115 protein-coding genes, 3 tRNA genes, 3 pseudogenes and 2 riboswitches (2 of these 123 cut by a window edge) are annotated in these 115343 nt (G+C 37.8%); of the genes and pseudogenes, 28 read left to right on the top strand and 93 right to left on the bottom strand.

Annotation, left to right across the window (positions count from 1 at the left end):
- The 5 genes from TTE_RS04565 to TTE_RS04545 all read right to left on the bottom strand — a co-directional run.
- Positions 1-1937, bottom strand: partial view of a hypothetical protein gene (locus TTE_RS04565; RefSeq protein ID WP_011025323.1) — the 5' portion only. 241 nt of this gene lie to the left of the window's left edge; the window shows 1937 of its 2178 coding nt (coding positions 1-1937); its start codon is at positions 1935-1937; the stop codon falls past the left edge of the window.
- 10 nt (positions 1938-1947) lie between these two features.
- The gene (gene spoIIP, locus TTE_RS04560; RefSeq protein ID WP_011025322.1) at positions 1948-3108 is read right to left on the bottom strand and encodes a stage II sporulation protein P; all 1161 of its coding nucleotides are present in this window, start codon (positions 3106-3108) and stop codon (positions 1948-1950) included.
- Positions 3109-3175: 67 nt separating this feature from the next.
- Positions 3176-4141, bottom strand: a complete 966-nt coding sequence (gene gpr / locus TTE_RS04555) for a GPR endopeptidase (protein WP_041587129.1) — start codon at positions 4139-4141, stop codon at positions 3176-3178.
- Between the two features lie 5 nt (positions 4142-4146).
- Entirely contained in the window at positions 4147-4473 is a 327-nt protein-coding gene (locus TTE_RS04550; protein ID WP_031313910.1) for a phage holin family protein, read from the bottom strand.
- A 521-nt stretch (positions 4474-4994) separates the two neighbouring features.
- On the bottom strand, positions 4995-6278 hold the full coding sequence (locus TTE_RS04545) for an IS110 family transposase (RefSeq protein WP_009609557.1): 1284 nt from the start codon (positions 6276-6278) through the stop codon (positions 4995-4997).
- A gap of 251 nt (positions 6279-6529) precedes the next feature.
- On the opposite strand from TTE_RS04545, the gene rpsT reads away from it, so the two are divergent.
- On the top strand, positions 6530-6811 hold the full coding sequence (rpsT, locus tag TTE_RS04540; protein ID WP_011025319.1) for a 30S ribosomal protein S20: 282 nt from the start codon (positions 6530-6532) through the stop codon (positions 6809-6811).
- Positions 6812-6835: 24 nt separating this feature from the next.
- Here the strand turns inward: rpsT and holA are convergent, their stop codons facing one another.
- From holA to TTE_RS04490, 10 genes and pseudogenes are all read right to left on the bottom strand, one after another.
- A complete protein-coding gene (gene holA / locus TTE_RS04535) occupies positions 6836-7852 on the bottom strand; it encodes a DNA polymerase III subunit delta (RefSeq protein WP_011025318.1) in 1017 nt (338 codons plus the stop codon).
- Positions 7849-10128: a DNA internalization-related competence protein ComEC/Rec2 gene (locus TTE_RS04530; protein ID WP_011025317.1), complete on the bottom strand. Its 2280-nt coding sequence runs from the start codon at positions 10126-10128 to the stop codon at positions 7849-7851. The genes holA and TTE_RS04530 overlap by 4 nt, the downstream gene beginning before the upstream one ends.
- 1 nt (position 10129) lies before the next feature.
- Positions 10130-10852: an MBL fold metallo-hydrolase gene (locus tag TTE_RS04525; RefSeq protein ID WP_011025316.1), complete on the bottom strand. Its 723-nt coding sequence runs from the start codon at positions 10850-10852 to the stop codon at positions 10130-10132.
- Between the two features lie 15 nt (positions 10853-10867).
- Positions 10868-11573, bottom strand: a pseudogene (locus tag TTE_RS14600) (HAD family hydrolase).
- 95 nt (positions 11574-11668) lie between these two features.
- Positions 11669-12163, bottom strand: coding sequence for an ECF transporter S component (locus TTE_RS04515; RefSeq protein ID WP_011025313.1), 495 nt, complete (start codon positions 12161-12163; stop codon positions 11669-11671).
- Positions 12164-12283: 120 nt separating this feature from the next.
- On the bottom strand, positions 12284-12469 hold the full coding sequence (locus TTE_RS04510; RefSeq protein ID WP_031313909.1) for an aspartyl-phosphate phosphatase Spo0E family protein: 186 nt from the start codon (positions 12467-12469) through the stop codon (positions 12284-12286).
- Between the two features lie 57 nt (positions 12470-12526).
- Positions 12527-12760 carry a hypothetical protein gene (locus TTE_RS04505; RefSeq protein WP_011025311.1) on the bottom strand — a complete coding sequence of 78 codons (234 nt, stop codon included), beginning with the start codon at positions 12758-12760 and terminating at the stop codon, positions 12527-12529.
- A 93-nt stretch (positions 12761-12853) separates the two neighbouring features.
- Positions 12854-14110: an alanyl-tRNA editing protein gene (locus tag TTE_RS04500; RefSeq protein ID WP_011025310.1), complete on the bottom strand. Its 1257-nt coding sequence runs from the start codon at positions 14108-14110 to the stop codon at positions 12854-12856.
- Positions 14103-14978, bottom strand: a complete 876-nt coding sequence (ilvE, locus tag TTE_RS04495; protein WP_011025309.1) for a branched-chain-amino-acid transaminase — start codon at positions 14976-14978, stop codon at positions 14103-14105. The genes TTE_RS04500 and ilvE overlap by 8 nt, the downstream gene beginning before the upstream one ends.
- A 109-nt stretch (positions 14979-15087) precedes the next feature.
- Positions 15088-15312: a DUF362 domain-containing protein gene (locus TTE_RS04490; RefSeq protein ID WP_011025308.1), complete on the bottom strand. Its 225-nt coding sequence runs from the start codon at positions 15310-15312 to the stop codon at positions 15088-15090.
- Positions 15313-15399: 87 nt separating this feature from the next.
- Here TTE_RS04490 and TTE_RS04485 point away from each other — a divergent pair.
- Positions 15400-15473 (top strand) — tRNA-Gln (locus TTE_RS04485).
- 7 nt (positions 15474-15480) lie between these two features.
- A tRNA-Glu gene (locus tag TTE_RS04480) sits at positions 15481-15556 on the top strand.
- Between the two features lie 80 nt (positions 15557-15636).
- Here the strand turns inward: TTE_RS04480 and TTE_RS04475 are convergent.
- From TTE_RS04475 to gltX, 3 genes are read right to left on the bottom strand one after another with little or no spacing between them, the layout of a single operon-like run.
- Positions 15637-16350 (bottom strand): DUF3307 domain-containing protein, encoded by a 714-nt coding sequence (locus TTE_RS04475; RefSeq protein WP_011025307.1) that lies wholly within the window; start codon positions 16348-16350, stop codon positions 15637-15639.
- The gene (locus TTE_RS04470) at positions 16347-16979 is read right to left on the bottom strand and encodes a SatD family protein (RefSeq protein WP_011025306.1); all 633 of its coding nucleotides are present in this window, start codon (positions 16977-16979) and stop codon (positions 16347-16349) included. The genes TTE_RS04475 and TTE_RS04470 overlap by 4 nt, the downstream gene beginning before the upstream one ends.
- Before the next feature lie 55 nt (positions 16980-17034).
- On the bottom strand, positions 17035-18477 hold the full coding sequence (gene gltX, locus TTE_RS04465) for a glutamate--tRNA ligase (protein ID WP_041587128.1): 1443 nt from the start codon (positions 18475-18477) through the stop codon (positions 17035-17037).
- A 123-nt stretch (positions 18478-18600) separates the two neighbouring features.
- On the opposite strand from gltX, the gene TTE_RS04460 reads away from it, so the two are divergent.
- Entirely contained in the window at positions 18601-19083 is a 483-nt protein-coding gene (locus TTE_RS04460) for a phosphatidylglycerophosphatase A family protein (protein WP_011025304.1), read from the top strand.
- 30 nt (positions 19084-19113) lie between these two features.
- On the opposite strand, the gene TTE_RS04455 is transcribed toward TTE_RS04460, so the two are convergent.
- Both TTE_RS04455 and TTE_RS04450 read right to left on the bottom strand, forming a co-directional pair.
- Positions 19114-20172, bottom strand: coding sequence for a coiled-coil domain-containing protein (locus TTE_RS04455; RefSeq protein ID WP_011025303.1), 1059 nt, complete (start codon positions 20170-20172; stop codon positions 19114-19116).
- A gap of 56 nt (positions 20173-20228) precedes the next feature.
- Positions 20229-20819, bottom strand: a complete 591-nt coding sequence (locus TTE_RS04450; RefSeq protein WP_011025302.1) for a helix-hairpin-helix domain-containing protein — start codon at positions 20817-20819, stop codon at positions 20229-20231.
- 118 nt (positions 20820-20937) lie between these two features.
- Here TTE_RS04450 and TTE_RS04445 point away from each other — a divergent pair, with 118 nt between their 5' ends.
- Positions 20938-22188 carry a D-alanyl-D-alanine carboxypeptidase family protein gene (locus TTE_RS04445; protein WP_011025301.1) on the top strand — a complete coding sequence of 417 codons (1251 nt, stop codon included), beginning with the start codon at positions 20938-20940 and terminating at the stop codon, positions 22186-22188.
- Positions 22189-22325: 137 nt separating this feature from the next.
- On the opposite strand, the gene TTE_RS04440 is transcribed toward TTE_RS04445, so the two are convergent.
- From TTE_RS04440 to TTE_RS04240, 41 genes are all read right to left on the bottom strand, one after another.
- On the bottom strand, positions 22326-23978 hold the full coding sequence (locus TTE_RS04440) for a cobalamin-dependent protein (RefSeq protein ID WP_011025300.1): 1653 nt from the start codon (positions 23976-23978) through the stop codon (positions 22326-22328).
- On the bottom strand, positions 23975-25075 hold the full coding sequence (locus tag TTE_RS04435; protein WP_011025299.1) for an NAD/NADP-dependent octopine/nopaline dehydrogenase family protein: 1101 nt from the start codon (positions 25073-25075) through the stop codon (positions 23975-23977). Before TTE_RS04435 ends, TTE_RS04440 begins: the two co-directional genes overlap by 4 nt.
- A gap of 103 nt (positions 25076-25178) precedes the next feature.
- Positions 25179-25313, bottom strand: a riboswitch (cyclic di-AMP (ydaO/yuaA leader).
- A gap of 77 nt (positions 25314-25390) precedes the next feature.
- On the bottom strand, positions 25391-26041 hold the full coding sequence (locus tag TTE_RS04430; RefSeq protein ID WP_011025298.1) for a helix-turn-helix transcriptional regulator: 651 nt from the start codon (positions 26039-26041) through the stop codon (positions 25391-25393).
- Between the two features lie 86 nt (positions 26042-26127).
- Entirely contained in the window at positions 26128-26481 is a 354-nt protein-coding gene (rsfS, locus tag TTE_RS04425) for a ribosome silencing factor (protein ID WP_011025297.1), read from the bottom strand.
- A 4-nt stretch (positions 26482-26485) separates the two neighbouring features.
- Positions 26486-27661 (bottom strand): LCP family protein, encoded by a 1176-nt coding sequence (locus TTE_RS04420; protein WP_011025296.1) that lies wholly within the window; start codon positions 27659-27661, stop codon positions 26486-26488.
- Positions 27645-28241 carry a bis(5'-nucleosyl)-tetraphosphatase (symmetrical) YqeK gene (gene yqeK / locus TTE_RS04415; RefSeq protein ID WP_011025295.1) on the bottom strand — a complete coding sequence of 199 codons (597 nt, stop codon included), beginning with the start codon at positions 28239-28241 and terminating at the stop codon, positions 27645-27647. Before yqeK ends, TTE_RS04420 begins: the two co-directional genes overlap by 17 nt.
- Positions 28238-28867 (bottom strand): nicotinate-nucleotide adenylyltransferase, encoded by a 630-nt coding sequence (nadD, locus tag TTE_RS04410; RefSeq protein WP_011025294.1) that lies wholly within the window; start codon positions 28865-28867, stop codon positions 28238-28240. The genes yqeK and nadD overlap by 4 nt, the downstream gene beginning before the upstream one ends.
- 74 nt (positions 28868-28941) lie before the next feature.
- On the bottom strand, positions 28942-30213 hold the full coding sequence (obgE, locus tag TTE_RS04405; protein ID WP_031313904.1) for a GTPase ObgE: 1272 nt from the start codon (positions 30211-30213) through the stop codon (positions 28942-28944).
- Between the two features lie 31 nt (positions 30214-30244).
- A complete protein-coding gene (locus TTE_RS04400) occupies positions 30245-30466 on the bottom strand; it encodes a Spo0B domain-containing protein (protein ID WP_041587127.1) in 222 nt (73 codons plus the stop codon).
- A 51-nt stretch (positions 30467-30517) separates the two neighbouring features.
- Positions 30518-30805: a 50S ribosomal protein L27 gene (rpmA, locus tag TTE_RS04395; protein ID WP_011025291.1), complete on the bottom strand. Its 288-nt coding sequence runs from the start codon at positions 30803-30805 to the stop codon at positions 30518-30520.
- A 3-nt stretch (positions 30806-30808) separates the two neighbouring features.
- Positions 30809-31135, bottom strand: a complete 327-nt coding sequence (locus TTE_RS04390; protein ID WP_011025290.1) for a ribosomal-processing cysteine protease Prp — start codon at positions 31133-31135, stop codon at positions 30809-30811.
- A gap of 2 nt (positions 31136-31137) precedes the next feature.
- Positions 31138-31452, bottom strand: a complete 315-nt coding sequence (rplU, locus tag TTE_RS04385) for a 50S ribosomal protein L21 (protein ID WP_011025289.1) — start codon at positions 31450-31452, stop codon at positions 31138-31140.
- 119 nt (positions 31453-31571) lie between these two features.
- The gene (locus TTE_RS04380; RefSeq protein WP_011025288.1) at positions 31572-31922 is read right to left on the bottom strand and encodes a LapA family protein; all 351 of its coding nucleotides are present in this window, start codon (positions 31920-31922) and stop codon (positions 31572-31574) included.
- An 81-nt stretch (positions 31923-32003) separates the two neighbouring features.
- Positions 32004-33422: an Rne/Rng family ribonuclease gene (locus TTE_RS04375; RefSeq protein ID WP_011025287.1), complete on the bottom strand. Its 1419-nt coding sequence runs from the start codon at positions 33420-33422 to the stop codon at positions 32004-32006.
- A 9-nt stretch (positions 33423-33431) separates the two neighbouring features.
- On the bottom strand, positions 33432-34085 hold the full coding sequence (locus TTE_RS04370) for a TIGR03936 family radical SAM-associated protein (RefSeq protein ID WP_009611191.1): 654 nt from the start codon (positions 34083-34085) through the stop codon (positions 33432-33434).
- Positions 34066-35916: a TIGR03960 family B12-binding radical SAM protein gene (locus TTE_RS04365; RefSeq protein ID WP_011025286.1), complete on the bottom strand. Its 1851-nt coding sequence runs from the start codon at positions 35914-35916 to the stop codon at positions 34066-34068. Before TTE_RS04365 ends, TTE_RS04370 begins: the two co-directional genes overlap by 20 nt.
- 28 nt (positions 35917-35944) lie before the next feature.
- Positions 35945-36781, bottom strand: a complete 837-nt coding sequence (locus TTE_RS04360; protein ID WP_009611194.1) for a M50 family metallopeptidase — start codon at positions 36779-36781, stop codon at positions 35945-35947.
- Positions 36778-37497 (bottom strand): M23 family metallopeptidase, encoded by a 720-nt coding sequence (locus TTE_RS04355; RefSeq protein ID WP_011025285.1) that lies wholly within the window; start codon positions 37495-37497, stop codon positions 36778-36780. Before TTE_RS04355 ends, TTE_RS04360 begins: the two co-directional genes overlap by 4 nt.
- A gap of 55 nt (positions 37498-37552) precedes the next feature.
- Positions 37553-37942, bottom strand: coding sequence for a methylglyoxal synthase (locus TTE_RS04350; protein WP_011025284.1), 390 nt, complete (start codon positions 37940-37942; stop codon positions 37553-37555).
- A 13-nt stretch (positions 37943-37955) separates the two neighbouring features.
- The gene (gene rodA / locus TTE_RS04345; protein ID WP_011025283.1) at positions 37956-39053 is read right to left on the bottom strand and encodes a rod shape-determining protein RodA; all 1098 of its coding nucleotides are present in this window, start codon (positions 39051-39053) and stop codon (positions 37956-37958) included.
- A gap of 88 nt (positions 39054-39141) precedes the next feature.
- Positions 39142-39417 (bottom strand): cell division topological specificity factor MinE, encoded by a 276-nt coding sequence (gene minE / locus TTE_RS04340; RefSeq protein WP_011025282.1) that lies wholly within the window; start codon positions 39415-39417, stop codon positions 39142-39144.
- Between the two features lie 21 nt (positions 39418-39438).
- The gene (gene minD / locus TTE_RS04335; protein ID WP_011025281.1) at positions 39439-40233 is read right to left on the bottom strand and encodes a septum site-determining protein MinD; all 795 of its coding nucleotides are present in this window, start codon (positions 40231-40233) and stop codon (positions 39439-39441) included.
- Positions 40234-40273: 40 nt separating this feature from the next.
- Entirely contained in the window at positions 40274-40918 is a 645-nt protein-coding gene (gene minC, locus TTE_RS04330) for a septum site-determining protein MinC (protein ID WP_011025280.1), read from the bottom strand.
- A 93-nt stretch (positions 40919-41011) separates the two neighbouring features.
- Complete coding sequence (locus tag TTE_RS04325; protein ID WP_041587126.1) at positions 41012-43327, bottom strand: penicillin-binding protein 2; 2316 nt, start codon at positions 43325-43327, stop codon at positions 41012-41014.
- On the bottom strand, positions 43324-43842 hold the full coding sequence (gene mreD, locus TTE_RS04320) for a rod shape-determining protein MreD (RefSeq protein WP_011025278.1): 519 nt from the start codon (positions 43840-43842) through the stop codon (positions 43324-43326). Before mreD ends, TTE_RS04325 begins: the two co-directional genes overlap by 4 nt.
- Positions 43843-43846: 4 nt before the next feature.
- Positions 43847-44677: a rod shape-determining protein MreC gene (mreC, locus tag TTE_RS04315; protein ID WP_011025277.1), complete on the bottom strand. Its 831-nt coding sequence runs from the start codon at positions 44675-44677 to the stop codon at positions 43847-43849.
- Positions 44678-44689: 12 nt separating this feature from the next.
- A complete protein-coding gene (locus TTE_RS04310) occupies positions 44690-45709 on the bottom strand; it encodes a rod shape-determining protein (protein WP_011025276.1) in 1020 nt (339 codons plus the stop codon).
- Between the two features lie 21 nt (positions 45710-45730).
- A complete protein-coding gene (gene radC, locus TTE_RS04305) occupies positions 45731-46432 on the bottom strand; it encodes a RadC family protein (protein ID WP_011025275.1) in 702 nt (233 codons plus the stop codon).
- The gene (locus tag TTE_RS04300; protein ID WP_041587125.1) at positions 46389-47003 is read right to left on the bottom strand and encodes a nucleoside triphosphate pyrophosphatase; all 615 of its coding nucleotides are present in this window, start codon (positions 47001-47003) and stop codon (positions 46389-46391) included. The genes radC and TTE_RS04300 overlap by 44 nt, the downstream gene beginning before the upstream one ends.
- Positions 47004-47012: 9 nt before the next feature.
- Positions 47013-47261 carry a DUF4321 domain-containing protein gene (locus tag TTE_RS04295; RefSeq protein ID WP_011025273.1) on the bottom strand — a complete coding sequence of 83 codons (249 nt, stop codon included), beginning with the start codon at positions 47259-47261 and terminating at the stop codon, positions 47013-47015.
- A gap of 123 nt (positions 47262-47384) precedes the next feature.
- Positions 47385-49130, bottom strand: a complete 1746-nt coding sequence (locus tag TTE_RS04290; protein ID WP_011025272.1) for an NADH-dependent [FeFe] hydrogenase, group A6 — start codon at positions 49128-49130, stop codon at positions 47385-47387.
- Positions 49131-49151: 21 nt separating this feature from the next.
- A complete protein-coding gene (gene nuoF / locus TTE_RS04285; RefSeq protein WP_009609861.1) occupies positions 49152-50942 on the bottom strand; it encodes an NADH-quinone oxidoreductase subunit NuoF in 1791 nt (596 codons plus the stop codon).
- A gap of 15 nt (positions 50943-50957) precedes the next feature.
- Positions 50958-51323 (bottom strand): (2Fe-2S) ferredoxin domain-containing protein, encoded by a 366-nt coding sequence (locus tag TTE_RS04280; protein ID WP_011025271.1) that lies wholly within the window; start codon positions 51321-51323, stop codon positions 50958-50960.
- 2 nt (positions 51324-51325) lie between these two features.
- Complete coding sequence (locus tag TTE_RS04275; protein WP_009609865.1) at positions 51326-51874, bottom strand: ATP-binding protein; 549 nt, start codon at positions 51872-51874, stop codon at positions 51326-51328.
- 13 nt (positions 51875-51887) lie between these two features.
- Complete coding sequence (locus TTE_RS04270; RefSeq protein WP_041587297.1) at positions 51888-52388, bottom strand: NAD(P)H-dependent oxidoreductase subunit E; 501 nt, start codon at positions 52386-52388, stop codon at positions 51888-51890.
- 176 nt (positions 52389-52564) lie between these two features.
- Positions 52565-53272 (bottom strand): PHP domain-containing protein, encoded by a 708-nt coding sequence (locus tag TTE_RS04265; protein ID WP_011025269.1) that lies wholly within the window; start codon positions 53270-53272, stop codon positions 52565-52567.
- Positions 53269-53604 carry a DRTGG domain-containing protein gene (locus tag TTE_RS04260; RefSeq protein ID WP_011025268.1) on the bottom strand — a complete coding sequence of 112 codons (336 nt, stop codon included), beginning with the start codon at positions 53602-53604 and terminating at the stop codon, positions 53269-53271. The genes TTE_RS04265 and TTE_RS04260 overlap by 4 nt, the downstream gene beginning before the upstream one ends.
- 17 nt (positions 53605-53621) lie before the next feature.
- Positions 53622-54917, bottom strand: a complete 1296-nt coding sequence (locus TTE_RS04255; protein ID WP_009609830.1) for a [Fe-Fe] hydrogenase large subunit C-terminal domain-containing protein — start codon at positions 54915-54917, stop codon at positions 53622-53624.
- A 12-nt stretch (positions 54918-54929) separates the two neighbouring features.
- Positions 54930-55346, bottom strand: coding sequence for an ATP-binding protein (locus TTE_RS04250; protein ID WP_011025267.1), 417 nt, complete (start codon positions 55344-55346; stop codon positions 54930-54932).
- Entirely contained in the window at positions 55330-55701 is a 372-nt protein-coding gene (locus TTE_RS04245) for a DRTGG domain-containing protein (RefSeq protein WP_011025266.1), read from the bottom strand. The genes TTE_RS04250 and TTE_RS04245 overlap by 17 nt, the downstream gene beginning before the upstream one ends.
- Positions 55702-55714: 13 nt before the next feature.
- The gene (locus tag TTE_RS04240; protein ID WP_009609853.1) at positions 55715-56470 is read right to left on the bottom strand and encodes an SPOR domain-containing protein; all 756 of its coding nucleotides are present in this window, start codon (positions 56468-56470) and stop codon (positions 55715-55717) included.
- A 161-nt stretch (positions 56471-56631) separates the two neighbouring features.
- Between TTE_RS04240 and TTE_RS04235 the strand changes: the two genes are divergently transcribed.
- Complete coding sequence (locus tag TTE_RS04235; protein ID WP_041587296.1) at positions 56632-57153, top strand: lytic transglycosylase domain-containing protein; 522 nt, start codon at positions 56632-56634, stop codon at positions 57151-57153.
- A gap of 23 nt (positions 57154-57176) precedes the next feature.
- Here TTE_RS04235 and typA read toward each other — a convergent pair whose 3' ends face one another.
- The 12 genes from typA to TTE_RS04175 form a co-directional block, all read right to left on the bottom strand.
- Entirely contained in the window at positions 57177-58997 is a 1821-nt protein-coding gene (gene typA, locus TTE_RS04230) for a translational GTPase TypA (protein WP_011025264.1), read from the bottom strand.
- A gap of 172 nt (positions 58998-59169) precedes the next feature.
- Positions 59170-60573 (bottom strand): ISLre2 family transposase, encoded by a 1404-nt coding sequence (locus TTE_RS04225; RefSeq protein ID WP_011025025.1) that lies wholly within the window; start codon positions 60571-60573, stop codon positions 59170-59172.
- A 124-nt stretch (positions 60574-60697) separates the two neighbouring features.
- Entirely contained in the window at positions 60698-61618 is a 921-nt protein-coding gene (locus TTE_RS04220) for a C40 family peptidase (protein ID WP_011025263.1), read from the bottom strand.
- A gap of 7 nt (positions 61619-61625) precedes the next feature.
- Positions 61626-61755, bottom strand: a riboswitch (cyclic di-AMP (ydaO/yuaA leader).
- A 275-nt stretch (positions 61756-62030) separates the two neighbouring features.
- On the bottom strand, positions 62031-63074 hold the full coding sequence (locus TTE_RS04215; protein WP_011025138.1) for an IS30 family transposase: 1044 nt from the start codon (positions 63072-63074) through the stop codon (positions 62031-62033).
- Positions 63075-63264: 190 nt separating this feature from the next.
- Positions 63265-63350: transfer RNA gene (locus TTE_RS04210), tRNA-Leu, on the bottom strand.
- 47 nt (positions 63351-63397) lie between these two features.
- Positions 63398-64984 carry a peptide ABC transporter substrate-binding protein gene (locus TTE_RS04205; protein ID WP_011025262.1) on the bottom strand — a complete coding sequence of 529 codons (1587 nt, stop codon included), beginning with the start codon at positions 64982-64984 and terminating at the stop codon, positions 63398-63400.
- Positions 64985-65003: 19 nt separating this feature from the next.
- Positions 65004-66038 carry a nicotinate phosphoribosyltransferase gene (locus tag TTE_RS04200; RefSeq protein ID WP_011025261.1) on the bottom strand — a complete coding sequence of 345 codons (1035 nt, stop codon included), beginning with the start codon at positions 66036-66038 and terminating at the stop codon, positions 65004-65006.
- Positions 66039-66101: 63 nt separating this feature from the next.
- The gene (locus TTE_RS04195) at positions 66102-66599 is read right to left on the bottom strand and encodes a lytic transglycosylase domain-containing protein (protein ID WP_100525963.1); all 498 of its coding nucleotides are present in this window, start codon (positions 66597-66599) and stop codon (positions 66102-66104) included.
- A 52-nt stretch (positions 66600-66651) separates the two neighbouring features.
- Positions 66652-67257, bottom strand: coding sequence for a dephospho-CoA kinase (coaE, locus tag TTE_RS04190; RefSeq protein WP_009609833.1), 606 nt, complete (start codon positions 67255-67257; stop codon positions 66652-66654).
- A gap of 9 nt (positions 67258-67266) precedes the next feature.
- Positions 67267-69882, bottom strand: coding sequence for a DNA polymerase I (gene polA / locus TTE_RS04185; protein ID WP_011025259.1), 2616 nt, complete (start codon positions 69880-69882; stop codon positions 67267-67269).
- A 72-nt stretch (positions 69883-69954) separates the two neighbouring features.
- Positions 69955-70752, bottom strand: coding sequence for a zf-HC2 domain-containing protein (locus TTE_RS04180; RefSeq protein WP_011025258.1), 798 nt, complete (start codon positions 70750-70752; stop codon positions 69955-69957).
- Positions 70752-71327, bottom strand: coding sequence for an RNA polymerase sigma factor (locus TTE_RS04175; protein ID WP_011025257.1), 576 nt, complete (start codon positions 71325-71327; stop codon positions 70752-70754). The genes TTE_RS04180 and TTE_RS04175 overlap by 1 nt, the downstream gene beginning before the upstream one ends.
- A 164-nt stretch (positions 71328-71491) precedes the next feature.
- Here TTE_RS04175 and TTE_RS04170 point away from each other — a divergent pair, with 164 nt between their 5' ends.
- The 4 genes from TTE_RS04170 (at position 71492) to TTE_RS04155 (ending at position 76185) form a co-directional block, all read left to right on the top strand.
- Positions 71492-73231, top strand: a complete 1740-nt coding sequence (locus TTE_RS04170) for a sensor histidine kinase (RefSeq protein ID WP_011025256.1) — start codon at positions 71492-71494, stop codon at positions 73229-73231.
- Positions 73203-73940 (top strand): LytR/AlgR family response regulator transcription factor, encoded by a 738-nt coding sequence (locus TTE_RS04165; protein ID WP_011025255.1) that lies wholly within the window; start codon positions 73203-73205, stop codon positions 73938-73940. Before TTE_RS04170 ends, TTE_RS04165 begins: the two co-directional genes overlap by 29 nt.
- 142 nt (positions 73941-74082) lie before the next feature.
- Positions 74083-75879 (top strand): carbon starvation CstA family protein, encoded by a 1797-nt coding sequence (locus tag TTE_RS04160; RefSeq protein WP_009609854.1) that lies wholly within the window; start codon positions 74083-74085, stop codon positions 75877-75879.
- Between the two features lie 12 nt (positions 75880-75891).
- Complete coding sequence (locus tag TTE_RS04155; RefSeq protein WP_011025254.1) at positions 75892-76185, top strand: CC/Se motif family (seleno)protein; 294 nt, start codon at positions 75892-75894, stop codon at positions 76183-76185.
- Between the two features lie 15 nt (positions 76186-76200).
- On the opposite strand, the gene TTE_RS04150 is transcribed toward TTE_RS04155, so the two are convergent.
- Positions 76201-76722: a hypothetical protein gene (locus TTE_RS04150; protein ID WP_011025253.1), complete on the bottom strand. Its 522-nt coding sequence runs from the start codon at positions 76720-76722 to the stop codon at positions 76201-76203.
- A gap of 224 nt (positions 76723-76946) precedes the next feature.
- On the opposite strand from TTE_RS04150, the gene pdaB reads away from it, so the two are divergent.
- Complete coding sequence (gene pdaB / locus TTE_RS04145) at positions 76947-77921, top strand: polysaccharide deacetylase family sporulation protein PdaB (protein ID WP_009609827.1); 975 nt, start codon at positions 76947-76949, stop codon at positions 77919-77921.
- Here the strand turns inward: pdaB and TTE_RS04140 are convergent.
- The 3 genes from TTE_RS04140 to TTE_RS04130 form a co-directional block, all read right to left on the bottom strand.
- Entirely contained in the window at positions 77904-79409 is a 1506-nt protein-coding gene (locus TTE_RS04140) for an IS1182-like element ISTte1 family transposase (protein WP_011025252.1), read from the bottom strand. The genes pdaB and TTE_RS04140 overlap by 18 nt on opposite strands.
- Before the next feature lie 108 nt (positions 79410-79517).
- The gene (locus TTE_RS04135) at positions 79518-79925 is read right to left on the bottom strand and encodes a PspC domain-containing protein (protein ID WP_011025251.1); all 408 of its coding nucleotides are present in this window, start codon (positions 79923-79925) and stop codon (positions 79518-79520) included.
- Between the two features lie 19 nt (positions 79926-79944).
- Complete coding sequence (locus tag TTE_RS04130) at positions 79945-80226, bottom strand: LiaF transmembrane domain-containing protein (protein ID WP_011025250.1); 282 nt, start codon at positions 80224-80226, stop codon at positions 79945-79947.
- 85 nt (positions 80227-80311) lie between these two features.
- Here TTE_RS04130 and TTE_RS04125 point away from each other — a divergent pair, with 85 nt between their 5' ends.
- Both TTE_RS04125 and TTE_RS04120 read left to right on the top strand, forming a co-directional pair.
- A complete protein-coding gene (locus TTE_RS04125) occupies positions 80312-81235 on the top strand; it encodes a glycosyl hydrolase family 18 protein (protein WP_009609829.1) in 924 nt (307 codons plus the stop codon).
- A gap of 74 nt (positions 81236-81309) precedes the next feature.
- The gene (locus TTE_RS04120) at positions 81310-83418 is read left to right on the top strand and encodes a YcdB/YcdC domain-containing protein (protein ID WP_011025249.1); all 2109 of its coding nucleotides are present in this window, start codon (positions 81310-81312) and stop codon (positions 83416-83418) included.
- A 26-nt stretch (positions 83419-83444) separates the two neighbouring features.
- Here the strand turns inward: TTE_RS04120 and TTE_RS04115 are convergent, their stop codons facing one another.
- The 3 genes and pseudogenes from TTE_RS04115 to TTE_RS04105 all read right to left on the bottom strand — a co-directional run bounded on the left by TTE_RS04115 (position 83445) and on the right by TTE_RS04105 (position 84753).
- On the bottom strand, positions 83445-83999 hold the full coding sequence (locus TTE_RS04115; protein WP_011025248.1) for a TIGR01440 family protein: 555 nt from the start codon (positions 83997-83999) through the stop codon (positions 83445-83447).
- 120 nt (positions 84000-84119) lie between these two features.
- Positions 84120-84383: pseudogene (locus TTE_RS04110) on the bottom strand (type II toxin-antitoxin system RelE/ParE family toxin); the annotation flags it as partial.
- A gap of 1 nt (position 84384) precedes the next feature.
- Positions 84385-84753, bottom strand: a complete 369-nt coding sequence (locus TTE_RS04105) for a type II toxin-antitoxin system Phd/YefM family antitoxin (protein WP_011025246.1) — start codon at positions 84751-84753, stop codon at positions 84385-84387.
- Positions 84754-85023: 270 nt separating this feature from the next.
- On the opposite strand from TTE_RS04105, the gene TTE_RS04100 reads away from it, so the two are divergent.
- The 3 genes and pseudogenes from TTE_RS04100 to TTE_RS04090 all read left to right on the top strand — a co-directional run bounded on the left by TTE_RS04100 (position 85024) and on the right by TTE_RS04090 (position 87445).
- The gene (locus TTE_RS04100) at positions 85024-85590 is read left to right on the top strand and encodes a superoxide dismutase (protein WP_011025245.1); all 567 of its coding nucleotides are present in this window, start codon (positions 85024-85026) and stop codon (positions 85588-85590) included.
- Between the two features lie 44 nt (positions 85591-85634).
- A pseudogene (locus TTE_RS04095) lies at positions 85635-86028 on the top strand (recombinase family protein).
- Positions 86009-87445: an IS200/IS605 family accessory protein TnpB-related protein gene (locus TTE_RS04090; RefSeq protein ID WP_011025244.1), complete on the top strand. Its 1437-nt coding sequence runs from the start codon at positions 86009-86011 to the stop codon at positions 87443-87445. Before TTE_RS04095 ends, TTE_RS04090 begins: the two are co-directional and overlap by 20 nt.
- Before the next feature lie 458 nt (positions 87446-87903).
- Here the strand turns inward: TTE_RS04090 and TTE_RS04085 are convergent, their stop codons facing one another.
- The gene (locus tag TTE_RS04085; protein ID WP_011024560.1) at positions 87904-89307 is read right to left on the bottom strand and encodes an ISLre2-like element ISTte3 family transposase; all 1404 of its coding nucleotides are present in this window, start codon (positions 89305-89307) and stop codon (positions 87904-87906) included.
- An 88-nt stretch (positions 89308-89395) separates the two neighbouring features.
- On the opposite strand from TTE_RS04085, the gene TTE_RS04080 reads away from it, so the two are divergent.
- A complete protein-coding gene (locus TTE_RS04080) occupies positions 89396-90655 on the top strand; it encodes an IS110 family transposase (RefSeq protein WP_041587295.1) in 1260 nt (419 codons plus the stop codon).
- Positions 90656-91237: 582 nt separating this feature from the next.
- Here the strand turns inward: TTE_RS04080 and TTE_RS04075 are convergent.
- Genes TTE_RS04075 through TTE_RS04060 form a run of 5 tightly spaced genes read right to left on the bottom strand, consistent with a single transcriptional unit; the run spans position 91238 to position 95635 of the window.
- Positions 91238-92134, bottom strand: coding sequence for a DUF2268 domain-containing protein (locus TTE_RS04075; protein WP_011025241.1), 897 nt, complete (start codon positions 92132-92134; stop codon positions 91238-91240).
- A gap of 45 nt (positions 92135-92179) precedes the next feature.
- Positions 92180-92302, bottom strand: coding sequence for a hypothetical protein (locus tag TTE_RS14475; protein ID WP_268741120.1), 123 nt, complete (start codon positions 92300-92302; stop codon positions 92180-92182).
- A gap of 15 nt (positions 92303-92317) precedes the next feature.
- A complete protein-coding gene (sppA, locus tag TTE_RS04070) occupies positions 92318-93235 on the bottom strand; it encodes a signal peptide peptidase SppA (protein WP_011025240.1) in 918 nt (305 codons plus the stop codon).
- 13 nt (positions 93236-93248) lie between these two features.
- On the bottom strand, positions 93249-94916 hold the full coding sequence (locus tag TTE_RS04065) for a putative ABC transporter permease subunit (RefSeq protein ID WP_226990160.1): 1668 nt from the start codon (positions 94914-94916) through the stop codon (positions 93249-93251).
- Complete coding sequence (locus tag TTE_RS04060) at positions 94913-95635, bottom strand: ABC transporter ATP-binding protein (RefSeq protein WP_041587124.1); 723 nt, start codon at positions 95633-95635, stop codon at positions 94913-94915. The genes TTE_RS04065 and TTE_RS04060 overlap by 4 nt, the downstream gene beginning before the upstream one ends.
- Positions 95636-95755: 120 nt before the next feature.
- Here TTE_RS04060 and TTE_RS04055 point away from each other — a divergent pair, with 120 nt between their 5' ends.
- The gene (locus tag TTE_RS04055) at positions 95756-96904 is read left to right on the top strand and encodes an amidase domain-containing protein (protein ID WP_011025237.1); all 1149 of its coding nucleotides are present in this window, start codon (positions 95756-95758) and stop codon (positions 96902-96904) included.
- Between the two features lie 16 nt (positions 96905-96920).
- Here TTE_RS04055 and TTE_RS04050 read toward each other — a convergent pair whose 3' ends face one another.
- The 5 genes from TTE_RS04050 to TTE_RS04030 all read right to left on the bottom strand — a co-directional run bounded on the left by TTE_RS04050 (position 96921) and on the right by TTE_RS04030 (position 101305).
- A complete protein-coding gene (locus TTE_RS04050) occupies positions 96921-98399 on the bottom strand; it encodes an IS1182 family transposase (protein WP_011025236.1) in 1479 nt (492 codons plus the stop codon).
- Between the two features lie 103 nt (positions 98400-98502).
- Positions 98503-98979 (bottom strand): HDIG domain-containing metalloprotein, encoded by a 477-nt coding sequence (locus tag TTE_RS04045; RefSeq protein WP_041587123.1) that lies wholly within the window; start codon positions 98977-98979, stop codon positions 98503-98505.
- Between the two features lie 9 nt (positions 98980-98988).
- Positions 98989-100515, bottom strand: a complete 1527-nt coding sequence (gene hutH, locus TTE_RS04040) for a histidine ammonia-lyase (RefSeq protein ID WP_011025234.1) — start codon at positions 100513-100515, stop codon at positions 98989-98991.
- 194 nt (positions 100516-100709) lie between these two features.
- Positions 100710-100928, bottom strand: a complete 219-nt coding sequence (locus TTE_RS04035; RefSeq protein WP_011025233.1) for a hypothetical protein — start codon at positions 100926-100928, stop codon at positions 100710-100712.
- A 41-nt stretch (positions 100929-100969) separates the two neighbouring features.
- The gene (locus TTE_RS04030; RefSeq protein ID WP_011025232.1) at positions 100970-101305 is read right to left on the bottom strand and encodes a hypothetical protein; all 336 of its coding nucleotides are present in this window, start codon (positions 101303-101305) and stop codon (positions 100970-100972) included.
- Positions 101306-101456: 151 nt separating this feature from the next.
- On the opposite strand from TTE_RS04030, the gene TTE_RS04025 reads away from it, so the two are divergent.
- Positions 101457-102362, top strand: coding sequence for a M23 family metallopeptidase (locus TTE_RS04025; protein WP_011025231.1), 906 nt, complete (start codon positions 101457-101459; stop codon positions 102360-102362).
- 1 nt (position 102363) lies between these two features.
- Positions 102364-102753: a bactofilin family protein gene (locus TTE_RS04020; RefSeq protein WP_011025230.1), complete on the top strand. Its 390-nt coding sequence runs from the start codon at positions 102364-102366 to the stop codon at positions 102751-102753.
- Positions 102754-102774: 21 nt separating this feature from the next.
- On the opposite strand, the gene TTE_RS04015 is transcribed toward TTE_RS04020, so the two are convergent.
- Both TTE_RS04015 and TTE_RS04010 read right to left on the bottom strand, forming a co-directional pair.
- Complete coding sequence (locus TTE_RS04015) at positions 102775-104208, bottom strand: PLP-dependent aminotransferase family protein (protein WP_011025229.1); 1434 nt, start codon at positions 104206-104208, stop codon at positions 102775-102777.
- Positions 104209-104375: 167 nt separating this feature from the next.
- On the bottom strand, positions 104376-105779 hold the full coding sequence (locus TTE_RS04010) for an ISLre2-like element ISTte3 family transposase (RefSeq protein WP_011024560.1): 1404 nt from the start codon (positions 105777-105779) through the stop codon (positions 104376-104378).
- A gap of 265 nt (positions 105780-106044) precedes the next feature.
- Here TTE_RS04010 and iadA point away from each other — a divergent pair, with 265 nt between their 5' ends.
- From iadA to dapD, 8 genes are all read left to right on the top strand, one after another.
- On the top strand, positions 106045-107223 hold the full coding sequence (gene iadA, locus TTE_RS04005; protein WP_011025228.1) for a beta-aspartyl-peptidase: 1179 nt from the start codon (positions 106045-106047) through the stop codon (positions 107221-107223).
- A gap of 239 nt (positions 107224-107462) precedes the next feature.
- The gene (locus TTE_RS04000) at positions 107463-109211 is read left to right on the top strand and encodes an ABC transporter ATP-binding protein (protein ID WP_011025227.1); all 1749 of its coding nucleotides are present in this window, start codon (positions 107463-107465) and stop codon (positions 109209-109211) included.
- Positions 109212-109221: 10 nt separating this feature from the next.
- The gene (locus TTE_RS03995; protein WP_011025226.1) at positions 109222-111027 is read left to right on the top strand and encodes an ABC transporter ATP-binding protein; all 1806 of its coding nucleotides are present in this window, start codon (positions 109222-109224) and stop codon (positions 111025-111027) included.
- 45 nt (positions 111028-111072) lie between these two features.
- A complete protein-coding gene (locus TTE_RS03990; protein ID WP_011025225.1) occupies positions 111073-111858 on the top strand; it encodes a hypothetical protein in 786 nt (261 codons plus the stop codon).
- A 145-nt stretch (positions 111859-112003) separates the two neighbouring features.
- Positions 112004-112993, top strand: a complete 990-nt coding sequence (locus tag TTE_RS03985; RefSeq protein ID WP_011025224.1) for an aspartate-semialdehyde dehydrogenase — start codon at positions 112004-112006, stop codon at positions 112991-112993.
- 14 nt (positions 112994-113007) lie between these two features.
- Positions 113008-113901, top strand: coding sequence for a 4-hydroxy-tetrahydrodipicolinate synthase (gene dapA, locus TTE_RS03980; RefSeq protein ID WP_011025223.1), 894 nt, complete (start codon positions 113008-113010; stop codon positions 113899-113901).
- The gene (dapB, locus tag TTE_RS03975; protein WP_009609837.1) at positions 113901-114653 is read left to right on the top strand and encodes a 4-hydroxy-tetrahydrodipicolinate reductase; all 753 of its coding nucleotides are present in this window, start codon (positions 113901-113903) and stop codon (positions 114651-114653) included. The genes dapA and dapB overlap by 1 nt, the downstream gene beginning before the upstream one ends.
- Positions 114650-115343, top strand: the 5' portion of a protein-coding gene (gene dapD, locus TTE_RS03970; protein ID WP_009609870.1) for a 2,3,4,5-tetrahydropyridine-2,6-dicarboxylate N-acetyltransferase. It continues 32 nt past the right edge of the window; 694 of the gene's 726 nt are visible here — the first part of the coding sequence; it begins with the start codon at positions 114650-114652; the stop codon falls past the right edge of the window. The genes dapB and dapD overlap by 4 nt, the downstream gene beginning before the upstream one ends.

Here is a 115343-nt window from a genome sequence, read left to right as displayed (position 1 = left end):
CATATAGAGTATTTTATGAGCTTGTAGTTCATCAAAAGTTTTCTCTCAAAAATTTGAAACAAAGCTTTAAAGCCGTGGCTTTTTACCAGAGCAAAAGTTTGTCCCATGTGAGTCTGCTGTGACAAAGGCTTCAAATAGTCAACATAAAAAAGCCCCGCCAAAAGCATTAAAATTGATACAGCAATAAAAGAGATTTTTTTTGCGTCAATTCTCTTGTCACTCAGTAAAAGAATTGAAATTCCAAAGGCAACAAAACCAGTTATAGCGCCCCCTACTTTGGCTCCCAGGGCTGGGGAGGCTATAAAAAATAGGACTAAGCCGTAGATAAAAAATGCCAAAAACAGAGCTGTTTTTTTAGAAAATTTCTCAAAAAGAAGCGCTGTAAAGCAGAAAGTAGCGCCGATTAAAACTCCCATGTATTCATTTCCAATGCCGTAAAAGCGCGCTCCAGCTATCACATCATAACTTAAAAGAGAATTCTTAAGCAAATGCTGCCCTGTAGCGAGGTCTACCATCAAAACAGAGGCTGTTGCTAAAGATATCCAGAAGTAAAAAGAATAACCATACTGCACAATCTTGCCCAATGTAAACACCAAAACAACACTTATGCTTATGAGAAAAAACATTGCCTTCATAAAAGTATAACAATTAAAAAGGGGCAGCAACAGAAAAGAAAGAGGCATCGCCGACACAAAAAAGAGCAAATGCTTGCTGTAATGAGAATATTTCTTTAATAAAAATGCTGCAAAACCTATGAGGATAAAAGTTCCTATTTGAAAAATTCCATAAGCTTTCAAAAAAAGCGGCCTTGAAGAATAATTAAAAACCAATTTTTCGCTTTCCCTCAATAATTCTTGAGGTGAACCTTTTACTCCAGAATTATATACAGGATGCCCCGTAACATAAGCTGGAATTGGTATACCCAAATATTTCAAAATTGTGGGCATAAAGTCTGTATTAGACACAATGCCTGTCCTTTTTGTAGTGTCTGAAATGGCGTACCCTTCTGTAAAACCCGGTCCAAATAAAATAAAAGGAGTCAAATAGCTTTTTAAAGACATATCCTTAGAAGGAGGGAGGGGAGTCAAAACTATGTACAAAGTATTAGAATCCCCTTCCTTTATAACCCTTTCAATAAAGCTGTCTGCCTCTCTCAATGCCTTTTTTCTATATTTTTCATTTATTCTATCCATTGCAAACCTTTGATAGTCATTAGCCCTTAAAGTATCCCCCAGTTGAAAGGCTATCAAGTCCATCTTGTCTTTTAACTCCAGGTATTTTTGATAAAGAAATTCGTAATCTGTGGATACGCCAAAAGGGCTCATCACATCTCTCTTCAAAACAGAATCGCTCACATCGCCAAATTCTACAATCCCTTTCTCATTCATAAATATCAAAGGAGCATACCTTTTAGGTTCAATGGTATTTCCCTCATTTCCCAAAACAGCAATCTTCTTGCCAGTATTTTCTAAGAGGTTCCCCATAGCACCCAGAATGACAATGTGATTTCTTAAAAGGTTATTTCTTTCAATTTGAGCTATATCTAAATTGACAATATTGTAAAACTGCGGCTTCAAACCGGTATTCCTTTTAAACACAGAAGCTGCTGATTCCCCATAAACCAGCTCTGAGGCGTTAAAATTTAAAAAAGCCTTTTCAGAACCTACTGCCCTTGTACCACACCCTAGGGTCATGTACACATTTTCTGGGGTCTTTGCCCCATCAGAGTTTACAGTCATCAATCCGTATGTGCCATTTTCCATCAAATACTTTATAGTGGGAAGGTCATTGGACAGGTAGTCATTTAAGTTTACTCTGTCCACTATAAAAATTATCACCTTTTTAGAATCAAAACCATAAGCCAAAGTTAGCATGAAAAATTGAAAAGATAGTGATAATACAAACGCTGCGATTAGTACTTTTCTGATTACTCTCATTTCCAACCTCCTACTTGAAGCCCTCCTGTTGTTTTATTACCTCACTTATAGCTTTTGCCAAATATTTTGTGGTAGCAATGGCTTCTTCCAGAGTATTGTAATTGCTACCCAGCTCTATGAGAATTGCCTTTTCAAGCACATGCTGATTATACTCGCTGTAGGGTTTGACCTGCACTCCCAAAGAAAGGCCGGGGTAGAGCTCATTCAACTTGTCACTTATCTTTTTTGCAAATTCATAATTTTTTCGCCAGTCCTCATTCATTTCAGGGGTTCTCCTCGAACCTATTATGAAGGAAACTCTCGCCACTTTCTCTCCGTTTATCTCTATAGTATATTTCTTCCTAAACTCTTGATTCGGCAAACTGCTAAGTGCAGGTATAGACTCCACTCCTGGTTTCATCACCGCTCCATATCCGTCTCTGTGCAGGTCAATTGCGGCTTTTATAGAAGGATACTCCTTTAAAATTCTCTTTAACGTCACCAGTGAATTAACATAAGACTTATCATAATTATAATCGTGAATGGTCTTGTCGTGCAAGACGGGAATCCCTTCTTTGATTAAATATTCAGCAAGATACTCTCCCACTTCCGCCACAGTGTAGTTTAAATCATCTGTTCTGTCGTACCCATATCTCGCAACATACCTGTTCTCTTCGGTTGCAGCAAAAGCCTCCATTGTATGAGTGTGATATATCAAAAGATAGGGCTTTGAATTATCCCCTTTTTTCTCCTCCCCAGAGGGTTCTTTTTTCTCCTCTTTTCTTTCCTCTGCTACTTTAGGCGGAGGTATTATTACCTTCTCTTCTTCGCCTTTTGTTACCTGGGTAACTTTTTGATATTTCTTGTAATCCACTTGAGCAAAAACTGGAATTTGAAATTTTATCAAATTAAGCGGGTCCTTAATCTTAGCATGCAAAAAAGCTGAAAAAGTCAAATCCTTTCCTGTATATCCACAAGATGCAAAAGCGACTTCCACCACCGGGAAAGAATAGTTAATGGAAGTCACAAAAAGGCTGTCCAACTTGTCATACTCTTCTGAAAAAGAATCCTCAATGACCTGTTTTACAGTGACTTTCTCTGGCTGTATCATCCAATTATACAAAAGCAAATTAAGGAGCACAAGTAGCAAAAAAAGCAATTTCCCTATCTTTAATATATTTCCCCTGTACAAAAGAAGCACCTCTCTTTGGTTTTATATTCATATATTTATTCCAACAAGAGGTGCTTTAGTACCATATTTAGTGAAGGAGCTGGTTCATCTCCTTCTCTGTGAGGCCTGGCTGAAGAGCCAGGTTAATTCCCCTGGAAATGACTAAAGCTATATTTTTAATCAAAAGATCTATCTCTTTTGGCGTGACCACCAGATTTTGAACATAAGGAGACAAAACCTCCTCAATTAAACTGTATTTCTCCTGCTTATTCATATTCTCTAAAACCTTGTAAAATACGCTCTCCTTACTGGTCTGTTCTGACAACTCCTTTACCAGATATTCAATAGTATCATGGGCAATTGTCACAGCATCCACCACTGTGGGCACGCCTATTGCTATTACAGGAACTCCTAAACTTTCTGAAGTAATAGAAAGCCTCCTGTTGCCTACACCCGACCCTGGGCTTATCCCCGTGTTTGAGATCTGTATTGTGGTGGAAAGCCTTTCTAACCTTCTTGAAGCTAAAGCGTCAATAGTAATAACCAGATCCGGTTTTACCCGGTCCACTACTCCTTTTAAAATTTCGGCAGTTTCAATCCCGGTTATACCCAATACCCCTGGAGAAAAAGCGCTCACAGACCTTATCTCATCTCCAAATTGTAGGGGCGCATATTCTTTAAGATGCCTTGTCACAACTATATTGGATACCACTCTTGGTCCTAAAGCATCTGGAGTTACATTCCAGTTCCCAAGCCCTACTACTAGCACATGGCTGTCCTTTTTAAGCTGTGCAAGCTCAGATATTATATTTGCCAGGACTTTTGCGACTCTCTCTTCTAAATCCAAGTCCCTTTCCAAAAGCCCAGGGGCTTCAATGGTTATATAGTCCCCTACAGGCTTCCCCATCGCCTTTTCTCCTCTTTCATCAAGTATTTTAACTCTGGTAATCTTTATCCCTTCCTCTCCTTCCTCCCTTATGCTGACTCCGGGTATTTCTCTCTCTTTATAAAGCTCGCGGGCTTCTAAAGCCAAGTCAGTTCTTATCCCAAGCACAATTATCACCTCAGCTCAGTGGGCACAAAGGCGTCTATTAAACCTATTACAAAAGCAGCCAAAAGAGCTCCTACTACAGTGGTATGGATGGTAGGAACGATGAACTGTGAAATGTATATCACAACCGCCGCTACAATAAATCCCACAATCCCACGGCTTCTTGGAGAAATGTTTTTGCCCAGTATAAGCTCCACAATATAGCCGAGTATGGCTATTACCACTGCAGAAATAAGGGCTCCCCAAAATCCTGCAACACTAAATCCGGGGACAAGATACCCTACCACCATAAGCACAATAGCAGAGACAATAAAGCGAATTATCGTCTGAAGCATCAAATCACCTCCCTCTATTATCTTTTATTTTCTCTTAATATCTTAGTTTTTCTTTAATTTTCTCATCACAACAAGAGCATCTCATGGCTTATATTACCATTTCTTACTTATCTAACCATTAAATGGGTAAGCTTAATAAACCTCATATCCTATTTCCATATTATGGCGGGATAGCTCCACTTATCTCATGGGGTTTACCCTCCCATGTCTCACTGGATCTTAGTCCTTAATTCCTTCGTTCTACCTGCCATGAGGTGGATGTCATTTCTGCTCCATTGCAGGGTCTTTGCCCGTATGGTGATTATTTTTATGACAATTCCCGCTCTTGTTGTCAATATCCCATCTCTTGATTGGTTGTTTTTGTCTTATTCCTTCTTTTACCTTTTATGTCACATCGTTCACACTTTCGCTTTTCATAAAAATCAATTTCTTCTTAAGGGTCAGCTCTTTAGATGTGACTAAGTTAAAGCTGAAGAGAAGATGATTAACCCTTAATTGATTTGATAGTATGTTGGCACTTTTTATGCAGCTTCCTGTAAGCCTGGCCTCTTTATGTCCTTCATCATCTTGATTGGGTCATATTTTACTCCTTTCTTTAATATGACATAAAATATCCTTATCAGTTTGTTGCACAATACTATTAGTGATTGCTTCTTTTTTAGCGGGTTTTGCGCTCTGGTGGTGTAATATTTGTGTAGTTCACGAAATTCTTCGTTTTTTGCGACCAAGGCCATTACTGCATTAAATAGCACACTCCTCAATCGCTTCCTCCCTCTTTTACTTATTGTCGTTTCTCCTTTATGCTTACCAGAGCTATTTTCTATTAGGTTTAATCCCCCTAGTTTTTGTATCTGTTTTGGATGTTCATATTTTTCAATATCTCCTACTTCTGCAATAAAACCTGCTACTGTGTTTACTCCTATCCCTTTGATTTCTAGTAGTTCTTTAACCCCTGGTATCTCAACTATTAATTCTTCCATCTTCTTCTCTATTTCTTCAATTTGTTTTTTTAAAAATTCGTATTGTTCAATGAGAGTCTTTATCTCGTATTCCGCCATCTTTATGCCCTGCTTCTTCCCTATGCTCTCCTTAGCAGTTTCTATCAGCTTTATAGCCCTTTTTTCTCCTACCCCTCTTTGTACTTCTTTCTTCCATATCGATATTATTTCTTCAGCACTCTTTTTTGCTATCTTCTCAGGCGTTGGAAATTCTCTTAATGTGATAAGTGCTGCTTTCCCTTCCCAGTCTGAAAATACGGTGTTAAACTCTGGAAAGTATATGTCCAACCATCTTGTTATTTGATTTTTTGTCATCCCTATTTGTTTGTTCAACCTCTCTTTTATGTCCATCGCTACCCTTAATTCCGCATATACTCCTTCAGGTATTATCGGCTCTACATATCTCCCGTCTTTTACTAGCATTGCTATTGTTTTTGGGTCTTTCTTATCGCTTTTTGTGGGAGAATTGTCATCTAATTCTTTGCTCATCTTTACATGAAATGGATTAACCAATACTACCTTTATGTTATTGTCTTTAAGGTATTGGGCAAAACACAGCCAATATTGCCCTGTCGGTTCTATCCCTACTATTAGTTTGTTTTTCTTATGTCTCTCCATCAAGTCTTTTGCCCAGTTAAGAAATTTTGTCATACCTTCTCTATTGTTTTCAAATCTCAGGTATTTCCCATATTCTACTCCTCTGTAGTCAAATGCTCTGGCATAATGGCTTTCTTTTGCTATGTCTACTCCCGCAATTAATGTGTCTCCCGTTACTTGCAAAATCTTTTCATTTTGTTTATACTTCATTTTAGGTACCTCCTGTTTATTTTGATAATTCGAGGTAAGTTCTTAAACTTACACTCTGTATTTTATCAGGAGGTACTTATTTTTTCAAAGTCCATTCTCCCTTATTTTTTATTCATTACAGGAATGCTCCTCTATTTATGATAGACAAATTGACAAATTTTATACGTTTGTGGTAAAGTAAAAGATGTATTAATTCTTGAAAAACTAATTTATTCATGGTAAAATTAAATTCGATTGAGGAGGTGGACCTTTTGGCAAACACAAAATCAGCAAAAAAGAGAATAGCCATCATTAAAAAAAGAACTCTTCGCAACAAAATGATAAAGTCAAGAGTGAAGACTTTTATAAGAAGGTTCAATGAAAGTCTGGCTACAAAAGACATAGAAGCCATCAAAGAGAGATTGAGACTGGCAGTAAAAGAGCTAGACAAAGCTGTAAGCAAAGGTGTGCTCCATAAAAACACTGCTGCCAGGAAAAAATCGAAGCTTTATGCAAAATTTAACGCTCTGCTAAAATCTGCAAGCAATGAATAAAGCGTACCTTCAAAGTACGCTTTTTTATTGCTTGCATAATTTTTTTATGAGATTTTCCAGCGCAAATGAAGGCTCTGTTCCGCTTTTTAATGCTATGTCGCACCTCAAACACTCTTTGTACGCCTTATACAAATCTTCTCTTGTAAAAAGCTTGCTCTGCCTTACGATATCATCTACAGCAAAGAAAGGAATGCCTAAGTAACTGGCTATAGACTTTTTATCGAAAGCCTTTCCTTCTAGAGATTTCAACTTTGCAATAAGCCTTATCTGCCTTGCAATCATCGTTAAGATTATAAGCGGCACTTCCCCTTTTGAAAGAAGCGCATAAAGAGCTCTATAAGCCTCTTTCTCTTTTTTCATCCCTATTGCATTCACAAGGTGAAACACGTTCTGCTGGAGAGTAACTGAAAGCACCTCTCTTGCTTCCTCCAAATCAAGCGTTTCCCCTTCTGAATAGGCTATCACTTTCTCCAGCTCGTTCACAATTGAGTAAAGGTCAGTTCCTATGTTTTTCACAAGAGATTCTACATCCTTTTTTGCAGCCTTTTTACCGTGTTTTTTTAAGAAATAGCCGGCATAATTAACTGCCTCTTCCGGAGTGAGCTTTTTAAACTCCACCACAGCAGCTTCTTTTTCCATAAACTTGTACAATTTTTTTCTCGAATCTATTTTTTCACCACTTACAACTACAACAACAAGACTAGTATTTCCTAGCACCCTGTTTTTAAAATAATCAGTAAGCCTTTTTAACTCTTTATCACCTATCTTGGAAAGCTGTTCTTCTTCATTTTTCACCACTACAATTTTATAATTTGAAAAAAAAGGGAGAGTCTCGCAATTCTCAATGATGGCTTCTACGTATTCCTCCGGATTTTCCCTCTCAATTACAATGTAATTCATATCCTCAAACTCTGGCACCAAGAGCCTTGCCTTCAACCTCTTAACAGCATCTAAAAGCAAAAATCTCTCTTCTCCGTAAAAAAGGTATAAAGGAGCTATCTGTCCCTTTTTTATGCTTTCTACAAATTCCCTATAGTTCATTCTTTCACTCCTTTTAAAAAGGGGTATATGCGAGCCTTTACTCCATCTGTCCTTACAATTACAGCACCATTTTCATCTGTCCTGTACAACTTTCCTCTCTCTTTTAAATATTTTACCACCCTCTCACTCGGCAGTCCATAACTGTTTTTCCCCACCTGAATCACAAAAACCTGAGGATCTGCCTTTTCTATAAACTCAGGAGTTGAAGAAGTACTGGAACCGTGATGGGCAACTTTTAATACGTGCGTTTTTAAATCGCTTTCCTTTAAAACCTCTTCTGCCGGCTTTTCTATATCTCCTGTAAATAGAAAACTTATATTTCCGTACCTCATCTTAAACACAAGTGCATTGTTATTTATGGGATTCTCCTCTATTAAATTGCCCGGATCTGGATGAAGAACATACACCTTTACTCCGTCTACCTCTACCTTATCTCCCTTTTTCAAAAAAATTACAGAAACTCTCTTTTTACCTGCAACCTCCATCATCTTTTTAAAATTTTGGTCCTCTACTTTCTGAACCCCTATGAATACTCTATCCACCTTCATATTCTCCAAAACCGTTATAATTCCACCTATGTGGTCAATATCTGTGTGAGAAATAAAAACAGCATCCAGTTTAATGACACCTTTATAGTACAAAAATGGAAGGAGTATGTCTTCTCCTATATCAAAAGAAGAGTTAGAAAAAACAGGATTCCCACCTCCGTCTATTAAAAAAGCTCTCCCATGAGGCGTCCTCACAAAGGTAGCATCCCCCTGCCCAACGTCCAAAAAAGTCACTTCCAAATCTTTCGGAACAAAGTAATTCCAGAAAAATAGTAAAGCAATTACCATAAAAGACGCCGCCACAGCTAATTTCTTTTTCCTCAACTCAATTCTACTTATCAAAATTCCTAAAACAATGTAATAAAGCACTATAACGATTACTGGAGGGATAAAAACATTTACACTGGCGTAAGGAAATTTTTCAAAAAAGGATGTTACCTTGAAAAGCAATTCTATAAAAGGTATGTTTATGTAATTTACAAAAACTGATGCAGTCGGAAATACAAATCCTAGAAAAGCCGATAAAAAGCTAAGGATTATAGCTATGTTTACAAGGGGAACTATTGCAATGTTTGACAAAAAAGATACAAAGGAAATGTAGTGAAAATAATACATAACAAAAGGAATCGTGCCTATTTGTGCAGACAAATTTAACGCTATTATGCCCTTCAAATAAGATGGCAATTTAAAAAGCCTTTCATCAATGGGCCTGTAAAAGTACAAGATAGCAAGAGTCGCTACAAAAGAAAGCTGAAAGCCCACATCCCACAGCATTAAAGGATTAAAGAGGAGTATTAAAAAAGCAGCAAAAGAAAGAGAATTAATTGAATTTTTATTTTTCCCGTAAGTGGCTCCAATAACAGCAATAGATGCCATTACAACCGCTCTTATGACAGGGGGATTTAGTCCTGTAAGAAAAGCATAAAAAATCAAAACAGGCAGCAAAATAAAAGCTCTGTACCTGGTCAAATGAACCAAACTCAAGATGTAAAGGACAAATCCGGAAATTATAGCCACCTGCATCCCTGCAACTGCGGTGATGTAGGATATCCCCACTGTGCGAAATTGTGTCAAAATTTGGTCATCTAGAACTTTTTCACCTAAAAAACTGGTAATGAGAAACTGAGCGTCCTTTTTAGGCATGGAAGCTAAAAAATTTTCTTTTATCCTTTCTTGAGCCCTCCAGAGAATTTCCTCAAATAGATTTGCTCTTCTTCCTATAATAGAAGTACCATAGGGATGGATGCGCATAACTGCATAAATTCCTTTTTTCCTCAAAAAAAGCTGATAATCGAATCCTCCTGGATTTGAGCTGGGCTTCGGAAGTGAGACAATTCCTCTCACTTCCACAATATCCCCTTTTTTAGGATATTCTCCCCCGTACTGGGTTATTAATATCTTGGGCAAATTTTCAGGCTTTACCACATACTTTGCGTATCCTTCTTCCTCTTTAACATCGCAAACCTTCCCTTTTATGGCAATAAATTTTCCATCTAGCCTTTCATATGGATTAGGAGCATTAAGCGCAAATCCAGTCAAAATAGCACCTAAAAGTGCAAAAGGCAAAATCAAAAGCAAACTCACGTTTTTACCCTTTTTATAAACAAAAAACAAGACAACCACTGAAGCCGCCATTAAAGTAAGAAAAACATAAGGCAAAAATAAAAACCTTCCAAGCAAAATACCTAAAGAAAAAAAAGTAGTTATATACAAAAAAGGTGCTTCCATACTAGATCACGTAAACTTCAAAATCTCTCGCAATCTCTGTATTTTCAAAAACTTTTTTTGCTTCGTCATAATAGTCTTTTATCGATATAAGAGGTGACAGGTGTGTCAAAATAAGCTTTTTACATCCAGCTTTTTTAGCTATTTCTGCGGCTTCAGCAGCAGTCATATGAGGTCCTTGCATCCCTGTGAGAAAATTCCCATCGCATAAGAGCAAATCCGCTCCTTCAGCAAGGGCAATTAGTTCCTCAGTGTAGACTGTATCGGCACTGTATACAAAAATCTTATCACCTTTTTTCATTTTCACCGCATAAGTCTCAACAGGATGGTTCATTTTTTTAAAAGAAATTTCAATTTCCCCTATGTTAAGCACTGTTTCCTCATTTATCGTGTGAATTTTAAAAACATCCTTAAACTTAAGTTCTTCCAGCACATTTTCTGGAGTAGCCGGACAATACACATTTACAGGGTCATTTACTGTCCCTCTGGCCCTTAAAATATCCAGTGCATACCTTAAAACTAACATGTCCGACATATGGTCAGAATGAAGGTGTGACAAAATCACATGCTTTAATTCGTTAAGGTCATAATATCGCTGATACCTGCTTATCACTCCACTTCCACAATCTAATAAGATGTGAGTATCCTCATCCTCCACTATGTATCCAGAAGTAGCGCCATAAGGAGCGGGAAAAGGTCCATAAAAGCCCAAAACAGTTATCTTCATCTCATAGCTACCTCCTTAAAGCTTTGATACGAATTCGTAGAAATCTTTATAACTTCCTCTCTGGGTGGCAACTATCTTTTTTGAATTTCTATTTATCATGTAATCCTCAATCAAATAAGTCTTCATTCCCAGCTTAAAAGCGATCAAATCCTCCTCAACGTCATTTCCCACCATGTAGCAGTTTTCTGCTTTCTTCCCTATTCTTTCGAGTATCTCCTCATAGTACTGTATGTGAGGCTTACAAAAGTGCATGTTTTCATAAGTCGTTATAAAATCAAAGCAATCCTCTTCAAGCCCTGCCCATTTAATCCTCTCTATTATTGCAATTTCTGGAAAAACTGGATTGGTAGCCAGCACAATTTTGTAACCCTTCTTTTTTTAAAATTTCCAGAGATTTTTTCACATATTCATTAGGCATAATATTTTTGCCCAATTCCTTGTACTCATTCAAGTAGAACTCTTCAAAAAGCGCTTCTATCTCTTCTTGGGGGTAATTCACCATCTTAAGAAAGGAATCAAAAAAGGCCTCTTTATTCGTCTTAGAAGGGTCTAAATTGTTTATCATATCCATGCTAGCCTGATAAATGCTTTTAAAGAGGAAATGCGGGTCAAAGTAGGAAGAAAGCTTCTTAGTAAGGCTTAAAAAATATTCATCAAGCATCTTATCCGTATCTACAGGAAGAAGGGTGCCATCCAAGTCGAAGAGAAAAGTATCTACCATTTTTTATCACCTCAAAATTGCTCTTTCCAAACATAATCATATATTTTTGCACAAAAAAAAGCAAGGGCATATACCCTCGCTCATGCTCTTAAAACCTATTTTGTTCGCGTTACCAGAGGAGTTACCGCTTTTATAAGGGTATAACCTATTATTATGCTGGAAAAACCTTGAATCAAATTGCTCGGCACATCCACTAAAGATGCCTTAAAGCCGTACATGATTCCTCCAGCAATGTAATACCCCAAAACCATCCACAAAGCTCCTACAAGAAGAGAAAATATTTTTGCATATTCGCTGTGCCCTTTATACAAAATTCCCACAATGAGTCCTTCTAAACCCTTTATCACTAGCGTCCATGGAGCCCAGTAAGCGTAACCAGAAAGAAGGTCTGCCAGACTAGAACCTAATCCTCCTGAAATAAAGCCCATAGCCGGGCCGAAAAGGGCTGATGTCAGAAATATAAAAGAATCTCCTACATTTATATACCCTTTTGTAGCTGGCGTCGGTATCTGAATCACCATCGTGCCGATTGTCACTAACGCCATCATAAAAGCCCCGTAGACGATCTTTTTCACATTGTCCTTTTCCATGTCTCATACCCCCATATAAGTGTATGCACCATAAGTACATTATATCATACAATTGTAATGATTCAATCATAACAATATAATAACAAAAAGAAAAAGCCTCTTAAAAGAGGACACAAAAATTTATAAATAATTGCCAGCAGCAGAATAGTCATCTTTTTTGCTGATTATATAAGAGACTATCAAAGCGTCTAATTTTCGGCTTATATCAAGAACCTTCTCATAATCGATCTCATCTTTCGTGACCAGATTATCCAGTTCTCTCCTTAAATTGCTTATCTGCTTCTCCAATGCTTCGTTATTTTTCATGCCGGCTACCCCTCTACATGAATTGGTATATACAATTTTACCATGGTAATACAAAAATTACAAGAGGTTTTGCTGAGAAGTTTGCGCCAATTTATTGACTATTCCTGATAATTTCTCGTAGATTTCTATTATTTCTCGCCCATACTTCATTTTCCAATCCTCTTCTTCCTCTTTAACCTCCAGTCCCCTGTTAGTAAAAAGCCAATGCAAAGTTTCATCGCTCTTTATCTTTGCTTTTAGAATCTCCATGTTCATCTTGAGCTCTTCTGAAATTATCCTCTCTCTATCCATCCTTATCTCCCCATCTCTTTTTAGAATTAGCGTTTTGCGTTATATAATATATTCTATATATGTTATAATTTTCCTTCTACTTTTTAGAATTTTTTACATTTTATTTATTTCCTCAATTACAAACTTCAGTGCCTTGTCCATTGCCAATTCCAATCGAGATGGGGAACCTCCACCTTGACAAAACTGCGCACTTCCTCCACCTTTCCCATCAAAGGTCCTCAATACTTCCTTAAAAAAACCATTTACTACTATATCTACGTCATAAGACCTTGCTACGACGATATCTGCGACATCCCCTCTTTTATTGCCTAAAATGGCTACAGACTTGCTTTCAGCAGTTACAAATTTGCCCAGCATTTTTAAATCTTCCGGGTCTCTTCCCTCGTATAAGCTGTAAACAATGTGAATTCCACCGTACAGTTCAGATTTTTTAACCAGATTTTCTGCTTCTTCCTTTAATATCTTTTCTTTTAAGAAATTTACCTCTCTTTTTGCTTCCCTGTAATCTTCAAGCAATTTCTGCAAATGTTCTGCAATACCTTCTTCCTTCTCAGAAAGCACCTGTATCAAGAAATTTACCAAACTATTCTTTTTCTGATAATCTTCTAATGCTCTAAAACCGCAAACAAATTCAAGCCTTGCCCCTTTATTTGTCCTTTCCCACTTTTTTATTTTTAGAATTCCAATCTCTCCCGTATTTTTTACATGAGTACCTCCGCAAGGAGAATAATCAATTCCTTCTATCTCCACTATCCTTATATTTTCCTTCACTTGAGGCTTTTTCCTTAAAGGCAATTTAGAAATAAGCTTTTCATCTGCAAAGTAGCTTTTCACTGCAAGATTTTTATATATGAGTCCATTAACTTCTTTTTCTACCTCGTGAATTTCTTCTTCAGTAAAGAACTCTTTTGTAACTGTAATATGAGATGAATTTTCACCTATAGAAAAACTCTCTGTATCTGCGCCATATTTTTTCAGCAAAACAGAAGACAGAAGGTGCTGTCCTGTGTGCTGCTGCATATGGTCAAATCGCCTGTCCCAATCTATCACACAGTGGACTCTTTCACCTTCTGGGAAATCCTCTACTACGTGGTAAACCTCTCCTTTTTTCTCATAAGCCTTTATTACACTTTTACTTCCTATCTTCCCAGTGTCAGAAGGCTGTCCGCCGCCCTCTGGATAGAAATAAGTTCTATCTAAAACTACAGTTTTTTCTCCATCTTTTTCTTCTCTCTTTAAAATGACAGCTTCAAATTCTTTAACATAGCTATCCTCATAAAAAAGCTTATCCATCCTCTTCACCCTTTCGCTGTATGAATAAGATTGCACAGGATGCGCAATCTTATTCATACACCTTTGTGCCCAAAACTTTTGTAAGCTTTCTAAATTCCTCTATTATTTTCTTGGTTATAGGTCCTGGTTTTCCGTCTCCTATAACTCTGTGGTCCACTTCTACCACAGGAATTGCTTCTGCTGCTGTACCTGTAAGGAAGCATTCATCAGCTGTGTACACATTAAACAGAGAAAAGTATTTTTCTTCGAAAGGAATGTTAAGCTCTCTGGCTATGTCAATCACTGTAGCTCTCGTAATTCCTCCTAATGCCCCAACGGCTGAAGGTGGAGAATACAAAACCCCGTTGGAGATTATAAAAATATTGTCGCCTGTGCACTCTGCCACATAACCCTCTTGATTTAAAATCAAAGCCTCAGGGTATCCAGCTTTTACTGCTTCAATCTTAGCTAAGATGTTGTTTAAATAGTTCAAAGACTTTATTTGCGGGTCCAATGACTGTATTGAATTTCTTCTAAAGGAAGATGTTATAATTTTAAGACCCGTCTCATACATAGATTCTGGATACAAGGCGATTTTATCTGCAATTATCACGACTGTAGGTTTAGGACATTTATAAGGGTCAAGTCCTAAATCCCCTTTTCCTCTTGAGACAACCAACCTTATGTAAGCATCTCTTAAATTATTAATTCTCACTGTTTCCACGACTTTTTCTTTCATCTCTTCCATAGAAAGAGGAATGTCCAAAAGAAGCACTTTTGCCATACTGTAAAGCCTCTTTAAATGCTCATCCAATTTAAATATGACTCCGTCGTAAACCCTTATCCCCTCAAAAATTCCGTCCCCATAAAGGTAGCCATGGTCAAAAACTGATACACAAGCTTTTTCGCTGTCCACAAACTCTCCATTTACATATACTAATCCCATACCTCCGACTCCTCCTTTTTCTTTTAAATTAATTTAGCAAAATTTTATCACTTTAAAAGGCATTAGTCAATGTAAAATAAAAAATCCCCCCATTTGGGGGTATATATTTTTACTCGGCTTTTATAGCACCAGTAGGGCATACCGCCTCGCAAGCACCGCAGTCAATGCATTTTTCAGGGTCAATCTCGTACTTTCCGTCCCCTTCATAAATCGCATCTACCGGACACTCAGCGGCACAAGCGCCACAGCTTATGCATTCTTCAGTTATGTAGTGAGCCACATTTCTCCCCTCCTTGTATACAGTATGTACGTCTACAGCAAAATTATAAATCATTTACACAGAATTGTAAACAATAAAAATAAAAAAGAGGGGTCTTGTCAAAATAAAAAACCTATGCTATAATAACATTCGTCAGGGCGCTGCCGAATGGTGTAATGGTAGCACAGGTGACTCTGGATCACCTGGTCTAGGTTCGAGTCCTAGTTCGGCAGCCAATTTTTTGGCCCCATCGTCTAGCGGCCTAGGACACCGCCCTCTCACGGCGGAGACAGGGGTTCGAGTCCCCTTGGGGCTACCAAGCTTGAAAATACTGATATTGCAAGTTTTTGGTACCTCCCTTAAATCGCCTGGTACGACGCTTCTTAAGGGGAGGTGTTTTTATATTTGGTACAAGAACCTTATGAGAATTCCTCCCAAAAGTGCAAGCAACATGCTAAGCATTGTACCAATTAGATAATATTCTGCAAAGTTTTTGTCATCAAGCTCTTTATACCGTGCTATAGATTTTGCAGCTATTACAAAACCTGCTGCAGCTACTTGACCCATAGCTACTAAAGTCGTCATTAAAATCCTCTCTATTATTCCTATTATCCTTCCTGAAGTGGTAATTTCTGCTCTGGGAATGTACACAAGAGGGCTTAAAAGTGCGTATTTTATAAAAATTGCTCCTCCGAACACAACGTAAACATAGACTGTAAGAGTTGAAAATACTTGAAAATAGAGTTGCAAGTAAGCTCCCAAAAAGAAAGGCCTTAAGAAATCTGCAATTGCCAATCCTATTAAAACTATACTGAAAATGTGAAAAAATTGATCTAAGACAAAAGAAGTTAAACTTTCACTTTTAAACAGCTTGTACTTTCCCCAGTCAATCAAGATGTGGAGTATAGATAGAATCACGAGATAAGGAAAAGCCTTTGCTGTAAAAAAGGCCATCAGAACTATATTAAGGCTTAAAACGATTAAAAAATGCTCTATAAATCCTTTAAAATTTCCACCTCCTTTTCTTTTCACCATTTTCTCTGTCTGAAATATGTAGTCACTCAGCCCGTGAGAAAAAAGCAATAAAATTATTGCAAAAAGTAACACTTTCACTTGTCTTTTTCCCCCTCCAGGGCAAATTTTAAAAGTTTTACAATCGCTTTTTCACCCTCTACCACTGCTGGCCATCTGGCTGCATGGCATCTCTTTGAAACGTTTTGCGGCGCTACTTTCAAAATCTCTCCTGCTTTCTGATATGTCCCATAAATCTCGTAAGCAATCACGGCCTCCCACTGCCCCATAGTCCATTTTGACTCTAACGCGTCAATAAGTGCAAATAAAGCTGTAGCAGTACCTTCTACAAAGGGATTCCCCATTTTAACCACAGTCAAAACATTATCACCGCAGGAAGTTAAAGCTTCTCTCGCTCTGTAAAAAGCCTCTCCATCCATTTCCCAAGAAGTGCTTTTTACCTCTGTAGAAATCCCACCTATGCCTATGCCAATTCTTAAAATAGCTGGCAGGAAGCTATACCTTAACCTCCTCACTGCTTTAGGCAGAAAATCTGCATCAGCCACAAGTCCCTGAATTTCGTCTCCTCTCATAAGTGAAAAAGGCACAGAAAGGCTCTCAGAGCACAAATTATTCGCTTTATTTACTGCTTCTAAAAAGAATTCTCGCCGCATTCCCTTTTTTAAAAGCTCTCTTGACCTTACTATGTCAGCAGTAATCACAAAGTACATTTTATTTCACCCTTTCATGGGTTAAAAGGATGATATCACCCCTGTATAGGTGATATCATCCTTTTATGTTTTCTTCAATGAATTTTATAGCCCTTTCAATTCGAGCAACTGTCTTTTCTTTGCCCAAAAATTCCATTATATCAAATAGCCCTGGCCCAAAAGTTCTGCCAGAAATAGCTAATCTTGTCGGGTGGAAAAGAGCGCTACTGGATATGCCCAACTCTTCAACCAATTTTCTGTAAGCCTCTTCAGCAGTAAATTTATTAAAAGGCTCCAAATTTTTCAGCGTTTCAGCTGCCTTTTTAAGAATGTCCACTACCCCTTCTTTGGTAAAGTATTTTTGCACGCCCTTTTCCTCGTAGCTCTCTACTTCTTTAAAATAATACGTCATAGCATCTGCTATATCCACAAGCGTTTTTTCCCTCTCTCTCACTACACTCACTATCTTTTTTATATACTCGTAATCGTAATTTTCACCTATTAGCCCTTTTTTCTGCAAAAACGGTATTATAGCTTGTGTCAATTTATCGAGGTCATAGCTTCTAATGTAGTGGCCATTTATCCAGGTAAGCTTTTGAACATCGTAAACCGCTGGATTTTTGGAAACCCTCTCTAGAGAAAATTCCCTTATGCTTTTTCTCACGTCAAAAATTTCTTCCCCATCTAGAGGAGCCCATCCCAAAAGAGTGATGTAGTTCACAATCGCCTCAGGCAGATACCCCTGGTCTCTGAATTCCTGAACAGAGGTAGCCCCATGCCTTTTTGAAAGTTTAGTCCTGTCAGGAGCCAAAACCATGGACACATGGGCAAATTGGGGCAATGGCACTCCTAACGCTTCGTAGATGAGTATCTGCTTGGGGGTGTTAGAAAGATGCTCTTCCGCCCTTATAATATGGGTAATTCCCATCTGGTAGTCATCCACGACTGTAGCGAAATTGTAAGTCGGCATCCCATCTGACTTCATTATTATAAAGTCATCAATTGTAGAATTGTCAAACTCAACATCTCCCCTTATTATGTCATGGACGACAGTTTTTCCTTCTCTCGGCGTTTTCAAGCGTATGACAGGCTTCTTACCCTCTTTGAGGTAATTCTCTATCTGTTCTTTTGTCAAATTCCTGCACTTTCCTGTGTACATAAAAGGCCTGCCTTCTCTTTCCGCCTGCTTTCTCATCTCTTCCAGCTCTTCTTTTGTGCAGAAACAATAATAGGCTTTCCCCTCTTCAAGCAGTTTATTTGCAAACTTCCTATATTCATCCAATCTCTGGGACTGATATATAGGCCCTTCATCCCAATCAATTCCCAGCCACTGAAGTCCTTCTAGTATTCCCCTCATAGATTCTTCTGTAGACCTTTCTAAATCTGTGTCATCAACCCTTAAAATAAATTTGCCGCCGTGATGCCTGGCAAAAAGCCAGTTAAAAAGCGCTGTTCTCGCTCCACCTATGTGCAAACTACCCGTAGGACTTGGCGCAAATCTCACTCTGACTTCGCTCATCATCTCACCTTCTTCTATAGGTTTAAACTATTTTTGATTATACTTTAACTGATTTATTTTTTCAAGAAAATAAAAATGTGGTATAATTGGTATATGTAAAATTTTTTAAAGGAGCTGTTTTTTATGAAGGACATAGCCATAGCCTTATTAAAAGAAAGAGGAGTTAACCTAGAAGATATGGCTGTTTTAGTCTTAGACCTTCAGAAAAAGTATTACGAAGATTTAACGATTGAAGAGTGCATAGAAAACCTTCATCACGTGCTGGAAAAAAGAGAAGTACAAAACGCAATACTTACAGGAATAGCTCTGGACAAATTGGCTGAACAAGACCTCTTAGAGGAACCTCTTCTATCCATCCTAAAAAGAGATGAACCTTTATACGGTATTGATGAAATTCTTGCTTTGGGCATAACAAATGTGTACGGTTCTATTGGACTCACAAACTTTGGATATTTGGATAAAGTCAAGCCGGGAATAATTGGCAAATTAAATGCAGAAAAAGAAAAAAGGTGCAACACCTTTATAGACGACTTGGTAGCCGCAATAGTAGCTGCCGCATGCGCCAGAATAGCCCACTCAAGAAAAAGCAGTCTCCCCTCTGACTAATCAGAAAGAGGGGAGCTTTTTTAAGCTTTCTCATTTCTTCAGCAAAATCTTTACATATCCATCTTCTGTTGAAACCTGCTTTAACTTCCAACCTTCTAAAGGTATATTAAAATTTAATCTGGTATCATAACCTTCTATTAGCTTTTCAAGAAAGCTCCCTTCAATCAAAATCCCCTGAACATTTATGGACATAAACTTAAGCTTTATCTTGTCATCTTCTATTTCAAAATTCCCTTTCGCAAGGTATTTTCCTTCTTCTTTTACTTCAAATCCCTCTTTTTTAAAAACTACTTCCACATTCTTTAACCTTTCATCAAAGGACTGCACAAGCTCTGTCACATCTTTGTCATAAAAAGAAGCTTCAGCACTGAAAAAAGAAAACTTTAGATCTTTAGGCTGGAGATTTCCCCACGGAAGCTTAGAAATACTGCTCAGCAAAAAATCTAGAGAAGAAAGAGAAGAACTTGTGTTTTCCACTATCTCCAATATTTTCTGATAATTGGATAACTTCTTCCTTATCTCCTCTAAAATTTTATCTTTGTTGGCTCTTAAGTCCTCTATTTTCTTTATTACCTTCTTCTCTTCTTCCTGCTTTTTTAAAAGTTCTTCCTTCTTAAGGGTAAGCTGCTTTTCCTCTTCTTTTTTGTACTTTACCAGATTATACAAGTTCTCGAGCTTGTCATAATAGTAGTTTGTGATTATATCAACATAAATCAGCCTGTGAAGAAGTTCGCTCGCATTATCTGCCATCAGCAAAAGAGATAAAATCGCATTAGTCCCTGACATGTACAAAAACCTAAACCAGGTCTTTATAGTATCCTTTTCTTTATCTATCTCTTCGGAAGTTCTGTTAATTTCTTCTGTCTTTTCTTTTATGCTCTCATTCAGCTCTTCAATTTCATCAGAAATTTCTTCTAACGCTTTTTCTGACTTGAGTTTTTCAACATCTAATTTAAGTATTTCCAAAATTACTTCCTGCTCTTTCTGTTTTAGCTGGTAAAATTCTCCCACTTCCCCTTCTTGACCTTTTACCATGAGTAAACTAAACACAAAAAAAATTGCAATTGCAAGCGAAATTACCCTTTTCATAGCACCCCTCATTTATATGTAATTTTTTGTTCCATATGGAACTAAATTCTATTCATTTAATCCACTGTAATTTTGTCTTTTATCTGTTCAAACATCTTAGGCCCAATCCTGGGCACGTTCATTATGTCTTCAATTTTTTTGAAAGGCCCTTTAGTCTCTCTGAACTCTATAATCCTTTCTGCTGTCACAGGGCCAATGCCAGGTAAAGTCTGGAGCTCTTCTTTTGTAGCAGTATTTATGTTTACTTTTTTAGCGCCATCAATCCCTGAAGCAAAAGAAGTGTCTACCTTCTCCCCCTTTTTAGGCACCTTTATCATCTGTTCATCCTTTACCTTCTGAGCTAAATTAATATTGGACAAATCAGCTTCTTCAAGCACCCCTCCTGCTTTTTCTATAGCATCTATCACCCTCTCTCCTTCTTTCATTATGTAAACTCCCGGATTTTTCACTTCACCGGTGACATAAACCTTTATTTCAACAGGCTTCTGCTCCTGCAACTGCTCAGCTTGCATATTATCCTGAGAAGTATTTATAACAAAGTCAGCTTTTAATTTATAGTTTTTGTATATCACATAGCCAGAAAAAAGCAGTATTATAGACAAGATGGCAATGATGGCATATTGCTGTCTTTTGGTAAATTGTACCATAAAACCACCTCATTTTGCAAGCTCCTTTATTTATTTCTACGTCCATTAAAAAATTCCTTTTTATTTTTATCATTTTTTTGGTATACTTTAAGTATGACAACATGATGGGGGCATAAAAATGGCGAAGAAAATAATTGCTTTACTTATAATAATTGTTTTTGCTTTTCTCTCAGTCCCAGCGCATGCAGAAACTCCACAACCTCCAGAAATTGTCGGACCTACAGCGGTATTGATGGACTTCACTACAGGACAGGTACTGTATGACAAAAACATGCACAAAAGGATGTATCCAGCAAGCACTACAAAAATCCTAACTGCAATTATTGCCTTGGAAAAGGGAAAGCTAGACGATGTTGTCACCTGTAGTGAAAATGTGACTAAAATTGAGGGGAATTCAATATTTTTATCTCCAGGAGAGCAACTCACACTTGAGCAGCTGCTTTACGCTTTAATGCTGGAATCTGCAAATGATGCTGCAATAGCAATTGCAGAGCATATAGGTGGGAGCGTAGAAAATTTTGCCAAAATGATGAATGAAAAAGCGAGAGAAATAGGCGCTTACAACAGCCATTTTGTAAATCCGAACGGGTTGCCCGATGAAAACCATTATTCCACACCTTATGATATGGCACAAATTGCAAGATACGCCATGCAAAATGCTGAATTTAGAAAAATTGTAAGCACTCTGCATTATCAAATTCCTCCGACAAATAAGTTCGACAAACCAAGAGACTTATGGATAAGCAATCGCTTACTTAAACCTTCCCGCTTCCACTATGAAGGAGCAGATGGAGTAAAAACGGGCTACACTGTTGCTGCAGGACAAGTGTTGGTGGCTTCCGCAACCCGAGATGGGCACAGGCTCATCTCTGTTATAATGGGAGATGAAGGCATAAACATTTGGACAGACACTATAAAGCTTTTGGATTACGGTTTTCAAAACTTTTCTCTTGTAAAAGTAACGCAAAAGGACGAAGTGATAACTTCTATAGAACTTGGGAAAGGCGGATTTAAGCTTCCTTTAATTGCGCAAAAGGACTTTTATTATGAAGTGCCCAAAGGTAAAGAAAATTCTATAAAAACAGAAGTTGTGCTTAAAGAAGACATAAAAGCTCCCATTCAAAAAGGTGAAGTCCTGGGGTATATAAAGTACACACTTGACGGAAAGGAGATAGGGACAAACCCGCTAATTGCCTCAGAAGATGTGTATAAAAACTTCTTGGGGAATTACTATAATGAAAAGGAAAAAAATCCTATTGTACATCCTCTAAAATTGATCTTTGGCATAGCTTCTTTTAGCATGGCATTTTTACTCTGGAGAAGGCAAAGAATAAGGCAAAGAAAAAAATTTATATTTTCTAAGTATTAAAAAGGAGGGCAGTACCCTCCTTTTTGAGTGTTTTTTTACCGAATATAAAAGCCAAACCTGCCAAGATATCAACCTCCTTTTGCAAAAATAAAAGGGCGCAAGAAGAGAATCTGCGCCCTTCTTCTTGTTAATTCAATTTACACAAAGAAATGCTCTTTTTTGTACTCTCTCAAGATTTTTTCTACCCTTTCTTCCTCTGGTATTATTCTGTGCTTCTCATAGTCATAAGCATAACATGCTCCATCTATCACTTTTGTCTGAAGAGCGCCTTTGGCGTATTTATTGCCTTTTAAGTGAGGTGCATCTAAAAGACCTATTTCTATAGCTGTTGCCAAAACATCTGGGTCAGACCAGGGATCTTCGCTGTGTGGCGCTATTTCTTTTATAGCCTCAAGCAAAATCCTTGCCTCTTTTTTGAGCTGTTCTTTCCTCTTTATCACATCTTCGTCTTTAGTCAAGTCCGGCATTCCAAACATAGTATTTTTTATCACAGCTTTTACTATTTTTACGCTTTCAATTATGTCCTCAGGCGTTGCTGCGTGGTGAGCTTCACAATATCCAACTACGTGATATATGTGGGGTTTAATAGCCATAGACAAATACGCGCTAGAAGCGAGCTGCCCTTTTGCTTCTAAAAGGTCAGAAGGAAAGCTTGCAAGACCTGCTCTTGCTTGCCTTATCACTCTGAAGTTTTCATCTTCTAAGTCCTCTATAAGTTCTATTTTTGCAAGCATTTTTGCCAAGTCCATTTTAGGTGAAATGGAAGCTGGAACATTGAACATAAATTGTGCTACATAATCCCTAACTCCCATTTTCTTTGCGTTATATGCCGCGAGGAAAGCAGTTACAACTCCTATAACATCATGAGCATCTCTCAGACTCCAGTGATGAGCTTCATTTACTTCTACAGGCACTCCTCTCTCTGCATGCCACTTCATCAACTGCTGATTTTCCCTTATAGAAGTCCTTACATCCCTTGGGCCTCTCCCATCGAGCACATTGTACCAGCTCAATGGTATAGCAGCCCAAGCATTCTTTATAGTCCTTAAAAGCATTTCAGCCATCTTGAAAACATCATTGGTTCCGCTGTAGCACCTCAAAAGCGGATAATTGCCTCTTCTTGAAGCTTCGTATATGCGTATTAAATCCACTTCTTTTCTTATAGGAACTCCTCCTGCTCCATCCAGAGCTGGGTCGTATTTTTTATCGAAGAAGTGCTCTTGCGCATTCTGGTCAGGAGCTATGGAAATTACGTCCAAAACTTCCGCCTCAGCTATTCTTTTGACACCCTCTATCGTATCCTCCAATGAAGGCAGTCCAAAATGGTGTCTTATGATGGGATAGGGGAATTTATCCTCAATCCTTCCAATCAGAGTATCTGCAAAGACTCTTTTTTGAGAAGTTGCAGTTTTCCCTCTTAAGAAATTGATAGTCTCCTCGTCTCCTTTTGTGCCGTCAAAAACTGCAGAAAATATCCCTGACTTTCTCGCAACTTCTGCATTAGGCTCTGTTCCCCCAAACACCCACTTGATCTCCTTTAAATTATTCTTTTCTATCTTATCTTTAAGTTCTTTTAGCAAGTTCTCCAAAGCTTGTGGCGTAAGTCTGTAACTCACCCCTACAATTTCAGGTTGATACTCTTTTACAGCCTCAATCAATTTATCTATTGGGACAGCAGGCCCCAAAAACACCGTCTCATAACCCTGCTGTTCTGCAAACCTCAAAAAATTGTACACTCCAGCAACATGGACACAATTTCCAATTGAACCAGCCACGATAAGCTTTCTCATGCTGTCGCAACCTCCTTTCTCTTCCCTTCTACTAGTTCTATGATCTCCTTAGGCGACATCCCACGTATTCCCAATTTATCGGCAGTTCTCCCTATTTCCCAGTAATCTTTTCCATGCATCACGGATGCCAGATGTATTATCGCGTCAATTGTGGGCGTTTTTACACCTATTTCTTTCCCAATAGAAGAGATAGGCACAAGGCTCATAGGAACATCTTCAAAAATATACCTGCAATTTACAGTATCAGGAGCCATAAGCCCTATATAAGCTTTTGTGTTCTGTATAGCTTCATAAAGCGTATCCCCATCGGCATTGTAACTTTCTTTAAGCCATCTTTTAGCAGAGATAGTTTTCACGCCTAAAGCCTTTGCCACCATCATTCTCTCATTGTCAATCTTTTCAAGGATTTTGGCGACAGAAGGCGAAATCCCTTCTCTATAGTACTCAAAATTTCCCTTGGTAGTCTCAATCCGAGCAGCATTTAAAAGCGTTGGAGCGGGATGGAAAATTGCTCCAAAATTGTTGAAGCTGGTTTCTAACACGTTCTCAGCAGCTACAAACTGTGGAAAAGCGATATTGAGAATTTCCACTACTTCTTCCGTTTTATCTTTAGGAATTGCCGCAACTGATACTATGTCTTTAATCTTGTATATTTTAGCTTTCCCATTAGAAGACCTGCAGGCATAGATAAAAGTATCAGTTTCAGCAATAACAACCTCTAAATCACTTCTCTTTTTAAGTATGTTGTAAACTTCCAATGCTCCCCCTGTTCTTCCGGGATTTAATACCACTATCTGGCCTCTTTGCAAGTAGGGCAAAAGCTCTTCTGCAATCATGGCGTGGGCAGACGCAGGCACAGCAACTAGTATCATATCCACATCTTTTACGGCTTTGCTTATATCGTCAGTCACAAGATTCAGTTTCCCAAATCCTTCAACTTCTCCTTCTAGCTCTATACCGCCTCTTTGTATTATTGGAATCAATTTTTCATAAGTTCTATTGTATAAATTTACTTTAAACCCTTTTAAAGCGAGATGTCCTGCAATTGCCTGCCCCCCGTTCCCCGCCCCGATTACAGCAAAATAAGGCATTTTCATGCCCATACACCCCCTTTTTAAAGAAATGAAAAAGCTATAGAAGGACTTCTATAGCTTTATCTTCGGTGCCAAAAAAGACAATAAGACACCTTACATGCTATCATATCCTTCTCTTTCAACGCTTACGGGGTTAGCTGACGGGTTCGGGTCGAAAGATAACCCTACCATCTTTTAAAAGATGGATTCACCCCAAAAGAGTGGGTCCCCCGCTTCTTAACGAATTCAGCGTTTAGCATGTTATTCAATTATACAAAAGCCCGTTTTTATTATATCATAAAATAAAATGTTTGTAAAGTAAAATAAAGGAAGCAAGCGTCAGTATTTGCCAAAATCTTCTCCTACTCTTATTTCATCCAGATAGTTGTAAATAGTGTATCTGGACACGCACAAAATTTTTGCCACATAGTCTACAGCACCTCTTATAAGGAATGTGCCCTTTGCATCCAGCATCTTAACTATCTGCACCTTCTCCTCTTTTGTCATGAAATTTACGGGTTTACCAAAACTCTCCAGTGTTGTGTTCACTATGCTCTCCAAAACATCACTAACACTGCCTGTATAGGATTCCTTGTTTTCCTCTGAAGGCTCTGATATTTCGCAGAATTCTGACAAAGTATTTTTTACAAGAATAAACTCTGATATGTCTATATTTATTGTCAAACACCCTACAGGTCTTCCATTTTCGTCTTTTATAAAAATAGCAGAAGATTTTAATATCTTCCCATCTCTAGACTTGTTCTTAAAATTGATCATGTCTTCTAAACTGTCTGATTTTAATGCCTTTTGAATGACATCAGGCAAAGGGCTTCCTTTTTCTCGCCCGGTAACGTGGCCATTGGCAATAGCAATTATCGGGCTTTGAGGTGATGAAAGGTCGTGAAGAGCCACTTCGCAATTTTTCCCAAATGTGTTCGCAATGCTTTCTACCATAGGAACAATGCTTTTTAACAGTGGATGAGTACCCATCGGATTGAATCCCCCTATTATACCAGATTGTGTGCGGATGTGAAAAAAGAAATGATTAAAAATTTATTAACGTTATTATACATGCCTTATAGCCTATTGTCAAGCACTATCTCTTTAGCATCCGCCCACAATCTCTCAAGGCTGTAAAATTCTCTTGCTTCCTGCTGAAAAATGTGAACTACTACGTCCTCATAGTCCATCAAAATCCACTCAGACGCAAAGTCTTTCTCCACATGGTCCACAAATATACCTTCTTCTCCTAATTTTTTCTCCACCTCATCCGCCAACGCCTGCACATGAGTACTAGATGTACCAGTAGCTATTATGAAATAATCTGCAATGGTAGTAAGTTCGCCAATGTACAAAATTTTCACATCAAAGGCCTTTTTTTCATCTAAAACCCTGCAAATTTTATAAACCTTCTCTTTTGCCTCTATCACTAAATCACCCCTCTAAGCTTACATTTTTCCCTAAAATTATGGTTATATCAGCATCGCTTTTTTTCTGGTAGTCCTCTACTATCACAGCATTTTTAAGAAGCTTCTTGAGCTCATTTGCAACCTTTTTATTCTCACTTCTTAAAATTATCTGAGTAGTATCATAAGAAGCTCCATTCACATTTCCCACGCGAACCACATCAAAGCCCTGCTGTTTTAAAATTTCCGCCACTTTCCCTGCAGCTCCAGGAATGCCACACCCATTTAATACTTCTATTTTAACAGACTGATTTAATTCCCCTTTTTGTAAATCTGACATGAATTTTTTTATCTCCTCTGAATCTACAACATAGTAAGCTATGCCATTTATATATTCAGGGTTTCCAGGCAGTGTAGCAGTAATTATGTCATTTTTACTAACTTTTGCAGCGTACTCGGCGTATTTGACCATCAGAGAAGGGGGAATATTAGTCTCCACATATTGATTGACCGTCCTTAAGAGCTGAGGCAATTTCAAAAGAATAGAAGGGCTTTTAATTTTGTCTAAAGCCGCCAACAAAAATTCCCTCTGGACCTTTACCCTCTCTAAATCCTGCTCAGCATAACCATGTCTAAACCTCACCAACTGCAAAGCCTCTTCTCCATCCAAATGCTGCCACCCTTTTTTCAGGTGAATGTGCAAATTCCCTGCATAATCGTCATAATTCATGTCTATAGGAACATTCATTTCCACACCGCCTATAGCGTCCACAAGCTTTTTAAAACCTTCATAGTCAATTTTCACATAGTAGCTGATGTCTTCTCCAATAAGCTGTGATACTTCTTCCATGGCAAGTTTAGGCCCGCCAATTGGATAGGCTGCGTTTATTTTTTGAACCCCATGGCCGGGAATTGTGACCATGGTATCTCTCGGAATGGACAAAATATACCCCTTTTGCGTATTGACATTGTAGGAAATGACCATCATAGTATCTGACCTATGAGGGTCATCAGGAGAAGTCTCGTCAATCCCCAAAATTAGCACTTTTAGCTCCTCAGGGTTCTTTTTATCCTCCTTAGTTGGAAGGTTCATCAAGCTCGCATCAGAGGGATTTAAAGACTTCAAGTATATATAAGCTCCAGTCCCCAAGCTGAGTACCAAAAGTCCCAAAAATAGAGCGAAAATTTTAAAAAACCTCCTCATGTTTCTCCTCTCCCAATTTTAAAAGAATGTCGTTTCTTCCGCTCACGGTTTTCTCATAAAGTATCATATTTCTCTTTATCACATAGCATATAGTGCTGTCATAAGCTCTTAAAACAGCTAAATCTAAATCCTTCCAAGAAAGTTCCCTTAATTCCTCCACCCCTTCAAAATCCCTATTTGGCTCTATATAGTCTGCTAAAAATATAATCTTGTCTAAAAGAGACATGTTAACATCTCCTGTAGTGTGAAGAGCAATCGCTCTTTTTATCTCCTCATCTGTCACTCCAAACAATTCTTGAGCCAGATAAGCCCCAACAGGTCCGTGCAATAAAAAAGGCACTTTAAGAAGAACCTCATCTACGAAAATTCCGTACTTGTAAGCCATCTTTACAAGCTCTTCATCAGAAAAGCCCTTTGCACAGTCATGCAGAAGCCCTGCCACCCTAGCTTTTTCAACATCCACTCCGTATTTCTCAGCAAGCTTTACAGCTGTTTCCATAACCCCAACAGAATGGATATACCTTTCTTCATCCAGCATTTCTTTTAGTTTTTCTTTCATCCATTCAATGTCATACCTCATCTTGAGTCATCCTCTTTATAAAGCTTGTATTTCTGGATGTACCTTTCTACTGGCTCCGGCAGAAGGTACTTTATAGGTCTACCCTTTGCCACTCTTTCCCTTATATCAGTAGAAGAAATTGCTAAAGAAGGAACTGTAACTTTGTAAATCACATCTCCATAAAGCTTTCTTATCTTGTCAAGCTCTTGGTCAATCTTATTCCCTTCAATGCCAGGACGGGTTGCGGCTACAAAATAACACAGCCTCAAAAGCTCGTCCGCATTTTTCCAAGTGAGAATCTCTAATACAGCATCTGCCCCTGTTATAAAGTAAAACAGGGTTTTTTCTCCATACATTTTCTTAAACTCTTTTATAGTGTCAATTGTGTAGGTGTAGCCTTCTCTGTCTATTTCAATCGAAGAAACTTCAAAAAATGGATTTGTTATAGTAGCCAAAATAGTCATCAAATACCTGTGTTTTTTGTCCGTCACTTTCCTCTTCACTTTATGAGGAGGATTGCCAGCAGGTACAAAAATTACCTTATCCAGCTTAAATTCATCCCTTACAGCTTCCGCTGTGACCAAATGGCCATAATGTATAGGGTCAAATGTGCCTCCCATTATACCAAGCCTGAGCTCCCTTTCCAATTTATATCCCCCTGCTTTTTTAATGTATACTTACATTATACATTAAAAAAGTGAAAATGCACAACTTGAAGTTTTTACTCGTAATACTCGAACTCAAAATCCCTCACATTTATGACGTCCCCGCTTTTAAAACCCTTCTCCTTAAGAGCATCTATTACCCCACTTTTTCTAAGGAGAATTTCAAAATACCTCAGAGAATGTTCATCCTGTAAATTTATCCTCTTTAAAAGCTTGTCAATCTTACTTCCCTTTAGATAATAAGTGTTTCCTTTGACTTCTACCTCCAGGGTTTCCTCTTCCTCAGGCGGGTTATAGACTATTACCTCAGGGACTTCCTCTATTTTTTCGGCAGGAATAGAAGACAAAATCTCAATAGTCTTGTCAAGAAGAGCATCAAGCCCTTCTTTTGTAAGAGCCGATATGGGATATACCTCATATCCTCTTTTCTTTATCTCCTCTTCAAATCTAGGATATTTTTCTTTCCCCTCAGGCAAATCCATCTTATTTGCTGCGACAATCTGAGGCAAAGTCACAAGCCTTTCATCGTAAAGTCTTAACTCTTCATTTATTTTTTCAAAGTCTTCTACAGGGTCCCTTCCCTCGCTGCCAGATACGTCTACCACGTGGATAAGCATTTTTGTCCTTTCAATATGCCTCAAAAAATCGTGCCCCAATCCTTCACCCCTGTGGGCTCCTTCAATAAGCCCTGGAATATCAGCCATTACAAAGGACTTTCCTTTGTGCTCCACAACTCCTAAATTTGGGGTCAGAGTCGTGAAAGGATAGTTGGCAATTTTGGGTCTAGCTCTGCTGCAACTTGCCAGTAATGTAGATTTTCCGGCATTGGGAAACCCAACCAGTCCCACATCTGCGAGAAGTTTAAGCTCTAATCTCACCCACATTTCTCTTCCTTTTTCACCGCTTTCAGCAAAGCGGGGAGTCTTTAAAGTAGGAGTGGCAAATTTGGCATTTCCCCTTCCTCCCTTTCCTCCCTTCAGCACAATGGCCTTTTGATATGGCTTTATTAAATCCGCTATCACTTCTCCAGTTTCGTCATTTATGATAGTAGTACCCACAGGCACCTTAATATAGAGGTCTTCACCATCTTTTCCATACTGATTTTTACTCTTGCCATTCTCTCCATTTTCAGCAATATATTTTCTTTTGTACTTAAAATCCAACAGTGTAGAAAGATTTGGGTCTGCTATAAAAATCACATCTCCGCCTTTTCCCCCATCTCCTCCGTCAGGTCCCCCATAAGGAACATACTTTTCTCTCCTGAAAGAAATAAAGCCATTGCCCCCATCTCCGGCTTTTATATATATGCGGGCTGTATCTATAAACACCATATCACCTGCCTTATTCATTCTCTAATTATTATGCCTTTTTCAAAAGAGTTTTTATAATTTCCTGAGGATTTTCACAGTTAAAAATTTCTCTCTCCTCATTTAAATTATCAATCATTCTGTGTATGTAATCAACCACCTTATCCAATTTCCCCAGCTGGGCATATCCTAAAATCACTTGGAGGTCATTTAAAAGCTCATGCCTTCTTTTTCTCATGTACTCTACCAATACCTCCACATCCGACACAACCATCCCACGCTTTCTAATCAAAATTATGAAAAAATCCTGGCGTAAACCAGGATTTTAACTCTGAGCAACTTTTCTTTCTGGATAAACACTTACCTGTTTCTTGTCGCGACCCTTTCTCTCAAATACCACATATCCATCTATCAAAGCAAAAAGCGTGTCGTCTTTCCCTATTCCTACGTTAGCACCTGGGTGTATCTTAGTACCTCTCTGTCTTACCAGTATATTTCCTGCAAGTACAAACTGCCCATCTGACCTTTTGACGCCTAACCTTTTGGATTCGCTGTCACGTCCGTTTCTAGAACTGCCCACCCCTTTTTTGTGAGCAAAAAGCTGCAGTATCATCCCTTACACCTCCTCTACCTTCACATACTCACTGTATCCACTAGCCACATCCTTAAGGCCCAAAACCATAGTTTCTAGTATAGCCTGTAGCTTGATTTTGTCTTCTTCTTTCAAAACTTCTTTAACTTCCACTTCTAAATTGCCTTCCTCGATCTCTTTTCTAATTTTTACTCCCTTTATATTCTCTATCCCCAAAACCGCCGTCTGGGAAATAGCAGAAACAGCTGCACACACTATATCTTTTCCATACTCGTCATACCCTGCATGTCCTTTTACATAAAACTTGTATATATCCCCTTGAGGATTTCTCCACACTTTCACTTCAATCATGGCTATTTTTCAATCTTCTCAATCTGAATCTTCGTGTACGGCTGGCGATGTCCCTGTCTTCTTCTGTAGTTTTTCTTTGGCTTATACTTAAATACCCTTATCTTTGGCCCTTTCCCATGCTCCAATACCTTAGCAGTCACTTTTACATTCTCAAGATATGGTTTCCCAAACTCTACATTGCCATCTTCAAAGGATACAGCCAATACTTTGTCTAAGGCTATAACTTCCCCTTCAGGATAGTTCAATTTTTCAACCTTCAGGACATCTCCTTCTCTGACCATGTACTGTTTTCCACCTGTTTCAATTATTGCGTACATCACTGCACCTCCTCCATCCAGTCTCGCCGAGAACAAGGTAAAATTTTAAAACCCGTCTCGAGCGGCCACAAGTGATATTTTAACACAATAAAACACCACTTGTCAATTAAAAAGCAATGTCAAATGCTCTGCGCGCCCTTTTCTCCCTCTCCCTCTTCCTTCCCTCTGTCAAGATTGTAATTTTGAAGAGCAGTCACTTTTTGTATCAGTTCCTCTTTTTCCTTTTCAAGCTCTTTTATTCGATTGTTAAGCCCTCTTATCGTAGCGCTGTAGCGTATTTGCCCAAACACCCCTATTATTCCTACAATGATAGCTCCAACAGCCGCCGAAAGCAGGATAACTAGTGCTTGCGACATAGAATAATGCCAGTACAAAAAGCTTATGTCAACTGGTCCAGAGTTAGAAATTGCAAAAATTGCTACTATGATGGCAAATATAAGGGCTAGAATAGTGTAATACTGCCCTTTCATAAAAATCCACCTCTTTTTCAAATCATTAACACAATTTCTTATCTTTATAATAAGTTTATCCTTTTAAGTTGTCAACACAATTCATTCAAATTCCACTTCAAATTTACCGTATTCGCTAAAAACCTCTTCAAAGATGAGTTTAATTCCCCGACTTTTTTCGTATTCCTCTATAAGCTTTTTTCTGCTAAGAATTTCTCCCACTTTTTTATCCCCTTTTACTATCACTTTTTTCACCAAAACATGTCTTAATATTCTCTCAATCTGGTTTTTAAGCCTTTTGTATATGTACTCCTCAGAATACACTGTACCAGTACCACCACACACCGGACATTTAACTTTTAAAAAGCTGGAAATCTCTTCTCTGACTTTTTTCCGCGTCATCTCTACAAGCCCAAGCTGTGTAAATCCTAAAACCGTGCACTTTGCCCTATCCTGTTTCAATTTCTCTTTAAAAAATTCCAGCAATTCCTTTTTAAAATTTTCATTTTTCATATCTATAAAGTCTATGAGTATAATCCCTCCAATATCTCTTAATTTAAGCTGCAAAGCAATCTCTTCCGCCGCTTCCAAATTCGTCTTAAATATGGTCTCTTCAAGCGAACTCTTACCAACATATTTCCCCGTATTGACATCAATAACAGTTAAAGCCTCTGTCTGGTCTATAACCAAAAAACCTCCGCTTTTGAGCCAAACCCTTTTGTTTAGAAGCTTTTCTACTTGAAAGTCCACTCCATATATTCCTGAGACATCCCCTCTTTCAAGAACTATTTCAATATCTTTTCCAATCTTTTTTAAGTACTGATTCACTTTCTCATATTCTTCTTCATCGTTTATCACAATTTCGTCCACATCATAAGAAAGAAAGTCCCTCAAATACTTCACAGCAATGCTTTCCTCGCTATAAATGAGGGAAGGAGAAGGAAGCAACTTAAAATTTTCTTTTATTTTCTCGTAAACAGAAAGTAATTTCTCTATATCCTCTTTTATCTCTTCCTCTTTGGCATTTTTAGAAGATGTCCTCATTATGAGTCCCATGCCTTCAGGCTTTAGTCTTCTCGCAATCTCGGCCAACTTTGCCCTATCTGCCGGATTTTCAATCCTGTGAGAGACGTTCACATAGTTCATAAAAGGCATCAAAACCACATATTCGCCCGGTATTGAAATATTAGTTGTAACACGAGGACTTTTAAGGCCAATTGCCTCTTTTGTAACCTGCACCATCACTTCCTGACCCGGTTTTAAAACTTGTGTTATGGACTTGTCTTCCCTCCCCACAACATCTTCTAAAAATAAAAAAGCATTTTTATTAAGACCTATATCTACAAAGGCTGCCTGCATCCCCTTTAAGACGTTTTCTACTTTCCCCTTGTAAATATTCCCCAAGATATTTTTGCCGTTTTTTCTCTCTGGCCTGTACTCTTTTAGTTTCCCATCTTCTAAAAAAGCAATCTGACACAGTTTTTCATCTATATCAATAATAAGCCTTTTCAAAATTTTCACCTCAGTTCCTCACTCTAAAAACATGTTCTTTCTGTGAATTTTATAATACTCCAAATCAAAAGCATCCCCTATATATTCATTAAAAGCTTTTAAAAGGTGAAAGGGATTAGGAGAACCTTCCCCCAGCTTCATTTTAACATAAAATTTTGCCCTTTCCCCATTCATATCAATGAGATAAAACTCCTCAAGATAAGACTTTAAATCAACGAGCTTTTTCCCTTTTTTAGTCTCTTTCTCTATTTCTATTGTATCTTTCGCCATAAATCTTTTCACTGCTTCCTCTAAGCCCTCTACCTCTTTTTTTAAAAAAACCTCCACCAAATAATCTGCTCCTTTAATTCTTGAAGATAAAGAATCTCTAACGTCCACCTCAAAGACCTCTACAATCTTAATACCTGAAGGTAAAACTTCATTCATTCTCTCTTTAAATTCATGCGGTGAAATGTCCTCTTCCACGTCTACGTCCATGTAATCCCCCTCAGTAGTTGCCCCCACCATCAAAGCAGGGCCAAAAGAAATTCTCGGATGTGGATTAAATCCTTGAGAAAATGCCACTTTTATATCAGCTCTCCTCAATGCCCTCTGGATCACTCTTAAAAGGTCTAGGTGAGATATAAACTTTACCTCTTCACCTTTTGTGTACTTACTTCTTAGGCGCTTCAAAACAGATGACCCCCTCGTCGTAGTCCTTCACTCCACAGCCAGTGCAGTAATAGCGGCAGTCGTGGGTAATTCTGCCTTCCAAAGCTTTTTTATATTCTCTTTCTAAAAACTTTTTTGTAACTCCCACATCTACCACGTCCCAAGGAAGAACTTCATCTATTTCCCATTCTCTGTTGGCATAAAAATGTGGATTAACTCCTGTTTCTTTAAAAGCTTTTTCCCACTTTTCATGGTCAAAATAGTCATCCCATCCGTCAAACTTACAGCCTTTTTCCCAAGCCTTTATTATCGCTTTTCCTACCCTTCTATCTCCTCTAGAAATAACAGCCTCGAGAAAACTCATGTATGGATTGTGCCAGTTGTACTTCAACACTTTGCTTTTTAACCTCTCTTTCAAGAAATTCTGCTTTTCAATTATCCTTTTTACGCTATCCTGAGCAACCCATTGAAAAGGCGTGAAGGGCTTTGGAACAAAAGTAGAAGTACTCACTGTAACTCTCAAATTCTTGATGTTTCCCTTCACCCTCTTGTAGTTATCAACTATCTTATAAGCCAAATCCACTATCCCTTCCACGTCCTCCATCGTCTCTGTGGGAAGTCCAATCATGAAGTAGAGTTTGATGTTGTTCCACCCAGCTTCAAAAGCAGAAGCCGTAGCCTCTAAAATGTCCTCTTCTGTAATTCCTTTGTTTATGACATCTCTCAACCTCTGGGTTCCAGCTTCAGGAGCCAGAGTAAGCCCTGTCTTCCTCACCTTTTGTATCTCTTTTAGCAAATTTATAGACACAGCATCTACTCTGCTGGAAGGAATTGAAACACCTATTCCCTTCTCTTGATACCTTGATATGAGCTCTTTTATCAAGTCTTCTATCTGCGAATAATCAAAAGTGCTCAAAGAGGCAAGAGAAATTTCCTCATAACCAGTGGATTTGACAAGCTTGTCCGCCAACTCAAGAATTTTCTCCTTCGACTTTTCCCTTAAAGGCCTGTAAATCATCCCTGCCTGACAGAATCTACACCCTCTAGTACATCCTCTAAAAATCTCTAGCATTATCCTATCATGCACAATATCCATAAAGGGTACTATCTGCTCTTCAGGGTGATACACATTTTCAAAATCTTTTACTATTCTTTTCTTAACCCTTTCAGGAATGCCCTTTTTTATAGGGCGTATTTCCTTAATTTTTCCGTCTTTATCATACTCCTCAATGTAGTACTTTGGCACATACACTCCTTGTATCTGCGAGACAGCCTCTAAAAATTCCTCCCTTTCTCCTCCTCTTTCCTTCCATTCAATGTAAGCATCTATTATTTCGTGAATTACTTCCTCCCCTTCACCCATCACAAAAAAATCGATGACCTCAGATAAAGGAGCAGGATTGTAAGCACAGGGTCCTCCAGCTATGACAAAAGGAAGCCCCTCTCTTTCTCTAGACAGAATAGGTATATTAGCAAGATTTAACATATTTATCACATTAGTATAGCTTAACTCGTACTGAAGAGTAAAGCCCACAAAATCAAATTCTGAAAGAGGGGTTTTGGTCTCCAGTGTAAAAAGTGGAATTTTATTTTGCCTCATCAAAGCTTCCATATCAACCCAAGGTGCAAATACCCTTTCGCAGTACACGTCTTCCCTTTTGTTTAAAAGGTGGTACAAGATTCTCATCCCAAGGTGAGACATGCCCACCTCATATACGTCTGGAAAAGCAAAGGCAAACCTCACCTTTACTTCCTTCGGATTTTTTAAGACTGAATTCAATTCCCCTCCTGTATAGCGGGTAGGCTTGCTCACCTTCATAAGGAGGGAATCAACTTTTTCCTTTATATCCATTCTTCCTCCTCCAGTGTTTTTCTTAATTTTACAAAATATCACCTATACAGCTGTTCAGCCCATATTCTAAAGCTTTTTCAAAAAATTCTGATTCTGTCATCCTATATTTTTCCCTCAAATTGCTGTCTAATATTATTATAACATGGTACTTCGACGGCATAAAATTTTTTATTATATCTTTCAGCTTCGCTTTTTCAGATACTGCCAGATGGTGAACAGCCATCGTTCCTTTTTTATAAAATTCTACTTTTTTTCTGTATAAATTTCTCATCTGCAAAAAAGCAGACATCTTTTTTTCTTTATTTGCTGCAATTACAAGAAGCACTGCTAAAAATGTATATAAAACATTCCTGCTCACCTGGGAAATGTCTTTGAAGGAAACCCACAAGAGGCTAAAGGAAATGAGATAGGTCCCATAAGTTGAAACAAGAATCGCGCTCCTTAAACTGAGAAAGTAAGACAGGAAACTTTTCAAAATCCTGCCTCCGTCAAGAGGTAGTCCTGGCAAAAGATTAAAAAAAGCCATTATCAGATTGGCTTTTATAAAATAGTCAAGTCTTATATCAAAAATTTGGGAAAATAGCTCAGATAAAAAAGCAAAAAAGATATTAAAAAAAGGACCAGCCAGCGCTATTAGAATTTCCAAATCCGGACGTATAAAAACAGTTGGATCTAGAAAAGCCACTCCCCCAAAAGGATATATATTTACTTCTAAAACTTCCACCTTAAGCTTTTTTGCCGCCAAAACATGTCCCGTTTCGTGCACACACACCACAAGAAATATGCTGAAAAGTTCTTTCACAAAGCCTAAAAAAATCAAAAGCAATCCAAACACAAAAGTAGAAAAGTGGACTTTTACCTTCATTTTCTCTCCTCACTGGCAGCCTCATTTATCACTACCTTTGTCAGAGGGTCTATGGGCTTGCCATTTTCCCAAACTTCAAAGTGAAGGTGAGGAGCCGTAACTTTTCCTGTGTCTCCCGACTTGCCAATTACCTCTCCCTGTCTTATCTGCTGCCCTTCTTTTACAAAAATCTCTGAAAGATGAGCATAGACAGTCCTTACATCGCCTTCATGCCTTAATACAACTACTTTCCCTAGGTCTTCTTTTTCTGTCGCCAGCATCACAACCCCATCCAGTGCTGCTTTTACTTCTGTACCTACAGGCACTTCGATATCAATTCCCGTATGTTTTGTCACTTTATTTGTAAAAGGGTCTACTCTCTCTCCAAAGCCAGAAGTTATTCTGCCTTCTACAGGAGCCATCATTTTTGAAGATGTTTGTATAGCTTCTTTAGAAAAAGGTTTTTCCTCTGCCTGTGAAAAAACTTTAACCACATTTTCTTTAAGCCATGGAATTTTAGACTGCACCAATTTTAGACCTTTTTTTGTATTTTCGTAATCCATATTGTAAGTTAAAACGCTTTTTGTAACATTTATAAAGGAATTTGCTAAAGGCACATCTATTGCTTTAAAAAGAAGAACCATCCCCAAAAGCACCATCGCTATTATCAATTGGTTTTCAAAAAGGTCTATGTACTTTCTATAATGGTTAATCTTCTTGGAATAATAATATTTCATAATGACAATGCCTCCTTCTATGTACATTTTATTTTGAAGGAGGCCGCCTTATGAATCAAATTTGTCTCCAGTCTAAAAGTCCCATTTCCATTCCTTTCAAAAGCACTTCAGCAGTAGCAATATTAGTAGCAACAGGGATTGAATGGACATCGCATACCCTCAAAAGAGCAAGTATATCAGGTTCATGAGGCTGAACAGTGAGAGGGTCTCTCAAGAAAATGACAAGGTCAATTTTATTCTCAGCAATCAAAGCCCCTATCTGCTGGTCTCCTCCCAGAGGTCCCGGCAAGAGGCAGTGAACATCAAGTCCTGTTGCTTCTTTTATAAGCTGTCCGGTGTGCCCCGTAGCGTACAAATTGCATTTTTCAAATATGTGCTTATAAGCGATAGCAAAGTTAACCATAAGTTCTTTCTTCTGGTCATGCGCAATAAGAGCGATATTCATAAAAATGCCCCCCTCAGAAGTTTATTTTCTGCCTTCTCATGCTGATACTCTCTAAAAGCCCTATCGCCATCATGTCCACTACCATAGCACTTCCCCCATAGCTCATAAAAGGAAGAGGAATACCGGTGATTGGCATAAGTCCAATTGTCATGCCTATATTTTCAAATATGTGAAAGGTGAACATGGCAATTATCCCGACTGCCACAAGCATTCCGTACTTGTCCTTGGCATTATACGCAATTTTCCAGGCTTTATAAAGCATTATGGCGTAAAGGATTATAAGAAAAGTAGCACCTACGAATCCTAATTCCTCCCCAACAACAGAAAAGATAAAGTCTGTCCAAGCCTCTGGAAGGTAATAAAGCTGGGTCTGGCTGCCGTGAAAAAGTCCTTTCCCCCAGAACATCCCTGAACCTACTGCTATCTTTGACTGTATCACGTGATAGCCTGTCCCCATTGGGTCCAATTCGGGGTTTAAAAAGGACAAAAGGCGATTTCTCTGATAGGGCTTTAAGAGTTTGTATCCAATAGGCAGCATTGCAATTCCTATTGCAAAAAGTTGCGCGAGCACTTTAGTCCTTATTCCAGATATATATACAATTGCTAAAAAAATTGCTATAAAGACAAGCCCCGTCCCCAAATCAGGTTGCAACATCACAGCAATAAAAGGAATTCCTACATATACAAGAGGGCCTATGAGCTCTCTGAAAGATTTGATTTCTTCCTGATTGCTGAACATGTTAGCTAAAGTAAGCACCAAGGCTAACTTAGAAAACTCTGAAGGCTGTATATCAACAGGTCCAAGGCTTATCCAGCTCTGTGCCCCATTGCTGACCTTACCTATCACTAATACCAGCGCCAAGCCAATTAAGTTTAAAATATATATAAATGTGGAAAATTTAGCCAGTACATTGTAGTCAAAAAGGCATATAAATGCAATTGAAATAAGTCCTATCAAAATTGCCACAGCTTGCACTATCACTTTTTTATATGAACCTGTCTGCAGAGCATGAGATGCACTTGTGATAACTATGAGACTGTATATAGAAATTAATAAAACCACAATTAAAAGCCCCCAATCAAAATTTTTAAGAAGCTTTTTATCAAACACAGCTATTCTCCCTTCTTAAAAAATCCAATTTGTATTATACCATACAATAAAAGTTTTAACTACATAAAAAAACTGGCTGGTCGCCAGTTTACCTTATCACCTGTTTCATCTTTTTTATGGGAATGTTAGCGTGAAGGGCAGAAATGAAAGTGTCATCGCTTTTTCTCTCTTTTGTAATCTCGACTCTAAGTCCTTTTTCATCTATATCTACATAATTTGAGATTACGTTTAAAATGTCTTCTTTTATCATCTCCAAAAATCGCGGAGACGTATCTATCCTGTCGTGAACCAGCAGAAGCTGGAGCCTCTCTTTTGCTATGTCTTTACTGTTGCTCTTTCCACCAAAGGCTTTGAACAAATCCATCTAAAAACACCTCCTTGACTTTTAAGCCATCTTGAAAAGCCTTCTTAGCCTGTCCATAAAGCCATTGCCTACATCCAAATTTATAAGAGGAACATTTCTGTCTAAAAACCTCTCAACTAAATTCCTGTAGGCCTGAGAAGCCAAAGACTTCTCATCAAGAACTATAGGCTCTCCTTTATTAGTAGAAATTATTATGTTCTCATCGTCCGGAATTACTCCCAAAAGGTCAATTGCAAGTATGTCAATTATGTCTTCTATATCCATCATATCTCCTCTTTTTACCATATCCATCTTGATCCTGTTTATCACAAGAAGCGGATTATGAAGTTCAGCAGCTTCTAAAAGTCCAATTATTCTGTCAGCATCTCTCACTGCCGAAACCTCAGGAGTCGTCACTACAATAGCTCTATCAGCTCCTGCAATGGCATTTTTAAATCCCTGTTCAATTCCCGCCGGGCAGTCTACCAGTATGTAATCAAACTCCTCTTTTAGGTCCTGAATTAACTTTCTCATCTGTTCCGGCGTCACAGCGGTCTTGTCCCTCGTCTGCGCAGCAGGTAAAAGGTATAAAGTGTCAAACCTCTTGTCCCTTATAAGAGCTTGTTTTAATCTACACTGCCCCTCCACTACATCTACAATGTCATAGACAATCCTGTTCTCAAGTCCCATCACCACATCCAAATTCCTAAGGCCTATGTCAGTGTCCACTAAAGCTACTTTATAACCCTTCATAGCAAGGTATGTACCAATATTTGCAGTAGTAGTGGTTTTACCCACTCCGCCCTTTCCAGAAGTTATGACTATTGCTTCCTTCATCCTCTCACTCCATTCCATTAATATTATCTTTTAGAATATTTTACCATAAGTCGCTGAGGTGGTAAAGTGGTCTTACAATTATTTTGTTTTTCCTTACCACAGCAATTTCAGGATACTCCACTTCCTCCTCTTTGTCAGGAGCTCTCGAAATTATGTTTGCTATTCTAAGCTGCATAGCCTTAAGGGAGGAAGCGACAATAAAAGCCTCTTTATTACCTGTAAAACCCGCATGAGCGATTCCCCTCAAAGTCCCCGTAACTACGATATTGCCAGCGGCCTGAACAAGCCCACCGGGATTTACATCCCCTATTATTACTAAATTCCCGTAGTACTTAACCACTTGCCCTGACCGCACAGTACCTCTGTGAAATTTAGTAATCCCTTCTTCCAACCCATTAAATATTTCGTCATCTGTGACGTTTTTTATATGCTTTTCCTGAAATTTTTTTATAAAAATCTCTACTCCATAGTTTTTCAGGATAAAATCTTTGAGGTCTTCAAGTTCCTCATCCTTAAATTTAGAATTTTTCACCCTGACATTTAAGGTAGCACCCTCAAAAAATTTAAGAGATTTTTCTATTCTATCTACAATTCTTTCCTTTAAAACCTCAATATCCACATCTTCATCCACAACAATTACAAGTCCTTCTTTTGTCCCTTGAATCTTCACAGGCTCTCTTACCATAATTTACCTCCAGTGTAATTTCATCTAAATATCTATATTCTCCACAAAATGCATTTTTCCTGCTTTATAAAAGAAAAAAGAGGGTAAACCTCTTTACCTTAAAGGAGTATTTACAAGATTAAACGTCTCTCTTTCTCCGCTTTTGCTCAGCCCAAAGTAGGCGTCAAATATATCTCTTGCCACGTAAGCAGCGTATGAACCGCCTCCCCCTTGATAAATAACAGTAACTACCACAATTTGAGGATTGTCATAGGGGGCAAAACCTACGAACCAGGCGTAATTATCCCTTCCCTTTATGCCTACCTCTGCAGTACCAGTTTTACCTCCTACAGTCATGGGAAAACCGTCAAATGCAGCGCTTGCCGTTCCCCCTCTTTCAGTAACTCCCTTCATGCCTAGCTTTATCGCATCTAGGTACTTTTTAGGAATGTCTATTTTGCCTAAAATTTCTGGCTCTGTCTTTTTGACTATATTCCCTTCAGCATCTACAATCTTGTCTACAAGGTGGAGTCTATACCGAATTCCACCATTTACCAAGGTTGAGATGTAACTTGCAATCTCAAGAGGGGTAAACTGATTGTCTCCCTGCCCAATAGCCGCACTGCAGGTGTCAGCCAGGCTCCAATGTCTGGCGTAATACATCATCTCCCAAAGTTTTCTCTGCAATTTTGGATCTTTTATTCCCATTTTCTCTAACTTGAGAAAAGTATTGTAGTCACTCAAGTCTCCTTTGTCTACAATCTCTACAATTTTATTGTACTGCTCTTCAGTTATAGGGCCATCGGGGTTTCTTTCGCTTTTTACCATAGACCTTATAAGTGCCAGATAAAACTCTCTTTTATACTGGGGACTTGCGATAATCCCTTTAGCTTCCGGAAGCTCAATGCCTGTCTTCTGGTCTAAGCCAAATTTTTTAGCATATTCCACTATTTTATCTATTCCCATTCTCCTTCCCATCTCATAAAAATAGGTGTCTGTTGAGTACTTGATAGCATCTGACACATTGACCCAGCCCTGTGTCCTACCGTATTCATTCCACAGCCAGTTTGTCTGCCCGGTAATGTATACACCGGGGTCTAGATACTTCTCATCCACAGTAGTGACACCTGTCTCAAGCGCCGCTAGAGCAACTATCATTTTAAAAGTAGACCCTGGAGGCACTGCTCCTTGGGTGGCGTAATTGAAGATAGGGCTCGGATCAACAGTTGCATCTCTTTCCCTAAAAAGCTCATTTACTACATCCTTTGGGGGACTTCCCGTAGCAAATATATTGGGGTCAAAACCAGGCACGCTGGCCAAAGCCAAAATCTTCCCTGAGTGTATGTCCACAACTACTGCTGCTCCAATTTTTGCGTTGGGGCGCGGTTTCCCCAATTTGCCCTCCCTTAATTTTTGCATAGTATTTATGAGGGCTTCCTCTGCAGCCTCTTGAATATTCTTGTCTATAGTGAGAAAAACTGTATCTCCCGGAACAGGTGGCACTGTGCTTAAATTTTTGATAAGCCTTCCGTAATTATCAACTACCACCTGCTGCCCTCCATCTTTCCCGTGTAAATACTCTTCATACAAAGCTTCAATTCCTGAATGTCCCACTAAGTCTGTCAGCTTGTACTTCTTTATATCTAGTTTCTTTAAATCCTCAGGAGTAATGCGGCCAATATAGCCTAAGGTTTGAGATAATAGGGTCCCATATGGATAATACCTTATCGGCTTTATGTTGATCATCACGCCAGGAAGCTCTAAATGCCTTTCTTCAATCTCTGCCACTGTTTTCTGGTCCACATCTACTGCTATTTCGACTGGTTGGTACTGATTGTATCCCTGCTCTTCCATGAGCTGCCTCACAACCATTATCTTTCTTGCATCCTGAGGGCTCAAATCTTTTGAAATCTTAAATTTTTTCATTAAAATATCCCACGTCTCTTTTGCTGTGGCGCTCTCATTTATATTGTTTGCCTTCTTCCACGCCTTTTCCCTCTCTTTTAAGGTTTCAGGTGAGACATCTCCTTCATCAGGATTTTTAAAGTTAAAATAAGGCTCTCCTTTGTCGTTCAAATAAAGAGGAAGGTCATCTTTATACTTTACATTATTTTTTTCTAGTAAATGTATTAACTTCAATATAGTCTCATTCAAATGGCTGTCCACAACTTCACCTTTTAAAATGTCTACAGAAAAGCTAGGCCTGTTTGTAGCAAGTTTTACACCGTACCTATCTACAATCTCGCCTCTTGGGGCATCAATGGGAATCAAGCGAATCGCCTGCTTTATGGAAATTTCTCTATAATAGTCTCCCTTTATAAGCTGCAGGTAAACCAGTCGGGAAACAAGAAGTAAAAGCAGTATCCCTATTATGGAGGCAAGGACGTAAAACCTCTTTTTTAAGGCTTCACTCAACTCTATCACCTTCAAAACCAACTTTTTCTAGAAAAAAGTTTTTTATTCTCACTCACATATCTGTTAAAAGCCACGATGTACCTGTACACAAAGGCAACAATGAGCGAATTGTACACTGATTGTATCATCCCTACATCCAAAAGGCTTTCCAAAAAGTTAAACTGGTACTTCATCAAGACCATTGAAAACATGATTATCAAGTTGTAGAGTAATGTACCTAAGAAGGTAAACACAAAGGCCACAAAAGTGCTTTCTTTAAAGACATTTTTACTCAAAAGCCCTGTGATATAAGATACAACAAGCAAAGAAAATGTGCTGACTCCCAAGGCGTTATTAAAGATGACATCCTGGACAAGACCCGCAAAAAGGCTTAAGTAAACCGCTTCCCAAGGCCCGTTCAAAAGAGATAAGCTCAAGACAAAGATAAAGACTGCGTCAGGTTTTATGCCTAAGATATCAATAAACTTAAAAAGAGAAGATTGGAGAATTATCAGCAAAAGAATCAATAAATACTTGTAGAGTCTCTTCATAGCTTTATTTCCCCGTTTCAGTCATGTTAAGGACGACAAACACGTACTCAAGCCTTTCAAAATCAGCAGCCGGCTTCACAAGTGCTTGTTTGAAAAGTGCTCCCGGCTCTTTTGTCACTTTTTCAACTTTTCCTATTACAAGGCCTTTTGGAAATCTGCTCATGCCAGAAGTGGTTATAATATCTCCTTCTAAGACCTCCGCATCAAGGGGAAGGTATATCATGACAAGTCCCCCTTGAGAATCTCCCCTTACTATCCCATTATCCCTGGTCCTTACATCTACAGCGCTTACCGAACTATCCCTATCTATAATTGCCAAAACCTTAGCCCAGTTATCACCCACCTGCGTCACTTGCCCTACCATGTTTCCCTTTTCGTCTAAAACTGCCATTCCGGGCTTTATTCCATCTCTTTTACCCCTGTCAATGGTAAATATATTAAACCAGTTGCCAGGATTTTTACCTGTGATAGAAGCTAACTTAAGGTCAAGCTCTGGATTTTCTGTCTTAAAATCAAGCGCTTCTTTTAGCCTCAGATTTTCATTTTTTAATTCCTGAAGCTCTATATTTTCCTTCCTCAATTTCTCCACTTCTTTTTGAAGCTTTTCATTTGTAGCCCTTAAAGTCCCAATCTCTCTTATAGAGGAAAAAAAATCAGAAATGCCATTTGTCATCCGATAAAAGACCTTGCCTACAGGAGTAAACACACTGCCTATCACAGATTCTGCTTTCGTAAGATATCTCTCTGTATCATAAGTATAAGCCATGGCGGCAATAAGCGCCACGGCTATTAAAAGCACCAAAATAAGCTGCCTATTTCTAAAAAAACGGGGCACTTAAAACACCTCTCAAACTCTAGTTGCAGGGCTTAAAACTCTCCTGAACAAAGAACTTTCTTCCAAAATCTTACCCGCTCCAAGTGCTACACAATCTGTAGGATTATCCGCTATCTGAACAGGCATTCCTGTCTCCTGCCTTATGAGCTTGTCTATGCCACTCAAGAGGGCTCCTCCACCTGTCAGCATTATACCCCTGTCCATAATGTCCGCAGCTAATTCTGGCGGAGTCTTCTCTAGAGTCATCTTTATAGCCTCAACAATGCTAGAAAGAGGCTCTTTTAAGGCTTCTAGAATCTCGGTAGAAGTAATTCTCAAAGTCTTTGGAAGACCAGAGACCAAGTCTCTTCCTCTTATGTCCATTGACTCTTCTTTCTCTTTTGGGAAAGCCGAACCAATCTGAATCTTTATCTCCTCAGCAGTTCTTTCTCCAATCATAAGATTGTATTCTCTCTTTATATAATTTATTATGGCCTCATCCATTTCATCTCCGCCAACCCGCAAAGACTTGTTAGTCACTATCCCGCCAAGGGAAATCACCGCAACATCAGTAGTTCCACCGCCAATATCCACCACCATGCTGCCGGTAGGCTCTTCTACAGGAAGCCCTGCACCAATAGCTGCTGCCATTGGTTCTTCTACAGTATGGGCTTCTTTTGCACCTGCCTGCAAAGCCGCTTCAATTACTGCTCTTTTTTCTACCTCTGTAACTCCCGAAGGAATGCCAATTATCACTCTTGGCCTGAAAAGCCCTTTCCTGGGATTTACTCTGCTTATGAAGTGATCCAGCATGGCTTTTGTTATATCAAAATCTGCTATGACCCCATCCCTCATGGGCCTTATAGCAATTATGTTTCCGGGAGTCCTTCCTACCATCCTCTTCGCTTCTTCGCCAACGGCAAGGATCGTCTTTGTATCTGTTCGCATTGCCACAACCGAAGGCTCTCTTAAAACAATCCCTTTTCCTTGAACATAAACTAAGGTTGTAGCAGTTCCTAAGTCGATTCCAATATCCCTTGAAAATCCTCTCATCTGTGTATACTCCTTCCTTTCTTATTCAAAATCATAATACCCTTTTTCTTTGAGACTTATACCTCTCCCATCTCCAATTATAACATGGTCCAAGACTTTTATTCCAAGAATATTACCCGCTTCCACCAATCTTTTTGTCACTTCTACATCCTCCCTGCTAGGAGTAGGGTCTCCACTCGGATGGTTGTGAACTAAAATTATAGAAGAAGCAGACCTTTCTATAGCAGCTTTAAACACCTCCCTAGGATGAACGATTGAGGTGTTTAAACTCCCTATAGAAATCGTCTCAATGGCAATTATTTTATTTTTAACGTTTAGCATCACTACTTTGAAATGCTCTTTAGAAAGGTACCTCATTTCCTCCATCAAAAGGTTTATGACGTCTTCAGGAGAAGTTACAGAAAAATTTTCCCCTTGCGTTGAAAGCATCAATCTTCTTCCTAACTCCACTGCCGCTTTTAATTTTACAGCTTTTGCTATTCCAATCCCCCTTATATTCGCAAGCTTTTCCACACTTGAGTTGACAATAAACTTTAATCCTCTCTCCTCTGTAATGAGCTTTTGAGCCAAACTTATAGCATTTTCTCTTCTGCTCCCTGTACCTATTATTATGGCAATCAATTCGGCATTTGAAAGCACCTGGGGTCCGTATTTTATTAGCCTTTCTCTGGGCCTTTCTTCATAAGGCAAGTCTTTTATCCTTATATTCAAATCCTCTCCCAACCCACTTCACCCCAAATTCCCTTTTTAACAGGTCAAAAAGCTTGGCAACAGGCAGTCCTACTACATTGAAATAATCTCCCTCAATTTTTTCCACAATTAAGGACCCGAATCCTTGAATAGCGTATGCACCGGCTTTATCCCAGCATTCTCCTGTATCTATATAGTTTGATATATCTTCATCTTCTAATCTTCTTATCCACACTTTTGTCTCTTGATAATCGACAGAATGCTTCATCTCTGGAAGCTTAATTACTGCTATTCCTGTATAAACGATATGTTCTCTGCCTTGCAAAGTTTTTAACATAGAAAAAGCTTCTTCTCTGTCTTTTGGCTTGCCCAAAATCTCGCCATCTACTACCACAATCGTATCAGCCGCTATCACTATTGCTTCCTCTTTTATGTTCTCAGCTGCTTTTAGCGCCTTTTTAAAGGCTAAATCCATCACATATTTTGATGGTTCTTTTTCGCTTGAAACCTCTTCAATGTCATTCTCCACAATTTGAAATGGAAAATTTAGATTTTCAAGAAGTTCTCTTCTCCTCGGAGATTTAGACGCGAGAAAAATTTTCATACATCCCACCTACATCTTGTAATAGGAATAAATAGCCAATATAAGTCCTATTACAGTGCCTATATTTATTTTAAAAGTGAGCATAAAAGAGAACTTTAAAAAATTGAGGTCCAGTGTCAAAGGATTGTTCATGCCTATTACTTGAGCGTAAGAAAGTTCTTTGAAAAAACGTCCCAAAAGGTCTCCTACAAAACCACCTAGTATCAGTCCTACTAAGAGCAAAAACAACAATGTCCAGCCGCTTTTTCCTCTTCTCAAATCGTTTCACTCCTTGTGGCAAATATCATTCCTTTTTATTATATCACAAATTATATATATTTCTATAACTAACTTTTGAATAAAAAAATGGCAAAGCCCCCAACAAACGTTGGGGACCTTCCTTTATTTCACGAGAGGATAAAGCTCTTTTCTTGAATAGTGGGTGTGCAGAAGTTCGTGGGATTTCTCGCTCAAAGGATAACCCAGGAATTCCTCGTAAAGCCTCTTTATCGCCGGGTTCTCGTGGGACTTTCTTATAGGCAGGTTCTTGTCTATCTCGTAAATTGCCTTTGCCCTTAATTTCTTGACTTCTTCCATCTCGTTAGGATTGTGGATTGGCTGTCCTCCACCCATTATACAGCCACCTGGGCATCCCATCACTTCTATAAAGTGATACTCGACTTCTCCTGCCTTTACCTTGTCAAGGAGCTTCTTAGCATTTCCTGTTCCATTGGCAATAGCAATCTTTATATCCATCCCGTCAATTGTTATTGTAGCCTCTCTCACACCTTCTAAACCTCTCACTTCTTCAAAATCTATCTTCCCTATATCTCTTCCCTCTACAATTTCAGCGACAGTCCTTAATGCTGCCTCCATGACACCGCCTGTAGCCCCAAATATGGCACCTGCTCCTGTAGACATGCCTAAAGGCTCATCAAATTCTTCATCTTTTAAGTTCACAAAATCGATTCCCATCTCTTTTATCATTCTCGCAAGCTCTCTTGTGGTAAGCACGGCATCCACATCTTTCATTCCATTTCTTATCATCTCTTCTCTTTCAATCTCAAGCTTCTTCGCTGTACATGGCATTATTGACACTACGAATATATCTTTAGGGTCAAGCCCTTTTTTCTCCGCGTAGTAGCTCTTTACCAGTGCCCCCATCATCATGTGAGGAGATTTGCAGGTGGAGAGATTGTCTATAAACTCCGGATAGTACTTCTCACAGAAAGCTATCCAGCCAGGGCTGCAGGAGGTTATCATAGGAAGCTTTCCGCCATGTTTTATTCTCTCTAAAAGCTCAGAACCCTCTTCCATTATCGTGAGGTCTGCTGCAAAGTTTGTATCAAATACCGCATCAAATCCCATTCTCCTCAGTGCTGCTGCCATCTTCCCTGTGACAATGGTACCAACAGGCATTCCAAACTCTTCTCCTAATGCTACCCTTACAGCTGGAGCAGTCTGAGCTACAACGTATTTTTTGTCATCTGCCAAAGCTTCATAAACCCTCTTTGTATGGTCTTTTTCGTATATAGCTCCAACAGGACATACCATTATGCACTGGCCACAGCTAATACAGGGTGAATCCTTTAAGCTTCTTCCAAAAGATGGAGCTACCATTGTCTTAAATCCTCTGTTTACCATTCCAATAGCAAATACATTCTGAACTTCTGAGCACACTGCAACACATCTTCTGCAGAGCACACACTTATTAGGGTCTCTCACAACTGCAGGGGAGGCATCATCTATAGGGTATTTTATATTTTCCCCTTCAAACCTTATTTCCTCTACTCCAAGTCTTTTAGCAAGGGCTTGAAGCTCACAATTGGTGCTTCTTACGCAGGTCAAGCAGTTTCTATCATGATTTGACAGTATGAGTTCAAGATTTAGCCTGCGAGCTTCCCTTATCTTTGGAGTATTGGTATAGACTTTCATCCCATCAAACACGGGGTAGGTGCAGGAAGTCTGTAAATTCCTTACTCCCTCTATCTCAACTAGACATATGCGACAAGCCCCAATTTGATTTATCTCTTTCAAATAGCAAAGAGTAGGTATGTCTATGCCGGCTTCTTTTGCCGCTTCCAGTACCGTATAGTAGGAAGGCACTTCTACAGTTATGCCATCTATTGTAACGCGAACTTTGTCCATCCTTTTACACTCCTTCCTCTTTTATTTTTTGTATATTGCGCCAAACGGACACTTATCAATACATGTTCCGCACTTAATACACTTCTCTTGGTCAATCACATAAGGCGTCTTTGGCTTACCAGAAATAGCTCCAACAGGACAGTTCTTTGCACAAATTCCACAGGCTTTGCACTTTTCAGGATCTATAACAAAGCTTAAAAGCGCTGTACATACACCGGCAGGGCACCTTTTTTCTTTTATGTGGGCCTCATATTCGTGCCTGAAATATCTCAAAGTAGAAAGTACAGGATTGGGTGCTGTCTGTCCAAGACCACATAGAGCCGTTGCCTTTATGGTCTTTGCCAGTTCTTCTAACTTTTCAATATCTCCTTCTTCTCCTTTTCCGGAAGTTATCTTATCCAAAAGCTCCAGCATCCTCTTCGTACCAATCCTACAAGGAGCACACTTACCGCAGGATTCATCGACAGTAAACTCGAGGAAGAACTTCGCCACATTGACCATACATGTGTCTTCATCCATCACAACAAGTCCGCCAGAACCCATCATCGCACCTGCACTGGTTAAAGAATCATAATCAATCGGAGTATCTAAAAGCTCTGCCGGTATGCATCCGCCAGAAGGACCGCCTATCTGAACAGCTTTGAATTTCTTTCCTCCGGGTATTCCTCCGCCTATTTCGTATATGATTTCTCTTAAAGTTGTACCCATAGGCACTTCAATGAGTCCGGTGTTATTCACCTTACCGGTGAGAGCAAAAACTTTCGTTCCTTTAGATTTTTCTGTTCCAATGCTTGCGAACCATTCTCCGCCGTTTAATATGATGGGAGGAATATTTGCAAAAGTCTCCACGTTATTTATAATTGTGGGTTTGCCCCATACACCCTTCACCGCCGGGAAGGGGGGTCTTGGCCTCGGCTCTCCTCTTTTACCCATAATAGAGTTTAAAAGAGCTGTCTCTTCACCGCAGACAAAAGCACCTGCTCCAAGCCTTATTTCAATGTCAAAGTCAAACCCTGTGCCAAATATATCCTTTCCTAAAAGTCCGTACTCTCTCGCCTGCTGAATCGCAATCTTAAGCCTTTTTACAGCCAGAGGATACTCTGCTCTCACGTATATATAACCGTGATTTGCACCTATTGCATATCCAGCTATTGCCATTGCTTCTAAAACACTGTGGGGGTCTCCTTCCAGTATGCTTCTATCCATGAAAGCGCCAGGGTCTCCTTCATCAGCATTGCACACAACATATTTAGGGGTTTCTTTCTGCTTGTAAGCAAATTCCCATTTCACACCTGTTGGGAATCCGCCACCGCCTCTTCCCCTTAATCCTGATTTTTTGACCTCTTCAATTACTTGCTCAGGAGTCATCTCTGTAAGAACCTTCGCAAGCGCTTTATACCCGTCAAAAGCAATAGCTTCTCTTATGTCTTCAGGGTTTATCACACCGCAGTTTCTAAGAGCAATTCTTCTCTGTTTTCTGAAGAAAGGTGTCTCCTCCAACGGCTTTATAGCCTTTTCTTCTAGGCTCTCACCGTAGATGTACTTTCTGACAGGTCTTCCCTTTAAAAGATGCTCCTCTACGATCTCAGGCACATACTCTGGCTTTACTCTGCTGTAAAAAACCCCTTCCGGGTAAACTACCACAACAGGACCCAGCTCGCAGAGTCCAAAGCATCCTGTCCTCACAACCAGTATTTCTTTGTCCAAACCCGCTTTTTTAATCTCTTCTATGAAACGTTCAGCTACCTCGTCAGAACCTGATGAAGTACAGCCAGTTCCACCACATACCATTACGTGAGACCTGTAAAGCATCTAATATCCCTCCTCTTACTCGTAATTTTCTATAGTCCATTCCCTGATTGGGTGGCCATTTATCACATGTTCCACTACTATTTGTCTTGCCTTCTTTTCATCAACCTTTACATAAGTGACTTTCTCCTGCCCCGGCATATAAACATCGACAATCGGCTCTAACTTGCACATGCCTATACATCCTGTCTCTGTCACAAGCACATTTGTCACATTTCTCTTTGCCAGTTCGTCCAGTATTGCCATCATAACCTGCCTTGCCCCTGCTGCAATGCCACAAGTAGCCATTCCAACAGCAATTCTTACTCCCGACCTATCTTTTCTGAGGTTTATCTTTTCAAGAGTTTCCTTTCTAATCCTTTCTAATTCTTCTAATGTCTTCATTTTTACACCTCCATTTCACTTTTCTTCATTCCCTCTTCTACATACTCTCTTATCCATGAGAGCACTCTTACATCATTCAAATTCACGTCTTTTAGAACTTCTCTAATCTTTTTTGTGTCAAATTCAAACTCTCGACTGCCTTTTTTAAATCTATAGACAATATCAATCTGCGGTGCTGACATTATTAAAGACACAATTGTAGAAGCTATATCCCCTATTGGAATGAGATTCACACTGGAAAGTTTAAAAGTCCCTTTTATCCTCGTGCCCTTTCCTTCTTCAGAGAAAATTTCGAAAGTTCCTTCGCACTCTTCTGTCAGTTCCTTAAAAAGCGGAATACCCAGTCCAACTCTTCTTTCTTTTCGCGTTGTGACAAAAGGACTTGTCACTTTTTCTAAAAATTCCTTTTTCATCCCACATCCATCATCTTTAACATAAACTGTCAAAAGGTCTTCCTGGGGATTTTCTTCTATTTCAATTTCAACATTTTTCGCTCCAGCTCTTACGCTATTTTGAGCCAAATCTAGTATATAGAGAGCCAACTCTTTCATGATTTATAAATCCCTATTCAAATTTTTTCAGTATTTCATCCACGTCATTAGGAGTAAGCCTTCCAAAAACTTCGCCGTTTATCATCATAACGGGTGCAAGTGCACATGCTCCAAGGCATCTTGTTGGCTCCAGAGAAAATTTACCGTCTTCTGTTGTCTCCCCTACCTCTATGCCCAACTTTTCCTTAATTTTTTCCAGCAACATAGCAGCTCCTCTAACATAACAAGCAGTTCCCATGCAAAGGTTTATTTTGTACTTTCCAGAAGGCTTCAGAGTAAATCTTGAATAAAAGGTCGAAATCCCGAATATCTCCGTCAAAGGAACCTTCATCTCCTGTGAGATGAAAAGCTGAACTTCTATGGGAAGATATCCAAAAATCTCTTGAGCGTCATTCATGACAGCAATTAGTGAACCGGGGATTTCTCTGTAATTTTCTATTGACTTTTTGAACTTCTCAACCTTATCTTTGCCAAACTTCTCTACAAGCTTTTCTTCCAAACTTGCTTCTTTCATGCCCTGCATTGCCTTTCCCTCCTTGAATGAGAAATTTCACAAAATTTTCATCATAGCACTTTTAATTCATCATTCGTTAATATTATATCATAATTTCATTAATTTTTTAACAAACATTTATAAAAAAATTTTTATTTTCTGATAATCACAACCATTTTGGTAGGATTACAAAAAAATTAGCAACCACAAAGCCAATCCACAATGCTTTTCAATGACAAGTCACAAGGTAGGAATTCTTCTCTTTCCGAAATATACCCCAGATGATGAGCATCAGAAGAGCTTATTATTCTATATTTTTTGCATTCTGGATGCTCTTTTAAAAAAACTTTTTTGTCAGTGCTCTTAGATATTTCAATTGTTGATAAACTTTTTATATTAGGAATAAACCCAAGATTAGAAATAATGCTGTAACTTCCCCTATTCACATGGGCAGGAACCGCAGCCCCCCTCCCCTCTATGTATTGAAAAATCTCGCTTATAGTAAAATTAGAAGATACTAACAGTAATTCCTCCATCTCCCCTATCTCCCTGTCCTTCTCATCCATTACAATTTGATTGCCAAAGATTGTTTTATTATTTTTTATTTTAGTCATATTTTTGTTAATAATTTCACTAAATTTGATACACTCTTCCACTGAATAAAAATAACACAGCACATGTACTTCTTCTTTAGTTTGCACTTCTATCCCAGGAACCACTATTAGGCCTTTTTTCCTCCCAATTCTATAAACAGCTTCTACATTTAAAGCTGAGTTGTGGTCTGTCACTGCGATTACATCTAGTCCCTTTAGGAGAGCCATATTGACTATGTTGTTAGGTGTCATATCATCGGATGCGCAGGGAGACAGACAGGTGTGAATGTGAAGGTCATAGTAAACCATCATTTCATCATCTCGTGCAGTATTATTGCCGCCTCATAAGAAGTTCCAGAAAAACTCAAAACAGGAATGCCCTCTTCTTCAGCCTTTGCTTTTGCATCTTCGTCTAACTTGACATTCTCTGGCAAAATCACACAGCTTATTTCAGAAAGAAGAGCTACAGCTATAACATTTATGTGGCTTTGAATGGTTATCCAAGCATCCTTCGCCTTTGCATGAGACATAACCCAGCTTAACAAATCGCAAATATACACTCCCTCAATTTCTCTATCGATCCCCTTCTCTCCCGCTACTAATGAAAAACCTTTTTTAAGAAGATTTTCTACTTTAATACCCATACATTCTCCTCTCCTTTTTACTTAATAACAGGTGGTTTTTTCCCCGCTAGATCATTTAACTCTTCCGCTAAGGCTTTTATTTTATCCTTCAAAATGAAGATACAGTCATTTTCTGTAGCACAGCCTTTTACAATGTCCTCTGCTAAAGCCCTGCAACTGGGAGACCCGCAAGATCCGCAGTCTAAACCTGGCAAAGTCTTGTGAGTTCTGTCTATTTCTTTCATCATTTCCAGTGCTTTAGAAATATCTTTGTCTAGCTTCATCACTTCACTTTTTTCTATTTTCTTTATCCACTTCACCTCTTCAAAACTTACAAGGTCTTCATCTACGGGAGGTTGTTCCCTCTTTGGCAGACTTTCAGCCAACTTCCTTATTCTATTTTTAGCAACAAAAGGATTCTCAACTGTCAGAGGTCCTCCTATACATCCGCCTATGCACGCTAGCCCCTCAAAAAAATCTAAATCACTCAATTTCCCAAGTTCTATCTCTTCTAAGACATCAATGACATTGTGTATCCCATCTACATATATGCTATTTTCTGTAAAAGTACCAAAAGCTTCTCCTCCTGAATTAGCCCATCCTACTCCTATCATGGTAGCTTTGCTCAAATCTCTTACTACAGTAGTTTTCGCTTTTTCAAGTATTTTCCCGTATATTTCCTTCATTGAAAAAGCTCCATCAATCTTGGATTTCTCTAGGCCTACTGGATTTCTTATGCTTGTCACTTTAGCAGCACAGGGAGATATAAAAAAAACTCCTATTTCTTCTTCTTTAAGCCCTGTTTTCTTCACTGCCTGTTTTTTTGCAATTATTGCAGCTGTGTCCATAGGAGAACATATATTAAGAAGATGGTCAATAAGAGATGGAAACCTAATCTGTATGAGCCTTACAACAGCAGGACATGCAGAAGAAATTACCGGTTTTTTCAGATTCCCCTTCTGTAAAGCTTCTCTTGTAAATTTAGAAACAATCTCTGCAGCATAAGCTACTTCAAACACCTCATCAAATCCAATATCTAAAAGAGCACTCAATATCTGGTTGATAGACAAGTCTTTAAACTGCCCGTATAGAGAAGGAGCAGGAAGAGCGATTTTATACCTGAAATTTTTCATAATTTCCAAACTATCCGTAACAGCCAGTTTGGCATGATATGGGCAGACTCTTATGCATTCTCCACAGTCAATACATCTTTCATTTATAATCCTGGCCTTCCCTTCTCTTACCCTTATGGCCTCCGTGGGACACCTCTTTATGCAGTTGGTGCATCCTCTGCACCTGTCCTTATCCAAAGTCACAGAATGAAAATAAGTCATCTTACACACCTCTTAAAACAATATTTCTGCCACTACAACAGTGCCATCTTTACTGCTTTTTATATCCATAAAATCCGAGTTTGCCTTTATATTGGGAAGTCCCATGCCTGCCCCAAATCCCATCTCCCTTATCTCTTCTGGAGCAGTAGAATAGCCTTCCTTCATCGCCAGCTCTATGTCCTCTATGCCAGGCCCTGTATCTTCCGCTATTATCCTGATCCTGTCCTCAAAAATCTCTATCTTAATAGTCCCTCCGTAAGAATGGATTATGATGTTCATCTCAGCTTCATAGCACACTATACAGCTTCTGCGCACTATATCAGGGGCCAAGGAAAGTTGCTTTAAAATTGCCCTTAAATTGCTTGACACCTCTCCAGCAGAATCAAAATCTCTCGCTTTTACTTCAAATTCCTTACTGTAAAGCGCCATTCTTTTCACCACTTCTGCAGGTCAGCCCATTGGAGTATAAAAGCCCACAGGCAATATAAAGAGGGTATTTCGTCTTCATCACCACAAGGCCTGCTTTTTTTGCCTGTTCCAGCACATCATCTCCTGGGCTTTTCCCTCTTACAAAGATTATACATTTTATGTCACCCACAACTTCTGCAGTTCTCACCACCTGAACATTAGTAAGGCCTGTCAATAATACTGCTTTTTCATCCCGAGATGCCAGCACATCGCTCATCAAATCAGCACCACATGCAGTAAATACTTCCTCTTCCAACTTTTCTTCTCCCAAAAGCACTTGAGCCTCTAAAATCTCTTTTATCTCCCTAAGCTTCACAGCAAGCACCCCGCTATTTCGCAATATTTTCTAAAAAATTGTTATAATCTCCCCATGAATTCCACAAAAGCTGCTGCAAAAGTGAAAAAGTATTCTTATCTTTTAAGCTGCTGGAAATCTCTATCAACTTTACACTGTCTGCTATTTTTTGAACAATCTTGTCGACCTCTCCAGATATCTCTTCCACTTCTTTTTCTTTAAATGCCTTTTTGTCTTTATTCATCACCTCTACTTTTCTTTTCAATTCTTGTACCTCTTGAGGTTCAATACTTCCATTAAAGCTCTTAAATGAAAGAACAGAAATGTACCCCAAAATTTGCTGGAATTCGTCTAATTTGTTTGTAAAATATTCTATTTCTGATGTTAAATTCTTGTCATATTTTATTTTTAAATAAGGCGACTTTTTGGCATAAACTTCAGGCGTAATCCCTTTAGAACTCATCAAACCTGCAAACTCCAGAGCTTCTTCCTTAGTCAGAAACAAACCTATAACCACTTTATATTTCTCACCGTCTCCCTCAATAAAAGAAAAAATGCCGTTTAATCTCAGCAAATCTTGGCGATATTTGGCCTCTTCGTATTTGCCGTGAACACTTTCCACTACCTCAAATCCATCTATTCCTTTTATTGTAATATACTGAGGCTTAGCCTCTTCTTTTGAAATATTTGGTTCCACAACATTTTGCGAAATAAAATAACCAATCAGCAAAGAAACCAGCGGAATTATAATGATGACTAACAGCACTTCCAGCATTCCCTCGTTTTTCATCCCATATCTTCCTCTTCTTAATCGTTACACCTATATTATACTATACTTTTTCTAAAAATCCTTTAAAAATTTTTTCTAGGCCTTTTTTACTATTTTGCTCACAAAAAAGAGGTATTTGAAATTTTTTGTCGAATTATAAAAGTGAGGTGAAAAAAATTATGATTGACAGCGTAATAAACAGCATAATTGAGGAAAAATTTAAGGAAATACAGAGTAGACTCCCAGCCAATGTAAAAATATTTAGCACATCCTTAAATTTTCAAGAAATATTAAATAGCGAAATAGAGAATATCAATCAAAAGGATTCTCCCTCTGAAATTGAAAAACTAATACGAGAAGCCAGTCAAAAATATGGAGTAGACGCAAACCTCATAAGGTCAGTCATAAAAGCCGAATCCAACTTCAATCAGTTTGCTGTATCCCCTAAAGGAGCAATGGGTTTGATGCAGCTCATGCCATCCACGGCAAAGGAATTAAATGTAAAAAATCCTTTCGACCCTTCTCAAAACATAGACGGAGGAGTGAGATACCTAAAAAATTTACTAGATACATATAAAGATGTAAGATTGGCTCTTGCTGCTTACAATGCAGGTCCTCAAGCTGTAGAAAAATACCAAGGCATTCCCCCTTACCCTGAAACTATAAATTACATAAACAAAATTTTAAATGACTTGTATAAATAAAAGGGAGCCAAAAGGCTCCATTTCTATTTTTGTTTTGCACTTTTGTACCTCTGCTGGGAATCCAAAATTTTCTTTCTTATTCTTATGCTCTGAGGCGTAACTTCTACCAACTCGTCATTATCTATAAATTCTAGAGCTTCCTCTAAAGTCATCTTTTTCACAGGAGAAAGCCTTAGGGCTTCTTCAGCCGTTGCAGACCGCAAATTGGTGACGTGTTTTTTCTTACATACATTGACTTCAATATCCCCACTTCGGGAATTCATGCCGACAACCATTCCTTCGTACACCTTGGTGCCTGGCTCAATAAAAAGAGTTCCCCTTTCCTGAGCGTGATAAAGGCCGTAAGTCGTGGCAATACCCGTCTCAAAAGCAACAAGAGCTCCCCTTGATCGAGAGGGAATTTCACCTTTGTAAGGTTCATAGCCGTAAAACACAGAGGTCATTATTCCATTTCCCTTTGTATCAGTCAAAAACTCTGACCTGTATCCTATCAAACCCCTTGTAGGAATCTTAAACTTAAGCCTTATAGTCCCCGGTTTTAAAGTGTGCATGTCCATCAATTCGGCTTTCCTGGGCCCCAATTTTTCCATTACAACTCCCATGTACTCTTCTGGAATATCTACGGTCAAAAGCTCAATAGGTTCCATCTTTACTCCATTTACTTCCTTGAATATAACTGTAGGTTTTGAAACCTGTAGCTCATATCCTTCCCTTCTCATAGTCTCAATCAAAATAGAAAGGTGCAATTCTCCTCTGCCAGAAACCTTAAAAGAATCAGGGGAATCTGTCTCCTCCACTCTTAAAGCCACATTTGTCTCCAGTTCCTTAAAAAGTCTTTCTCTTAGATGTCTAGAAGTCACGTATTTCCCTTCTGTTCCTGCAAAGGGACTGGTATTCACACTAAAAGTCATGGACACAGTAGGCTCCTCAATTTCTACAAAGTCTACAGGTTCAGGGTTGTCCTTATCCGCTATTGTCTCTCCTATCTCAATATCTCTAATTCCCGAAACGGCTACTATATCCCCAAGTTTTGCCTCTTCCACAGGCACCCTTCTTAATCCCTCAAATTGGTATATGTTGTTTATGTTGAACTTCTGAATACTTCCACCCTTTTTGCATATCGCCACTTCTTCTCCAGCTTTAATTCTGCCTCTCACTACCTTTCCAATAGCAATCCTGCCGATGTAGTCGTCATAGTCCAAAGTAGTGACTATAAGCTGAAAAGGTCCCTCTATGTCTCCTGAAGGAGCAGGAATGTATTTTATTATAGTTTCAAATAGAGGCCTTAAATCACGAGATTCCTCCTTTAAATCTAATTTTGCTATGCCACCTTTTCCAGAAGTATACACAACAGGAAAATCAATCTGGTCATCATTGGCGCCAAGCTCTATAAAGAGGTCAAAAACCTCGTCAATGACCTCATTTGGCCTTGCATCAGGCCTATCAATTTTACTTATTACAACTATTGGCTTTAAATCAAGCTCCAAAGCCTTGCTCAAAACAAATCTCGTCTGGGGCATAGGTCCTTCAAAAGAGTCTACCAGAAGAAGCACTCCATCTACCATCTTCAAGACTCTTTCAACTTCACCGCTAAAATCAGCATGTCCTGGCGTATCAACTATATTTATTTTCACATTTTTATACCTTACCGCCGTATTCTTAGCTAATATTGTTATTCCTCTTTCTCTTTCAAGGTCATTAAAGTCAAGTATTCTCTCTTCCACTTTCTCATTCCACCTGAATATACCGCTCTGTTTTAACATGGCATCCACCAAAGTAGTCTTGCCGTGGTCTACATGAGCTATAATCGCTACATTTCTTACATCTTCCCTTACTGCCCTCATAAGGTATCTCCTTCCATAAAAAGGTATATCATGTACAGTATTATATGATATACCAAGCCATCAAAATAGTCAATATAAAAAGAGCACTTTGATAGTGTCAAGATACTGTAGGATTTTTTTAAGACAACCCCTGAAACTTAGTTAATTTCAGCCTTCAACTTATCATGCTTTTTTATATAACTTGTGCATATTTTAATGCTCTTAAAACCCTATATATTGGCGTTACTTTCCCTATATTCAAAACTGTAATATTGTTTATCTTTTCATTTGTAGACGTTTTAACTCTCCTTACCGCTTCTTTTATTTGCTTCTTCGTTAATTTGTAACTTCCTGCATTTATATTCTTTTTCTTGCCCCATTCTACTTCTCTTAAGTCTCCTCCATTCTTGCTAAATACCCTTAATTTCGCCATTAGTTTTAATCCTTCTCTGCTCCACCCTAATGGATTCCTGCTTAGTCTTGCTGAAAATACATGGCTTATATGTCCTTCTGCACTGCACCCTATTACATCTTCGTCTTCGTTGTATATTTTTATCCCTTCCCAATTGTTTAGTATGTATTTCTTTGCTTCTTTTATCTTCTCTTTCTCTCTCTCTTCCTCTGCTGCCTTTATTAACTCATCAAATACCTTCTTTACTCTTTCTTTATCCCCTTCATTTATTGCTCTCCATATCTTATCCCTATACTTTGGCTCTTTTGATGTAGCTTTTAATACGTATTTGTTTAAATGATATCTGTCTAGTACAAACCTTGATTTTAATATCCATTTTAATCCCTCTTTTATCCACGGTGCCCCATCTCCTGCTATGTATATCTTCTCTATCTTCTCTTCTTTGTAATTGTCTTCTATGTAATTTGCTACATCTATCCATATGTCTTCAGGTTTCTCTCCTACATATGCTTTGTAATAGACATTCTTCAGTACGTTCCTTCCGTTTTTCTCTTCTCTACCTTCATGTATGTATACTAATCGTGGAGTTTCATCTCTCCCGTCCTGTAAAGGTACATGGTCCTCGTCTGCCTCTATGTATAAAACCCTTACTTCTTTCTTTTCTTTTATTTCTCTCTTTACTTCTACTTCCCCTATTTCCCTTATTGCATTTAATACCGTCTGTTTACTTAACTCCTCTGGACATGCTTTTTTACTACTTCTCTCATATGATTCTTCTATTGCGTTTTCTACTAACTTTATCTTTACTCCCTTTTCTATCCTATCGTGCCGTCCTATCTCTAATGCATCATCCACCAAATATGTATATCTCCCATCCTCTTTAGATTTGTAATATGTCCTCTCATATTCAATATCCCCAAGGACTGTCGTTAATCTCTTTTTATCTTTCCTCTCTACTACCCATTTTTCTTTCCTTCTCTTGTCTTCTTTTATTATCCTATCTAACTCTTCAATAATTGCTTCTATTGCCCCTCTACCTAGTTTGTCCGTGAGTTCCTTTATCCTTGCTACAAGCTCTGTAATATTCATTCCTTTGTTTAACAAATCACCAAAAATTTCTACTACTTCCTCAGTGAAATTTAGAGCATTTTGTAGTATAATATCCTCAAAGATATGTTTTTTCACAAGAGACACCCCTTTCTGTGATGTTTTGTTTCCAAGTTCTATTTTATCACAGGGGTTGTCTCTTGTTTTTTTCACTCAAAAAATCCTACGATAATTTTACACTATGGAGCACTTTTAAAGTGCTCTATTTAATCACTCTTTTTGCTTTTACATAGTGGGAAAGGTAATAACCTTCATTTAGAGGACTTATAATCACCTTTCCAGCCCCTGAAGAAGCGTGTATGAACTGTCCATCTCCAATATATATCCCTACGTGATTTATAATGCTACTTCCCAGAGTTCTAAAAAATACCAAGTCACCTTTTTCTAAGCTGTCGCGAGTAACCGTATCCCCTACGTTAGCCTGCTCATCCGCAGTCCTGGGTAAACTAAAACCAAAGTTTGAAAATACATACGATACAAAGCCCGAACAGTCAAAACCTTTAGGAGAACTTCCACCATACACGTACCTCGTACCCAGAAAAGACTTGGCAAAATCTATTAATTTATCTACGAGGCTTCTGTCCACTTCCCCTCTTGATGCATAAACCCCGCTTCTGACTGATAAGTACTCCCTGTAAATCCAGCCTTCCTGTCCATTTGAAAGTTTCACTTTGTACCAGCCGTTCTGCCTGTCTAAAACCTCAACCTGGGTACCTTTACTAAGCTGCATCAAAACTTTCCCTGATAAGCTGCCTTCACTCCTTAAATTTACATAATTTCCCGTCACAACTCCTACGCTAACTTCACCCGTATCTCCGCGCGAAACTCCATTAGAAGACCTGACTGATAAGTACTCTCCGTAAATCCAGCCCTCTCTTCCATCAGAAAGCCTTATCCTGTACCAGTCACCTTGCTTCTCTAAAACAGTAACTACTTCGTCCTTACTCACTTGCGTAATTACGCTGCCAGAGAGGCTCCCCTCTGTTCTCACATTTACATAATTCCCCGTAACCTTTCCAACCCCTAATCCCTCTGCAAAAACTGGATGCAAAAAAGAATTCCCTATTAATGTCATGCCAAAGACAGAAACACCAAAAATAATTTTACCTATTTTCGATTCCATTTTGCAAATCTCCTTCCTTTAATGCCTCCGGAGTTAGCTGTCGGGTGCGGGACAGAAGGCATCCCTACTGCGGGAATCCGCAGATTAACCCCAAAAAGCGGTTCCTCCGTACCTTTCGGATTCGGCAAGATTGCAAACTTGTCTTTTTTTCTATCTTACCATACAGAAACTTCAAAGTCAATGTTTACATTACATTTTCTTAAAAAAATTTAATCTTTTATAAATTGCAATATTAAATGCAACACCTAATGAAAATCATGTAGATATAGGATTTGGAACAAATCATATATAACCTTAAGCCCATCTTAGTTAACAAATTGAGCGAAGGTCGTGATTTGTCAAGGGTTAAAGTCAGTCGAAGCCTGCCCCTTGACAAATCACGAACGAGCTCTAAACTTTATAAGGGATGGGCTTAACAGATTTTTGCCAGCTCTTCATAAAAGTATTCCTTAGGCGTTTTGTAATTTAACAATTTTCGTGGAAGGTTATTAAGCCAGTTTTCTACTCTCTTTATCGTATCTATAGATAAATCTTTAATACTTTTACCTTTAGGGATGAAACGTCGTATAAGACCGTTATGTCGTTCATTTGTAGCTCTTTCCCAAGATGAATATGGATGTGTATAATATACTTCTACGCCATATTCTAAAAGAGCACTTTCTAAATCACTAAACTCTGTACCATTATCAGATGTTATGGTTTTAAAGACCTTGCTTAAATTGTCACCAAACATATCTTTTAATTTTGATAATGCATCTTTAACAGATTTATTGTCTTTTGCATCTAATAAGAATATTATTTCATGGCGAGTCTTACGCTCTATTAATGTTAAAAGGACCTTGTCATTAGATTTCTTGCCAATTAACGTATCTATTTCCCAATGCCCAAAAACTTCACGGCTTTCAACTTCTTTAGGCCTAAAATCAATACTTTTACCCATAATACGTTTATTTTTACGGTTTTGTTTCTTCCTTGGTTTTAAGCGTAGTTTTAAAGGTAAATCAATGTTTTTAACTTTTAATAATCCTCTATCTATATAGTTGTACAGTGTTTTAGTACAAACAATAGTTTTATTATTCCAGCTTGGGTCCTTTTTACAATAACCTACAACTGCATCTGGTGACCATTTTTCATTTAATATTTTATTTTCAGCATATTTCAAGAAATCTTCTGCTTTAGCTACTTTAAATTTAGCTCCGCAATTTGAGCGATTTTTTTCGTAGATAGCTTGACCGGTTTCAGGAAAATAGCTTGTATAAGAAGATAAATCACTTCTAAGTTGTGTAGTAGTTCCACGTTTAATTTCACGGCTTATAGTGCTTGGAGATCGATTAAGTTTTTTAGCAATATACCGAATACTTCTTCCTTCTTTGAGTAATGCATAGATCTCTCCTCGTTCGTAGCTACTTAAGTGTTTAAAAGAACGCTTTTTTGTGGTATCATTATTATGAACCATAGTGAAAATCCTCCTTGTATGATGTTTAGTTGACACCTATATCATACACGATTTTCACTATGGTTTCTATTCTTTTATCTGTTGCATTTAATTATACAACTAACCAAAAATTTAATCTTTTCTTAATATAGTTTATAAAAATTTAATCTTTGTGACACAAAAAAATAAAGGGGTTTTCCCCTTTTCTCTCTGGTGCGGCGGGTGGGACTTGAACCCACACGGGATTAGCCCATACGCCCCTCAAACGTACGCGTCTGCCAGTTCCGCCACCGCCGCGAAACTTCCTTGTACGTCATAAATTATATAATCTTTTATCTCACCTGTCAATACTGTTTTTTTAAATACCAACTAGAAATATTGTTAAAAACATTAAAAGAAGTGGGGTCAATCCCTTTTACATTACCATAGGCCATAACGGCGCCTTCTAAGTAAAAAAGCCCTATCACTGGCTGTTCTTCAGCCAAAAATTCCCCTACCTTATAATAGTTATTTCTTAAACTTTTTTCATCTGTTTCTGAAAATACTTTGTTAAAGAGGTCATCAAGTGATGGATTGCTATATCCCATAAAATTGTCTTTCCCTCTCGTCATAAACATGGAAGAAATATCCTGATTATAGTTTAAGTTCCACTCCATTAAAGCCAAATCAAAATTCCCTGAAAAAACAGATTTAAGCAAGTCATCCCATGAAGCAGGGACTACATTTATATCAATTCCAATTTCTTTTAGATTGGTCTTTATAATCTGCGCCACTTTTAAAAGGTATGGATTGTCAGAATTTACTAGCAAATTAAACTTAAGCTGATATCCGCCTTTTGTGCCTATCCCGTTTGCCTTTAACCACCCAGCATCCTGTAGCACCTTATCAGCTTCTTTTATGCTGTAGACAGAAGCGATCTTAGGGCTATAAAGCCAGGAATCAGGTCTTATCGGAACATTAGATTTTAATCCGTGCTTAAAATAAACCTCTCTTAAAATCCTGTCCACATCTATTCCATAGGCTATAGCCTTTCTCACAGCCACATCTGAAAATACCTGTTTTTTTAGATTTGGTGCCAAAAATACGTACCTTTGCAGCGTGTACTTGTATATGTTTATACTAGAATTCTCCCTGTACTTATCCCAGTCCACATCCTTAATAAAAGTAAAATCTGCTTCTTTGCTCAGAAAAGAAGTTATCATGGCATTTTCATCAGACACTATTTTAAAATTTATCTCTTCTAAATGAGGTTTCTCCCCCCAGTAATGCGGATTTCTCTTTAAAACAACAGAATTGCCTTGACCGTAAGAGACAATCTTATATGGACCCGTCCCAATAGGAACTAGTAGAGGGTTTACAATATCTCCTTTGTCTTTGTACTGGTGCTCAGCCACAATTGGAAAAATAAATAAAGCCAAAGGATTCGCCACAGGTCCGTTTAAACTTACTTCAAACTCATAATCGCCTATTTCTCTGTAGGAAGAGATGTGCGCCTTTATTAAATCTTTATAAGGGCTTTTGGACCCTTTGTCAAGGAAAGAATCCATTGTAAATTTCACATCTCTTGCTGTAAAACTCTCCCCGTCCTGCCACTTTATATTTTTCCTCAGATAAAATTTTATATTTAATCCATTTACTTCCCATTTATAGGCAAGAAGAGGAATAGGCTTTAAACTTTTATCAAGTGTAACAAGCGGTTCGAGGGTTAAATTGAGAAGCTGTCTTACCATTTCATTGTCATTCAAAAAAGGATTTAAAGTGTCAAAAGAAGTTATATTAACCCTCAAAGTTCCGCCTTCCTGAATTTCTTCCTGAGAGGCTTCTTTCTTACTTTCCTTCTTTTCAGGAATTGCAGTAATATCTGGAGAATTAATTTTACAGCCGGTCAGTAAAAATGCAAAAATAAAAACAAAAGCCAGAAATCTTTTCATTAACACTCATCTCCGGAAATCACTTAATCTTTTTTAACTTCTTGTTTTCTATTATTCCCGGAATCCTCCCTCTTTTTGCCACAGGAACTCCTTCAACTTCTTTTATGTCCATAGTCATATCAATAGGCTGTGCATCAGAAATATAACTCCCTACCCCAAAAGCATCTGCCCCGCTCTCTGCAAGGAGTGCGACTCTCTCAGGCGTAAGCCCACCTGAGACTATGATCTTTACATGAGAAAAGCCCTTTTGATTAAGCCTTTGCCTTAATTCATAGACTAGATCAGGTGTAACTCCTCCCCTTTCAGAGGGAGTATCAAGCCTTACACCGTACAACCTGTCTCCGAGAAATTCAGCAACCCTTAAAGCTTCTTCCACTTCATCCTTAAAAGTGTCTACTAAAATAGTAATCTTTTCATCAGGGGGAGTTATATCTCTATAGGCTCTTGCCACTTCTAAAGTATCTCCTACTATCAAAAAAGCCGCATGAGGTACAGTTCCTCTTGGCTCTTTGCCCATCAATTTCGCACCGAGTATACAACTTGCATCATCCGCTCCTCCCACCAAGGCAGCTCTTTCCATAACAGGTGCTACAGCGGGATGAACATGTCTTGCTCCAAAGCAGAGTACAGGTTTGTCCTTAGCCACTTCTTTGAGCTCTCTTGCAGCAGTAGCCCATCCAGAAGAGCTGGCTAGAATGCCCAAAATAGCAGTTTCATACACCCCAAATTCGCTATAGGGTCCTCTTATCCTCATGACTGTCTCTTTCGCCTCAAATGTCTCTCCTTCTTCTAAAGACCACACCTCTACGTTCTTGTCTTTGAGAAGGCTCATAACTTCGGGCAAGCCAGCAAAAACTCCTTTTTTTCTAGGAAATATCTCTGCTGTGACTACTTTATCCTGCACTCCTAGATAAGTTAAAATATCCTGTGTTCTCAAAAAATACACATCAGTAGTCCACGCATTCTTTATCTCTTCGTGAGTAGCCGAAAAAAATTCCCTATCTTTGTCAATTTTTACTTCTTTTAAGTCCTTTAAATATTTTAGCTTTTTCAACTGTTTTGTCCTCCCTATCCCAATATTTTTTTCTTTCAACGATTACTATTATACCAGCTTTCTTCACTTTTTTGTATATATAAACTTATACATTTGGTAAACTGCCAACACCTTCTTCACGTATCTATCCGTCTCAGGAAATGGAATACTGTGAAGCTGTCTTCCATCCTGTGAAAACCTCTTGTCTTTAAGCCAAAGGTCTACATTTCCGCATCCACCATTGTAAGCCGCAAGTGCTAACTTTAGATTGCCATCAAAATTTTTGAGAAGATAATGAAGGTACCACACCCCCATTTTTATGTTGACCTCTGGATTAAAAAGGATTTCTTCCTTAAAATCTTTCATTCCCAGTTTTGCGGCAATCCATCTTCCAGTATCAGGCATTATCTGCATTAAACCTATGGCATTCCTGTTCGATATCGCATAGGGATTGAAGTTGCTCTCTACTTTTATTATCGCAAAAACGAGATAAGGGTCCAGTCCAAATTCTTTGGAATAGGAATTTACATATTCTTCGTACTTTAAAGGATAAAATTTCTTCAAAAAATAGTGAGTATTCATTTCAAACGTCAAAAGAATAGCCAAGATTATTAGTAGAAAAAGTACCCATCTCTTAATCAAAGTAACTCCTCCGATCAAATCTTTGCCATAAAAGTCGTACTTGCTCTTCAGTTTTCCTCAAATCTTTGCTGTTATTTATTATAAAATCCGCGTACTTTATTTTCTCCTCTAAAGGCATCTGGCTTTTTATCCTCTTTAAAGCTTCTTCACAGGAAAAACCATCTCTTTCCATAACCCTTTTTATTTGCGTGTCTATATCTACAACCACAAGCCAAACTTCATCTACCAGTTTGTAAAGCCCTGTCTCAATTAAAAGGGCTGCATCTATGACAATCACTTTATCTTTATCCTTTTCTTCCTCTATCATTTTCTTTATTTTATCTATTATTTTGGGATGAGTGATTTCATTCAATCTTTTGAGCTTTTCTTTGTCGCTAAACACAATTGACCCTAATTTTTTTCTGTCTATATTTCCCTCTTTATCTAAAATCTCTTTGCCAAAGCAATCTACAATCTCATTATATGCTTCTTTTCCCTTTTCCATTATCTCACGGGAGACCAAATCTGCATCTATTATCTTAGCCCCGAGTTTTGCCAAAATTCCAGACACCGTGCTTTTCCCTGAACCGATGCCTCCCGTGAGCCCAACTACTCTCATATTTCCACCTCACTTAGCCAAAAACCAGTTAGGACCCACCCCAATTTCAACAACCAGCGGAACTTTCAGCTTTATCACATTCTCCATGTTTTCTTTGAGTATTTCTTTCACTAACTCCAGCTCGTCCTTATAAGTATCAACAACAAGCTCGTCATGGACCTGCAATATGAGCCTGGACTTTAAATTCAACCTCTTAAATTCTTGATAAACTTTTACCATAGCCATTTTTATTATGTCGGCAGCACTGCCTTGGATTGGCGTATTCATAGCCAGCCTTTCCGCTTGTGAGCGCTGTGTGAAATTCCTCGAATTTATTTCAGGAATGTACCTCCTCCTGTTCATTATAGTAGTCACATATCCATTTTCCTTGGCAAATCGAATCACCTTTTCTATATACTCTTTTACTCCCTTATACTTTTCAAAATAATTGTCAATATATTCCTTAGCTTCTTTCCTCGAAATCTTCAAGTCTTTCGCCAAGCCATAATCGCTTATTCCATATATTATCCCAAAATTTACTACTTTAGCTGCTCTTCTCATCTCTGGAGTGACATTTTGAGGAGGCACTTTAAAGACTTCGGAAGCCGTCCTCAAGTGTATGTCTTCATTGTTCATAAAAGCTTCTATCAACTTTTCATCTTCAGAAAGATGTGCCAAAACCCTCAATTCAATCTGTGAATAGTCTGCAGAGACGATATAGCCGTCTTTTGTCCTCGGTATAAAAGCCCTCCTTATCTGTCTTCCAAACTCCTCCCTCACAGGTATATTCTGAAGATTAGGCTCTGTGCTGCTTATCCTGCCAGTCGCCGCCACCATCTGTTTGAAATTAGAATGCACTCTGTCATTTTCGTCCATCAAGGGCAAAAAACCCTCTATGTAAGTAGACTTGAGCTTGGTAAGCTGTCTGTACTCTATTATCTCACTTACAATGTCATTATAAGCTGTAAGCTGCTCTAAGACTTCGGAATCAGTCGAGTAACCTGTCTTTGTCTTTTTAATTACGGGTAGGTTGAGCTTTTCAAAGAGAAATTCTCCCAACTGCTTTGGGGAATTTACATTGAACTGGTATCCTGCTTCTTTGTAAATTTTATCCAATATTTCAGAAATCCTCTCATCTATCTTTTCGGAAAGCTCCTTTAAAACATTTCTGTCCAGTGTAAATCCATCCACTTCCATTGATTTTAAAACTTCCACAAGAGGCATCTCTATTTCCAGCAAAAGCTTCTTCATGTCCATCTCTTCAATAAAAGCCATAAGCTTATCTTTTAACTCAAATAAGTGGCTGCACCTTCCACATATGTACTCTGCCATTACTTCTTCGCTTACTTCTTCATACCTTCTCCTGTCTTTTCCTTTCCCAAATACTTCCTCATGGGACAATATATCCACTTTAAGGTATCTTTTCAATACCCTCTCCAAATCGTAATTGGACTCAGAAGGGTTGAGAAGATAAGCCATTATAGCAGTATCCAGATATTTACTCTTACATTCTATGCCTTTGTAAGAAAGTTTCACTAGGAAGTCTTTTATCTCATGGGAAACAAATTCAGCATCTTCTCTTTCAAATATTTTTCTTAAGTCTTCTAACCTTTCAACATCTGAATAAAGGGTAGTACCATCAAAAGAAAATGCTATCTTTTTTACATCCCCCTCATAGATCAAAGGATAAAAGGCAACATTTTTTGCACTTTCTAAAAGCCTTGGCACTTCTCTAATGTCAACTTTTTTCCACTTTCTTATTGAAACAGTTGGAATGACCTCTTCTCCTTCCTTTTTGATGCTGTCTAGAAGGCTATAAAATTCAAGCTTGTTAAAAAGGTCCCATAATTTTTTGTAATTAAACTCTTTTAATCTATACTCTTCAAAGTCAATCTCAAGAGGAATATTCCTATTTATAGTGGCTAATCTTTTGCTCATGACAGCCAGTTCTCTATTTGCTTCTATTGTCTCTTTAATCTTTCCTGACAATTTTGATATATTTTCAAGAAGATTTTCCACCGAGCCAAATTCCTTCAAAAGCTTGATAGCAGTCTTTTCCCCTATATTAGGTATTCCAGGAATATTGTCCGACTTGTCCCCCATCAATCCCTTTAAATCCACAAACTGCTGCGGAGTTATTTCATACCTTTCTAATACCGCTTTTTCATCAAACTCTTCCATCTGCGTTATGCCCTTTTTAGATATTTTCACCTTTACCCTGGGGGAAATAAGTTGGAGAGCGTCTCTGTCTCCCGTGACAATTACCACTTCCATCCCTTTTTCCTCTGCCATCTTTGAAACTGTTCCTATTATGTCATCTGCTTCATATCCTTCCAATTCTAAAGTCTTTATGTTAAAGCCATCAATTACTTCTTTTAAAAGCTCTACCTGTTCAGAAAGTTCTTCTGGCATAGCCTGTCTGGTGGCTTTGTACTCCTTAAACTCTTTATGCCTGAAAGTCGGAGCTTTTTTGTCAAAAGCGATTGCCACATAGTCAGGTTTTTCTTCCTCCAGCAATTTTATTAACATCATAGTAAAGCCGTACAATGCATTTGTATGTAATCCCTCACTGGTAGTAAGCATCGGTAAGGCATAATAAGCCCTGTACATCAGACTGCTACCATCAATTAACAGAAACTTTGCCATTAAACCACTCCCGTTTAATTTTTTCTCCTTTATGTATTTTAATATACCGCAAAAAAAAGAAGATGTAAATTGTCATCTTCTCTTAAAATAAATATACCCTTTATAAGCACCAAAAATTACGCCTAAAAGGCCTAAAATTATAACAACAATCGGTTTAAAGTCATTTCTTTCTTTTATCAAAAGGTCTATTGTGGCCCAATTGACGGGCTGCTCTACCTCTTTAGTGGCAATCTGCAATTTCGTAAACTTCCCTGTCTCTTTTAACTCAGAAATCACTCTTTCAAAACTTTCCTCTTTAACTTTAAGAGTAAGTTTTACTTCCCTCTCTTTCTTGCTGTAACTTTCTACATGCCCTCCTTCGCCTTTTACTATCTTAACGATTTTTTCGGATTCCTCAGTTAAATTACTTACTTCCATGTCAATATAAGCAATTTTTGTAATTTTCCTTGAAACATTTGCAGGAAGCTTTCTTTCAAGTCCTTTCCCCTCGGCACTTCCAGCTCCAGCCATCTGGAGAATATCTGAAGATGGTCCTTTGTATTTTCCTAAGTTAATATCAAAAGCATGAACCAAAAACATTGTCATGAGAAGTAAAGAAGCAGCTAAAATTCCAGCTAGAAAACTTTTTCTTCTGTTTTCTCTTTTCTTTTTCAATTTAGCTATTTTTTCGCGCAAAGACTCATTAAAGCTTTCTGGAACGTCTTCTAAAGGGAGTAGCTTCAAATTTTCTATTATTCTTTTCTGCATCAAAAATTCTCTTCTGCAGCTTTCACAAGTTCTCAAATGTTCTTCCAATTTTTCTTTTTCCTTCTCCCCTAATTCATTATCAAAATATGCCTGCATAAGTTCAAGGGCTCTTTTGCAATCCATCACTCTCGCCTCCTCTCTTGAAAACCTGAAAACTCTGGAAGCGATTTTATCCTCTCTCTTAAAAGATTTCTCGCTCTCCATATCCTGGACTTCACTGTCCCGAGATTGACTTTTAATATACTAGCAATTTCTTCATAATTCATCCCTTCTATATCCCTTAAAATAAGAGCTATTTTGTAATCTACAGGGAGTTTACTTATCTCTCTTCTCACCATTTCTACAGTGAGCTTTTGCTCAATTACCTCTTCAGGCGTTTGAAAACTTTTTATTTCTAATTCATCTTCAGCGGCTGTCACAAGGTTGACTTCCGACCTGACCTTTTTTCTAAGGTAATCCATAGCAGTATTTACAGCAATCCTGTAAATCCAGGTCCTGAAACTGCTGTCTTTTCTAAAAGTTTTTATGCTCATGTAAGCTTTAATAAAAGTTTCCTGGGCAATATCTTTTGCTTCTTCTTTTTCTTCCACAATTCTCAATATGACATTATACACATACTTCTCATAGTTTTCTATGAGCAAGCTAAATGCTTCATCATCTCCATTTCTTGCTCTTTCCAAAAGTTCCTCCTGTCCCACCTTCTAGACCTCCCCTTCTACTTTTTAGACGAAATTATTTAAAAATTGTTCCTTAAAATAATCCATTGCAGTAGAGTAAAAATTTTTGTACAATAGATGTGACAAGGTACAAATTATTACTACGACAAAAATACAAAAATTCCTTTATTTTGGAGTGAATACCTATGTATGACCTTTTAATCATTCTGGCGGAAAGATTTAGCATAATTGCACTTTTAGCCTTTCTCCTCTCAAAAGCCGAATTTTTCAAAAAAATGGTATACAATACTGCTCTCACCAAAAAAGACCTGCTCATCACCATGCTTATATTTGGCCTGATTGGAATAGCAGGAACTTACCTAGGAGTCCCCATAAATGACGCAATAGCAAATTCAAGAGTAGTGGGCCCTATGGTGGCAGGGCTTATAGGCGGACCTCTTGTAGGCCTGGGCGCAGGCCTTATAGCAGGTGTACATCGCTTCTTCCTAGGAGGCTTCACAGCCATCTCCTGTGGAATATCCACCATTATTGAAGGTTTTGCAGGTGGCCTCATACGAAAATACTACAAAGGTGAATATATACCCTGGGAATACGCATTTATGGCAGGATTTATAGGCGAAGGAGTGCAGATGCTGATAATTTTGGCGACAGCTAAACCTTTTCATCAGGCCGTTGAACTTGTAAAAATCATAGGAATCCCTATGATGGTAGTAAATGCTACAGGAATAGGCATTTTTATGATAATGATAAAATCCATATTCGACGAAAAAGAACAGATTGCTGCAATGCAGGCAAAAATAGCTTTAGATATCGCCTCCAAAACTCTTCCTTATTTGAGAAAAGGCTTAAATGAAGAATCCGCTCAAAAGACAGCAGAAATAATCTTAGAGTGCACAAATGTCTCCGCAGTAGCAATCACTGACAAAAAGAGAATACTGGCCCATGTCGGAATAGCTTCTGACCACCACAAACCAGGGATGTCCATACTAACAAATGCCACAAAAGAAGCAATACAAAAAGGAGAAATAAGGATTGCAAAGTCTAAAGAAGAAATAGGCTGTCCTTATGAAAACTGTGAACTTCACTCTGCTGTAATTGTACCACTTTTTAAATATGACAAACTAGTAGGTACTCTAAAACTTTACAAAGGAGGAAAAAAATCGCGCGGCAATGTAATAACCAATACAGAGATAGAACTGGCGAAGGGGCTGGGACATTTGATATCATATCAGCTAGAAATTGCAGATGCAGAGTACCAGAAAAAATTGGCAACCGAGGCAAAATTAAATGCCCTTCAGTCCCAAATAAACCCTCATTTTCTGTTTAACTCTTTAAATACTGTTATTTCCTTCATACGCACAAATCCAGAAAGGGCAAGAGAACTTTTAATAAATTTGAGTGAATATTTCAGGCACAATCTGAGAAATGTAGGAAAATATATAACCATTGAAGAAGAATTAAACAATATAAACGCGTATCTGTATATTGAAAAAGCTCGTTTTGGCGACAAACTGAATGTAGAGCAAGATGTAGATATAAGTGTGCTTTCCTGTTACATGCCCTCATTTATACTGCAGCCTATTGTAGAAAATGCTGTAAAGCATGGAATTTTACCAAAAGGCGAAAGAGGGACGGTAAAAATAAAAATAAAAGATGAAGGAGATTATATAAGCTTCTATGTGGAAGATGATGGGGTAGGAATGACTGAAGAAGAACTGCAAAATCTCTTTAAGAAGGGAGTAGGAAAAGGAGCAGGAATAGGTCTTTACAATGTCAACGAAAGGCTCACTGTGGCTTTTTGCAAGGAATGTGCCTTGTCAATTGAAAGTAAATTAGGTGAAGGCACAAAAGTATCCTTCAAAATTCCTAAAATTTACCTGCAGAGGAATGATATTTATGAAGAAGCTGAGAGCGTTAATTATTGAGGACGAACAACCTGCCAGAGAAGAACTAAAATATCTATTGCAGGAATATGAAGATATAGAGGTAGTTGGAGAAGCAGACAATGGAATAACTGGATTACATCTGATTGAAAAACTAAAACCAGACGTCATATTCTTAGACATAAACATCCCTAAAATACACGGCTGTGAACTGGCAAGGCACATTTCAGCGGTTTCCGAAATAGGAAAACCTCCCTTTGTAGTCTTTGTAACCGCCTATGATATTCACGCCATAGATGCCTTTGAAATAGGTGTGGTGGATTATCTGCTAAAGCCCATAAGCCATCATCGCCTGTATAAAACCTTAGAAAAAATAAGGTCTTTATACAAAGAAACTGAAATTCCAATTAGAAAACTTGCTGTGGAAAAGAACGAGAGAATAAAGCTTTTAGACTTAGAAGAAATAGTGTTCGCAGAAGCCCATGAAGGAAATGTGCTAATAAACACCAAAAATGAAACCTTCATCTACAAAGGCACAATAAAAAGCCTTGAAGAGAAACTAAAAGATAGAGGATTTTTTAGAGTACAAAAAAGCTATATAGTAAATCTAAACAAAATCGCAGAAATACTGCCCTGGTTTAAAGGAACATACTGGCTTGTGATGGAAGATAATAAAAAGACACAAATACCCGTGAGCAAATCTCAAATAAAAGAATTAAAAGCCTTACTTGGCCTTGACAGGGAGACTTAATCCCTGTCATTTCTTTTTATCTTTTCATATTTCCTTTCATCTTAGAAATTTACCATCTCATCTTAAAATTGCTGAAAGCGTTTAATTAGTATGATAAATTTTAATATGCAAGATTTTAAACTCAACTTGGGAGGGATGGTGAATGAATGGCTTAACACTAGTAATCATCACACTAAGCGTCTACGCCCTGGCATACCGCTTTTATGGAGCATGGATCGGAGCAAAAATTTTAGCATTTGATGAAAACAGGACAACTCCTGCATACAGGCTTGAAAATGGCTACGATTACGTGCCAACAAACAAATGGGTTTTATTTGGTCACCACTTTGCAGCAATAGCAGGAGCAGGTCCTCTTGTAGGTCCAGTGCTCGCTGCCCAGTTTGGATACCTTCCAGGAGCATTATGGATTTTAATCGGAGCCGTCCTGGCAGGAGCAGTCCATGACATGGTAATACTGTTTGCATCAGTCCGATATGATGGTTCCTCCATAATAGACATTGCAAGAAAAGAAGTAGGCAAAGTATCAGGTATAGCTACAGCTATAGCAGTTCTATTTATACTTGTTCTTGCAATGGCAGGACTTGCACTAGTTGTAGTAAACGCTTTATACAACAGCCCGTGGGGTACTTTTACAGTAGCAGCTACAATTTTAATAGCAATGTACATGGGAATTCACATGAAGTATATAAGAAAGGACGACATAGTAGGAGCTACAATAATAGGCGTTATACTGCTTGTATTGTCTGTTATAGCAGGACCTTATGTTGAAAAGACAGCGTTAGGGCATTTCCTCACTTTCAATGCCAAGCAAATGACAGTGATTTTAGCAACCTACGGTTTTGCCGCTGCAGTTTTACCTGTATGGCTGTTACTTGTGCCAAGAGATTACCTCAGCACTTATCTAAAATTAGGCGTTATGGCACTTCTTGCTATAGGAGTTATAATTGTAAACCCTGAAATAAGGATGCCTGCAATTACACAGTATGTAGCTGGAGGAGGTCCTATAATCCCCGGAAAGGTATGGCCTTATGTGTTTATAACAATCGCCTGCGGTGCGATTTCAGGTTTCCACTCGCTAATATCTTCTGGAACAACACCTAAGATGATCAAAAATGAAAAAGACATTCTACCTGTCGCATACGGAGCAATGCTGGCAGAGGGCTTTGTCGCAATGATGGCCTTGATTGCTGCAACAAGCTTAATACCAGCCGACTACTTCGCTATAAACGTTCCCCCGCAAGTGTTTGAAAAGTTAGGAATGCATCCAGTCGAGCTTCAACACCTCTCTCAGATGGTGGGAGAAAATGTCGCAGGAAGACCTGGCGGCGGAGTGACACTGGCAGTTGGAATGACTTATATATTTGAAAAAATACCATGGATAGCCCATTTGAGCTCCTACATCTATCACTTTATAATATTGTTTGAAGCTCTATTCATACTGACTACAATAGACGCCGGAACAAGAGTAGGGAGATACCTCTTGCAGGAAGCAGGTGGCTTAATTTACAAGCCTTTTGCAGATAGAAACTGGTGGCCAGGAATAATAATCACAAGCTTTTTAATCTCCTTCTCCTGGGGCTACCTTGTTTACGGAGGAAGTGTATCTACAATCTGGCCTATATTTGGAGCTTCTAACCAGCTGCTTGCAGGAATAGCACTGGCACTGGGTACAACTGTTATAATTAAAAAAGGCAAAGCCCAGCACGCATGGGTGACATTTGTGCCATTCCTGTTTGTGTCAATTACTACTCTATATGCAAGTTATTTAAATATTGTAAATAACTACCTACCAAAAGGAAATTGGGTACTAGTAATTCTCTCTGCAGCAGTAATGATATTAGCCATCACAATAATAGTAGACTCCTTCATCAAGTGGTACAAATGGCTGGTTACTGATAAACTCACAAAAGAGCAGATTGAAGCAAGCGTATTTAATTAATGCAGAAACGGGGTGTGTTATTTGAAAATTAGTGACGCTGCAAAAGAATATATACTAAAAAAAGGCGGCAATATATACATCAAATACCACGACATACGAAACTGCTGCATAGAGCCTAATCTCACCCCTGAAGTATTCATCGGAACCCCCTCAAATCCCGAGAAGTACTATGTAATAGGAGTAGACAGAATAAATGTGTACGTGGACGGCATAATATACGAAAGGGAACTGGAAAACTTGACAATTGAATTAAAAAGCTTTCTCGGGATAAAATACCTGGTTGTGAGCGGATGGAAAGTAATTTGAGGCAGGAAAGTGCTTCTAGCACTTCTCCTGCCTCTTTTTTATCTCTTCTAAAAACTCATCTCTTTTACTCACACAGAATATAATTTCATTTACTTTCCTCTTTTTTAGGAACATATAGTAAAACTCGGCTTCACTTTTGAGTTTTACCTTGATAAGGTCTTTCCTCCCAAAGTACCCGTAGTAAACACCGTCAGAAAATCTCATCCCTAAAAAAGGTATATTTTTTTCTTCAAACTTACCTATTTCTTCAATCTGAGAATACTTGATATGTACAAATCCAAACACGCCAAATCTCAGCACAACTCTATCTTCTAGCACCTCATGAAAGGAATTAGCTAAGGATAGCAAAAAACCGCACAAAATAACCATTGAAAAGACATAGACCATCCATTCTGCAAAAGTTTCAAACACTTCAAATCCCTTTTCGTTTATCTCAATAAAAGTTCTGTAAAAAATCAAAACTAGTAAAAAACATACTGCAAATGCAAGAGCGTATAAAATTATCCTTTCACTTTTTCTAAAAGTGCTGTATTTCATGATCTCCCCCTCTCAAAGTGTTTATAATAACACATTGCAGAAATACCTTTTATTAGCTCAATAATGCTCTTTGTAATATTGACAGGTGGTAAAGTCGGAACTTAACTCCATCTCCAGCGTCTAATATATTGAAAAGTTACAAAACTGTAACACAAAGTTAATAAATTCTTAATAAATTTAAAGCCTTCCAATGCTATAATAAAGCTACATAAGGAGATGGTCAAATGCGCTTTAAATCCTTTGCAATCATACTTTTAGTTTCAATACTGGTAGGTTCCGTTGCTTTCGCCTACAAATACATCACTGAAGATAAATATCTTCAAACGAATTTTTATTCTGCAAACCAAAAAGAAAATGTGAATTTAAATACCCTTGACAGTAAATCTAACAATAGCAAAACAATTACAAGCGAAGAACGTCCTTTAAGCGAAACGGAGCAAAATTACGTCTCTTCAACACCAGAACCTTCTACTCCTGAAAAGGTCTTAGAAAAACATAATAAAGATCTAGACAATGACCCTAACATAAGCCAATTTATTCTCAACTTTGTAAACAGGCCTGAAAGAGACAAACTCTTCGGTTCCCCTGTAGCTTTTAGCAAAAAGGTATTAGGTTCAAATCCTTCCTCTGGAAAAGAAGTAGCTTTGACTTTTGATGACGGCCCTTTTCCAATTTACACAGAAAAATACGTTGATATATTAAAGAGCATGGATGTAAAAGCTACATTTTTTGTGATAGGAAAGCACGCTGAAAAACACCCAGAGCTTTTAAAGTACATCGTAGAAAATGGAAATGAAATTGGGCTTCACTCCTACAGCCATTTTAATATGAAAAAATTAAAACCCGAAAAAATGGTAGAAGAACTTTACAAAACGCAGCAGATAATAGTAGAAGCAACCGGGATAAAGCCCACTCTTTTTAGGCCCCCTTTTGGGGCTTACAACTCTACTTTAATAGAGATTTCAAACGCTTTAGGACTAAAAGTAGTTTTGTGGAATGTGGACCCGGACGACTGGCGAAATCCTTCTGTTGAAAGCGTAGTAAATAGAGTCTTGTCTCACACAAGAGACGGTTCAATAATACTCATGCACGAAGGAAAACCTAGCACTTTGGCTGCACTGCCTCAAATTATAAAAAAGTTAAAAGAAGAGGGATATAAATTTGTCACTGTTTCAGAACTTTTAGAAAAGAGGGATTAAAATTCTAATCCCTCTCAGTTTGTTGACAAAGCAAAATTTTAGCCCCTGTTTTCTTAGTACCGAAAGCAGGGGCTGTATATATCTGGATAAAATTTTCTTTAAAACTCCAAATAATGGATAAAGTTTTGAAATGTCAAAGGGCCCTTTGCCCTTCCTCCATAACCATAAGGCCATTTTCTTTAAATTCATGGCAGCAAAAACAAGCATCGCTTGCATGGACAATTTTTCCTTCCCTCTTAACGTCGTCCATCGCAAACCATGCTTCTCCTTTAAATCTGCAAATACTCTCTCTATTGTCTCTTTCCTTCTCTCATATACTTCTTTACAGTAAGGTGTATGCCTTAGGTGTTCTGCTTCTTCTACATATCCTTCCCATATGTGCCTGAATATCCTCTTTGTGTAGTCTTTACTTTGGGTACACTTTTCTCTTAGAGGACAGTTTTTACATTTTTCTGGGTTTGATTTGTATTCTCTATATCCTTCTCTGTTGGTTGTAACATATGTTAATATTTCATTCTGCGGGCATATGTAACAGTCATAGTATTCATCATAAACAAATTCATGTTTTTTCATGAAACCATCTTTTGTTTTTGGCCTTGTGTATGGTACTGCTGGTATTATTTGTCTATCAAATATTGTCTTTAATATGTACGGATTTTTATAGCCTGCATCTACTGCTATTGCTTTCGGTTTTCTTACCCTCTTTTCAACTTCTTCTAATACTTCTTGAAACATCACACTGTCGTGTACATTTGCTGCTGTTACTTTTACTCCTAATACAAATCCATTTTTATCGCAGGCTGTATGAAAAGAATATGCAAAGATTTTTTCTTTTCCGTTTTTGTTTAACATTCCGCTATCTGGGTCTGTTTTGCTTACTTTCACTTCTTTCGTCTTTATCTTCTTGATTTTCTTTAATGGCTTTTTGCCATGAGCTTCTCTATCTTTGTTTATTTCTTCTTCTAGTTTTTCTTGATAAGTCCTGGCTTCTTGTTCTACTATTTCTTTGGTGTATTTCTTCTTGTTGGCACTTGCTTTTACATGGGTTGAATCTATGAATACTTCCTCTGCATTTACTAGCCCATGTTTTATTGCTTCTTCTAAAATCTTCGTAAATATTTTCTCAAATATGTCTGTCCCTTTGAATCTTCTTATGTAGTTCTGACTAAATGTTGAAAAATGAGGTATTTCTTCTGTCAGCCCATACCCTAAAAACCATCTATACGCTACATTTGTTTTTATTTCTGCTATTGTCCTCCTCATCGATGGTATGCCAAAAAGATATTGAATGAAAAGTATTTTTATGAGTACTACTGGGTCTATGCTTGGTCTGCCGTGACCCTCGGAATATTTGTCTTTTACTAAATCGTATATGAAGCTAAAGTCTATGACTTTTTCTATCTTTCTTAAAAGGTGGTCTTGTGGTACTAATTGATCTATGCTTACAAATTCTATTTGATGTCTTGCATCCTCTTTCTTTGATAACATCTTTCTTCTCCTCTCCTCTTTTGCTTTGTACCGTTAAAAAAACAAGGAACCCTTCTCATAATAACGGGTTCCCGATATTTTGTCAACAGTCTGAGAGGGATTAAAATTCTAATCCCTCTTTAATAATATCCATATACCAAGTCCAATTAAGACTATTGGCCACAGCATTCTAAAGCTCACAAATGGAAATAATTTCGGCAGCAAAATCAAAAGGCCTAAAATTATCAATCCCCATCCCAACACTTCATTCGCTCTATTATCTTTAATCTCTTTTTCACTTCCTACTTCGCCCATCTCATTTTTCGTTTTATCCACTGCCTTCCCTGTCTGATAGGGATTTTCAGGAATTATAATCCACGCTATCAAGTAAAAGAGAAGCCCTCCTCCGCCAAAAATCACTGTGACAAGGCATATAAGCCTTACTAAAGTCACATCTACATTAAAATATTCAGCAATGCCTCCACAAACTCCTCCAAAAATCCTCTGCTCCCTCGACCTGTAAAGCCTTTTACTCATTCACATTTCCTCCAATCTGCTACCATATTCTTAAATCAAAAGGCGGTAAATAAAAAATTTCGCTAGTAAAAAATAACATTAAAATTGCCAGCAAAATAGCTCCAACGTTTATTCCGCTGTTTTCTTCCCCGTACAATTTTTTGCTAAACAAAAGCTCTAGCCCCAGAAAAATAAAAAAACAAGGCCATATAATCTCATATACAAAATAAGGAATGGCAATATAAAATTTTTCTAAAATGAGTATTATTCCAACAAAGATGAGGGAAATCCCACTTGTCAAAATCCCTGTCCTTCTTCTCATATTTTTTCACTCCTTATCGCCCTATAGTTCCATTATACATATTATGAAAATATAAATCAATTTTAAAATTTTCGGAGGGGTTAAAATGGACAACAAGTGGTATTTTGATATAGCACCTGGATCCATTGCTGATTTACAACAGCACGCAAGAGATATAACAACATTAATTCCCTTCTGGTATGGGGTAAAAGAAGATGGCACATTGGCAGACATGTCCTCCAGTGAGGTCAAAAAAATTGCCTCTGATAACAATTTACCTATTTATCCCATAATTCACAATTACTCAGACCCAAAAAAATCTCAGCTAATCCACGACCTAATATCTACTCCCCACTTGAGAAGAACTCTAATCTCAAACATACGCAATATGCTTGAAGTAAATAACTATCCCGGAGTAAATATAGACTTTGAATTCGTCCCTCCTGAAGACAGGGAAAACTTAAACATTTTTATACATGACCTGTATGCCACCTTAAAACCCACAGGTAGAACTGTCACAATTTCTGTGCCAGCAGAGCTAACTGACAACCCAAGACATCCATTTTCTGGAGCTTTTCAATACTCCTTTATCGCCCAATACGCCGATGAAATATACATCCTAGCCTACGACGAACACTTTTCACAGCCTGGTCCGATCTCTTCAATAGGCTTTGTCACAAGTGTTTTAAATTACGCCGTAACAGTGATACCTCCTCAAAAAATATGGCTGGGAATGGCTGTTTATGGGTATGATTGGACACAGGGCGTAAATTACCCAAGAACTCTAACATACCAACAAGCTGTGGACTTAGCAAAAAATTTAGGAGTAACTATAATATACGACCAAACCGCTCAAGAATCCACTTACACTTACGTATTAGACGGCAAAGTACACTCAGTTTGGTTTGAAGATTCAAAAAGTTTTTCTGCAAAATTATCTCTAGTAGACAGCTACAAACTATCCGGTATAGCCGTGTGGAGATTGGGGCAAGAAGACCTTAACATATGGAACATTTTAAAAACAAAATAATTTTCCTCTCATGGGAACTTTTTTATCTTTTTTACGTCTAATATAGTGAAAAAACTAAAGGGAGGTCTATCTTCATGAGAAAGTTTATCCCTATTTTAATTGCCTTTGTATTCCTCTTCGCTGCAGTTATGCCCTCAACTATAGCACAGGCTCAAGCAGACACAAAAATAAGCTTAAAAGAAGCAATTGAAATTGCAAAAACTAAGCTAGGTATAAGTGGAAGCGGGTATGACTTTACCTCCAGCTACAGTGAATATGTAAATTACAAAGTATGGAACTTAACCTGGAATTCTACCACAAAAGGGACCATAAGCGTATCTGTAAACGCAAATACAGGAGAAATTGTTAGTTATTCCACTTGGACTCCAACATCGGAGCCTTACAAGCCAGTGATACCAAAGTACACTAGAGAAGAGGCTAGAAAAGTTGCCATAGAATTTTTGCAAAAGATAACTCCTGAAAAATTTAAACAGACAAAAGAAATAGTTCCCTCATATCCATTGGGCGCTTATTACGACGCTAATTACAGCTTTTCATTTGAAAGAATAGTAAACGGAATATCTTTCCCAAACAACGGCTTGTACGTATATGTTGACAAAAACACCTTAAAAGTAACCTCTTACTTTCAAAACTGGGAGGACTATTCATTCCCAAAACCTGAAAACATAATTACAAAAGAGGAAGCCATAAAAATTTTTAAAGAAAAAATTGGATTAACTCTTCAATATGCTTTAATACTTCCTCAATTAGAAAAAGAATCCTATAAAACTCTTTTAGTGTATGGTGTTTACCAAAATGCTCCTATTGATGCATTCACAGGAGAAGTGAAAAAGCCCCTCTACTACTATCCTATGCCAGGCGGTAGAACTGCAGGACCTGCTGGTGAAAAAGAGATGCAATTAACTCCGGAAGAAAAGAAAGAAATAGAGGCTTCTGAAAAATACATATCAAAAGACAAAGCTCTGGAAATAGCTAAAAATTCTCTTCCTTTCTCACTGGAAGGATATAAGCTAGAGAGCGCTAGTTTATACACTGATACTTACTACGCCCCTGCAAAAAATCCCACATGGAGCTTCTACTGGAACCTACAAAAAGATAATAAGTACTTTTATGTCAATGCGTCTGTAGATGCAGTCACAGGAAAGCTGACATACTTTTCAAAAACTGTTTCAGACATAGAAGACAAAGACAAACAGCCCAAATATACATCAAAAGAATTAGGAGAAATTGCAGAAAAATATTTAGAAAGGATAATCCCTGAAAAATTTAAAAACACCAAGTATTTCAATGAAACCTCCAATCCAGATTATTCTCCAAACCTTTATACTTTCACATACTTGCGCACTGTAAATGGAATTTTAGCACCATTTGATAACATAACAATCACACTAAATCCTTATACAGGGGAAATAACCTCTTACTACTTAAACTGGACAAATGTGAATTTCACTCCTGCAGAAAATGTAATAACTCTCGATGAAGCTTACAAAATACTCCTTGACAACTATGAAATGAAATTAAATTACATTTTAGATTACGACTACAAATCTCCTGACGCTCCACCGAAAGTGAAATTGGTCTACCAGCTCGATTTCTATGGCTACATCGATGCTAAAACAGGTACACTCCTTGATGGAATGGGAAGGCCAATAGTTAAAGAATCAAAGGTCACTTTCACGGACATAGAAGGCAACTGGGCAGAAAAAGACATAAAACTTCTAGCAGAGTACGGCATAATTGAAGTGGAGGGAGATAAGTACTATCCCGACAAAGAGATAACACAAAAAGATTTTATAAAAATGCTGGTAAAAACAGTACAGCCGCCCTACTATAACCCTATGCCAAAATCTTCAAAAGACTATGAAACCTACTACACTATTGCTATAAGCAAAAAAATCATAGCGCCAGAGGAGAAAAACCCTGATTCTCCTGTAACGAGATTAGAAGCTGCAAAAATGCTGGTAAACGCTCTTCAGGTCGGATATATTGCAGAAATACCTAATATATTTAGTATAAGCTTTAAAGACAAAAACGAAATTCCTAAAAACATGATAGGATATGTGGCAATAATCTCTGGCCTTAATATTATGAGAGGTTCAGACGGATACTTCTATCCACAGCGTCCTCTCACAAGAGCCGAAGCTGCTGCAGTTTTAGTGAGATATTTACAGGTAAATAAATAAATTAAAGGCACGGCCTCCCGTGCCTTTTATAATTTTTTATATCTTGCCCTTTCTCCTCCTACCATCTTAGGCCTTGTCCTTGCAGCAACAATTGTGGCTTCTCCTATCTTATTCCGACTCAATCTCACAGGTACAACCACAGGCCTCAAATGCATTCCAATCAGGACAAGCCCTATGTCAAGCCCTGCATGTCCTAATCCTTTCAAATTTTCTACCATAACAGGATTTTTAAACTGCTGATAAGCATAAGTCTGTATTGACCCTCCTGCATGTTCATGAGGAATGACATTTACCTCTTCAAGCCCGTACTTATCTTTTGCCTCTTCCTCAACCAAAAGAGCTCTGTTTATGTGCTCACAGCCCTGTACTGCAAGGTATAAACCCCTTTTATGTATTGCCTCTAAAATTGGGTCCACCACTGCTTTTGCCACATCAAGACTTCCTGCAGTTCCCACTTTCTTACCCAATATTTCACTTGTACTTCCACCCAAGACAAAAAGACTCCCCGGCTTTAAATTCGCTATATCAAGTAACTCCTCTATGACTTCCTCTGTCTGCTTTGAAATCTCTTTTAAATCCATTCATTATCCCTCCTGAACTACCCTTTACCACCATTCTACCATATTCAAAATGAATCCTTTCACTGTCCTTAATAAAAAACACTAAATCTTGTGTTAAAATGCCCCATTGGCATATGTTTTTTATTCACTTTCTAACTTTTCGAATCCTTTGGTAAATAAATCATTCCCGTATTTTCTTCTTCTCTTCTCTGCTACTGAGTAACAATAATCATCATCTCTTGGAGAAACCGCTACTATATTCATGAGTTTTTTATCTCTAACGAGTGTATACACTACTCTTATTCCTATATTCTTGTACTTGATCTTAAAAAAGCCTGTCAAATTGTTTCCTTGTTTATTACCCAAAGGTTTTCCATAACCACCTTCACTTTGAGGGAGAGGCATATTATTCAATCTCCACAATATCGATGTACTTTTTTAATTCTTCTTTTGTCAATCCATCTTCTTTAAGAATCTCCTCAAAAGGCAAAGTTTCTCCTTCTTTTAAATTTTTTGTCCTTTCGATTGCAAGCTGTAAAAGTTCAAGGTCTTCCTGTGCTTCTATAAGTTCATCATATTCTTCGATAGGTATAATTACTGCTTGAGGTTTGTTATTTTTAACAACTATATAATGTTCCTTTTTTTTAGCAACCTTCTCTATAATTTTTGATGCTTTTCCTCTCCCTAAATCACTCACGGAAATCATATACGAAGCCAAATCTTTAAGATTAAAAAACTTTCTTTTGCTCATAACTGCATCACCCACTTTTATCAATGTACATCCCTCCTTCCTATTTTATTCTTTGCTCAATTAAATTATACCAGTAGTATAACAAATTTTCAATTAAAAATTAATGAAAATTTTAATGAATTACTATCCAGACGTTAGTCCGACGTTAGGGACGGTTCCTTTTGTTCGATTGTACCAAAAGTTACTCGATAGATTAAAATAGCATTTTGAATAGATCACTATATAAATTCTTTTTATGCACTAATTATATATCTTTTCATATGCTAAAATTAGATATGCAAGAGGAGGAATAATATGGATAAGCTTGTAGCAAAAAAATATAATTTAGTTTTAAGAGGAATATCTCAAAGGACTCTTGAAGAACACTACAAGTTGTACAATGGATATGTAGAAAAGACAAACGAAATACGTGAAAAATTAAAAACAGTCGATCGTTCAAAAGCAAATGCCAGCTATAGTGAATATAGAGAACTCAAACTAGAAGAGACTTACAATTTAGATGGAGTAAAACTTCACGAGTTATATTTTGAAAACTTAGGAGGAGCAGGTGGCATACCTGATGGCATAATAGCCCCAATGATTGCACTTGATTTCGGCTCCTTTGAAAACTGGAGACAGGACTTCATAGCCTGTGGAATGGCTTCCCGTGGCTGGACTGTCCTTTGCTTTGACCCTATAGATTTAAAACTTCACAATTACCTTCAGGACTTCCACAACCACGGCATAGTATTAAGGACGATTCCTCTTCTGGTCCTTGACACCTACGAACACGCCTATTTTATAGATTACGGCACTGATAAAAAAAGCTATATAGAGGCCTTTATGAACAATATAAAATGGGAGGAGGTAGGTAACAGTTGAAGATAGTAATGCAAAGTGATATGATTTTAATTAGGTGATAATAAATGTTACTAAGCATGCAAAAAGTAAAGGAAATGTACTCAATTAGGAAAAGGAAGGATTAATAACACCTGTGAGAACTCCAAAAGGCATCAGAAGGTATAAAAAAGAAGATATAGAGAAGTTATTAGGCATGCTGGAAGAAAAACCAAAACCTAAAGTAGTTTTGTATGCAAGAGTGTCCACAAAGAAACAGGAAGAATATCTCAAGAATCAGATTAGAAGGCTTGAGGAATACGCTAATTCCCAAGGATGGCAGTATGAAGTCATACATGAGATAGCAAGTGGAATAAATGAAATAAAGAGCTGGCAAAGGACTTAATAGCAATAGTAACATCGTTTGCAGCAAGAATTTACGGACAAAGGGGTGGCAAAAAACATGATAGTAATACAGGCTAAACTCATTTTTCCAAATCAAGAAGACAAACAAATAGTATTAGACTTAATGAGAAGATGGTCATCCTGCATGAGATTTGCATATAACAGACTTTTAGAAGGAGAAAAAAGAGCAGATTTAAAAAGAAAGTTACCCCAGGTATTCAATTTAAACTCAAGATATGTAGATGATGCAATAATGAAAGCAAGGAGTACACTGGAATCTGCGAAAGAACTAGGTAAAAGTCCAAGAAAAGTCATTTTTGGCGGAAAAAAACTGTTTAGAAAACTTCAAAAACATCATTTGAATGGTAAAGCATATGAAAAATTAAAAGTTAAGTGGCAGGAGAAAAGAAAAGGAAATCTCTATTCAAGAGGGGATAAAAGCAAAAAAGGAAATCTCAACACAAGAATAGAAGTAAGAAAAAACGGCACTTTCTTAAGGATAAATGTAGGGGAAAGAAAATATGTATACGCCAAAATAGAAGCAGGCTACAAAAAGAATAAAAAAAGAGGAGAACTCCTGCAGGAAATCGCCGAATCAAACATACCATACTCTGTAGAACTAAAACTCAAAAATGGCAGCATATACGCCTACATTGCCATTGAAGAACAATATCCAGAAATAAAAATAACAAAAGAAAAAGGAATCATAGGAATAGATGTGAACGCATATCCGGACAACATATCATGGGCAGAGGTAGATGAAAAAGGAAATCTAATAAGCTATGGCAGTATACCAATGCCGGAACTTGCAAGCGGCAATTCAGATAAGAGAGAGTATTTCAGATGGCAGTATGCTCATGAGATAGTAAAGATAGCAAAAGAAAAAAGAAAAGCAATAGTAATTGAAAAATTAGACATAAAAAACAAAGGAGAAAAAGGAGACTTTTCAGGCAAAAAGTCAAGGAGAATAAGACATAACTTTAGCTACAAATCCCTTTTAAAAAAGATAAAAATTTTAGCAAAAAAGGAAGGGATAGAAGTAATAGAAGTCAATCCTTCTTACACCTCAATAATAGGCATGTTAAAATATGCACCGCAGTATATGATAACAAAAGACATAGCAGCAGCTTATGTAATAGCAAGAAGAGGATTAGGCAGAGAAGAAAAGATACCAGACAATTATATAAAGTTTCTTAACGCACTAACTATAGATGAATTAGAAGAATTAAAAGAGCATGTAGAGAAAACAGTCAGAAACAAGCAGTTGAAGAAAAAACACTTAAAAGAAATAAATAAAGCAATAGAAATTTTACAAAGCCTTGAGAGTGAGCCAGGAAGGGTACTAAAACCTCTGGATGGAACAAGTTTTAGTGCCTATGATTTCTGGCGAGTTCTCAAGGTAGCGGTGGTGACTCCACTCTCTCCTGAGAAGGTAAAAAGAGACTTCTCTGTCCTGAAGGAATTACTAATTCAGGGCAAGTGGGGAGACCCGTAAGGGTGCGAGTTCCTGCTTCTTGGGGCAGGGGCTATGGCTTTCCCAAATACCGCCTGCTGGGACTGGGAAAGTCTGAAGGGCGGACTACAAATACCCCAGCTGCCCAAACTGCACAGTTTTGCACAGTTTGGGTAACCAGGTAAATAGAAGGGTAACCTCTTGGATAGAAATGCATTCTTTTTAAAATAAAACTTATATAGAGCATTCCTGTAATGAATAAAAAATAAGGGAGAATGGACTTTGAAAAAATAAGTACCTCCTGATAAAATACAGAGTGTAAGTTTAAGAACTTACCTCGAATTATCAAAATAAACAGGAGGTACCTAAAATGAAGTATAAACAAAATGAAAAGATTTTGCAAGTAACGGGAGACACATGATAGTGTCAAGATACTGTAGGATTTTTTTAAGACAACCCCTGAAACTTAATTAATTCAGGGCTTCGTTTTATCATGTTCTTTATATAACTTGTGCATATTTTAATGCTCTTAAAACCCTATATATTGGCGTTACTTTCCCTATATTCAAAACCGTAATATTGTTTATTTTTTCATTTGTAGACGTTTTAACTCTCCTTACTGCCTCTTTTATTTGCTTCTCTGTTAATTTGTAACTTCCTGCATTTATATTCTTTTTCTTGCCCCACTCTACTTCTCTTAAGTCTCCTCCATTCTTGCTAAATACCCTTAATTTCGCCATTAACTTTAATCCTTCTCTGCTCCACCCTAATGGATTCCTGCTAAGTCTTGCAGAAAATACATGGCTTATATGCCCTTCTGCACTGCACCCTATTACATCTTCGTCTTCACTGTATATCTTTATCCCTTCCCAATTGTTTAGTATGTATCTCTTCGCTTCCTTTATCTTTTCTTTTTCTTTCTCTTCTTTTGCTATCTTTATTAACTCACCAAATATTTTCTTCACTCCTTCTTTATCCCCTTCATTTATTGCTCTCCATATCTTATCCCTATACTTTGGCTCTTTTGATGTTGCTTTTAATACGTATTTGTTTAAATGATATCTGTCTAACACAAACCTTGATTTTACTATCCATTCTAATCCCTCTTTTATCCATGGTGCTCCATCTCCTGCTATGTATATCTTCTCTATCTTCTCTTCCTTGTAATTTTCTTCTATGTAATTCGCTACATCTATCCATATGTCTTCTGCTTTCTCTCCTACGTATGCCTTGTAATACACATTCTTCAGTACGTTCCTTCCGTTTTTCTCTTCCCTACCTTCATGTATGTATATCAATCGCGGTGTTTCACTGCTGCCATCTTGTAAAGGTACATGGTCTTCATCTGCTTCTATGTATAAAACCCTTACTTCCTTCTTCTCTTTTATTTCTCTCTTCACCTCTACTTCTCCTATTTCCCTTATTGCGTTTAATACCGTCTGTTTACTTATTTTCTCTGGACATGCTTTCTCGCTACTTTTCTCGTATGATTCTTCTATCGCATTTTCTACTAACTTTATTTTTACTCCCTTTTCTATCCTCTCGTGCCGTCCTATCTCTAATGCATCATCCACTAAATATGTATATCTACCATCCTCCCTTGATTTGTAATATGTCCTCTCATATTCAATATCCCCAAGGACTGTCGTTAATCTCTTTTTATCTTTCCTCTCTACTACCCATTTTTCTTTCCTTCTCTTGTCTTCTTTTATTATCCTATCTAACTCCTCAATAATTGCTTCTATTGCCTCTCTACCTAGTTTGTCCGTAAGTTCTTTTATCCTTGCTACAAGCTCTGTAATATTCATTCCATTCTTTAATAAATCCTCAAAAACATTCATCATTTCCCTAGTGAAATTTAGAGCATTTTGTAGTATAATATCCTCAAAAATATGTTTTTTCACAAGAGACACCCCTTTCGTGTTTTTTGTTTTCCACAATCTATTTTATCACAGGGGTTGTCTCTTGTTTTTTCACTTTAAAAATCCTACGATAATTTTACACTATGGAGACACATTAATTGCGGGAGTAGACATAGCAAAAGAAAGCCATTATGCCAGAGCATTTGACTACAGAGGAGTAGAATATGGGAAATACCTGAGATTTGAAAACAATAGAGAAGGTATGACAAAATTTCTTAACTGGGCAAAAGACTTGATGGAGAGACATAAGAAAAACAAACTAATAGTAGGGATAGAACCGACAGGGCAATATTGGCTGTGTTTTGCCCAATACCTTAAAGACAATAACATAAAGGTAGTATTGGTTAATCCATTTCATGTAAAGATGAGCAAAGAATTAGATGACAATTCTCCCACAAAAAGCGATAAGAAAGACCCAAAAACAATAGCAATGCTAGTAAAAGACGGGAGATATGTAGAGCCGATAATACCTGAAGGAGTATATGCGGAATTAAGGGTAGCGATGGACATAAAAGAGAGGTTGAACAAACAAATAGGGATGACAAAAAATCAAATAACAAGATGGTTGGACATATACTTTCCAGAGTTTAACACCGTATTTTCAGACTGGGAAGGGAAAGCAGCACTTATCACATTAAGAGAATTTCCAACGCCTGAGAAGATAGCAAAAAAGAGTGCTGAAGAAATAATATCGATATGGAAGAAAGAAGTACAAAGAGGGGTAGGAGAAAAAAGGGCTATAAAGCTGATAGAAACTGCTAAGGAGAGCATAGGGAAGAAGCAGGGCATAAAGATGGCGGAATACGAGATAAAGACTCTCATTGAACAATACGAATTTTTAAAAAAACAAATTGAAGAAATAGAGAAGAAGATGGAAGAATTAATAGTTGAGATACCAGGGGTTAAAGAACTACTAGAAATCAAAGGGATAGGAGTAAACACAGTAGCAGGTTTTATTGCAGAAGTAGGAGATATTGAAAAATATGAACATCCAAAACAGATACAAAAACTAGGGGGATTAAACCTAATAGAAAATAGCTCTGGTAAGCATAAAGGAGAAACGACAATAAGTAAAAGAGGGAGGAAGCGATTGAGGAGTGTGCTATTTAATGCAGTAATGGCCTTGGTCGCAAAAAACGAAGAATTTCGTGAACTACACAAATATTACACCACCAGAGCGCAAAACCCGCTAAAAAAGAAGCAATCACTAATAGTATTGTGCAACAAACTGATAAGGATATTTTATGTCATATTAAAGAAAGGAGTAAAATATGACCCAATCAAGATGATGAAGGACATAAAGAGGCCAGGCTTACAGGAAGCTGCATAAAAAGTGCCAACATACTATCAAATCAATTAAGGGTTAATCATCTTCTCTTCAGCTTTAACTTAGTCACATCTAAAGAGCTGACCCTTAAGAAGAAATTGATTTTTATGAAAAGCGAAAGTGTGAACGATGTGACATAAAAGGTAAAAGAAGGAATAAGACAAAAACAACCAATCAAGAGATGGGATATTGACAACAAGAGCGGGAATTGTCATAAAAATAATCACCATACGGGCAAAGACCCTGCAATGGAGCAGAAATGACATCCACCTCATGGCAGGTAGAACGAAGGAATTAAGGACTAAGATCCAGTGAGACATGGGAGGGTAAACCCCATGAGATAAGTGGAGCTATCCCGCCATAATATGGAAATAGGATATGAGGTTTATTAAGCTTACCCATTTAATGGTTAGATAAGTAAGAAATGGTAATATAAGCCATGAGATGCTCTTGTTGTGATGAGAAAATTAAAGAAAAACTAAGATATTAAGAGAAAATAAAAGATAATAGAGGGAGGGAGGGAGGTTTATGTCTGAGACAAAAACCTCCTTCATTCATTTCGGAAATTATTAACTTGATTTTACACTATGACGACGGTGATACTATTTCCTCTGCAGGAATTGTAAAAAGCTCACTTTTATCTATTTCAGGGTGCCTTTCAATAAAACTTTCTATAAGGCGCATTCCAATATAATATCCTGTGCGTGGAGGAATACTCTCATCATATCCACTAAAATATCTAAAATACTCTTCTTTACCTGGAGGTTTATCCCAAATATTTCTTAACCTACTCAAAAGTTCTTTTTCATTATTTACACACCAGTGGTAAACATCTTTTGTATATCCTAGTACTTTATGCAAAGGCTCTTCAGGAAAACCCCATCTTGTAGTCATAACTGCTAAGCCTTCATCAATTAAAAATTCAAAAAGCGGAAGTTCCTCCAATGCTTTATCTAATTTCAGACCATTTTGGTAAAGCCATTTTGCCAAATGATGTGAATGATTTTTATAGCGAAGTGCATGGCCTATTTCATGAGAAAGCCATAAAGGTATATCTTCATAAGGCATAGGTATACCAAAAAAAGTCGTCCCACAAGCCTCTACTGCTAAACCTAAAGCAGGTCGACCTTCAAGAAAATATTGAAAAGCATTGCTACTGTAAAGCCCTATAAGCACATACACATCTATATCTTCAGCTTCTGGAAAAACTTCTTTAATTTTATCTATCCCCTTAGGTACATTAAAGCGTATTTTTTCTTCATTAAACTTAGAAAACAAATCTTCCCTATTTTTACTTTCTTCAAACCAATGCTTTTTATACTCTTCAATGCATCTTTCCCATGGCACCTCTTTTGTGAAAAAGAAATTATTGCAATATTCCTTTATAACTAATCGATTCTTTTCAAGATAATTATTTAAAAATGCCTCCCAATTTAACTCTTTAAGTGCATTTATACCATCAAGATAAATATAATGTATCATTTTTTACCCCCTTTCCTTTTCACTTTCCTTTTTACCAGGAGGGTTTTATTTTTGCAAATGCCATTTTAGTTTATTACAGGAATGCTCGTATTCTTTCACAAACTCACTTAATTTTTCTTTGTCATAAAAGACACCATCTATTTCATAAAACATAAACTTTATCCTCACATAACAAACTCATCTCTACTTGTAATTTAAGCTCCATTTATCAATAAACAAAAGCCTTAATATCTCAAGTCCCGTGCCTTCTAAATTGCTCTTTGCCCCGCCTCCAAAAAGTATACTCAAAGGGTTTGGAGTTGTGTAATATTTTAACACGGGTTTGCCCTGTATGCCAGCCTCTTTTGCTGCAATGTCAACCGCATCGTAAAAATCCCCTAATTTATCCACAAGACCAACTTTAAGAGCCTGCCTTCCTGTGAATATTCTGCCATCTGCTAATTCTTTTACTTTTTCTATGGGCATCTTTCTCCCTTCAGATACAATCTCTACAAATTGTTCATAAGTATCATCTATAATCCCCTGCAATATCTTTTTCTCTTCCGGAGTCAAATCTCTCGTAGGAGAACCCATATCTTTATAAGGACCGCTCTTTATTGTGATTTCTTTTAATCCCAATTTATCGTAAAGTCCTTCATAATTTGTATACTGCATTATAACCCCAATGCTTCCAGTTATTGTAGCCGGATTTGCCACTATTATGTCTCCGCCACAGGCCGCCATGTATCCCCCTGATGCAGCTGCATCTCCCATTGAAACTATCACCTTTTTCCCTGTTTCTTTTAACCTTTTAAGCTCTGTGTATATTTCTACAGACTTTGCTGCAGAACCTCCAGGGCTGTTTATTTTGACAACGATTGCCTTTACAGTGTTATCTTCCTGCGCTCTTCTTATCTGCTCTACTGGATCAGGCGTAAACTGAGGAATTCCAAGTATGTTTGAAAAGTCTCCTATTACTCCCTCAATCGTTACAACTCCTATAGTGTTAGAGGAAACCGTTTTTTGGCTCTCTGTAGAAGGCTGGGTTAAAAATAAAGAAGCAAGGACTATTGCAAACACAAGAGCCAATATTACAATTCCTCCTAATGCCTTTTTGCTCATTTTTAAAAACCCCCTATTCTTTTTCAAAATAAAGTTTTGTTGCAAAATCCTTTGTTAAAGAATAAAGTTTTAAATCTGCCAGTATTATCAAAATTTCTATCAAAATAGCAATTAATATTTCTGACACATTAAAAGTTTTAAGTAAGAAAATTATGGTTAAAATAATTAGGAGAGACAAAAGAGTCAAAACGAGAGTAAAAAGCACATTTACATTGCCTTTCATGGCTTTTTGAGGGTTATCCCAATCGAAAAACGGCCTTGCAGAGTCTATTAAAAGTCCAAGTATATTTATCAGCAAAACACCTGGCAAGCTCAAAAACACAGTTATAGCTACAGTCACAAGCGGAATTTTAAAAATATACCAGCCAATTATATAACTCGGTAAGATTACAAAAATTGATACAAGGCTCCCTAAAATTAGTTTAGCTCTCAGCTGAAGAGAGGGAGAAATAGGTAAAATTTTTGAAATATAAAACATCTTGCCTTCTCTTGAAAAAGCTGTAGAAGAAAGGCTAGTACTCCCCGCAAGAAATAGTGAAACCAAAAGCCCTACAATTGAAACCCAAAACCAATTTGTTGGAGAAGAAGTATACTGGACAGCTTTTTCAAGCCCCATTTGTGGATTGCCAACAAAAGAGATAAAGAATATAAAAGGCACTATTATAGCTACAGGAAGCACATTCATGGCGTAAACTGGCACCCTTATAAAAAGCTTCCACTCTCTCAATATAAGTGCTTTCAAAGCTCCAGAAGCTTTCATACTCCTTTCCAAAGCCACAGTTTTCTTTTTTGCTCCAATTTCCTGACCCGCCATTAAAGCTTTAAAATACACTTTTTGAGCAGATAACGCAAGAAAACCAGTAAATATCAAAGAAACAGCTATAAACAAAAGCAAGTTGAAAAATCCGTATAAACTGTGGTAATCTGACATGGCATAAGCTCCCCAGAGAGATGGCGGAAAGCTTTTGGTTGCCATTTTAGCGAGGTCTGCATTTTTGATGAGAAAATCAACTACAGCATCTTTGTCAGTATACTGAGGATTTCTGTTTACAAAATACTGAAAAACAAAGAAAAACATCAAAGCTAATATGCTTATTAAAACCGTAAAAAAGTCTTTTTTCTTCCTCAAATTTGTGAATCTCATGAGCCACAAAGCGATGATGGAATCTATGGAAAGAGGTATTACAGGTGAAAATAAGAACACCACCAGAGCAATCAAGTAATACAAAATCCCTGCACCAGTCCCAATACCGTATATCCCTATTGCCGGGAGTAACAGCAAAGCCAGCACAGCATATTCATTTACAAGAATTACTGTATATTTAGAAAGCAAAATTTCATAAGGCTGCAGTGGAAGTGGGAGCAAAATTTTTACATCATCGGAGAAGTAAAACACAGATATAACCCAGAAAAAGCCAAATATTAAAGTGACTATCTGCCCTAAAAACAACACTATTGCGAGCATCAACTGAGGCTGATTTAAAGCAATGCTTGCTGCAAATAATCCTTCTAGCTGCATCACGTAAATAAACAAAAAGACAGCTACTCCTACTACAATTCCAAATATAGCAAGGTCCAACTCCCACCGCTGCTTTTTCTCTACAAAATATTTGTATTTTATCGCAGAAATTCCGTAATAGGAGTTAATTTGCGTTTTCAGAAGAGATATAAATTTCTTCATTTTTCCGTCAGCTCCAGAAATATTTTTTCTAATGACTCCCATTCATGCTGCTTCTTTATTTCCTCCATAGTGCCGCAGGCTACAATTTTCCCTTTATTTATTATCGCAATTCTGTCACACAGCCTTTCTGCTACTTCCAGTATATGAGTAGAGAAAAAGACGGTGAAGCCCGCTTTTGTATGATTTGCCATAAGTTCTTTTAGTAAAAAAGAAGATCTGGGGTCCAAACCTGTCATGGGTTCATCCAATATCCACACAGAAGGGCTGTGTAATAGCGCCGCAGTTATAAGAAGTTTCTGTTTCATTCCATGAGAATAGCTCTGTATAAGGTCACCTATGGCATTTTTCAACTCAAAAATCTCAAGAAAATACTCCAGCTTTTCTCTTCTCTCTTTTTCCGAAATGCCGTACACATCTGCTATAAAGTTTAAATACTCAAGCCCTGTCAATTTGTCATATATGTACGGCTCATCAGGCACATATCCTATTTTCTTTTTTGCTTCTATTGGATTTTTTTGTATATCAATTCCATCTACCAGTATCTCCCCCTCATCTGGTTTTAAAATTCCGACTATCATCTTTATAGTGGTAGTCTTTCCTGCCCCATTTGGCCCTAAAAAGCCAAATATTTCCCCAGGATTCACCACAAGGTTAAGGCCGTCAACAGCCTTTATTTTGCCATTGTTATAAGATTTAGAAACATTTTTTAATTCGATCAAATCCTTCACCTCCATATTCTTACTCTAATTATAACATAAATTGCTTAAAAATTGCCAATGAATAATAATCTTGCCGATTTCATATTATTATCTTGAATTCAACTGCAAGGAGGTAAGGCGTTGAAAAGTCAACAATTTACTAAAATAATAACTTTAGTAATTTTTCTCGCACTTCTCAGTTACTTCTCAATAAATTTCTTCAACAGAACTATAGAAGCTACTTCCAACGGAAAAGAAGAAGTAAAAGCCGTATTGGATGAATTCTTTAAACAAAGGGGAAAAGCCCTATTAAACCAAGATTTAAGAGAGATTGAATACTTTTACGATAAATCCTCCACCTATGGAAAATGGGCTTTAGACCACGAGAAGAGAAGAATAGAGTATGTCAAAGGCTGGTCTGAAAAGCGGAATTTAAAGTTTACAGAAGCTGAATCCTTCTATAGGATAAAAAATATAAAGGCAGGAGAAAATTCCATATGGGTGTACGCAATTGAGACGATGAAAATGGGCTATGCTTACAACGCAAAAAGCGATGTGGTAAACCTGATGGGGCTTGGCATAAGGCACTCAATACAACTTGTAAAAGTGGACGGAAAATGGCTCATAAGAAGGGATTGGTACTACGACCCACTAGACGAGGACTCTGCCTACATAGACGCAAGCCCTGCAGAAGGTATAATCCCAGAGGCTGCACCTACTTCAATCCCTCAGGAAGAGATGGAACAAAAGCCCAAGAAAAAAGGAAAGTATGACAGAGAAGGGGCTGTAGCCTATGCCGACAAATACGCTGGAGCTGCCTGGGGAAGTGGCAACAACTACGAGTACAATCCGAAGTACAAAGATTATTATGGAGTAGGAGGAGATTGTACTAATTTTGTATCCCAAGTCCTCCATGAAGGAGGAGGTCTCCCAATGGACAATGTGTGGTTTTTCAATGGAAAAGACGCTTCCACCGCATGGGCTCAAGCTCCTGCTTTATTCAACTACTTAATTTACACTGGAAAAGGAAAATTGATTGCAAAAGGTCACTACCTCGATATGGTAAAGCCCACAGAGCAATACCCTCAGGGGGCCATAAGGGCTTTAGAAAAAGGAGATTTGATATGCTATGAGGAAAAAGGGGAAATAGTACATTTTGCAGTAGTGACAGGTTTTGATTCAATGGGCATCCCCGTTGTAAACACCCACACCTCTGACCGATATCACGTTCCTTTTGATTTGGGGTGGGATAAAAGAGTGGTATATAGATTCATACACATAAACGATTGAGCTAGAGAAGACCTCTCTAGCTCAGTTTGTTGACAAAGCAAAATTTAAGCTCCTGTTTTCCTAGTTCCGAAAGCAGGAGCTGTATATATCTGGATAAAATTTTCTTTAAAACTCCAAATAATGGATAAAAATTTAAAGTACCCAAAGGGCTCTTGCCCCTCCTCCATAACCATGTTGCCATTTTCTTTAAATTCATGGCAGCAAAAACAAGCATCGCTTGCATGGACAATTTTTCTTTCCCTCTTAATGTTGTCCATCGCAAACCATGCTTCTCCTTCAAGTCCGCAAACACTCTCTCTATTGTCTCTTTCCTTCTCTCATATACTTCTTTACAATAAGGTGTATGTCTTAGGTGTTCTGCTTCTTCTACATATCCTTCCCATATGTGCCTGAATATCCTCTTTGTGTAGTCTTTACTTTGGGTACACTTTTCTCTTAAAGGACAATTCTTGCATTTTTCTGGATTTGATTTGTACTCTCTATATCCTTCTCTGTTGGTTGTAACATATGTTAATATTTCATTTTGTGGACATATGTAACAGTCATAATATTCATCATACACAAACTCATGTTTTTTCATAAAACCGTCTTTCGTTTTTGGTCTTGTGTATGGCACTGCTGGTATTATTTCTCTATCAAATATTGTCTTTAATATGTACGGATTTTTGTAGCCTGCATCTACTGCTATTGCTTTCGGTTTTCCTACCCTCTTTTCAACTTCTTCTAATACTTCTTCAAACATTACGCTGTCGTGGACATTTGCAGCTGTTACTTTTACTCCTAATACAAATCCGTTTTTATCGCAGGCTGTGTGAAAGGAATATGCAAAACATTTTTCTTTTCCGTTTTTGTTTAACATTCCGCTATCTGGGTCTGTTTTGCTTACTTTCACTTCTTTCGTCTTTATTTTCTTGATTTTCTTTAATGGCTTTTTGCCATGAGCTTCTCTATCTTTGTTTATTTCTTCTTCTAGTTTTTCTTGATAAGTCCTGGCTTCTTGTTCTACTATTTCTTTGGTGTATTTCTTCTTGTTGGCACTTGCTTTTACATGGGTTGAATCTATGAATACTTCCTCTGCATTTACTAGCCCATGTTTTATTGCTTCTTCTAAAATCTTCGTAAATATTTTCTCAAATATGTCTGTCCCTTTGAATCTTCTTATGTAGTTCTGGCTAAATGTTGAAAAATGAGGTATTTCTTCTGTTAGCCCATACCCTAAAAACCATCTATATGCCACGTTTGTTTTTATTTCTGCTATTGTTCTTCTTATCGATGGTATCCCAAAAAGATATTGAATGAACAGTATTTTTATCAATACTACTGGATCTATGCTTGGTCTGCCGTGATCTTCGGAATATTTGTCTTTTACTAAATCGTATATGAAACTAAAATCTATAACTCTTTCTATCTTCCTTAAAAGGTGATCTTTTGGTACCAATTGATCTATGCTTACAAATTCTATTTGATGTCTTGCATCCTGTTTCTTTGATAACATCTTCCTTCTCCTCTCCTCTTTTGCTTCATAAAAAACAAGGAACCCTTCTCATAATAACGGGTTCCCGATATTTTGTCAACAGTCTGAGCTAGAGAAGACCTCTCTAGCTCTTTTTATCCGCTTCCTGAAGTTTTTTTACATCTTCATCTAAAGTTTCAAAATCGTGATGATGTTCTACAAGATATACAACCCTTTCACTGAGGCCCATTTCTCTGCAAATCTTTGCGCTGTACTTTGGATGGTTATAATACACTTCCAAAAAGAAAAAATATCCTCTTAGAAAATTTGCAATAAAAGGGATTTTTTCTAAAATAACCGCTATCGCTTTTTTGTTAGGAGTAATCTTGGCTTCTGTCTTCCCTATATCGTGAAAAAGCGCGGCCTTTATCAAGTCCTCATCCTCTATACCGTATTTGTCAATGATATAATAGCAGACATCCAGTGCATGTCTTTTTTCAAAGTCAGGAAATCTATTAAAATAGCTCAATTCTTTTTTGCTGAGCACTCTAAGCAAAAACTTATAGTCCTCTTCTGAAACGCACGCTCTTATTGCCTTCAAATACTGTTTTATTCTCCTCACTAAATTCACCTACTCAAGCATTATTCCTTCCTCTTTCAAAACTTCTTCAATCCTCCCTGACCTTATGATATCAAAGCAAGCATTTATGTCAATATAAAGTTCCCTATCCTCAACAAGAGGATTTACTTTTTCTCTCACCAACCTATATATTCTATCTGTCCCTTTACCTCTTTTAAACCCTTTTCTAAATTCCAATGCCTGTGAGGCTGTCAGAAGCTCTATAGCTAGAACTGTAGTCACATTTTTAAGAACCTCTCTTGCTTTTCTAGCTGCGATTGTGCCCATGCTGACATGGTCCTCCTGGTTAGCAGAAGAAGGAATTGAATCCACCGAAGCTGGATGAGAAAGCACCTTATTTTCAGAAACCAGAGAGGCTGCTGTGTACTGTGCAATCATCATCCCTGAATTAAGTCCCCCTTTTTCCGTCAAAAAAGGCGGTAAATCATTCAGCTGATAATTGACCAGCCTTTCAATTCGCCTTTCAGAAATATTTGCAATTTCTGAAAGGGCAATGGAAAGAAAATCCATTGCAAGGGCTACAGGTTCGCCGTGAAAATTTCCTCCTGAAATTACTTCACCATCATCGGGGAAAATCAGCGGATTGTCAGTAGCAGAATTTATCTCTACACCTAAAACCCGTTCAATGTAGGATATGGCATCTCTCACAGCGCCGTGTACCTGAGGAATACACCTTAATGTATAGGCATCCTGCACCCTAATTTCTCCCTGCCTCGTTATAAGTTCACTTCCTTCCACCATTTTCCTCACATTTTTGGCAGATACAATCTGCCCTTTATGAGGCCTAACCATCTGAACCCTGTCATCAAAGGCATCTATTATTCCCCTCAAAGCTTCCAAAGTTATAGAAGCCACAGCATCAGCAACGGCAATTATCCTTTTTGCGTCATATACATTGAGGCATCCTAATGCTGACATCACCTGAGTCCCATTTATAAGTGCCAAACCTTCCTTTGAGCTTAAAGTAATGGTAGGTATTCCTGCCCTCCTCATGGCCTCTTCTCCAGATACTCTCTCTCCAGCATAAAAAGCCTCTCCCCTACCTATCATAACTAATACCATATGAGCCAAAGGCGCAAGGTCTCCACTAGCCCCCAGCGAACCCTTTTCTGGAATTACAGGCACCACATTTTTGTTTATCATTTCAATTAGCGTCTCAACTGTTTCTAGCCTCACTCCTGAAAAACCTTTAGCCAAAGCATTTGCCCTCAAAAGCATGATGGCTCTCACTACTTCTTCAGGCAATGGATCTCCCACTGCGCAAGAATGGCTCATTATCAGGTTCTTTTGGAGCGCTTCTGTATCCTCTTTAGAGATTACCACGTCACTAAATTTCCCGAAACCCGTAGTAATGCCGTACACCACTTTCCCCTCTTTAACATATCTATCAACTATCTCCCTTGAGTGGACAATTCTCTCTTTCGCCACTTCACTTAACACAACTTCCCATTTATCTCTTGCAACTTTTACCACATCCTCTATTGTCAAATTATTGCCATCAATCACAACTTTTTTCATAATCCCCCTCCTTTTCACGTTAATCCTTTATCACAATAAAATCAAAAAGGCGAGGTAAAACCCCGCCTTCTTTTTCATTATTAAATTGTAAGATACTGTAACCACGCTTCATCCCACTCTTTTCAAACCTTCTTTGTATATTCCTATTCGACAGAAACAAAAAAAATCCTGCTGAATTTTAAAATTTTTAAATTTTAACTCTGATCCAGGCTTGAAAGCACCTCATCAAACACGCCAATCCTGCACTCCTTTTTATTGACATCCCAGTGCCTGCATATCTCACAGCTCCTCTCCTGAGGCGTGACAGACATGACAAAGCTATTCCCGTAAAGAGACTGGTCGAGTTCAAAGTCTTCACAACTTCTTCCAACAGCTTTCAATTGCTCAGTGCTGACCACAATCCCACCACCCATTTATATATTTCTCCTAATAGTATCTTCCTTTAATTTTTAATTTATTCCCTCAAAAAATAATAGGGTAGCGCAAACAAAAAGGACATAAACCACATGACAAACATCGCTATTATCAAATAACTTCCCCATTCCTTCATGTACTTTATCTCTTCCCTTCTCTCTGGTAACTCCTCTTTATAGTATATCTTCTTCACAAGCTTTAAATCATTTATCCAGTAAAGGACATAGAGAATACCTCCTAAAAGTCCCACTCCAGTCCCTATCAATAAAAGGTAATTGCTATAGTAAATATAAGATGTAAAAAATCCATTTACTATGATATTTGCTAAAATAGCCCCTATGCTCAATATGAATCCCAGAACAACTCCCTTTCTCATACTCCACCTCAAAACTCAAAAATCTCTCCCTTGATTATACCACAAAAATTATTTTAAATATTAACAAAATTTAAAATTTGATTTTCAGGCAGGATTTTTAGGTATGGATATAGAATATATATTTGTCCATTTTTTTGGGGTGGGGGTAAAAATGGCTAAAAAAAGGCAAAAGTACATAAACATAATGGTCATTCCTGACTCAAACCGGCAAATAAAAACTATAAAGCTATCCATTCCCCTTTTAAAGGCCGTTTCAACAGTGGCCGTAGCCTTGATATTAACCGCGACAATATCTTTAGTATATTTCAGCAAAACTACCGCTCATCTTTACACTGTAATACTGGAAAAAGACATGCAGATATCCCAACTCACACAGATAAAAGAAGAACAAGACAGAAAAATTGCAGCTCTTAACAAAAACGCCCAGATGGTAAATGAAAAAATTAAAAATCTCACAGAATTAGAAGAAAAAATAAGGAGAATGGTAGGACTTGCCTCTCCCACTACAAGCCGTGGAAATGTAACAAGAACTCTTCCATCAGATAGCACAATATCTTACGACAACCAAACAACCACAGAGCTTTTATCAGAAATTGACCAGAAGACAGAAGACTTTAAAGATTTGATATCAAAAGTAGAAGCTCGGCTTAACTATTTAGCAGCTCTTCCCTCGGCTTACCCCGTATACGGTACTATAACTTCCCCTTTTGGAATGAGAAAAAACCCTTTTGGATATGGATATGAATTTCACCCGGGGATCGACATATCTGTTCACATAGGAACACCGGTTAAAGCCGCAGGAAAGGGTGTCGTAGTATACGCAGGGTGGCTTGCAGGCTACGGCAAAGCGGTAATAATCGACCACGGATATGGTATTGAATCTGTATACGGCCATAATTCTCAAATCCTCGTAAAAGTAGGACAAACTGTAAATAGAGGAGATGTAATAGCTAAATCAGGAAACACGGGAAGAAGCACAGGACCTCACGTCCATTTTGAAATAAGGGCGAATGGAAGCCCTGTAAACCCGATGAAATATCTAGCAAAGGGGAATTAACATGTTTCAGAAAAAGAGCCAGGTAGAAATAAATCCTGAAAAAATTGATACTGTAATAGGGAAAAACACCTCATTTGAAGGAACCATAAGGTCTGAAGGTACTCTTAGAATAGATGGCAATTTCAGCGGACAAATAGAAACAAAGGGAAATGTGATTATAGGGGAAGGCGCAAAAATTCAAGCAAATATCTCATCCGACAATGTGATTGTCTCAGGAGAGGTTAAAGGCAACATACTGGCAAAGAGCCAATTGCAGATCACATCTACTGGAAAAGTATATGGAGATATTGAAGTCCAAAATTTAGTAATAGAAGAAGGAGCTGTTTTTGAAGGCAAATCAAAAATGTCCAAATCTTTCCCTCAGGAGGAGGATAAAAAGGTAGAGGAGTGACCTTTTTATCCTCCTCCTGTTTTATATTATAGGAAGATACATCTCATTTTCATTCTGCCCTTCGCTTAAAACCTGTCTTAATATTTCAATTCCTTTTTCTATCTCTTGCACATCGCATGAGGCAAAACTTAATCTCAGAAAATTGTCTTCTTTTTTTATTCCAAAAAACATATCCCCCGGAACTACCAATAACCCTCTCTCAAGACATTTCTGATAAAAGTCTACCGCTTTCCAGTTATCTTTAAGCTTTACCCAGTAGTAAAAACCTCCTTTTGGAATATCAAACTCAAAATAGCTTTTTAACTGGGTAAGCCCTTCTTTCATCTTTTCAAACCTTTCTCTCATTACGCCTTTCACTTCTTCAATGTGTTTCTTCCAGATGTTTTCCCTCAAATATAAATCGAAAGCCCTCTGCATCAGCCCAGAAGTAGTGAGGTCTGTAACATATTTTGCCTTGAGAAAACTGCTCACAAGTTTTTCCGGGGCTATGATAAATCCAAGACGCAATCCCGGCATGTGAACCTTAGAAAAGCTTTTTAGGTATATCACCCTGTCGTACTTATCAAAAGCTTTGAGAGGGAATACATCTGTTTCTGTAAAAGATAATTCAATTGCAAAGTCATCTTCTAAAAGGTAAGTTTCATACTTCTCCGCCAGCCCTACAAGTTTTTCTTTTTTCTCATCGCTATATAAAATACCTGTGGGATTGTGAAAATTCGGCATCACGTATATGAACTTAGGCTTAAATTTCTTCAATTTATCTTCCAGATCCTCTATGTCAATTCCGTCTTTATTTAAATTTACCTCTAGAATATCTGCTCCTCTCGATTGAAAAGAGGCTAAAGCCCATGAATATGTGGGTCTTTCTACGACTATTGTGTCACCAAAATTGATCAAAGCTTTTGACACAACGTCTATCCCCTGCTGGCCTCCTGAGATGACCTGAATGTTTTCAACTCCCGTTTCTATTCCATAAAGCCTCACAAACTTGAGGATAGACTCTCTTAAAGGCTTATATCCCCTGCTGTCCTGATACTCAAAAGCATACCCTCTATCCCTTTTTAATACTCTGTTTATAAGCTCTGCAAACTCATCCACAGGGAAAAGTTCTGGATTTAAGGATGAAGAGGCAAAATTTATAGTCCCCTTTTTGACAGGTATCTCTCTGTGCTCAGAAAGTTCAATATCTTCTATCAAATCTCTATCCCTCTGAATGCCCTCACAGACGTAAGTTCCACTTCCCACTCTGGTGTACACATATCCGTTTTCTTCTAAAAGCCTGTAAGCATTGACCACAGTTATAATATTGACTCCCAACTCTTTTGCCATGCTCCTTATTGTTGGAAGCTTATACCCAGGTGGCAAGCTCCCATTTTCTATAAACCTTTTGAGCTGAGAGTAAAGCTGAAGGTATATTGGTGTCTCTTTGTTCCTGTCAATAACAATTTTATTCATACTTTCCCCTCACAATTGTATCGTTACAATTTTCTATATTTATCATAACAAAAATTCTATCCTTTTTCAAAATGAATTATAATCGGGATAGTGTCAAGATACTGTAGGATTTTTTTAAGACAACCCCTGAAACTTAATTAATTCAGGGCTTCGTTTTATCATGTTCTTTATATAACTTGTGCATATTTTAATGCTCTTAAAACCCTATATATTGGCGTTACTTTCCCTATATTCAAAACCGTAATATTGTTTATTTTTTCATTTGTAGACGTTTTAACTCTCCTTACTGCCTCTTTTATTTGCTTCTCTGTTAATTTGTAACTTCCTGCATTTATATTCTTTTTCTTGCCCCACTCTACTTCTCTTAAGTCTCCTCCATTCTTGCTAAATACCCTTAATTTCGCCATTAACTTTAATCCTTCTCTGCTCCACCCTAATGGATTCCTGCTAAGTCTTGCAGAAAATACATGGCTTATATGCCCTTCTGCACTGCACCCTATTACATCTTCGTCTTCACTGTATATCTTTATCCCTTCCCAATTGTTTAGTATGTATCTCTTCGCTTCCTTTATCTTTTCTTTTTCTTTCTCTTCTTTTGCTATCTTTATTAACTCACCAAATATTTTCTTCACTCCTTCTTTATCCCCTTCATTTATTGCTCTCCATATCTTATCCCTATACTTTGGCTCTTTTGATGTTGCTTTTAATACGTATTTGTTTAAATGATATCTGTCTAACACAAACCTTGATTTTACTATCCATTCTAATCCCTCTTTTATCCATGGTGCTCCATCTCCTGCTATGTATATCTTCTCTATCTTCTCTTCCTTGTAATTTTCTTCTATGTAATTCGCTACATCTATCCATATGTCTTCTGCTTTCTCTCCTACGTATGCCTTGTAATACACATTCTTCAGTACGTTCCTTCCGTTTTTCTCTTCCCTACCTTCATGTATGTATATCAATCGCGGTGTTTCACTGCTGCCATCTTGTAAAGGTACATGGTCTTCATCTGCTTCTATGTATAAAACCCTTACTTCCTTCTTCTCTTTTATTTCTCTCTTCACCTCTACTTCTCCTATTTCCCTTATTGCGTTTAATACCGTCTGTTTACTTATTTTCTCTGGACATGCTTTCTCGCTACTTTTCTCGTATGATTCTTCTATCGCATTTTCTACTAACTTTATTTTTACTCCCTTTTCTATCCTCTCGTGCCGTCCTATCTCTAATGCATCATCCACTAAATATGTATATCTACCATCCTCCCTTGATTTGTAATATGTCCTCTCATATTCAATATCCCCAAGGACTGTCGTTAATCTCTTTTTATCTTTCCTCTCTACTACCCATTTTTCTTTCCTTCTCTTGTCTTCTTTTATTATCCTATCTAACTCCTCAATAATTGCTTCTATTGCCTCTCTACCTAGTTTGTCCGTAAGTTCTTTTATCCTTGCTACAAGCTCTGTAATATTCATTCCATTCTTTAATAAATCCTCAAAAACATTCATCATTTCCCTAGTGAAATTTAGAGCATTTTGTAGTATAATATCCTCAAAAATATGTTTTTTCACAAGAGACACCCCTTTCGTGTTTTTTGTTTTCCACAATCTATTTTATCACAGGGGTTGTCTCTTGTTTTTTCACTTTAAAAATCCTACGATAATTTTACACTATGTATAATTCGGGTTGTTAGCAAAGTCATTGTTGCAGACACACAAAACTAAAGGCTTGCTTTTCGGGCTCTGGCAGGTTCCCGGCCACTTCTCTAATTTTTGCCACCGGTCTGTTATAATATTGATATACGGATGGAAAACTAATATGGAAAGGAGGATTATTATGTTTCTTTTGCTAAAAGGATTAAACGTCTACTCCCCAGAACCAATAGGCAAAAAAGACATACTCATATGTTGCGAGAAAGTCATAAAAATAGCCGATGAAATAAAACCTTTTAAAGAATTTGGAGATGTAGAAATAGTAGAAGAAGTAGAAGGCCTAATAGCTGTACCCGGCTTTATTGACCAGCACGTTCACATAGCAGGGGGAGGCGGAGAAGGTGGTCCTTCAACCAGAACTCCAGAAATAACTCTATCAGATATAACAAAAGGCGGAATAACTACTGTGGTAGGGCTTTTGGGGACAGACGGAATAACGCGTGGAATGGCTTCGCTTCTCGCAAAAGCAAGAGCACTAGAACAGGAGGGAATAACAACTTATATTTACACAGGAGCTTACGAGATACCTACGCGCACCCTCACAGGAAGTGTAAGGTCAGACCTCGTCTTGATTGACAAAGTCATCGGTACAGGTGAAATTGCGATTTCGGACCACAGGTCTGCACAGCCTACAGTAGAAGATTTAACAAAACTAGCAGCAGAAGCCAGAGTTGGAGGACTTCTAGGTGGCAAACCCGGAATAGTGCACCTTCACGTGGGAGACGGTATAAGAGGCCTTTCTCCTATTTTTGAAATTGTAGAAAAAACCGAAATACCTATTACCCAGTTTGTTCCAACTCACATAAACAGGGCATCTCATTTATTTGAACATGGCTTGAAATTTATAGAAATGGGAGGAACGATAGACCTTACCTCTGACATAAAACCTGACCCCCATTCGAAAACAGCTTTGACCCCAAAAGAGGCGATTAAAAAAGTCCTGGAAAACAAGCTTCCAATAGAAAAAGTCACAATGAGCTCTGATAGCAACGGCAGCATACCTGTGTTTGACGAAAACAAAAAACTGGTAAAAGTAATGGTAGGGAGCACAGATACACTCTACAGAGATTTAAGAGAAGCAATTATAGAAGGCATTGTCCCCCTTGAAAAAGGGATAAAAATAATAACAGAAAATGTGACAAAAGTATTGAACTTATACCCCAGAAAAGGATGCATTTCCGAAAAATCTGACGCTGACATAGTCATACTGGACGAAGATTTAAATATCCATTCAGTCATAGCGAGAGGCAAATTTATGATAAGAAAAGGAAAAATTGTAAAGAAGGGCTTTTTCGAAGAGTAAAAGGAAAAGCAGCATTTTGCGCAAACTCAAGCGCAAAATGCTGCTAATTTTCTTAAAAGGTAGAAAGGTATTTCATCTCCATCCCACAAAATTTTATTCAATTTTAACCAATACCTATTATATCACATTTTTTCATATTGCAATATAGTTTTAATAAATTTTTTGAAATTTTAAAGGTTTACGTTATAATAATATTATGCCTCTTAGAAAGATGAGAGACAGTTCAAGGGGGAGATATTATGAAGAGTTTCACAACAGTCATTCCTTTTATAAAGAGGCATAAATGGGATTACATAATTGGAATCATTTTCTTATTAGGAGTAGACTTGCTTCAGATGATAATTCCTCATCTACTTGGCAGTGTAACCGATTTATTTAAAAGTAAAGATTTAACTCCAAAAATATTACTAAATTACTCTTTATGGATAATAGGTATATCTTTACTAGTTTTTGCTTTTCGGTTTATTTGGCGCATTAAAATAATGGGAATGTCAAGGCTTTTAGAAAAAGACTTAAGAGAAGACCTGTTTTCCAAGCTTTTAACCTTATCTCCTCAGTACTATCATGAACACAAGACTGGAGACTTAATGGCCCATGCCACAAATGACATAAACGCCATAAGAATGGCAGCAGGGCCAGGAATAATAATGTCAATAGATGCTTCATTTTTAAGCATCACAATCATCCTCATAATGATTTTTACTATTAATTTTAAACTGACCCTATTTGCCCTTTTGCCTCTGCCAGTTCTGGCTCTGGTAGTCAACCGATTTGGAAAAATAATCCATGCAAGGTTCACAAAAGTTCAGGAGGCTTTTGCGTCGTTAACTGATAAAGTTCAAGAAAGCATCTCTGGGATAAGAGTCATAAAAGCTTTTGTCCAAGAAAAAGAAGAAATAGAAAATTTCCGTCAGGAAAATTTTAGAAATTTTCTTGCCAATATGAACATGATTAAAATATGGGGTCTATTTGACCCGGCAGTGCAGTTTTTAGCAGCTTTAAGCTTTACAATAGCTCTTTTATACGGTGGAACTCAGGTAATAAGAGGTGTGATAAGTCTTGGCGAATTTGTCGCTTTCACTGCTTACCTCGGCATGCTCATATGGCCCATGATGGCTTTTGGCTGGGTCATAAATATATTTCAAAGAGGGGCTGCTTCCATGGAGCGAATCAATGTGATATTAAATGAAGTGCCAGAGATAACTGACAAGTTTGCTGATCCAAATATTACTACAATAAAAGGAGATATAGAGATAAAAAATCTGACCTTTTCATACAAAAAAGACTTACCTCCTGTATTGAAAAACATAAACTTAAAAATCCCCAGAGGCAAAACTCTTGCTATAATTGGAAAAACAGGAAGTGGAAAAAGCACTTTAGTAAACTTAATAGCGCGACTCTACACCGTACCTTGTGACAAAATCTTCATAGATGGACATGATATAAACGAAATACCATTAAAAGTTTTAAGAGAAAATATCGGCTTTGTGCCTCAGGATAACTTCATCTTTTCTGACACGATCGCTAACAACATAGCCTTTACAAAAGAAGAACCTCTGGAAAAGATACAGAAATTCGCTGAAATGGCGGATGTGCATAAAGACATAGTAGAATTTCCTCAGCAGTACGACACTGTTGTCGGTGAAAGAGGTGTAACCCTATCAGGAGGTCAAAAGCAGAGAATAGCCATCGCCAGAGCTTTAATAAAAGATCCAAAGATTTTAATACTTGATGACAGCCTCTCCGCAGTAGATACCAACACCGAAGAAAGGATACTTAATAATTTAAAAGAATTTATGAAGGACAGAACTACCATAATAGTCTCCCACAGAATTTCTACCATCAAAAATGCAGACGAAATTATAGTTCTTGACGAGGGCGAAATAGTAGAAAGAGGTACCCATGAAGAACTGCTAAATTTAAAAGGTTTGTATTACAGCATATATGAAAAACAGCAATTAGAAGAAGCTATACAAAAAGAAGGCTGAGGTGATAAAAATGGAATACCAGCAAGAAGAAATCATGGCAAAGCCTTTTGACTGGAAAATAATGAAACGTCTCCTTACCTATGCAAAGCCTTATTGGTTTTATATACTAATAGGAGTCATAGCAATTTTACTTGTAACCGTCTCAAACCTCTTAAGGCCTTACCTTGTACAGCAAGCAATAGATAACTACATAAACAATCCCCACATCTCCAAAGAACAGGCGATACAAGGTGTAATAAGAATTGGAAGTCTGTACATAGTAATAATAACAGTAGCATTTTTGATAAATTATGGGCAGGTGTACCTCATCCAATACACAGGTCAAAAAATAATATTTAACTTAAGGCAGCAAATTTTTGAACACCTGCAAAAACTCTCCCTATCATTTTTTGATAGAAACCCTGTTGGTAGGTTAGTAACTCGCGTAACAAATGATACAGACACTTTAAATGAAATGTACACAAGTGTCATAACAAACCTATTTAATGATGTGTTCATAATCGCGGGAATCGTCATAGCCATGGTGAGTTACAACTTAAAGCTTGCATTTATCGCTCTATCTACCACTCCTTTGATACTGACAGGAATGTACATTTACAGAAAGCTTGCTTCTCAGGCATATCGCCTTGTGAGAGTGAGACTTGCCCGGATAAATGCCTTTCTTTCAGAACACATAAGCGGCATGAAAATAGTTCAGCTTTTTGTGACGGAAAACAAAAAAATGGAGGAGTTTAAAAAAATCAACAAAGAGTACTACGACGCCAACATGAGACAGCTTACAATATTTGCTATATTCCGCCCTTCTATGGACGTCATTTACTCTCTCACTCTAGCCCTCTTGATATGGTATGGAGGCAGAGATATAATCGCTGGGAAAATAGAATTTGGCGTGCTGTACGCTTTTGTAAATTACCTTCAACAGCTTTTTCAGCCCATATTCGACATATCTGAAAAATACGACATACTTCAGTCAGCAATGGCATCTGCAGAGAGAATATTCATTCTCTTAGATACTAAAGAGGAAGTTAAAGACCCTGAAGACCCCATTCCCCTTGAGGAAGTTAAAGGGAAAATTGAGTTTAAAAACGTGTGGTTTTCTTACAATGGCAAAGAGTGGGTGCTAAAAGATGTATCTTTTGAAGTAAATCCCGGAGAAACAGTGGCTTTTGTTGGAGCTACAGGTGCAGGTAAAACTTCTATAATAAACCTTTTGTGCAGATTTTACGACATTCAAAAAGGAGAAATATTAATTGACGGAATTGACATAAGAAAAGTAAGGCAGCAAGACTTGAGAAAACACATCGGCATAGTCCTTCAGGATGTATTCCTGTTTACAGGAGACATAAAGTCAAACATAAGGCTAAATAACAAAAACATAACTGACAACGACATATACAGAGTAGCGAAGTACGTAAATGCCCATCAGTTCATAAAAAAACTCCCAGAAGGATATAACTCAAAGGTCACAGAAAGAGGGTCAACCCTTTCAGCAGGTCAGAGGCAGCTTTTAGCTTTCGCTAGAGCTTTAGCATTTAACCCCAAGATATTAGTTTTAGATGAAGCTACAGCAAACATAGACACAGAAACAGAAAGGCTGATACAGGACGCTCTTGAAAAATTGACAAAAGGGCGCACTACGCTTGTCATCGCCCATAGGCTTTCCACAATACAGCACGCTGACAAAATAATAGTCCTTCACAAAGGCCGCATAAGAGAAATAGGAACTCATCAGGAACTTCTTCAGAAAAAAGGCCTTTACTACAACCTCTATATGCTGCAGTATAAAGATCAGCTGTCAGAAAGTAAAATCAGCTAGCATACTGCCAAGTGAGGAGGGGCATACTATTCCTGAGGTGGTAATATGAGAAAATTTATAAAGCTCTTAAGCGCCCTCCTCATAATTGCCTTGATATTTAACATGACAGGATGTAAAAAACAGGATAAAGCGCAAAAAAAGCCCCAAACTTCACAAAAAACCGAAATACCAAAAGAACTTACAAAAATAGAAAAGGACATAGAAAAAATAATCAGTGAGGCAAAAAAAATAAAAGAAAAGCCCTCTTCAACTTCTTCTAAAAAAGATTCTGACAAAGATAAGAAAAAAGAAACCTCAACAAACGAAAAAAGCTGGAAGGAGATAGAAAAAACTGTAAAAGACATTCACAGCAACTGGAACTCTTTAAACCCTATAGTCACAAAGAAAGGCGCCAAGTTAAACTTGATAAACAGTATGAGCGCCGCTATCAACGACCTTACTTTAGTGGCTAATAAAAAATCAAAAATAGACGTGTTAATCTACGCTAACGGAGTATACAAATACATTCCTGAGTTAGAAGGGCTCTTTTCCACCGACCCTTCTTTAGATATAAAAAAGCTTAAATTTTATGGGCAAGATATTGACTTCAAAAGCGAAATACAGAAATGGGATGAAATTTCCAAAGATTTGATGGATATAAACTCTACATGGCAAACTCTAAAAGTAAAGCTTCCAAAAGAAGCCAAGTCCACTGCTGAAAAATTTGAAGTGAGCATATCAGAGCTTCAAAAAACAGTAAAATCCCAAAACAAGGTGTTGACGAAAGTAAAAGCAGAAGTATTTCTCAAAAACTTAAAATCCCTTGAAAAAGTTTTAGAGCCTAAAAAGTAAAATCTGTACACTTTTTAGGCTTTTTTATCTCATGTAATCCTTATTTTATTGACTTCATATAATAGTAATGATATATTTTAAATAAGCAAATCACTTTAATACAGCATAAAATTAAAAAAGCCCGAATTAGAGGAGGATTAGAATAATGGGAGTTAATGTGGCAATTGTCGGAGCTACCGGCATGGTAGGAAGAACTTTTCTAAAAGTAATGGAAGAAAGAAATTTTCCTGTCAATAAGCTGTACTTATTCGCATCATCCAAATCTGCCGGTGAAAAACTTTATTTTAAAAACAAAGAGTACATCGTAGAAGAACTTACAGAGGAAAGCTTCAACAGGGACATACAAATAGCTTTATTCTCAGCAGGAGCTACTGTGAGCAAACAATTTGCCCCAATAGCCGCATCCCGTGGAATAGTAGTAATAGATAATTCCAGCGCATGGCGCATGGATGAAAACGTACCTTTAGTGGTTCCAGAAGTAAACCCAGAAGACATATCATGGCATAAAGGAATAATAGCAAACCCCAATTGTTCCACCATACAGATGGTAGTCCCTTTAAAGCCCCTTCATGACAAGTACAGGATAAAGCGCATTGTCGTATCTACTTATCAGGCAGTGTCAGGGGCAGGCAAAAAAGGCATAGATGACCTCGAAAGAACGCAGAAAGGAGAACCACCCCAGGTATTCCCTCATCCAATAGCGAATAACTGCATTCCCCACATTGACTCCTTCACCCCGAGCGGATATACAAAAGAGGAACTCAAAATGATAAACGAGACGAAGAAAATAATGAAAGATGACTCTATAAAAGTCTCTCCAACCACAGTAAGAGTTCCTGTAGTAAATTCTCACAGCGAATCTGTAAATGTAGAATTTGCTCGGCCCTATGAGATGAAAGAGTTAATAGAAATTCTAAAAAATGCCCCCGGAGTTGTAGTGATGGACGACCCTGAACATAACCTATACCCTCTTGCCACCTTTGCTACAGGGAAAGACGAGGTATTTGTGGGGAGAATAAGAAGGGATGAGACAGTCTACAGCGGTGTGAACATGTGGATTGTGGCGGATAACATAAGAAAAGGTGCGGCGACAAATGCCGTGCAGATTGCTGAACTTGTAATCAAAAATATGTGAAAGGAGAATGGAGCATGCCTGTATTTAAAGGTTCATGTGTGGCCATAGTGACCCCTTTTACTGAAAATGGAGTGAATTTTGACAAACTTGGCGAATTGATTGAATGGCATATAAAAGAAGGAACAGATGCAATCCTCATATGCGGAACTACGGGTGAAGCTTCCACAATGACTGATGAAGAGCAAAAGGAAGCCATAAAATTTACAGTAGAAAAAGTGGCAAAGAGAATACCAGTTATTGCAGGAACCGGTTCGAACAACACTGCTCATGCGATTGAACTCAGCGAATACGCACAATCAGTCGGAGCAGATGCTCTTTTGGTCATCACCCCTTATTACAACAAAACAACACAAAAAGGATTGGTAGCTCATTTCACTGAAATAGCACGTCACGTAGATATACCTATTATAATCTACAACGTGCCCAGCAGAACATCTTTAAACATGTTGCCTGAGACGTACTTAGAAGTCAAGAAAAAAGCAGAAAATGTGGTGGGAGTGAAAGAAGCAAGTGGAGACATATCTCAGATCGCTGAAATCGCCCGCATAATGGGCAAGTCTTTTGAAATATACTCAGGAAATGATGACCAGGTAATACCAATCATGTCTTTAGGAGGTCTTGGAGTGATCTCCGTAACAGCAAACATAATTCCTGCAAAAATCCATGAGATGACGACAGCATACCTCAATGGAGACATTGAAAAAGCAAGAGATATGCAACTAGAACTAAATCCTTTAAATAAAGCCCTTTTCATAGAGACAAATCCAATACCTGTAAAAACAGCCATGAACCTCATGGGCTTTGGAGTGGGTCCTCTTCGCCTGCCGCTTGTTGAAATGAGCGAGAAAAACCTTGAATACCTAAAGTCAGTTTTAAGGCAGTATGGCCTTTTAAAGGAGGAAAATTGATGATAAGGCTAATAATCCACGGCTGCAATGGAAAAATGGGAAAAGTAGTAGCAAAGCTGGCAAAAGAAAATCCTGAATTTGAAGTAGTAGCAGGAGTTGACAAAAACACCTTCCCTCTAGACTTCCCTGTATACTCTGACCTAAAAGAAGTAAAAGAAGAAGCAGATGTAGTCATAGACTTCTCCTATCACGAAGCCATTCCAAATTTAGTAAAAGAAGCTGCAAAAAGAAAAATTCCTGTGGTCATTGCCACAACAGGCTTGAGCGAAGAAGAATTAAAAACAGTGGAAGAAGCTTCAAAAGAGATACCTATCTTCAGATCTGCCAACATGTCTTTGGGCATAAACGTGCTGATAAGCCTTGTAAAAGAAGCAGCAAAAGTTTTAGAAGGGTTTGATATAGAAATCGTAGAAAAGCATCACAACATGAAAAAAGACGCGCCGAGCGGCACAGCACTTATGATAGCAGATGCAATAAATCAGGTTCTTCCTGAGAAAAGAGAATACGTGTATGGAAGGTACACAAAAACAGAACAAAGAAAGCCAAATGAGATAGGAATACATGCAGTAAGAGGAGGGACAATAGTAGGAGAACACGATGTAATCTTCGCAGGACCCAATGAAGTAATAACAATTTCTCACTCTGCCCAGTCAAGGGAAGTCTTTGGATATGGAGCTTTAAAAGCAGCTAAATTTTTAATAGGTCAAAAACCTGGCTTATATACAATGGAAGACCTTGTAAAGAAAGGATGATAAACTTGAACACAAATGATAACCTGACGAACGCCTATGAAATTGCAAGATACATCAAAGAAGCAAAAAAATCCACTCCAGTAAAGGCATATGTACAGGGGAAGATCCAGGTAGAAGAAGAGGAAGGATTGAAAATATTTGGCTCTGAAGACTTTAAAATACTCATTGGAGAATTAGAAGTTGTAGAAAAAGTCATAGAGCAAAACAAAGACAGAATAAAGTATTATCACTTGGAATATGACAGAAGAAACTCAGCAATACCACTTTTAGATATAACCCATCTGGATGCAAGAATAGAACCGGGAGCAATAATAAGAGATAAAGTCAAAATAGGCAAAAACGCTGTGATAATGATGGGAGCAGTTATAAACATAGGAGCAGAAATCGGCGAAAACTCAATGATAGATATGAACGCTGTGATAGGCGCAAGAGGTATCATAGGGAAAAACGTCCATGTTGGTGCAGGAGCTGTTATAGCAGGAGTTCTAGAACCTCCAAGCAGTGTACCTGTTGTAATTGAAGACAATGTAATGATTGGGGCAAATGCTGTGATATTGGAGGGCGTCAGAGTAGGCCGCGGCGCTGTGGTCGCAGCAGGCTCAGTGGTAATTGAAGATGTACCACCTAATACAGTGGTGGCAGGTGTACCTGCTAAAATCGTCAAAGTAGTAGACGAAAAAACCAGGGAAA

Source organism: Caldanaerobacter subterraneus subsp. tengcongensis MB4 (assembly GCF_000007085.1).
Taxonomy (GTDB): domain Bacteria; phylum Bacillota; class Thermoanaerobacteria; order Thermoanaerobacterales; family Thermoanaerobacteraceae; genus Thermoanaerobacter; species Thermoanaerobacter subterraneus.
The sequence above is the reverse complement of the archived record's forward strand: the minus strand, read 5'-3'. Positions and strand labels throughout refer to the sequence as shown.

Coding starts and splice junctions, on each gene's coding strand:
- TTE_RS04090 (WP_011025244.1), top strand. CDS start 86,009: ATGATAGTAATACAGGCTAAACTCATTTTTCCAAATCAAGAAGACAAA.
- TTE_RS04300 (WP_041587125.1), bottom strand. CDS start 47,003: ATGAAAATTTTTCTCGCGTCTAAATCTCCGAGGAGAAGAGAACTTCTT.
- TTE_RS04390 (WP_011025290.1), bottom strand. CDS start 31,135: ATGATTGAAGTGAAAGTGTGGAGAAATCCTCAAGGGGATATATACAAG.
- TTE_RS04525 (WP_011025316.1), bottom strand. CDS start 10,852: ATGAAGATAACTGTTTTGGGCTTTTATGGACCTTTTCCCGCTCCTTAT.
- TTE_RS04505 (WP_011025311.1), bottom strand. CDS start 12,760: ATGGATAGAGAGAGGATAATTTCAGAAGAGCTCAAGATGAACATGGAG.
- TTE_RS04360 (WP_009611194.1), bottom strand. CDS start 36,781: ATGAAGGTAAAAGTCCACTTTTCTACTTTTGTGTTTGGATTGCTTTTG.
- TTE_RS04120 (WP_011025249.1), top strand. CDS start 81,310: ATGAGAAAGTTTATCCCTATTTTAATTGCCTTTGTATTCCTCTTCGCT.
- TTE_RS03990 (WP_011025225.1), top strand. CDS start 111,073: ATGAGAAAATTTATAAAGCTCTTAAGCGCCCTCCTCATAATTGCCTTG.
- TTE_RS04450 (WP_011025302.1), bottom strand. CDS start 20,819: ATGGTACAATTTACCAAAAGACAGCAATATGCCATCATTGCCATCTTG.
- TTE_RS04440 (WP_011025300.1), bottom strand. CDS start 23,978: ATGAGAAAGCTTATCGTGGCTGGTTCAATTGGAAATTGTGTCCATGTT.
- polA (WP_011025259.1), bottom strand. CDS start 69,882: ATGGCAAAGTTTCTGTTAATTGATGGTAGCAGTCTGATGTACAGGGCT.
- TTE_RS04015 (WP_011025229.1), bottom strand. CDS start 104,208: ATGAATAAAATTGTTATTGACAGGAACAAAGAGACACCAATATACCTT.
- TTE_RS04135 (WP_011025251.1), bottom strand. CDS start 79,925: ATGAGTAAAAGGCTTTACAGGTCGAGGGAGCAGAGGATTTTTGGAGGA.
- typA (WP_011025264.1), bottom strand. CDS start 58,997: ATGAGGGCAGTAAGGGAAGATGTAAGAAATGTAGCGATTATAGCTCAT.
- TTE_RS04500 (WP_011025310.1), bottom strand. CDS start 14,110: ATGAATAAGATTGCGCATCCTGTGCAATCTTATTCATACAGCGAAAGG.
- TTE_RS04215 (WP_011025138.1), bottom strand. CDS start 63,074: ATGGTTCATAATAATGATACCACAAAAAAGCGTTCTTTTAAACACTTA.
- TTE_RS04280 (WP_011025271.1), bottom strand. CDS start 51,323: ATGAAGACATTAGAAGAATTAGAAAGGATTAGAAAGGAAACTCTTGAA.
- sppA (WP_011025240.1), bottom strand. CDS start 93,235: ATGAGCAAAAAGGCATTAGGAGGAATTGTAATATTGGCTCTTGTGTTT.
- TTE_RS04075 (WP_011025241.1), bottom strand. CDS start 92,134: ATGATACATTATATTTATCTTGATGGTATAAATGCACTTAAAGAGTTA.
- TTE_RS04420 (WP_011025296.1), bottom strand. CDS start 27,661: ATGAGGAGGTTTTTTAAAATTTTCGCTCTATTTTTGGGACTTTTGGTA.
- TTE_RS04150 (WP_011025253.1), bottom strand. CDS start 76,722: ATGAAATACAGCACTTTTAGAAAAAGTGAAAGGATAATTTTATACGCT.
- TTE_RS04270 (WP_041587297.1), bottom strand. CDS start 52,388: ATGAAAGAAGCAAGTTTGGAAGAAAAGCTTGTAGAGAAGTTTGGCAAA.
- TTE_RS04250 (WP_011025267.1), bottom strand. CDS start 55,346: ATGGCGCTTTACAGTAAGGAATTTGAAGTAAAAGCGAGAGATTTTGAT.
- TTE_RS04400 (WP_041587127.1), bottom strand. CDS start 30,466: ATGGTTGTGTCGGATGTGGAGGTATTGGTAGAGTACATGAGAAAAAGA.
- TTE_RS04310 (WP_011025276.1), bottom strand. CDS start 45,709: ATGAGAGGATTTTCAAGGGATATTGGAATCGACTTAGGAACTGCTACA.
- TTE_RS04435 (WP_011025299.1), bottom strand. CDS start 25,075: ATGAAAATGCCTTATTTTGCTGTAATCGGGGCGGGGAACGGGGGGCAG.
- TTE_RS04140 (WP_011025252.1), bottom strand. CDS start 79,409: ATGTTATCAAAGAAAGAGGATGCAAGACATCAAATAGAATTTGTAAGC.
- TTE_RS04350 (WP_011025284.1), bottom strand. CDS start 37,942: ATGAATATCGCTCTTATTGCGCATGACCAGAAGAAAGAACTTATGGTT.
- mreD (WP_011025278.1), bottom strand. CDS start 43,842: ATGAAGAGACTCTACAAGTATTTATTGATTCTTTTGCTGATAATTCTC.
- rpmA (WP_011025291.1), bottom strand. CDS start 30,805: ATGATACTGCAGCTTTTTGCTCACAAAAAAGGGGTGGGCAGTTCTAGA.
- TTE_RS04165 (WP_011025255.1), top strand. CDS start 73,203: ATGAAGAAGCTGAGAGCGTTAATTATTGAGGACGAACAACCTGCCAGA.
- TTE_RS04550 (WP_031313910.1), bottom strand. CDS start 4,473: ATGCTTCAGACGATAATTCGCTTTATTGTCTCTGCTATTGTGCTTATG.
- TTE_RS04130 (WP_011025250.1), bottom strand. CDS start 80,226: ATGAGAAGAAGGACAGGGATTTTGACAAGTGGGATTTCCCTCATCTTT.
- TTE_RS04020 (WP_011025230.1), top strand. CDS start 102,364: ATGTTTCAGAAAAAGAGCCAGGTAGAAATAAATCCTGAAAAAATTGAT.
- TTE_RS04460 (WP_011025304.1), top strand. CDS start 18,601: ATGAAGGACATAGCCATAGCCTTATTAAAAGAAAGAGGAGTTAACCTA.
- TTE_RS04470 (WP_011025306.1), bottom strand. CDS start 16,979: ATGTACTTTGTGATTACTGCTGACATAGTAAGGTCAAGAGAGCTTTTA.
- ilvE (WP_011025309.1), bottom strand. CDS start 14,978: ATGGGATTAGTATATGTAAATGGAGAGTTTGTGGACAGCGAAAAAGCT.
- TTE_RS04065 (WP_226990160.1), bottom strand. CDS start 94,916: ATGAAGAAATTTATATCTCTTCTGAAAACGCAAATTAACTCCTATTAC.
- TTE_RS03985 (WP_011025224.1), top strand. CDS start 112,004: ATGGGAGTTAATGTGGCAATTGTCGGAGCTACCGGCATGGTAGGAAGA.
- TTE_RS04515 (WP_011025313.1), bottom strand. CDS start 12,163: ATGGAAAAGGACAATGTGAAAAAGATCGTCTACGGGGCTTTTATGATG.
- TTE_RS04035 (WP_011025233.1), bottom strand. CDS start 100,928: ATGGGTGGTGGGATTGTGGTCAGCACTGAGCAATTGAAAGCTGTTGGA.
- TTE_RS04170 (WP_011025256.1), top strand. CDS start 71,492: ATGTATGACCTTTTAATCATTCTGGCGGAAAGATTTAGCATAATTGCA.
- dapA (WP_011025223.1), top strand. CDS start 113,008: ATGCCTGTATTTAAAGGTTCATGTGTGGCCATAGTGACCCCTTTTACT.
- TTE_RS04030 (WP_011025232.1), bottom strand. CDS start 101,305: ATGAGAAAGGGAGTTGTTCTGGGATTCATATTGAGCATAGGGGCTATT.
- TTE_RS04355 (WP_011025285.1), bottom strand. CDS start 37,497: ATGAAATATTATTATTCCAAGAAGATTAACCATTATAGAAAGTACATA.
- TTE_RS04160 (WP_009609854.1), top strand. CDS start 74,083: ATGAATGGCTTAACACTAGTAATCATCACACTAAGCGTCTACGCCCTG.
- dapB (WP_009609837.1), top strand. CDS start 113,901: ATGATAAGGCTAATAATCCACGGCTGCAATGGAAAAATGGGAAAAGTA.
- coaE (WP_009609833.1), bottom strand. CDS start 67,257: ATGAGAGTAGTTGGGCTCACGGGAGGCATCGGTTCAGGGAAAAGCACG.
- TTE_RS04445 (WP_011025301.1), top strand. CDS start 20,938: ATGGCGAAGAAAATAATTGCTTTACTTATAATAATTGTTTTTGCTTTT.
- TTE_RS04545 (WP_009609557.1), bottom strand. CDS start 6,278: ATGAAGTATAAACAAAATGAAAAGATTTTGCAAGTAACGGGAGACACA.
- rplU (WP_011025289.1), bottom strand. CDS start 31,452: ATGTACGCAATAATTGAAACAGGTGGAAAACAGTACATGGTCAGAGAA.
- minC (WP_011025280.1), bottom strand. CDS start 40,918: ATGGTAAGAGAGCCTGTGAAGATTCAAGGGACAAAAGAAGGACTTGTA.
- holA (WP_011025318.1), bottom strand. CDS start 7,852: ATGAACTATAGGGAATTTGTAGAAAGCATAAAAAAGGGACAGATAGCT.
- pdaB (WP_009609827.1), top strand. CDS start 76,947: ATGCGCTTTAAATCCTTTGCAATCATACTTTTAGTTTCAATACTGGTA.
- minD (WP_011025281.1), bottom strand. CDS start 40,233: ATGAAGGAAGCAATAGTCATAACTTCTGGAAAGGGCGGAGTGGGTAAA.
- TTE_RS04255 (WP_009609830.1), bottom strand. CDS start 54,917: ATGACTTATTTTCATTCTGTGACTTTGGATAAGGACAGGTGCAGAGGA.
- TTE_RS04025 (WP_011025231.1), top strand. CDS start 101,457: ATGGCTAAAAAAAGGCAAAAGTACATAAACATAATGGTCATTCCTGAC.
- iadA (WP_011025228.1), top strand. CDS start 106,045: ATGTTTCTTTTGCTAAAAGGATTAAACGTCTACTCCCCAGAACCAATA.
- TTE_RS04125 (WP_009609829.1), top strand. CDS start 80,312: ATGGACAACAAGTGGTATTTTGATATAGCACCTGGATCCATTGCTGAT.
- TTE_RS04530 (WP_011025317.1), bottom strand. CDS start 10,128: ATGGAAGCACCTTTTTTGTATATAACTACTTTTTTTTCTTTAGGTATT.
- TTE_RS04180 (WP_011025258.1), bottom strand. CDS start 70,752: ATGGATTGCAAAAGAGCCCTTGAACTTATGCAGGCATATTTTGATAAT.
- TTE_RS04455 (WP_011025303.1), bottom strand. CDS start 20,172: ATGAAAAGGGTAATTTCGCTTGCAATTGCAATTTTTTTTGTGTTTAGT.
- nuoF (WP_009609861.1), bottom strand. CDS start 50,942: ATGCTTTACAGGTCTCACGTAATGGTATGTGGTGGAACTGGCTGTACT.
- TTE_RS04265 (WP_011025269.1), bottom strand. CDS start 53,272: ATGATGGTTTACTATGACCTTCACATTCACACCTGTCTGTCTCCCTGC.
- gltX (WP_041587128.1), bottom strand. CDS start 18,477: ATGAGCGAAGTCAGAGTGAGATTTGCGCCAAGTCCTACGGGTAGTTTG.
- TTE_RS04100 (WP_011025245.1), top strand. CDS start 85,024: ATGGATAAGCTTGTAGCAAAAAAATATAATTTAGTTTTAAGAGGAATA.
- TTE_RS04275 (WP_009609865.1), bottom strand. CDS start 51,874: ATGAAAGAGTTGGCTCTCTATATACTAGATTTGGCTCAAAATAGCGTA.
- TTE_RS04115 (WP_011025248.1), bottom strand. CDS start 83,999: ATGGATTTAAAAGAGATTTCAAAGCAGACAGAGGAAGTCATAGAGGAG.
- minE (WP_011025282.1), bottom strand. CDS start 39,417: ATGGATTTGTTCAAAGCCTTTGGTGGAAAGAGCAACAGTAAAGACATA.
- TTE_RS04195 (WP_100525963.1), bottom strand. CDS start 66,599: ATGAATACTCACTATTTTTTGAAGAAATTTTATCCTTTAAAGTACGAA.
- TTE_RS04260 (WP_011025268.1), bottom strand. CDS start 53,604: ATGGGTATTAAAGTAGAAAATCTTCTTAAAAAAGGTTTTTCATTAGTA.
- TTE_RS03995 (WP_011025226.1), top strand. CDS start 109,222: ATGGAATACCAGCAAGAAGAAATCATGGCAAAGCCTTTTGACTGGAAA.
- TTE_RS04205 (WP_011025262.1), bottom strand. CDS start 64,984: ATGAAAAGATTTCTGGCTTTTGTTTTTATTTTTGCATTTTTACTGACC.
- TTE_RS04380 (WP_011025288.1), bottom strand. CDS start 31,922: ATGAAAGGGCAGTATTACACTATTCTAGCCCTTATATTTGCCATCATA.
- hutH (WP_011025234.1), bottom strand. CDS start 100,515: ATGAAAAAAGTTGTGATTGATGGCAATAATTTGACAATAGAGGATGTG.
- TTE_RS04490 (WP_011025308.1), bottom strand. CDS start 15,312: ATGATTTATAATTTTGCTGTAGACGTACATACTGTATACAAGGAGGGG.
- TTE_RS04290 (WP_011025272.1), bottom strand. CDS start 49,130: ATGGACAAAGTTCGCGTTACAATAGATGGCATAACTGTAGAAGTGCCT.
- TTE_RS04000 (WP_011025227.1), top strand. CDS start 107,463: ATGAAGAGTTTCACAACAGTCATTCCTTTTATAAAGAGGCATAAATGG.
- TTE_RS04365 (WP_011025286.1), bottom strand. CDS start 35,916: ATGGATATAAAGGAAAAAGTTGATTCCCTCCTTATGAAGGTGAGCAAG.
- TTE_RS04050 (WP_011025236.1), bottom strand. CDS start 98,399: ATGTTATCAAAGAAACAGGATGCAAGACATCAAATAGAATTTGTAAGC.
- TTE_RS04510 (WP_031313909.1), bottom strand. CDS start 12,469: ATGAAAAATAACGAAGCATTGGAGAAGCAGATAAGCAATTTAAGGAGA.
- TTE_RS04220 (WP_011025263.1), bottom strand. CDS start 61,618: ATGGAATCGAAAATAGGTAAAATTATTTTTGGTGTTTCTGTCTTTGGC.
- yqeK (WP_011025295.1), bottom strand. CDS start 28,241: ATGAGGTATGACATTGAATGGATGAAAGAAAAACTAAAAGAAATGCTG.
- TTE_RS04430 (WP_011025298.1), bottom strand. CDS start 26,041: ATGGGTACTCATCCACTGTTAAAAAGCATTGTTCCTATGGTAGAAAGC.
- TTE_RS04240 (WP_009609853.1), bottom strand. CDS start 56,470: ATGAAAAACGAGGGAATGCTGGAAGTGCTGTTAGTCATCATTATAATT.